74 protein-coding genes are annotated in these 87638 nt (G+C 64.2%); 33 read left to right on the top strand and 41 right to left on the bottom strand.

Annotated features, from left to right (window positions below; all coding sequences use genetic code 11):
- Positions 1 to 446 precede the first annotated feature (446 nt).
- Together V2I30_RS06300 and V2I30_RS06295 are read right to left on the bottom strand one after the other, a co-directional pair.
- The gene (locus V2I30_RS06300; protein ID WP_330661234.1) at positions 447 to 1187 is read right to left on the bottom strand and encodes a hypothetical protein; all 741 of its coding nucleotides are present in this window, start codon (positions 1185 to 1187) and stop codon (positions 447 to 449) included.
- Positions 1188 to 1217: 30 nt separating this feature from the next.
- Complete coding sequence (locus V2I30_RS06295) at positions 1218 to 2000, bottom strand: SDR family NAD(P)-dependent oxidoreductase (protein WP_330661233.1); 783 nt, start codon at positions 1998 to 2000, stop codon at positions 1218 to 1220.
- A gap of 262 nt (positions 2001 to 2262) precedes the next feature.
- Between V2I30_RS06295 and putP the strand changes: the two genes are divergently transcribed.
- From putP to V2I30_RS06270, 5 genes are all read left to right on the top strand, one after another.
- Complete coding sequence (gene putP, locus V2I30_RS06290; RefSeq protein ID WP_330661232.1) at positions 2263 to 3744, top strand: sodium/proline symporter PutP; 1482 nt, start codon at positions 2263 to 2265, stop codon at positions 3742 to 3744.
- A 93-nt stretch (positions 3745 to 3837) separates the two neighbouring features.
- A complete protein-coding gene (locus tag V2I30_RS06285) occupies positions 3838 to 4239 on the top strand; it encodes a thioredoxin family protein (protein WP_330661231.1) in 402 nt (133 codons plus the stop codon).
- Positions 4240 to 4264: 25 nt separating this feature from the next.
- Positions 4265 to 4984: a cytochrome c biogenesis CcdA family protein gene (locus V2I30_RS06280; RefSeq protein ID WP_330661230.1), complete on the top strand. Its 720-nt coding sequence runs from the start codon at positions 4265 to 4267 to the stop codon at positions 4982 to 4984.
- Between the two features lie 63 nt (positions 4985 to 5047).
- Positions 5048 to 5440, top strand: a complete 393-nt coding sequence (locus V2I30_RS06275; RefSeq protein ID WP_330661229.1) for a VOC family protein — start codon at positions 5048 to 5050, stop codon at positions 5438 to 5440.
- Between the two features lie 117 nt (positions 5441 to 5557).
- Positions 5558 to 6292 carry an extensin family protein gene (locus V2I30_RS06270; protein ID WP_330661228.1) on the top strand — a complete coding sequence of 245 codons (735 nt, stop codon included), beginning with the start codon at positions 5558 to 5560 and terminating at the stop codon, positions 6290 to 6292.
- A 205-nt stretch (positions 6293 to 6497) separates the two neighbouring features.
- Here the strand turns inward: V2I30_RS06270 and V2I30_RS06265 are convergent, their stop codons facing one another.
- From V2I30_RS06265 to V2I30_RS06230, 8 genes are all read right to left on the bottom strand, one after another.
- Complete coding sequence (locus tag V2I30_RS06265; protein ID WP_330661227.1) at positions 6498 to 7130, bottom strand: response regulator transcription factor; 633 nt, start codon at positions 7128 to 7130, stop codon at positions 6498 to 6500.
- A gap of 175 nt (positions 7131 to 7305) precedes the next feature.
- Complete coding sequence (locus V2I30_RS06260) at positions 7306 to 8043, bottom strand: proteasome-type protease (protein WP_330661226.1); 738 nt, start codon at positions 8041 to 8043, stop codon at positions 7306 to 7308.
- A 262-nt stretch (positions 8044 to 8305) separates the two neighbouring features.
- A complete protein-coding gene (locus tag V2I30_RS06255; RefSeq protein ID WP_330661225.1) occupies positions 8306 to 9121 on the bottom strand; it encodes a transglutaminase family protein in 816 nt (271 codons plus the stop codon).
- Between the two features lie 10 nt (positions 9122 to 9131).
- Positions 9132 to 10073, bottom strand: coding sequence for an alpha-E domain-containing protein (locus V2I30_RS06250; protein ID WP_330661224.1), 942 nt, complete (start codon positions 10071 to 10073; stop codon positions 9132 to 9134).
- A gap of 31 nt (positions 10074 to 10104) precedes the next feature.
- The gene (locus V2I30_RS06245; protein WP_330661238.1) at positions 10105 to 11514 is read right to left on the bottom strand and encodes a circularly permuted type 2 ATP-grasp protein; all 1410 of its coding nucleotides are present in this window, start codon (positions 11512 to 11514) and stop codon (positions 10105 to 10107) included.
- A gap of 221 nt (positions 11515 to 11735) precedes the next feature.
- A complete protein-coding gene (locus tag V2I30_RS06240) occupies positions 11736 to 12518 on the bottom strand; it encodes an esterase/lipase family protein (RefSeq protein ID WP_330661223.1) in 783 nt (260 codons plus the stop codon).
- A gap of 117 nt (positions 12519 to 12635) precedes the next feature.
- Positions 12636 to 13181: a DUF3617 domain-containing protein gene (locus V2I30_RS06235; RefSeq protein ID WP_330661222.1), complete on the bottom strand. Its 546-nt coding sequence runs from the start codon at positions 13179 to 13181 to the stop codon at positions 12636 to 12638.
- A 41-nt stretch (positions 13182 to 13222) separates the two neighbouring features.
- Positions 13223 to 13714, bottom strand: coding sequence for a DUF3617 domain-containing protein (locus tag V2I30_RS06230; RefSeq protein ID WP_330661220.1), 492 nt, complete (start codon positions 13712 to 13714; stop codon positions 13223 to 13225).
- Between the two features lie 109 nt (positions 13715 to 13823).
- On the opposite strand from V2I30_RS06230, the gene uvrB reads away from it, so the two are divergent.
- The 4 genes from uvrB to V2I30_RS06210 all read left to right on the top strand — a co-directional run bounded on the left by uvrB (position 13824) and on the right by V2I30_RS06210 (position 18543).
- Positions 13824 to 16019 (top strand): excinuclease ABC subunit UvrB, encoded by a 2196-nt coding sequence (gene uvrB / locus V2I30_RS06225; protein ID WP_330661219.1) that lies wholly within the window; start codon positions 13824 to 13826, stop codon positions 16017 to 16019.
- A gap of 115 nt (positions 16020 to 16134) precedes the next feature.
- The gene (locus tag V2I30_RS06220; protein WP_330661218.1) at positions 16135 to 16371 is read left to right on the top strand and encodes a hypothetical protein; all 237 of its coding nucleotides are present in this window, start codon (positions 16135 to 16137) and stop codon (positions 16369 to 16371) included.
- Positions 16372 to 16519: 148 nt separating this feature from the next.
- Positions 16520 to 18028: a S10 family peptidase gene (locus V2I30_RS06215; RefSeq protein WP_330661217.1), complete on the top strand. Its 1509-nt coding sequence runs from the start codon at positions 16520 to 16522 to the stop codon at positions 18026 to 18028.
- Positions 18025 to 18543, top strand: coding sequence for a hypothetical protein (locus tag V2I30_RS06210; protein WP_330661216.1), 519 nt, complete (start codon positions 18025 to 18027; stop codon positions 18541 to 18543). The genes V2I30_RS06215 and V2I30_RS06210 overlap by 4 nt, the downstream gene beginning before the upstream one ends.
- A 90-nt stretch (positions 18544 to 18633) precedes the next feature.
- Here the strand turns inward: V2I30_RS06210 and V2I30_RS06205 are convergent, their stop codons facing one another.
- The gene (locus V2I30_RS06205; protein ID WP_330661215.1) at positions 18634 to 20712 is read right to left on the bottom strand and encodes a protein-disulfide reductase DsbD family protein; all 2079 of its coding nucleotides are present in this window, start codon (positions 20710 to 20712) and stop codon (positions 18634 to 18636) included.
- Between the two features lie 156 nt (positions 20713 to 20868).
- Here V2I30_RS06205 and V2I30_RS06200 point away from each other — a divergent pair, with 156 nt between their 5' ends.
- Positions 20869 to 22107 carry an FAD-dependent monooxygenase gene (locus tag V2I30_RS06200; protein ID WP_330661214.1) on the top strand — a complete coding sequence of 413 codons (1239 nt, stop codon included), beginning with the start codon at positions 20869 to 20871 and terminating at the stop codon, positions 22105 to 22107.
- Between the two features lie 139 nt (positions 22108 to 22246).
- Here the strand turns inward: V2I30_RS06200 and V2I30_RS06195 are convergent, their stop codons facing one another.
- From V2I30_RS06195 to hemC, 3 genes are all read right to left on the bottom strand, one after another.
- Positions 22247 to 23191 carry a hypothetical protein gene (locus V2I30_RS06195; RefSeq protein WP_330661212.1) on the bottom strand — a complete coding sequence of 315 codons (945 nt, stop codon included), beginning with the start codon at positions 23189 to 23191 and terminating at the stop codon, positions 22247 to 22249.
- A gap of 83 nt (positions 23192 to 23274) precedes the next feature.
- Positions 23275 to 23958, bottom strand: coding sequence for a uroporphyrinogen-III synthase (locus V2I30_RS06190; protein WP_330661211.1), 684 nt, complete (start codon positions 23956 to 23958; stop codon positions 23275 to 23277).
- The gene (hemC, locus tag V2I30_RS06185; RefSeq protein ID WP_330661210.1) at positions 23955 to 24905 is read right to left on the bottom strand and encodes a hydroxymethylbilane synthase; all 951 of its coding nucleotides are present in this window, start codon (positions 24903 to 24905) and stop codon (positions 23955 to 23957) included. The genes V2I30_RS06190 and hemC overlap by 4 nt, the downstream gene beginning before the upstream one ends.
- A gap of 60 nt (positions 24906 to 24965) precedes the next feature.
- Here hemC and tsaD point away from each other — a divergent pair, with 60 nt between their 5' ends.
- The 9 genes from tsaD to V2I30_RS06140 all read left to right on the top strand — a co-directional run bounded on the left by tsaD (position 24966) and on the right by V2I30_RS06140 (position 35174).
- Positions 24966 to 26138 (top strand): tRNA (adenosine(37)-N6)-threonylcarbamoyltransferase complex transferase subunit TsaD, encoded by a 1173-nt coding sequence (gene tsaD / locus V2I30_RS06180; protein WP_330661209.1) that lies wholly within the window; start codon positions 24966 to 24968, stop codon positions 26136 to 26138.
- A complete protein-coding gene (locus tag V2I30_RS06175; RefSeq protein WP_330661208.1) occupies positions 26135 to 27142 on the top strand; it encodes an NAD(P)H-dependent glycerol-3-phosphate dehydrogenase in 1008 nt (335 codons plus the stop codon). Before tsaD ends, V2I30_RS06175 begins: the two co-directional genes overlap by 4 nt.
- A 104-nt stretch (positions 27143 to 27246) precedes the next feature.
- Positions 27247 to 28764: a lipopolysaccharide biosynthesis protein gene (locus V2I30_RS06170; protein WP_330661237.1), complete on the top strand. Its 1518-nt coding sequence runs from the start codon at positions 27247 to 27249 to the stop codon at positions 28762 to 28764.
- Between the two features lie 115 nt (positions 28765 to 28879).
- The gene (locus V2I30_RS06165) at positions 28880 to 30577 is read left to right on the top strand and encodes a vWA domain-containing protein (protein ID WP_330661207.1); all 1698 of its coding nucleotides are present in this window, start codon (positions 28880 to 28882) and stop codon (positions 30575 to 30577) included.
- Between the two features lie 153 nt (positions 30578 to 30730).
- Positions 30731 to 31414: a hypothetical protein gene (locus V2I30_RS06160; RefSeq protein WP_330661206.1), complete on the top strand. Its 684-nt coding sequence runs from the start codon at positions 30731 to 30733 to the stop codon at positions 31412 to 31414.
- A 93-nt stretch (positions 31415 to 31507) separates the two neighbouring features.
- Entirely contained in the window at positions 31508 to 31870 is a 363-nt protein-coding gene (locus tag V2I30_RS06155) for a response regulator (protein WP_330661205.1), read from the top strand.
- Positions 31871 to 32020: 150 nt separating this feature from the next.
- On the top strand, positions 32021 to 33238 hold the full coding sequence (locus tag V2I30_RS06150) for an acyl-CoA dehydrogenase (RefSeq protein ID WP_442896906.1): 1218 nt from the start codon (positions 32021 to 32023) through the stop codon (positions 33236 to 33238).
- A 267-nt stretch (positions 33239 to 33505) separates the two neighbouring features.
- The gene (gene maiA, locus V2I30_RS06145; RefSeq protein WP_330661204.1) at positions 33506 to 34138 is read left to right on the top strand and encodes a maleylacetoacetate isomerase; all 633 of its coding nucleotides are present in this window, start codon (positions 33506 to 33508) and stop codon (positions 34136 to 34138) included.
- 25 nt (positions 34139 to 34163) lie between these two features.
- Complete coding sequence (locus tag V2I30_RS06140) at positions 34164 to 35174, top strand: fumarylacetoacetate hydrolase family protein (RefSeq protein WP_330661203.1); 1011 nt, start codon at positions 34164 to 34166, stop codon at positions 35172 to 35174.
- A gap of 16 nt (positions 35175 to 35190) precedes the next feature.
- On the opposite strand, the gene ald is transcribed toward V2I30_RS06140, so the two are convergent.
- Positions 35191 to 36279 (bottom strand): alanine dehydrogenase, encoded by a 1089-nt coding sequence (gene ald / locus V2I30_RS06135; RefSeq protein ID WP_330661201.1) that lies wholly within the window; start codon positions 36277 to 36279, stop codon positions 35191 to 35193.
- Between the two features lie 124 nt (positions 36280 to 36403).
- Between ald and V2I30_RS06130 the strand changes: the two genes are divergently transcribed.
- On the top strand, positions 36404 to 37855 hold the full coding sequence (locus V2I30_RS06130; protein WP_330661200.1) for an NAD-dependent succinate-semialdehyde dehydrogenase: 1452 nt from the start codon (positions 36404 to 36406) through the stop codon (positions 37853 to 37855).
- A gap of 325 nt (positions 37856 to 38180) precedes the next feature.
- Here the strand turns inward: V2I30_RS06130 and V2I30_RS06125 are convergent, their stop codons facing one another.
- The 7 genes from V2I30_RS06125 to V2I30_RS06095 all read right to left on the bottom strand — a co-directional run bounded on the left by V2I30_RS06125 (position 38181) and on the right by V2I30_RS06095 (position 54018).
- Positions 38181 to 39344 carry an alpha-hydroxy-acid oxidizing protein gene (locus V2I30_RS06125; RefSeq protein WP_330661199.1) on the bottom strand — a complete coding sequence of 388 codons (1164 nt, stop codon included), beginning with the start codon at positions 39342 to 39344 and terminating at the stop codon, positions 38181 to 38183.
- A gap of 73 nt (positions 39345 to 39417) precedes the next feature.
- Complete coding sequence (locus V2I30_RS06120; protein ID WP_330661235.1) at positions 39418 to 39780, bottom strand: thiol-disulfide oxidoreductase DCC family protein; 363 nt, start codon at positions 39778 to 39780, stop codon at positions 39418 to 39420.
- A gap of 79 nt (positions 39781 to 39859) precedes the next feature.
- Positions 39860 to 40624 (bottom strand): hypothetical protein, encoded by a 765-nt coding sequence (locus V2I30_RS06115; protein ID WP_330661198.1) that lies wholly within the window; start codon positions 40622 to 40624, stop codon positions 39860 to 39862.
- Positions 40599 to 42740, bottom strand: a complete 2142-nt coding sequence (locus tag V2I30_RS06110) for an adenylate/guanylate cyclase domain-containing protein (RefSeq protein WP_330661197.1) — start codon at positions 42738 to 42740, stop codon at positions 40599 to 40601. Before V2I30_RS06110 ends, V2I30_RS06115 begins: the two co-directional genes overlap by 26 nt.
- Before the next feature lie 146 nt (positions 42741 to 42886).
- Positions 42887 to 45949 (bottom strand): CHAT domain-containing protein, encoded by a 3063-nt coding sequence (locus tag V2I30_RS06105; RefSeq protein ID WP_330661196.1) that lies wholly within the window; start codon positions 45947 to 45949, stop codon positions 42887 to 42889.
- On the bottom strand, positions 45939 to 52226 hold the full coding sequence (locus V2I30_RS06100) for a beta strand repeat-containing protein (protein ID WP_330661195.1): 6288 nt from the start codon (positions 52224 to 52226) through the stop codon (positions 45939 to 45941). The genes V2I30_RS06105 and V2I30_RS06100 overlap by 11 nt, the downstream gene beginning before the upstream one ends.
- Before the next feature lies 1 nt (position 52227).
- Complete coding sequence (locus V2I30_RS06095) at positions 52228 to 54018, bottom strand: ShlB/FhaC/HecB family hemolysin secretion/activation protein (RefSeq protein ID WP_330661193.1); 1791 nt, start codon at positions 54016 to 54018, stop codon at positions 52228 to 52230.
- Positions 54019 to 54475: 457 nt separating this feature from the next.
- Between V2I30_RS06095 and V2I30_RS06090 the strand changes: the two genes are divergently transcribed.
- Genes V2I30_RS06090 through V2I30_RS06080 form a run of 3 tightly spaced genes read left to right on the top strand, consistent with a single transcriptional unit; the run spans position 54476 to position 58004 of the window.
- Positions 54476 to 54955 carry an STAS domain-containing protein gene (locus V2I30_RS06090; RefSeq protein ID WP_330661192.1) on the top strand — a complete coding sequence of 160 codons (480 nt, stop codon included), beginning with the start codon at positions 54476 to 54478 and terminating at the stop codon, positions 54953 to 54955.
- Positions 54956 to 54997: 42 nt separating this feature from the next.
- Positions 54998 to 55963, top strand: coding sequence for an MBL fold metallo-hydrolase (locus tag V2I30_RS06085; protein WP_330661191.1), 966 nt, complete (start codon positions 54998 to 55000; stop codon positions 55961 to 55963).
- A complete protein-coding gene (locus V2I30_RS06080) occupies positions 55950 to 58004 on the top strand; it encodes a CHASE2 domain-containing protein (RefSeq protein ID WP_330661190.1) in 2055 nt (684 codons plus the stop codon). Before V2I30_RS06085 ends, V2I30_RS06080 begins: the two co-directional genes overlap by 14 nt.
- 14 nt (positions 58005 to 58018) lie before the next feature.
- Here the strand turns inward: V2I30_RS06080 and V2I30_RS06075 are convergent, their stop codons facing one another.
- On the bottom strand, positions 58019 to 58627 hold the full coding sequence (locus V2I30_RS06075) for an OmpA family protein (protein ID WP_330661189.1): 609 nt from the start codon (positions 58625 to 58627) through the stop codon (positions 58019 to 58021).
- A complete protein-coding gene (locus tag V2I30_RS06070) occupies positions 58624 to 59067 on the bottom strand; it encodes a FecR family protein (protein WP_330661188.1) in 444 nt (147 codons plus the stop codon). The genes V2I30_RS06075 and V2I30_RS06070 overlap by 4 nt, the downstream gene beginning before the upstream one ends.
- Positions 59068 to 59106: 39 nt before the next feature.
- Between V2I30_RS06070 and V2I30_RS06065 the strand changes: the two genes are divergently transcribed.
- Positions 59107 to 59520, top strand: a complete 414-nt coding sequence (locus tag V2I30_RS06065; protein ID WP_330661187.1) for an ATP-binding protein — start codon at positions 59107 to 59109, stop codon at positions 59518 to 59520.
- 105 nt (positions 59521 to 59625) lie between these two features.
- Positions 59626 to 60264 carry a hypothetical protein gene (locus tag V2I30_RS06060; protein ID WP_330661186.1) on the top strand — a complete coding sequence of 213 codons (639 nt, stop codon included), beginning with the start codon at positions 59626 to 59628 and terminating at the stop codon, positions 60262 to 60264.
- A gap of 7 nt (positions 60265 to 60271) precedes the next feature.
- Here V2I30_RS06060 and V2I30_RS06055 read toward each other — a convergent pair whose 3' ends face one another.
- Genes V2I30_RS06055 through V2I30_RS06010 form a run of 10 tightly spaced genes read right to left on the bottom strand, consistent with a single transcriptional unit; the run spans position 60272 to position 69287 of the window.
- Positions 60272 to 60577: a YciI family protein gene (locus V2I30_RS06055; RefSeq protein WP_330661185.1), complete on the bottom strand. Its 306-nt coding sequence runs from the start codon at positions 60575 to 60577 to the stop codon at positions 60272 to 60274.
- Positions 60574 to 61476: a hypothetical protein gene (locus V2I30_RS06050; protein WP_330661184.1), complete on the bottom strand. Its 903-nt coding sequence runs from the start codon at positions 61474 to 61476 to the stop codon at positions 60574 to 60576. Before V2I30_RS06050 ends, V2I30_RS06055 begins: the two co-directional genes overlap by 4 nt.
- Positions 61473 to 62237 carry an enoyl-CoA hydratase/isomerase family protein gene (locus tag V2I30_RS06045; RefSeq protein WP_330661183.1) on the bottom strand — a complete coding sequence of 255 codons (765 nt, stop codon included), beginning with the start codon at positions 62235 to 62237 and terminating at the stop codon, positions 61473 to 61475. Before V2I30_RS06045 ends, V2I30_RS06050 begins: the two co-directional genes overlap by 4 nt.
- Entirely contained in the window at positions 62234 to 63121 is an 888-nt protein-coding gene (locus V2I30_RS06040; protein WP_330661181.1) for a polysaccharide deacetylase family protein, read from the bottom strand. The genes V2I30_RS06045 and V2I30_RS06040 overlap by 4 nt, the downstream gene beginning before the upstream one ends.
- On the bottom strand, positions 63121 to 63921 hold the full coding sequence (locus tag V2I30_RS06035) for an SDR family NAD(P)-dependent oxidoreductase (protein ID WP_330661180.1): 801 nt from the start codon (positions 63919 to 63921) through the stop codon (positions 63121 to 63123). The genes V2I30_RS06040 and V2I30_RS06035 overlap by 1 nt, the downstream gene beginning before the upstream one ends.
- 4 nt (positions 63922 to 63925) lie before the next feature.
- A complete protein-coding gene (locus tag V2I30_RS06030; protein ID WP_330661179.1) occupies positions 63926 to 64234 on the bottom strand; it encodes an REDY-like protein HapK in 309 nt (102 codons plus the stop codon).
- Between the two features lie 3 nt (positions 64235 to 64237).
- Positions 64238 to 65389, bottom strand: a complete 1152-nt coding sequence (locus V2I30_RS06025; RefSeq protein WP_330661178.1) for an amidase — start codon at positions 65387 to 65389, stop codon at positions 64238 to 64240.
- Positions 65390 to 65395: 6 nt separating this feature from the next.
- Entirely contained in the window at positions 65396 to 66763 is a 1368-nt protein-coding gene (locus V2I30_RS06020) for a phenylacetate--CoA ligase family protein (RefSeq protein WP_330661177.1), read from the bottom strand.
- Positions 66760 to 68064 carry an MmgE/PrpD family protein gene (locus V2I30_RS06015; RefSeq protein ID WP_330661176.1) on the bottom strand — a complete coding sequence of 435 codons (1305 nt, stop codon included), beginning with the start codon at positions 68062 to 68064 and terminating at the stop codon, positions 66760 to 66762. The genes V2I30_RS06020 and V2I30_RS06015 overlap by 4 nt, the downstream gene beginning before the upstream one ends.
- Entirely contained in the window at positions 68061 to 69287 is a 1227-nt protein-coding gene (locus V2I30_RS06010) for an MmgE/PrpD family protein (protein WP_330661175.1), read from the bottom strand. The genes V2I30_RS06015 and V2I30_RS06010 overlap by 4 nt, the downstream gene beginning before the upstream one ends.
- A 41-nt stretch (positions 69288 to 69328) precedes the next feature.
- Between V2I30_RS06010 and V2I30_RS06005 the strand changes: the two genes are divergently transcribed.
- On the top strand, positions 69329 to 70090 hold the full coding sequence (locus V2I30_RS06005) for a GntR family transcriptional regulator (RefSeq protein ID WP_330661174.1): 762 nt from the start codon (positions 69329 to 69331) through the stop codon (positions 70088 to 70090).
- 12 nt (positions 70091 to 70102) lie between these two features.
- Here V2I30_RS06005 and V2I30_RS06000 read toward each other — a convergent pair whose 3' ends face one another.
- From V2I30_RS06000 to V2I30_RS05980, 5 genes are read right to left on the bottom strand one after another with little or no spacing between them, the layout of a single operon-like run.
- Positions 70103 to 71200: a CaiB/BaiF CoA transferase family protein gene (locus tag V2I30_RS06000; protein WP_330661173.1), complete on the bottom strand. Its 1098-nt coding sequence runs from the start codon at positions 71198 to 71200 to the stop codon at positions 70103 to 70105.
- A gap of 8 nt (positions 71201 to 71208) precedes the next feature.
- Positions 71209 to 72441, bottom strand: coding sequence for a CaiB/BaiF CoA transferase family protein (locus V2I30_RS05995; protein ID WP_330661172.1), 1233 nt, complete (start codon positions 72439 to 72441; stop codon positions 71209 to 71211).
- 13 nt (positions 72442 to 72454) lie between these two features.
- The gene (locus V2I30_RS05990; protein ID WP_330661171.1) at positions 72455 to 73639 is read right to left on the bottom strand and encodes an acyl-CoA dehydrogenase family protein; all 1185 of its coding nucleotides are present in this window, start codon (positions 73637 to 73639) and stop codon (positions 72455 to 72457) included.
- Positions 73640 to 73663: 24 nt separating this feature from the next.
- The gene (locus tag V2I30_RS05985) at positions 73664 to 74173 is read right to left on the bottom strand and encodes a MaoC family dehydratase (protein WP_330661170.1); all 510 of its coding nucleotides are present in this window, start codon (positions 74171 to 74173) and stop codon (positions 73664 to 73666) included.
- Complete coding sequence (locus V2I30_RS05980; protein WP_330661169.1) at positions 74166 to 74990, bottom strand: HpcH/HpaI aldolase/citrate lyase family protein; 825 nt, start codon at positions 74988 to 74990, stop codon at positions 74166 to 74168. The genes V2I30_RS05985 and V2I30_RS05980 overlap by 8 nt, the downstream gene beginning before the upstream one ends.
- Before the next feature lie 142 nt (positions 74991 to 75132).
- Between V2I30_RS05980 and V2I30_RS05975 the strand changes: the two genes are divergently transcribed.
- Positions 75133 to 76059 (top strand): DUF1838 family protein, encoded by a 927-nt coding sequence (locus V2I30_RS05975; RefSeq protein WP_330661168.1) that lies wholly within the window; start codon positions 75133 to 75135, stop codon positions 76057 to 76059.
- A 49-nt stretch (positions 76060 to 76108) separates the two neighbouring features.
- Here the strand turns inward: V2I30_RS05975 and V2I30_RS05970 are convergent, their stop codons facing one another.
- Together V2I30_RS05970 and V2I30_RS05965 are read right to left on the bottom strand one after the other, a co-directional pair.
- Positions 76109 to 78607: a TonB-dependent receptor gene (locus tag V2I30_RS05970; protein ID WP_330661167.1), complete on the bottom strand. Its 2499-nt coding sequence runs from the start codon at positions 78605 to 78607 to the stop codon at positions 76109 to 76111.
- A 155-nt stretch (positions 78608 to 78762) separates the two neighbouring features.
- On the bottom strand, positions 78763 to 79446 hold the full coding sequence (locus V2I30_RS05965; RefSeq protein ID WP_330661166.1) for a hypothetical protein: 684 nt from the start codon (positions 79444 to 79446) through the stop codon (positions 78763 to 78765).
- A gap of 183 nt (positions 79447 to 79629) precedes the next feature.
- On the opposite strand from V2I30_RS05965, the gene V2I30_RS05960 reads away from it, so the two are divergent.
- The 6 genes from V2I30_RS05960 to V2I30_RS05935 all read left to right on the top strand — a co-directional run.
- The gene (locus V2I30_RS05960) at positions 79630 to 81924 is read left to right on the top strand and encodes a TonB-dependent receptor (protein WP_330661165.1); all 2295 of its coding nucleotides are present in this window, start codon (positions 79630 to 79632) and stop codon (positions 81922 to 81924) included.
- Between the two features lie 22 nt (positions 81925 to 81946).
- Positions 81947 to 82996 (top strand): VOC family protein, encoded by a 1050-nt coding sequence (locus V2I30_RS05955; protein WP_330661164.1) that lies wholly within the window; start codon positions 81947 to 81949, stop codon positions 82994 to 82996.
- A gap of 88 nt (positions 82997 to 83084) precedes the next feature.
- Positions 83085 to 84377: an MFS transporter gene (locus V2I30_RS05950; RefSeq protein ID WP_330661163.1), complete on the top strand. Its 1293-nt coding sequence runs from the start codon at positions 83085 to 83087 to the stop codon at positions 84375 to 84377.
- Positions 84377 to 85927: an FAD-binding oxidoreductase gene (locus tag V2I30_RS05945; protein WP_330661162.1), complete on the top strand. Its 1551-nt coding sequence runs from the start codon at positions 84377 to 84379 to the stop codon at positions 85925 to 85927. The genes V2I30_RS05950 and V2I30_RS05945 overlap by 1 nt, the downstream gene beginning before the upstream one ends.
- Positions 85928 to 86032: 105 nt before the next feature.
- A complete protein-coding gene (locus V2I30_RS05940; protein WP_330661161.1) occupies positions 86033 to 87085 on the top strand; it encodes a nitrilase-related carbon-nitrogen hydrolase in 1053 nt (350 codons plus the stop codon).
- On the top strand, positions 87085 to 87638 hold a 554-nt coding region (locus tag V2I30_RS05935; protein ID WP_330661160.1), incomplete at its 3' end, for a hypothetical protein. The genes V2I30_RS05940 and V2I30_RS05935, both read left to right, overlap by 1 nt.

Below are 87638 nucleotides of genomic sequence, written 5' to 3'. Positions count from 1 at the left end.
GCCTTCTTGAAGCGGAGCGCGTCACCGCCCTTTTCCGGGGTGATCGAGCCGGTGCCATTGCTGCTGTCGTAGCTCTTGATCTTGCCATAATGTGTCATGTGGATTTCCTTCAGACGAATGTGCAGCGCGCCAGAATAGACCCGGCTGCGACTATAAGGCGGAACTGAGGGAAAGGGCTTTCGGTGAGGAAAGCAAAGACCGTCGATTACGACTGGTAGCTGAACTTTAGATGGCTACGAAGGGCTACAATTACAAGCGCACTGGGTTGCAATTCGTACCGCTAAACGAATTTCGGCAATTGAGGTCGAAAGCGGACAGTCGCTCTCCTTTCCAACTCACCTATAAGCCAGGAAGTTCGGCTGTCCATTTGAAGAGATTACCCCGCCGTCGACCGGCAGATTGATGCCAATGATGAAGGCTGCATCCTCGCTGGCAAAAAAAAGCCCCTAATGAGCGGCAAGATGCTCGCCCAACACTAGGGCCGAATAAATCAGCGCTCCACCAAGGAACGGCAGAAAGCTGCTTTCGCGCTGCGCGGGTAGCTCTTCCTTCAGCACGATCAGCACCATCCCGCCGCCGAGGAAGGCGAAAAGGCAGGCGATTGCGAGTTCGGGCAGGCGCCAGGCGTACCCTGCTGCCCAGCCGGCCAGTGTCGCTACTGCCAGCACCCAGCGCCCGCGCGCGTCGTAAGCTTGGGGAAAGTGACTGCGCGCGGCGAAATCGGCGGTGACGAAATGGATCAGCAGCGCGCCGGTATAAAGCGCGAGGCCCGAGGCGGCGGTGTCTTCGCGGTGGCTCAGCAGATAGGCGATGATCGCCGCCAGCGCAGCTGTTGCGATGATGTGGATCCAGAAGATGCGCGCATTGCCGTCCTCGTCGCGGCGCGCCCCGGTGACGATCGCCGCGCGCTCGATCCCGTAGAAGATGACGAGACCTGCGAGCGACAGCGCGTAGATCAGGCTCTCGGCAAACACCGGGACCAGGCCCGTCGACGAAGCGAGTTCCTCCCCATGCGCGGCGAGCTCGGGCAGGATGTGTAGGAAGACATAGCCGACCGCGACGCCTCCCGCGAAACTCAACCAGCGGCTGCGCGGCTGAACGTCGAGGAAGGTGAGCTTTCCCATGAACAGGTGCACCGCGCAAAAGAGCAGCGCGACCCCTAGCGTCAACAGTGCATCGCTCTCCATCACGCAACCACGCTTCCGCTGGCCCGCCGATCAGCGATAAGCCAGGAAGTTCGGCTGGCCGTTCGAGGAGCTGACCCCGCCATCGACAGGCAGATTGACCCCGGTGATGAAGGCCGCGTCCTCGCTGGCGAGGAAGGCTGCGGCGGCGGCGATGTCTGCCGGTTCGCCGATCCGGCCCATCGGAATGCGCTGCATGAAGGCTTCCAGCAACGGCTCGTTGTCGAGGATGCCGTCGACCATGTCGCTGCGCGTGACCGAGGGGTTGATGGCGTTCACCCGCACGCCCATTCCGCCGATCTGCTGCGCCAGCCCACGCGTCAGGTTCGTCACCGCGCCCTTGGACGCGTTGTAGACCGGCAGCGTCGAATCCCCGCCGATCCCCGAGACGCTCGAGATGTTGACGATCGAGCCACCCGATTTGCGAAGATGGGGGATCGCGGCGCGGCTCATATAGAGGACGCCCTTCACGTTGATGTCGATGATCCGGTCGATCTCCTCGTCATCGACCTTATGCAGCATGTGCGACCCGCCAACGCCTGCATTGTTGACAAGCGTGTCGAGCCCGCCGAACCTTTCGACGGTCTTCGCGACGATCCCATCGGCGAAGCTACTTTTGCTGACATCGCCCGGGCAGACCAGCACGCGCTCTTCGTCAAGGCTGGCTGCGACCTTGCGGCAATCTTCCTCGCTGCGGGCATTGATGACGACATTGGCGCCTTCCGCGTGGAAGCGCCGGGCGATCCCTTCGCCGATGCCGGAGGAGGAGCCGGTGACGATAACGGTTCTTCCGGTGAAGCGCGTGAGGTCGGTCATGCAAGGGGGCCTTTCGTGAAACGCGGGTTCGAGCATCCAACTCTTGAACCCGCAATGCTTTCCTACTCCGCTCTGCCCCGATAAGGCTCCGGGTTATGCAGATCGCCCCCAACCCGTTGTTCCCTATGACTTTTGGCGCAGAACCGCGGCCCGGACTTTTCCTTCCAGGACCGTGTTCCATGTGTTCCATCCTGTTGGATTGCCGGCCCGATGGCCAATCGTATCGCACCTTGCTAGGGGCCCGCCCCATGGGATCGATCACATGAATGTCGCCACGCTCGCCAGCCTCGGCCTCTACTTCGCGCTGATGATCGCCATCGGCCTTTATGCCTGGCGTCGCTCGACCGACACCGCCGAGGGCTACATGCTCGCGGGGCGCAACCTGCCGCCGTCGGTCGCTGCCCTGAGCGCCGGCGCATCGGACATGTCGGGCTGGCTGCTGCTGGGCCTGCCGGGCGCGCTTTACCTTGCCGGGCTGTCGGCGGCGTGGATCGGGATCGGGCTGTTCGCCGGCGCCGTTGCCAACTGGTTCATCGTCGCCCCGCGCCTGCGCGCCCAGACCGAGGCTTACGGGAACGCGCTCACCATCCCGCAATTCCTCGCCAACCGCTTCCCCGATCAGGGCACCGGCCTGCGGGTGATCGGCGGCCTGGTCATCGTCGTCTTCTTCACGGTGTACACCGCCGCCGGGCTCGTCGGCGGCGGCAAGCTGTTCGAAACCGCGTTTGCTGGGGCGCTGCCGGCGACGGGGCTTTCGGACTACACGCTCGGCATCCTCATCACCTGCGGTATCGTGCTCGCCTACACCATGGTCGGCGGGTTCCTCGCGGTCAGCCTTACCGATTTCGTGCAGGGCATCATCATGATGCTGGCGCTCGTCATCATGCCGCTGGTCGTGATCTTCGGCGATGGCGGAGCCGCAGACGCGTCCTTTGCCGCGGTGCCGGTGGAAGGGTATCTGAGCCTGACCGAGGGGTTAACGTTGCTCGGCTTCGTCAGCGCGGTGACCTGGGGGCTGGGCTATTTCGGGCAGCCGCACATCATCGTGCGCTTCATGGCGATCGACCGGGTGGAACGCGTCGCGCGCGCGCGCAATTACGGCCTGTCGTGGATGGCCGTGTCGCTGATCGGCGCTGTCGCGATGGGGCTTGCCGGACGCGCCTATGCCGAGGGGAACGGGATCGCGGTCGAGGATCCGGAGACGATCTTCATCCTGCTGGCAGAACTCCTGTTCCATCCGGCGATCACCGGCTTTCTCTATGCCGCGTTGCTCGCCGCGATCATGAGCACCATCTCCTCGCAGCTGCTGGTGTCCTCCAGCTCGCTGACCGAAGACTTTTACCGCCTGTTCCTGAACCGCGGCGCAAGCGAGCGCGAGGCGGTGAATGTCGGGCGGGTCTGCGTCGCGCTGGTCGCACTCGCGGCCATCGTTATCGCGAGCGATCCGGACAGCAATGTGCTGGGGCTTGTCGCGCATGCCTGGGCCGGGTTCGGGGCGGCGTTCGGACCGCTGATCATCCTTGCCCTGACCTGGCGCGGTATGACCGGGGCCGGCGCGCTTGCCGGACTGGTGACGGGTGCCGGAGTGGTCGGCATCTGGCTCGCGCTGGGACTCGATGGCGAGCTTGTGGGAGGGGAAGGACTGTACGAAATCGTCCCCGGCTTCATCGCGGCATTCCTCGCCATCCTCGCGGTGAGCAAGGCGACCCAGGGAAGCGAGCCGAGCGTCCAGCCCGCGCAATAATTGAACGAACCTGTAACCTGCGGCGTCATTCCCGCGAACTGCACGGTGCAAGCTGCCCCACTGGTCGGCAATCGCTGCTGGAGTTCGCCTGATATGACCCGTCTCTTTCTCCTCATCGCCGCGCTGGGCGCGATCCTCGTCGGTGCGACGCAACTCGCCGCGCAGACCGGCAACACCGGCTGGACGCCCTATGACGAAGCCGAATTCACGATGGCCCAGAGGAAGGGCAAGACGATCGTCGTCGACGTCCACGCCGACTGGTGCCCGACCTGCCGCGCCCAGGCTCCGATCCTCGACGAACTGCGCCGCGAGCATCAGAGCGCCGACACGCTGTTCGTGAAAGTCGACTTCGACGAGGACAAAGCCTTCCTGCGCGCCCACCGCGTGCCCCGGCAATCGACCGTGCTCGTCTTCGACGGGGTGCAAGAGGTCGCGCGCTCGATTGCGCAAACCGATCGCTCGCGCCTTCGCGGCGTCGTGCTCGGCGCGCTGTAAGCGAACGCGTTTCGGCTGAACGATTATGCTTGGCTCCACCGCCCTCTCCTTCGTCGCCGGTTTGGTGACGATCCTCAACCCATGCGTGCTCCCGCTCGTGCCCATTCTCGTCGCCTCGGCGCTGGGTAAGAGCCGGCTGGGACCACTCGCCCTCGCCGGCGGGTTGGTGACGAGCTTCACCCTGTTCGGCTTCACCGTAATCGCCTTCGGCTATTCGCTCGGCATCAACGAACAGATCGTGCGCGCACTGGCCGGCGCCATGCTCGCAGTCGCGGGTGCGGTCCTGCTGGTGCCGCGCGCGCAGGCCGCACTCTCCGCCGCCGCGGCGCCGGTGGCCAATTTCGGCAACCAACGGCTTGCGCAGATCAGCGGCGATGGCTGGCACGGCCAGTTCGCCGTCGGCTTGCTGCTCGGCGTCGTGTGGGCGCCGTGTGTCGGCCCGACCCTGGGCGTCGCCATCGCGGCGGCGAGCCAGGGGCAGGACCTCATCGCCAGCTTCCTCATCTTCCTCGTCTTCGGCCTGGGCGTTGCGACCTCGATCCTCGCCTTCGCCTATGGTTCTCGCAAGGCGATCGGAGACCGGCGCGAGACGCTTTTGGCCCTTGCGCAATATGGCAAACCGCTCTTCGGCGCTGCACTGCTCGTCGTCGGGCTAATGGTCCTGACCGGGTTAGACAAACTGGTCGAGATCGCCGTGCTGGACGCGCTACCGGAGAGCGTGATCATGTTCACCACCTCCTTCTAGCCTTTGCTGTGCCCGCCGCTTGCGTCCATCATGCACTCTGGAAGGACAAGAGGGAGATGAGCAGTGAACACCGCAGACGAACCACGGGTCACGGGATTGGGCGGCGTTTTCTACGTCGTCGGAGACCCCGAGGCGACGCGCGCATGGTATCGCGACATATTGGGCGTCGATGGCCATTACGGCCCGCAATTCGCCTGGTCCGACGAGCCAAAGGCAAACCCCTATTCGCTCATCAGCCACTTCAAGGACGAGGAATACATCAAGCCGGGCAAAGGCGGCTTCATGATCAATCTGCGCGTTCACGATCTCGACGGCTTCGTTGAGCAGTTAAACGCGAAGGGCGTGGAGCTGCACGGCACTGCCGATGAGGGCTACGGAAAGTTCGCCTGGCTGCTCGATCCGAACGGGGTCAAGATCGAGCTGTGGGAACAGGTTGTGGATGAGTTGCCGGCTTAGCTGCCGGCGAACTGCGCTCGCATTCCCGCGGCAGCTGATCGTCCATGACGCCGGTTCGAAAGCTGTTTAAACAAGGGTTAGTGGTGCGTTCACCATGGTTCGCCTAGGCTCGGATCGATGGTTCGTGAAACACTCGGCAATCTGACATTCGCTGCCTGCGCCGCATTGGCGCTCGGCGCTTGCGGGTCGATCGTCCCCACGGGGCCGGGCGGTGGAGCGTCCGCCCGAGCACCTTCGTCCGACGCCACCGGATCGACGCGCGCTTCGCCGCGCCGGGTGACCTCGGCTCCTCGCGGCGTCGCCGAGCGACCGGAGATACGCGCATGTATCGGAGACCTCAACGCAGCCGGAGCCCGGTTCAGCGCGCTTGCCGACCAATATGGAGCGCCAGGTTGCAACGTTTTGGGTGCGGTTCGGCTTTCCTCGCTAACAGGCGACCAGGGCGATTTCGGCGTGAGCAATCTCGGCCCGGTCAAATGCGAGCTTGCCAATACGTTCGGCGAATGGGCGCGCTTTGGGGTCGACCGTGCCGCGCGCCAGATCCTCGGCAGCCCGCTCGCGAGGATCGAGACTATGGGGAGCTATGCCTGCCGCAATATCGGGGGTTCGAACCGCCGCTCGGCCCATGCGCGTGCCGCGGCGATCGACGTTTCCGCCTTCGTCCTCGCCGATGGCCGGCGGGTCACGCTGGCGCAGGACTGGAACGGCGGAACCGCGGCCGAGCGCGAATTCCTGCGCGTGGTCCAGGCGAGCGCCTGCAAACGCTTCGGCACCGTGCTCGGCCCGGAATACAACCGCGCGCACCACGACCATTTCCACCTCGAGGATCCCGGCCGGCGCTTCTGCCGCTAAACAAGGGTATGCCCCTTCTCGGTCGCGCTGGCCCGCCAAGGCATGACTGTAAGACGTAGCGGACGCGACACGGCCCCGACATACCGTGAGGCATGTCGGGGCCGTTCGGGCACCGCGAGCGAAACTCGTCTGTCGCCCGTCCGGAACTGGTTCCAACCCGCCCGCCACGCGCCGCGATCGGGCGCACCGGGAGCCGGGCAGCGATTTACTGCGTCTCTTGCACCTCGATCTGCGGTTCGAGTTTCGCCTCGAGCTTGAGGCGCACCGCTTCGGCAGCGTGGCGCGCGCCGAGCTTGTGCATCATATTGGAGCGGTGGATCTCCACGGTGCGCGGGCTGATGTCGAGCTGGCGGGCGATCACCTTGTTGCTGCTGCCTTCGGACAGCCAATCCAGCACTTCGCGTTCGCGCACGGAAAGGCTGGAAATGCGGTCGCGCGCCTCGATCATGCGGCGCCGCGCCGCGCCGAACGACTCGGCCTCCTTCTCGATCCGGGCAAGGCACCTTTCGAACCGGGAAGGATCGAGCGGCAGCGAGAGATAGTCGAGCGCGCCTGCCTTGATCGCCGCGACGATACGACCGGGCCGTGGCTCCGCCTCGATCGCGATCAGCGGCAACCAGATGCCGAGCCGGCACAACCGGTCGAGGATGATGCTGACGCCGCCTTCGGCGCTTTGATCGCGGGCGATGATTATGCCCTCTCGCGGCGGGTGGATCGAGAGTTCGGATATGTCTCCGTACACTTCCGAATGATGGCCGAGCGAGAAACCGACACGGGCCAGCTCTGCGCGCTGACGGCTGTCGGAATCGATGAAGTGGAGGGAGGCTTTGCGTGTCATGCCGATGGTCCTGCGCCCACCGCCGTGCCAATTCACGCGAGACTAACTCGTATTCGGATCATTCCTGAGCACCGGTCGAAACAACCCTTTGAGAAACCGGCCTTATATGCCTCCGTTACGAACCAAATTTGCCGCCTCATGTGAGACTTACCGCCAGCGCAGGGCGGCTTGAAGTTCAGCGCGGCTCGATTTGGTAGTTCGGCAGCGAGTGGAACGCAGTCTTGAGCGCATCGCCCCAATTGGACGAGATCTGGTCGAAATAGGGATCGTCCGGCGTGATCCGGCGCTGGTGACTGGGGGCGAACTCATCCTTGCCTATCACCAGCAGATCGAGCGGCAGCCCGACCGATAGATTGGCCTTGAGCGTCGAATCGAACGACACCATCAGCAGTTTGACCGCGTCCTCGACATTCATGTCGCGCTCATAGGCGCGGATGATGATCGGGCGGCCATATTTGGTCTCGCCGATCTGGAAGAAGGGCGTGTCGTAGCTCGCCTCGATGAAATTGCCCTCAGGATAGATCATGAACAGGCGCGGCTCCATGCCGGCGATCTGCCCGGCAAGGATGATCGAGGCGGTGAAGCGCGACTTCGTATTGTTGGCGGCCTGTACCTCGCTGATCGTCTGGCGCAGCAGGCGCCCGATCTCGGTCGCGACGGTGAACATGGTCGGGCCGTTCAGCAGCGTCGTCTCGCGCTGGTCGGGCTCCTTGGTGCGCTCCTCGAGCTGGCTGACAACCGCCTGCGTGGTAGCGAGATTGCCCGCGGTCATCACCGCGATCATCCGTTCGCCCGGCACCTGCCAGGAAAACATCTTGCGGAACACCGAGATATTGTCGACGCCCGAATTGGTCCGGGTATCGCTCATCAGAACCAGTCCCTTGTCGATCACCATGCCCACGCAATAAGTCATTTTTTCTCCTCTTATTTGCGGCGCGGGTAGCGCAGGCGAGACGGCGTGTAGAGTGTTTTCTTGTGCCTGCGCCGTTGGATCGCCGGGTTCTTCGAGACGAGCTTTTGATACGCCGCTTGCGCGGCTACTCAATCTCTCCTCACGAAATTTGCCGCAAATCGACGCCATAAGCGTCACAAGGCCGACCGGCCGCCCGCAGGTGCCCCGGAGCGCAGCGTAGGGAATAGCACCGAGGAGTTCGCCCGGATGGGCGAACCCAAAATCACTGCTCTTTTTGCTGTTCGACCTCGACATCGACGCTCAGCATCTGTTCCGCCGTGCCGAAGCTGATACCGGTGACGGGGGCCGCGTCCTTGTAGTCGCGCCCCGTCGCGACGCGGACATAGCGCGGATCGGGGCTGATGCCGTTAGAGACGTCGAAGCCGACCCAGCCCAGCCCATCGATATGTGCCTCCGCCCAGGCGTGGGTGGCCTCCTGCTCGATCCGGTCGTTCATCATCAAATAGCCGCTGACATAACGCGCGGGAATGTCCATCGCGCGCGCGGCGCCGATGAAGATATGCGCGTGATCCTGGCACACGCCCTCGCCCTGAACGAGCGCTTCCTCGCCGGTCGTCGTCGAGCTAGTCCCGCCCTTGCCGTAGATCACGGTTTCGGCGATCTTGGCTGAGAGATCATGCAGCATGTCGATCTTCGAGCCGTCTTCTCGCGGCTCGATCTCGCGCATCATCGCGCGCATCTGCTCGCCGGGCTTCGTCAGCGGGGTTTGATGCAGGAAGGACCATAGCGGCAGGTGCCCCGAATGGCGCCCGATGACGCCGGCATTGTCCTGCGTCTCCACCCGTCCCTTGCACGTCACGGTGACATCGCTCGCCCCCGCCTCGACCGCGACCAGCGTTACCGTGTTGAAGTTCTGATCGTCATATTGGAGTTCGGGCGCGGCATTGTCGTAGATCATGTCCCATTCGAGGATCGACTGCCCCTGCGTCTCCTTCGGCGTCAGGCGCAAACGCTGCAGCGCGTGGATCACCGGATTTGTGAAGACGTAGCGCGTCGTGTGACGGATCGAGAGTATCATGCGCCCCTCCTCATGCCAGGAACCTGTAATCCTCTCCGATCGCCTCGGCGATGGCGGCGTTGCGGCTCATGAAGCCGGTGAGAAATTCGTGGAGACCCTGCTCGAATATCTCGTCGACGCTGATGTCGGCAAGCCGGTCCGCCTCGCGCATCACCTCGTTGCTGGTCGGTTGAAAGCCGTGCAGGCGCGCAAGCTCGGTGAGATTGGCACGCAGCGCGCTGCGGCAGAAGGCCAGGCTGCGCGGGAAGCGATCGTCGAGAACGAGGAATTCGACGATGCCCTTGGCCTCGATCTGTCCGGCATTGAGCCAGCTATAGGCGCTGGCCCCCGCGACCGAGCGCAGCACTTGTTCCCACTGCCCGGTGTCGAGGCTCGACCCGACATGGCCGAGCGTGGGGAGCAGCAGATAATACTTCATATCGAGGATGCGCGCGGTCGATTCCGAGCGTTCGATGTATGTGCCCGCGCGCGCGAAATGGAACCCCTCGGCGCGCAGCATCGTCGAATCGAGCGCGCCGTGAACCTGCATACCGGTGCGCCGCAGCCGGGTGATGATGTCGCCGACATTGGTCTGGGTCACGGGTCGGGCCAGCATCTTGTCGAGAACCATCCAGTTCTCGTTGATCGCCTCCCACGCCTGACTCGAAAGATTGGTGCGCGCGACCCGGGCATTGGAGCGCACGGCGCCGATCATCCCGCGCACATTGGTGGGGTTGGCGCCGTCGCGCAGCACGAAGTTCCAGACCGGGCCGGCGTCGTAGCCGTCGTTCGCATTTTCGAATGGCGTTTTGAGGCCGAGCGTCGCGATGACCGACTTCCACTCCTCCTCGGCCGACCCGATATCGCGGGTCAGCGCCATGCGCATGCCCGCATCGAGCAGCCGCGCGGTATTCTCCGCCCGTTCGAGATAGCGGAACATCCAGAACAGCGAATTGGCGGTCCGGCCTAGCATAGCGGAGTGTCCGATGTGCGAGCGTCAGCCATCAGTCCTTGAGCACCCAGGTATCCTTGGTTCCGCCGCCCTGCGAGGAATTGACGACGAGCGAACCCTTCTTGAGCGCAACCCGGGTGAGGCCGCCGGGCGTAATATCGACGCCATTGGGCGAAACGAGCACAAAGGGCCGCAGATCGACATGACGCGGGGCGAGCCCCTTATTGGTGTAGATCGGGCAGGTCGAGAGCGAAAGCGTGGGCTGGGCGATGTAATTCTCGGGCTTCGCCTCCAGTTTCTTGCGGAACTCGGCGATCTCCTTGCGGCTGGCGGTGGGGCCGATCAGCATGCCGTAGCCGCCCGAACCGTGGACTTCCTTCACCACCAGCTCGGCGAGATTGTCGAGCACGTATTTCAGGCTCTCCGGGTCGGCGCAGCGCCAGGTCTCGACATTGGGCAGGAGCGGTTTCTCGCCGGTGTAGAATTCGACGATTTCGGGCATGAAGGAATAGATCGCCTTGTCGTCGCAGATCCCGGTTCCCGGCGCGTTGGCGATGGTGATCCCACCCGCGCGATAGACGTCCATGATCCCCGGCACGCCCAGCACACTGTCGGGATTGAAGGTTAGCGGATCAAGGAATTCGTCATCGACGCGGCGATAGAGCACGTCGACCGGCTGAAACCCGCGGGTGGTGCGCATCTGCACGCGCCCCTCGATGACGCGAAGATCGCTGCCCTCGACGAGCTCGGCGCCCATTTGATCGGCGAGGAAGGCGTGTTCGAAATAGGCCGAGTTGAAGATGCCCGGGGTCAGCACGGCGACATTGGGCTTGCGCCCACCACTCGCATCGTATTTCGGCGGAGCGCAGGCGGCGAGGCTGCGCGCGAGGCGGCGCGGATAGTTGGAGACGGGCTCGACCGCGACCTGGCTGAACAGGTCGGGGAACATCGCCATCATCGTCTCGCGGTTTTCGAGCATGTAGGAGACGCCCGAAGGCGTCCTCGCATTGTCCTCGAGCACGAAGAATTCGTCTGGCCCCGTGCGCACGAGGTCGATGCCGACGATATGGGTGTAGATCCCCCCGGGCGGCGCGTTGCCGACCATGTGGGGCAGCCAAGCATCGTTGTCGCGCAGCAGGCGCTGCGGCAGGCGGCCCGAACGGATGATCTCCTGACGATGATAGAGATCGTAAAGAAAGGAATTGAGCGCGCGCACGCGCTGTTCGATCCCGCGTGTCAGGCGCCGCCATTCGCCCGCGGTGATGATCCGCGGCACCATGTCGAAGGGGATCAGCCGTTCCTCGGCTTCGTCTTCACCATAGACGTTGAAGGTGATGCCGGTGCGCCGGAAACTCTCATCGGCCTCGGCATTCTTGCGCCTGAGAAACCGGGGTTCCTGCTCGTCATACCAGTCGCAATAGCCCTCGTAAGCGGGACGGGTGCCGCCGCTCGCGTCCTTCATCTCGTCGAAGTTCGCGCTTTGTGCCTGCGATTGAGACTGCGATTGAGACTGCGATTGCGATTGGCTCTGCCCGCCCGAGCCTTGCGACTGGGATTGGGATTGGGACGAGGAGGGGCCTGCCATGGCCCACAGGCATAGCGCGCTGTTCGCAAAAGGAAAGCGGCGCGTTGGAATGAGCGGGGCGCGCAGTTTCGGCGGAGCGACCGGAAACCGGCGCTGGATCAGTCGGCGGCGGGTGCCCGGTCAAGCTCGGCGAGGATCGCGCGGATCGCCTCGGGCGACTGGGCAAAGCCGATATGGGTGCAGCGCAGAGCATGCGCGCGGTCGCGCTCGCCGGGCCGGCCTGCGGCGCTGCGCGGCGCGATCGCCCCGTCCATCGGACTCCAGAAAGCGACCGTCTCGACCGGCGGCTTTGCGGCGAGATCGGCCTCGATGGGCGGAAGATCGACGCGGTGGCCGGCAATGAACTGGTAGACGCGCCAGACATTGTTGTCGCGCGGCGAGCCCGAGAACGGCGTGCCCATGGTGATCACTTTGGCGATGCAATCGGGATGCCGCTTGGCGAGCTCGCGCGCATACAATCCGCCAAGGCTCCAACCGAGCAGGACGATCTTGCTGTCGTAGCGCGCGCAAATCTGTTGCAGGCGCTTTTCGAGCTGGGCCAGATCGCCCGGATCGACGCCCCAGTTCCACCCCAGCCCCCATTGCTTGGCGGTGTGGCCCGCCCGCTCGAGATGCTGCGCGAGGTAACGCATCTTGGCCGGGCGCGTGGCGAAGCCGGGAAGGACGAGAACGATGGCAGGATTCTTGGCGCGTTCGACCGCTATGCGCCGAAACGGTCGACGTAGCGGATCGGCAATCCCGCCCAGCTCGGCGATGGCACGCCGAAATGACGGACGTCGCGCCGGTTCGGGATCGGGCTGCGCCGCCAGCCGGATGCGGCGCGCAAGCGGATGCTCGCGCGGGTCGGGCAGGGTCACGGTGGGGAGTTTGGCACGCGGCATAAGAGGCAAGGCTCTATCCACGCCTCGTTGAATGGCGGGTTAAGGGATAGCGTGCCGGGACGGGCGCTGCGGCAAAGGCTCTGGCCCGTCCCGCAGCGCCGCGTCGCATTCACAGCGTCAATCGCAGGCGCCGATGCGTTCCTGCGCAACTTTCATTTCGATCCGGCCCTGCCCCATTTCGCTGAACATGCCTTCGCTCACCAGCGTCATTTCAGAGGAAGTTTCCGAGATCGTCCCGTCCATCGTCATGGTGACGGCCTCGCCGAGACCCTGGTCGCAGGCCATCGCCATGGAAATGTCGTTGCCGTCGATATCGAGCTTGCTGATTGTGCAGCTGTCGTCCTGGTTCTGCTGCATGGCCTCGCCAAAGCCCTGTTCGGCTGCTTCCGGGGTGAGACAATATTCCATCGAGCGGTTCATGGCGTTGCCCATGATCTCCTTCACTTCCGGCGGCGCACCGGGAATGTCGGCAGCGACGAACTGGTAGGACATGCGATATTTACCTGGCTGAGGCTTGATCTCGCCGCCGCTGCGCTCCAGCGCGGCCTGCGCCTCGGCGGTGGTGACTTCCCCATCGCCGTCGCTGTCGGCATCGGTGCTGCCGCCGCATGCCGAAAGCGTCAGCGTCAGTGTCGCGGCCAGCGCGATTGCATATTGCTTCATTCCATTGGCTCCTTTGCTCGGCGCACGGATCACGAACCGGGTCACGAACATGCCCCGATCCGCTCGGCCTGCGCGCGCAGGGTCATCGTCCCGTCGCCCACGCCGAAATCGCCGCTCATCTTCATCGTGATGTCCGAAGTCGTCCGATCCGCCGTCCCGGTCATGTTCATGCGCATCTGCCGTCCGTCGACCCGGCAGACCATCTCCGCATCGAGCTGTCCGCCGGCAAATCCGTAGCGATCGTAGGAGCAATCCTCGGCACCCTTCATCGAACGGTCGGTGATCGCCTGGAACCCCTCGTCGATCTCCGCCTCGGTCAGGCAATAGGTCGTCGTGGTGCTCATCAGCCGACCCATCATCTCGGCAACCTGCGGCGGCGCGCCGGGTAGGTCGAGGCCTTGAAAGGTTACCGTCGAGCGATATTCGCCCGCCTGTGGCCGCTCGGTATCCGCCACGTCCTGCGCCGCGGCGGTCAAACCCGCGCCCGCCAGCAAAGCCCCGCCGAGCGCGTACTTCACCATATCTGCTTTCATCCTATTTCCCCCCATCGAAATCGCATGTTCACCATCCATAGGCCATCGAGCACCCGCTTCACAACCGCCCCCTTCACATCCACCCGCACGCGCCACATATCGCCATGTCATGACAGAACTGGTGATCAGGCGCGGTCTTGAAGAACCGCAGACGGGCGAGGAATTCACCCCCCACCGCCCGAACCGTCCGGAAAAATCGATGCCGGGCAGGAAGTTCAAGCTGGTTTCGGATTACGAACCCGCGGGCGACCAACCGACCGCGATTTCCGAGCTCGTCGGCGGCGCGAGTGAGGGCGATCAGACGCAGGTTCTTCTGGGTGTCACCGGATCGGGCAAGACCTTCACGATGGCAAAGGTCATCGAGACGCTTCAGCGCCCCGCGCTGATCCTTGCCCCGAACAAGATCCTCGCCGCGCAGCTCTACGGCGAGATGAAGAGCTTCTTCCCTGAAAACGCGGTCGAGTATTTCGTTTCCTACTACGACTACTACCAGCCCGAAGCCTACGTCCCGCGCTCCGACACCTATATCGAGAAAGAGTCGAGCGTGAACGAGGCGATCGACCGGATGCGCCACTCGGCAACGCGCGCGCTGCTCGAACGCGACGACGTGATTATCGTCGCGTCGGTCTCGTGCCTCTACGGTATCGGCTCGGTCGAGACCTATTCGGCGATGGTCTTCGACATCAAGAAGGACGAGACCGTCGACCAGCGCGAGCTCATCCGCAAGCTCGTCGCGCTGCAATACAAGCGCAACGATGCCGCCTTCACCCGCGGCTGTTTCCGCGTGCGCGGCGACAATCTGGAGCTGTTCCCCAGCCACTACGAAGACATGGCGTGGCGCATCAGCTTCTTCGGCGATGAGATTGAAGAAATTAGCGAATTCGATCCGCTTACCGGCAAGAAAGGCGCGTCGCTCGACAAGGTCCGCGTCTATGCAAACTCGCACTACGTGACGCCCGGCCCGACGATGAAGCAGGCCACCGAAGCAATCAAGTTCGAGCTCGCCGAGCGGCTCAAGGAGCTCGAAGAAGAAGGCAAGCTACTCGAACACCAGCGGCTCGAACAGCGCACCCATTTCGACCTTGAGATGATCGCGGCGACCGGCAGCTGCAATGGGATCGAGAACTATTCGCGCTTCCTTACCGGACGCCTGCCCGGCGAGCCGCCGCCCACCCTGTTCGAATACCTCCCTGAAAACGCGTTGCTCTTCGTCGATGAAAGTCACCAGACGGTGCCGCAAATCGGCGCGATGGCGCGCGGGGACCATCGCCGCAAATTGACGCTCGCCGAATACGGTTTCCGCCTGCCCTCGTGCATCGACAACCGTCCGCTTCGTTTCAACGAATGGGACGCGATGCGCCCGCAGACATTCTGCGTCTCGGCAACGCCCGGCCCGTGGGAGATGGAGCAAACCGGCGGCGTCTTTGCCGAACAGGTCATCCGCCCCACCGGCCTGATCGACCCGCCGGTCGATATCCGCCCGGTCGAGGACCAGGTGCAGGATTGCATCGAGGAGTGCAAGAAGACCGCAGCCAAGGGCTATCGCACGCTCGTCACCACGCTGACGAAGCGGATGGCCGAGGACTTGACCGAGTTCATGCACGAGGCTGGCGTGCGCGTTCGCTACATGCACTCCGACGTCGAGACGCTGGAGCGTATCGAGCTCATCCGCGATCTGCGCATGGGCGTCTACGACGTGCTGATCGGGATCAACCTGCTGCGCGAGGGCCTCGACATTCCCGAATGCGGGCTGGTCTGCATCCTCGACGCCGATAAGGAAGGCTTCCTGCGCTCCGAGACGTCGCTGGTCCAGACCATCGGCCGCGCCGCGCGCAACGTCGATGGCCGCGTGATCCTCTACGCCGATCGCATCACCGGCTCGATGGAACGCGCGATGGCGGAAACCGACCGCCGCCGCGAGAAGCAGAAGGCGTTCAACGAAGAACACGGCATCACACCGCAAACGATCAAGCGCCAGATCGCCGACATCGTCGCCCACGCAGCCTCGCAGGACGGGGTCACCGTCGACACAGGCGATCCGGACGCCAACAACATGGTCGGCCACAATCTGCGCGGCTACATCGAAGACCTCGAAAAACGCATGCGCGATGCCGCCGCCAACCTCGAATTCGAGGAAGCCGGACGCCTGCGCGACGAAATCCGCCGGCTGGAGAACGACGAGCTCGGTTTGCCCGATGCGGAGAAGAAGGCACCTCTTGTTGGGCGGAGCAACGAGGGCAAGCCCGGAACGCGCAAGACGCGCTACGGGAAGATCAGGGCCAAGCGGATGGGCGGGAAAGCCTAAGACGCTACGCTGGAACGGCCTGCCTATAGGCGAACACGGTTCACCGGGAGTTGCGAAGCTTCAGGCGTCCCCACACGCTTGATAAACGTTAACAACCCCGTACCGGAGAAGAACTTTGAAAAAGCAGACCCTTACCAGCCTGATTGCCTCGCCCGTCGCTGCGATCGCCCTTTCCGGCGCTGCCCTCGCTGCCGACACGCAGGTTTATCAGGAAGAGGAAGTCGAAGTCGAAACCGAAGACGGCGACACTGAAATCGAAGCGGAAATCGAGACCGAAGACAGTGATGTCGATACCGATCGCGACTACGACACCGATAGCGACGACGACGATGACGACGATGACGACGATTGATTGACGATCGCATCGGCCCAATAGCCGGGCGAACAAAGGCGACGGAGCGAAGGCTCGGTCGCCTTTTTCTTTAAGCGGACATTTCCGGTCACGAAGACGGGTGAGCGGGTCTTGCAGCCTCTGGCTTTGCCTGCCAAGCAGCCGTCCCATGACACGCCTACTTCGCAGCGCTTTCGGCGCTCTCGCTTTTCTGATGATCGCCGCGCCATCCTTCGCACAAGACGAAGCCGCCTCCACCCCGGCCGCCGCCGAGCGGATCGAGCCGCAGGTTCGCACCACCGAGCACACCGGCACGTTCGGAGGCGTGCGCGTGCCCTACACCGCGACGATCGGCGAGATGATTCTGGAGGGCGATGACGGCGCGCAGGAAGCGGTGATCGTCACCACCTCTTATGTGAAAGACCCGCGCGATCCCTCGCGGCCTGTCTTCTTCATCTACAATGGCGGGCCTGGCTCGGGTTCGGTCTGGTTGCAGATGGGCGCCTGGGGACCGAAGCGGGTCGCGATCCCTTCCGACGCTCGCGACGATGGCGCGCCGCCCTACCCGCTGGTCGACAATCCGGACAGCCTGCTCGACGTCGCCGATCTCGTGTTCATCGATCCGCCGGGCACGGGCTTCAGCTACCTGACGTCGGGCACCGACAAGGAGAAATATTACGGCCTCCGGCAGGATGCGCGAGCGGTGGCGGAGGTCATCCGCCGCTGGATCAATGACAATGGACGCTGGTCGAGCCCCAAATATCTCGGCGGCGAAAGCTACGGCACGACGCGCACCGCGATGGTGGTCGATGAGCTCGAAGGGTCGACCTACAATGATGTCGGGCTGAACGGGCTGATCCTCATCTCTACCATCCTCGATTTCGCCGCGCGCGAGCCGACGCCCGGAAACGAGATGGCCTATGTCGTGACGCTGCCCAACATGGCGGCGGCGGCGTGGTTTCACGGATTGGTCGAGGCGCCTTCCGTGGAAGCCATCGCCGAGGAAGCGCGTCAATTCGCGATCGGGCCATTCGCGACCGCGCTGCTCAAGGGGCAGGATCTGCCCGATGCCGAACGCGCCGCGGTGCGCGCGCGGTTGTCGCAGCTGACCGGGCTGTCGGAGCGTTATCTCGACCAGGCCAATCTGCGCGTCACCAGCCAGCGTTTCTACAAGGAATTGCTGCGCGACCGCGGGCTGACCATCGGGCGGCTCGATGCGCGCTATACCGGCACCGATTTCGATAATGCGGGCGAGACGCCGGACGCCGATCCCAGCTTCTACGGCATCGATGCAGGCTACACCGCGGCGATCAACCAGTGGGCGCGCGAGGGACTAGGGTTCGAGACGGACCGCGGCTACAATTCGATCGGCAGCGAGCCGGGCCAGAACTGGGACTGGTCGCTGGGGAGCGGTTGGGGTCGCAACGCCTATCTCAACGTCGCGCCCATGATCGGCAAGGCGATGCGGCAGAACAGCGAATTGCGCGTATTCAATGCGCAAGGCTGGTACGATTTCGCCACGCCCTTCTTCGGCGCGGAATATTCGCTCAATCGCTTCGGCATTCCGCAAGATCGCATCACCTACGAATATTACGACGCCGGCCACATGATGTATGTGCGCGACGAGGACCGGGTGCAGCTGTCCGAGGACCTGCGCGCATTCATCGCCGCGCGATGAGGTTCGCCCTGCTTGCCGGTCTGGCGCTGATCGGGGCCTGCAAACCACCTCCCAGCGATGCGGGGCTCAGCCGCGAAGTGCCCGAAGCCGAACCGACCTTCGCCTCGGCGCCGCTGCCCTCGCCCGACAGCGAAGGCGCCGTATGGGCCCGCTCCCAGGCGCGCGAGGGTCGCATCGTCTATGGCGTGCCGGGAGAAGCGGCGCTGCTGGCGCTCGAATGTCTCGGCGGCACCGAGGCTGCGGCTGTGCAGATGACGCGCATCGCCGTGGCGGACGAAGGCGCAGGCGCATTGCTGGCGATGGTCGGCAATGGTCATATCGGACGGCTGCCGGTCGATGCGCGCGCCGCCGGCGACGCCAATATCTGGCAGGGCGAGGCGGCGGCGTCGGACAGTTTGTGGGAGCCGCTGCGCGGTCCGCGCGCGCTTACCGTCACCGTGCCGGGCGCGGGGATGGTGCGCGTCAACGGCAGCGAACTGCCCGGCGACCTGATCGCCCAGTGCCGCGAGGATTGATGTATGCGCAGCCCCATCCGGGGCTGCATCTTCGCTAGACGCGCAGCATAGCTGCGCCCGCTGCGGGCGGGCGGTCGCCCTTGCGAACCCTTAGGGGTTCGAGCGCGCCGCCCGCTCCACCAGCATGTCGGGGGTCAGCACCTGCGGCAATTGCTCCGGCTCCGCCGCGCCGGGTTCGTACCACAGATAAAGCGGCACGCCCGCCGCGCCTTGTTCGGTAAGGAAGGCGGTTATCGCTTCGTCGCGAATGGTCCAGTCGCCGACCATCGCGACGACGCCCGCTTCTTCGAAGGCCGCGGCGGTCGCCTCGCGCTCGATGGCGATGCTTTCATTGACCTTGCAGGTAACGCACCAGTCGGCGGTGAACCAGACGAAAACCGGCCGCCCGCTCGCCCGCGCGTCGGCCAAGGCATCGCGGCTGAACAGGCGCGGCTCGAGCAGCGAGGCGATAGGCTCGCGCGCCGGCGGGGCGTAGGCCGACGGCAGGGCGAAGGCGCCAAAAATCAGGAAAGGCGCGGCGACGAGGCCGAAGGCGGGCCAGGCCATCTTTCCGCTGCGCTGCAACCGCCCGACCACGAACAGTGCGACGGTGATGCCGACCAGCACGACCAGCGCCACCAGCGCGAAACCGCGCCCGCCCAGCTGCACGGCGAGCCATAAGAGAGCGAGCGCGGTCAGCCCCATCGGGATCGCCATCAGCCGGCGAAACCGCTCCATCCACGGCCCCGGTCGCGGCAACAGGCGGCGCAGGGCGGGCACGAAACCGATTGCGAGAAAGGGAAACGCGAGCCCCAGTCCGAGCATCGCGAACAACAACAGCGCGATCGGCGCGGGCAGCAGCAGCGCCGCGCCCAATGCCGCGGCCATGAAGGGGCCGGTGCACGGCGTCGCCGCGATCGCTGCGAGCAGGCCGGTGCCGAAGGCGCTGCGATCCGCGCCGCCGCTCGTGTCGATATTCGGCAATTCGAAAGTGCCGGCGAAATTGAGCGTGATGATCGTCGCCAGCGCCAGCAAGGCTAGAACCACGCTCGGCTCCTGCAACTGGAACGCCCAGCCAACCTGCTCGCCGCCCGCCCGCAAGACGAGAAGCAGCGCGCCCAGCGCAACGCAGGCAAGGACGACGCCGGCGGTGTAGGCCAGCCCCTCACTGCGCGCCCGTGCCTCGCCGCCCCCGGCACGGGCCAGCGACAGTGCCTTCAAGCTGAGGATCGGGAAGACGCAGGGCATGATGTTGAGGATCAGCCCGCCGACAAGCGCACCCAGGATAAGCGTCCAGATCGGTGGGGTCTCGCTGCTGATCGGCCCGGCGATCATCGTCCCGCCTACCGGAACCTCGCCTGGCCGTGCCTCGAAGGCGACACCGGTAGCCTCGCCGAAGGACAGGATGCCGGAGATGTCTTCCGCTTCGCCGGTGCCGAATTCGCTCAGGGGTATGTCGACCAACAGCAGATCGCCCGCGCGCCGGAAGGTCTGCACCGCAGCGTAATCGACCAGCCGCGGCTGCTCGATGAAGACATGAGGTTCGTCCAGCGCGACGCTTTCGGGCAGCGGGATGGCGAGGCACAGCGTGTCCGGCTCCACCGCGAAACGCCCCTGCGCGTCGAGCATCGGCGCGACCTGAGCGCGCCACGCGGCGAAATCCTCGTCCATCGCCCCCGCCACGCCGGCGCGCAATACGGCGCCTTGCGGCACGCAGATCTGATCGGTGCAGGCGAGATATTCGACCGTCCCGGTGACGTCCGGGAAATCCTCCACCGCTGCCCCCTCGGGCACGGCGACCGGCACGAGCACGGTATATTCGCCCTCGTAGATATGGTTCATCAACCCCGAGATCAGCAGCCTTTCGGGTACCGGATAAAGCGGCTCGCCCATCGTCCAGCCTTCGGGCAGATCGAGCCGCAAATCCATGCCCAGCCCCGCATCGCCCGGATTGGCCCAATAGCCATGCCATTCCGGGGCGCTCGGGATGAAACGCAGCGCCAGCATCCATTCTTCGCCCGCGCGCGGGAGCCCATCGGCGAGGAGCCTGACCGCGATACGATCATCGCCCGCGCGCTCGATCCGTTCGAGCGCGCGCGCGTCTTCGACCTCGTCGCCCGCGCCCTGTGCGACCGCTCCGCCCGGCATGGCGAGCAGCACCGCGGCGATCGCGAGCAGCATCGTCCGCATGAAGGCGAACCACGCGCTTGCAATTGGTGCAGGGCGTAATGCAGCGAATGTCACCTCGGGTCTCTTGCCTCCCATCGACGCTGCGAAGTAGGACCCGCCCTAGCGAGCGCAAGAGGCATTCGCAAAAGGCGGCAAGAGCGCTACGAGGGCGAAAGCATGAGCAAGCCAGACACCAAACCCGATGACGAAACGCGCGATCTGCTAATCCTGGGCGGGGGGCTGGTCGGCATGACGCTGGCGCTCGCGGCCGCGCGACAAGGATTGTCGAGCCATGTCGTCGACCGCGCCGATCCTGCCGATCTGACCGCGGAAGGCTTCGACGACCGCGCGACTGCAATCTCGACGGCAAGCTGGCACCTGTTTCGCAATATCGGTATCGCCGACAGCCTCGAGCCCTTCGCCTGCGACATCGCCAGCATTGCGGTGACCGATCAGAACAAGCCCGGCCGGCTCGACTTCACGCCCGAAGCGCATGAGGGGACGCTGGGGCGGATGTTTCCCAATCGCCGATTGCGCCTTGCCCTGTTCGAGGCGGCGGCGGACGAGCCGCTCATTAACTGGGCCAGCAAGGCCGAGATCGCCGAGCGTCAGCGCAGCGAATTCGGCGTCGCCGCGGTGCTGGCGGACGGGCGCAAGCTCAAGGGACGGCTGATGGTCGGCGCCGAGGGGCGCGGCTCGCCCACGCGCGAGGAAGCGGGCATCACCATTGCGCAGTGGGATTATCGTCACTGCGCGGTCATTGCCGGGCTTACCCATTCGCGGCCCCACGACAACGTCGCCTGGGAAATCTTCTACCCCGCCGGCCCCTTCGCGCTGCTGCCAATGCGCGATGACGCGGACGGGACGCATCGGTCTTCTCTGGTGTGGACGGTGTCCGAAGAGGATGGACGCGCCGTTACCAAGCTCGGCGACCGGGCCTTCACGGCCGAGGTGCAGAAACGCATGGGCGACATCCTGGGCGAGGTGACCAGCGTCGGCGCGCGATCGAGCTGGCCGCTGGGATTTCACCACACCACCAAGATCACCGACGAGCGGCTCGCGCTGGTCGGCGATGCGGCGCACGGAATCCATCCGATCGCAGGACAGGGCCTCAATCTCGGCCTGCGCGATGTCGGCGCGCTGGTGCAGGTGCTGGCCGAAGGCGCGCGCATCGGGCTCGATCCGGGCGATGCGCAGCTGCTGAAACGCTACGAGAACTGGCGCGGGCTCGATGCTTTCATGGTCGCGCTCGCCACCGACGGCCTCACCCGCCTGTTCGGCGTCCCCGGCACCGCCGCGAGCGCCGTCCGCCGCCTCGGCATGGCCGCGGTGCAGCGCACGCCTGTGCTCAAGAGCTTTTTCATGGATGAAGCGCGCGGGGTCAGCGGGGATTTGCCCGAGCTTTTGCGGGCTTGAAATAGCTCTTTCAATACCCCGTTCGTGTTGAGCGAAGTCGAGGCACCCGTTCGAGCTTGCCAAGAACGCAGACAGGCTCTCGGCTTCGCTCGAGCTTGCCCTTCGACAAGCTCAGGGCGAACGGAACACTGCGGAACCCCTACTCCACCGGGCTCGGCTGGCGCACCGCATTGCCTGCGCCGTCACGCAGCCCACTCTGGTCGAGCACGGCGGCGGTTTCGATCACTTCCAGCGCCTGCATCGCGTCGCGATAGCGCTCGGCATCGCGGATCCAGCTTTGCGCCTGATCCGCTCCGGGCATGTTCCGGATTTCGTCGATCGCGTTCTGGTAGCGCCCCTGTTCAAGCGCGATGCGCGCGCGTTCGAGGCGCCTGGCGGGCTGCGGCGAAGGGGTGCTCTCGCGGCGGATGACGAAGAGCTGGCCGAGCTCGCGCGTGATCCGGTCCCAGTTCAGGTTCTCGCTGCGCTCCACCAGCTGCGGGCCGAGGCCGTCCAGCCGTGCGGTGAGATTGTCGAGCCGGATCGGATCGCGCGCGAAGGTGATGATGGTGTTGACCGCATTAGGCCACTGATCGGCGAAGCGCAGGCGCAGCTGATCGGCGAGATAGCCCAGTTCCGCGCCCCGCTCGACTGCCCGCCGGGTGGCGAAGGCGATGAGCAGGCCCTCGGCGCGCGCTGCATTGCCCGCCGCCGCCTGCGCCTGAAGGTCGAGCCGCGCGAGGCGCTGTTCCGCCGCGGCGAGCCGTTGGTCGATACCGCCCTGCTGGTCGACCACGCGGGTCACCGCTTCGGCAGCGCCTTCGGTGTCGCCGCCTTCGAGCGCGGCGACCGCTTCGGCGAGCGGGCTTGGCGAGGCGTTGATCGTCTCGGTCGGACCCACGGCCGGTTCGCTCGACTCGGCGACAGCGCCGCTCGCCCCCGCCCCGACATCCGCGCCGGCAAAACGCGCCGGCTCGTCGTCGGTGAGGTTGTAATAGACCACGTAGCCCACCAGCGCGCCGCCGGCGAGGAAGGAGACCAGCGCCGCGACCACGAACCGCCGCATCGAGGCGGGTTTGCGGCGGCTGCCATATTTCGATGCCATCACACGTCCATGCATGTCTTATCGGTCCTCGCCCGGCGCGCGCAGGCGAATTGCGCGGCGCCGACAGGGATCGTCCCGCTCTGCTATATGCACTGCGCGCGCACCATTTCCAACAGCGCACGGTCATCGGGGCGCGGCGCGACGTGGACAGCGCGCCAGCCATCGCCCGCCGCCGCGGCGACCCGCGGGCCGATACAGGCGAGCGCGATGGCGTTGCGGCGCCAGGCGAGCCGCGCGCTTTCGCCGGCGAAACGGGTGGCGGCGGCGGCGGAATGCAGGAGGACGGTTAGAGCCAGCGTATCGAGCGCGCGCAAAGGTTCGGGAAGCTCGAGCGGGACGGCCTGGTAGGTAATACGCTCCTCGATCGTCATGCCGGCGGGCGAAACGAGCGGCACATGTTCCGCGCCCGCCAGCCTGAGCAGGCGCGCGGGGCCCTCGATCCCGTCAAGCACCGCCTGAAGGCCCCCCGTGCCGCTCGCCGCGACGGTGAAGCCAGCGGCGCGCGCGGCTTCGGCGGTTGCCCGGCCGACCGCGTAGACCGGCAGATGGACGAGGTTCCCCAGCGCATCCCCGCCATGGCGCAGCGCATTGGCGCTGCCGATCAGCAGACCGTCGAAACCGCCTGCATCGGGCACGGTCCATTCGCGCGGGCGTATCTCGAACAGGGGATGGCCGAGTGCGTTCAGGCCCATCCCCTTCGCGAGGGCCAGCGTAACGGACAGCCCCGGCTCGGGGCGCACGGCGAGGATTGTGCCGCCGGCGCTCACCCGGCCCGCCCTGGCGCCCCCGCAAACTGCGCGCGGATCGCCGGGCTGGCCCGCGTCAGCAGATCGCTCGCAAGCGTCTGGATCGCGGCGCGATTGTCGGTGCTGAGGCGGATTTCGTCCTCGACCCGGTCGCGGCCGTCGGGACTGAACAGGGCGGCGCGCAGGCTGATCGCCTCGCCCGCGGCGCGGGCCAGCGCGGCGACGGGCGAATGGCAGGTGCCGCCAAGGCAGGCGAGCAGCGCGCGTTCGGCTTCGAGTTCGGCGCGGGTGGGCGCATGGTCGAGCGCCGCCAGCGCGCTGCGCGAAGCATCGTCGTCGGCGCGGCATTCGACCACGATCACCCCTTGCGCGGCGGCTGGAATCCACCCGCTTTCCGGCAACGGCGTGCCGACGCCCGTCTCGCCCAGCCGCTCGAGCCCTGCGGCGGCGAGGAAGGTAACGTCCGCCTCGCCCGCTTCCAGCTTGGCAAGCCGGGTGGCGACATTGCCGCGAAAGCTGACGATCCGGCAATCGGGTCTCAAATTGAGCAGCTGCGCCGCCCGCCGCGGGGCCGACGTGCCCACGATCGCCCCTTGCGCGATCTCCTCGATACTGTCCGCGCCCACCAGACTGTCGCGCCGGTCCGCGCGCGGCAGGCAGGCGGCGAAGGCGAAGGCATCGGGGCGGATTGTCTCGACATCCTTCGCCGAATGGACCGAGGCGTCGATCCGTCCTTCGCCGAGCCACTGATCGAGTTCCTTGGTCCACAACGCCTTGCCGCCGATCTCGGCCAGCGGCCGATCGAGCACCTTGTCCCCGCTTGCCACCACCGGCACCAGTTCGACCTTGTCCTCGCTCCACCCATGCGCCGCGCACGCCCTTGCGCGCACCTCGCGGGCCTGCGCCATGGCGAGCGGCGAATTGCGCGTGCCCAGTCGCAATTTCACCCCTGCCGCGCCGTCATTCACCTCGATACTCTCCTTGCTTGGCGCTTGCCCTAGCCTCGGCAGGGACTAGATGGAAGCGCAATGGAGGGACGCACCCGCCTTGTTCTGGGGATCGAATCCAGCTGCGACGAAACCGCGGTGGCGGTGGTCGCGTCGGACCGGCGGGTGCTGGCCCAGCGGATCGCGAGCCAGGAAGCGCAGCACGCGCCCTATGGCGGCGTCGTCCCGGAAATCGCCGCGCGCGCCCATGCCGAACGGCTGGCGCCGATGATCGAGGCGGTGCTCGAGGATGCAGGCCTCGCGCTCGCCGACATGGACGCAATCGCTGCGACCGCAGGGCCGGGCCTCATTGGCGGCGTGATGGTCGGGCTGATCAGCGGCAAGGCGCTGGCGATGGCGGCGGACAAGCCACTGATCGCGGTCAACCACTTGGAAGGCCACGCGCTCTCGCCGCGTCTTGCGGACGCCGACCTTTCATTCCCCTACCTGCTGCTGCTCGTCTCGGGTGGACACTGCCAGATCCTGGCCGTCGAAGGGGTGGGCGAATATCGCCGCCTTGCTACGACAATCGACGATGCGCTGGGCGAGGCTTTTGACAAGACGGCTAAAATTCTGGGGCTGGGCTATCCCGGCGGGCCGGCGGTGGAGAAGCTGGCGCACGAGGGCGATGCGGGCGCGGTGGACCTACCGCGGCCCTTGAAGGGATCGAAGGAGCCGCATTTCTCCTTCGCCGGGCTGAAAAGCGCGGTGTTGCGGGCAAAGGAAAACCAGTCCGATCCCGTTCGCCCTGAGCTTGTCGAAGGGTCAGCTCGAGCGAAGCCGAGAGCAAGCATGGGTTCTCGGCAAGCTCGAACGGGTGCTTCGATAAACTCAGCACGAACGGCGCTTGGCTATACGGACGCCGATATCGCCGCCTCCTTTCAGCAGGCTGCCATCGACTGTCTTATCGACCGGCTCGAACATGCGCTGGCAGCTCACGGCCCATTCCCCGCCCTCGTCGTTGCAGGCGGTGTCGCCGCGAACCAGGCGGTGCGCGCCGCGCTCGAGGGGCTTGCGGCAGGCCATGCGATGCGGTTCGGCGCGCCGCCGCTGGCGCTGTGCACCGACAATGCGGCGATGATCGCCTGGGCGGGGTGCGAGCGCCTCACGCTGGATCCCGTTTTCGTTGGCGATCCGCTCGATCTCAAAGCCCGCCCACGCTGGCCGCTCGATCCGGAAGCCGAAAAGGTGCGCGGTGCAGGGGTGAAGGCATGAGCCAGCGCGTCGGCGTCATCGGCGCAGGGGCGTGGGGCACCGCGCTCGCGCAGATGCTTGCCAGCGACGGGCGTGAGGTGACCATCTGGGCCTATGAAGCCGACGTTGCCGAGGCGATCAATGCCGAGCGCCGCAACCCCCCCTACCTGCCCGACGCGGCCCTTGCCGATACGATCCGCGCGACCACCGATCTTGCCGACCTCGTCGATATCGACATTGTCCTTGCCGTCACCCCGGCACAATTGCTCGGCGAGGTGCTCTCGAGGCTTCCCAAGTCGCCGCGGGATCTCGTGCTGTGCTCCAAGGGCATCGAGGCGGAGACCGGACGGCTCATGAACGATGTCGCGCGCGAGGCCTCGCCAGGCAGCGCCATCGCGGTGCTCTCCGGCCCCACATTCGCGCATGAAGTCGCACGCGGCCTGCCGACCGCCGTTACGCTCGCCTGCGAAGGCGGCGCTGCGCAATGGGAGCGGCTCGCCCCCGCCATCGCGCGGCGAACCTTCCGGCCCTATTATTCGGACGACGTCACCGGCGCGGAAATCGGCGGCGCGATCAAGAACGTCCTCGCCATCGCCTGCGGCGTGGTCGACGGGTTGGCGCTCGGCCAGAATGCGCGCGCCGCGCTAATCGCGCGCGGCTATGCCGAAATGCAGCGCTTCGGCGAAGCGTTGGGCGCACAGGCGGAGACGCTGGCGGGCCTGTGCGGCCTCGGCGATCTGGTGCTCACCTGCTCTTCGACCAGCAGCCGCAATTTCTCGCTCGGCAAGGCGCTTGGCGAAGGGCGCAGCGCCGCCGAACTGATGGCCGATCGCACCACCGTCGCCGAAGGCGCGCATACCGCGCCGGTTCTCGCCCGGCTCGCCGATCAGGGCGACATCGCCATGCCGATCACCGCCGCGGTCAACGCCATTCTCGAAGGGGCGCCCCCTCGCAAAGTGGTCGATCGGCTGCTAGCCCGCCCGCTCACCGCCGAACAGGCGGCGGACCAGACGGACCTGGCGTGAGCGACACAAGCCGTCCGGGCGCATCCCGGCCCGCCCCCGAGACCGGCGCGCCTTCCGGAAAGCCTGCCGGAACCCCGCAGGCAGGGATCGCGGGCGGCGACGATATGGCGACGCTCGCCAAAGGCGGGCGCACCAACACGCTCGGCTTCGTCCTGCGCCTGATTGGCGGGCTTCCGTTTCTCTTCGTCGGCTTCCGGCTCTACGGCGTCGACGAGATGGGCCGCTTCGCCGCGGCCTTTGTCGTGATCGAGCTTTTCGCGCTGGTCTGCGCGCTTGGTGAGAAGCGTGGGCTGGCCCAGCGGCTGACCGAGGGGGCGGCGCGCGAAGGCGGCGCCGCGGCGCAGCGCACCAAGGTGAACCTGGTGTTCGACGGGATGCTGGCCTCGCTGCTGGTGAGCATCGTCGCCTGCGCGCTGTTGGTCGCCTTTCCCGTGATCGTCTTTCCCAGCGGCACGAACAGCCGGTTCGACATGTGGATGATCGCCGCGATCCCCGCCTTCGCGCTGACCGAGATCCTGCTTGCCGCACAGGCCTATCGCTACGACATCGCCACGACCGTGCGTGCCCGTGCGCTGGTCGAGCCTTGGGCCAAATCGATCCTGGTCGCGGGCCTGTTCTTCGTGCCCGCGCTGGCGAGCGGCGGCATCGCGCTCGCCTTTATCGGGGCGATCTATGCCGCGCTCGCAACCTCGCTCTACGCCTTCCTCAAGACCTACGGCCTGCCGCGCGGCTGGCGCCCGCGTCCGCGCTATCTTTTCAAGATGACCGCGCGCGCCCTGCCGCTGGTCGGCGCCGACGTGATCGAGCGCGGGACGCGGCTGCTCGACGTGTTCCTGCTCGGCCAGTTTACCTCGGCGGCCACGGTCGGCATCTACTGGTTCGCCAAGGAGGTGGTCAGCCTGCCGCAGAAGCTAAAGACCAGTTTCGAACCGATCCTTTCGCCCGTCATCACCAAGAATTTGAAGACCGGCAACATGACCGCGATCGCGGCGCAGGCGCGTCAGGTCGGCTTCTGGATCATCGCGCTGCAAGTCGGCATCGCGCTGATGCTGGCGATACCGGGCGAGGCGGTGATGGGGCTTGGCGGACCGGCGATCGTCGGCGGGACGGGGGCGCTCGCAACGCTGCTTGCCGCCGAAGTGGTCGCTTCGATGGCGGTCGTCTCCGAAGGCGTGCTGGTCTATATCGCGAGGAAGCGAAACCTCGCGATCTCGGTCGGCGTCATAAGCCTGCAGGCGGTGCTGACCGTTGGTTTAATCCTGCTGGCGAAGCGATATGGTCTTGGCGAAGGGTTTCAGGCGGCGGGCGCTGCCGCGGCCCTGTTCATCGCCCTCGCCATCTCGAGCATGGTGAAGGCGCGCGTGCTCCGCACTTTGTTAAAGGCGCCGGTCTCCAACTGGCGTTGGGCGCTGCTCTATGCCGCCGCGCCGGCAACCCTTGTCGGCATCGTCTTCACGCAGTTCACCCCCGAATGGGTCGAGCTGGCGATCGGCGGGCCGCTCATCCTCGGCGTCTATCTCTGGATGATCTGGCGCTATGGCTTCGACGAAGCGGACAAGGTGCTGTTCCGGCGCAACGTCGCGAGCGAGCCGGACGAGGATGCGGCTTCGCAGGGGTCTTAAGGGGCCCCCGCCAGCCCGCGTTTCGTCGCTGATTCGGAGCGTTCAGTCGCTATTCACAGGCCCGGCGTGACCTTCGGGAGCGAGAGGTTCGAAGGGGACTGACATGCGATATGTGATGACGGCCGTGAGCGCGGCGCTGGTCCTGGCACTTGCCGGATGCGCCGCGAACGAGAGCGAGACGATCGTGACCACCGCCTCCAAGGCCGGATCGGACGCCAGCCAATCGCCGCCGCCGCCGCCTCCTCCGGCTCCGCCCCCTCCCCCACCTCAGGCCATCACCGTCACTGGCAGCCGCGTATCCTTCGGCGCGATGGACAGCGCCACGCCGCTTCCCGTTATCGCTGCCGAGCAGGCCGAAGTGTCTGCGCAATCGCGCTACCACGTGCCGCCCGTTGTCGTGCCCGCCGATCCGGGCCGCGAACGCTATGCCGGCGAAGAGGTCTCGCCAGTCAAGCTCGCGGCGCGCGAACCGGTCAGCACTTTCAGCGTCGATGTCGATACCGGCGCCTATGCCAATGCCCGCCGGTTCCTGAGGCAGGGCACCGTGCCGCCGCGCGACGCGGTGCGCACCGAGGAGATGATCAACTATTTCCGCTACGATTATCCGCGCCCCGGCACGCGCGAGGTGCCCTTCACCACCAGCGTCGATCTGGCGACGACGCCGTGGAACGAGGACACCTATCTCATGCGCATCGGCCTTCGCGGCTACGACATTGCGCAGGGCGAACGCCCGCCCGCCAATCTCGTCTTCCTGATGGATGTTTCCGGCTCGATGAACCGCCCGGACAAGCTGCCGCTGGTCAAGACCGCGCTGGCAGGACTTGCGGGCGAGCTTGGCGATGAGGACCGCGTGTCGATCGTCGTCTATGCCGGTGCGGCGGGCCTGGTGCTCGAACCCACCAGCGACACGCGCGCCATTCGCCGCGCGCTGGATCAGCTTCAGGCCGGCGGATCGACCGCCGGGGGCGCAGGGCTCGAACTCGCCTACAACATCGCCGAGGACAACTTCATCGAAGGCGGGGTCAACCGCGTGATCCTCGCGACCGACGGCGATTTCAATGTCGGCGTGTCGGACCGCGATGCGCTGGTCGAAATGATCGAGCGTTACCGCAAGCGCGACATCACGCTGACCACGCTGGGTTTCGGCCAAGGCAATTACAACGAGGCGATGATGGAGCAGATCGCCAATCACGGGAACGGCAATTACGCCTATATCGACAGCGCGCTGGAAGCGAAGAAGGTGTTGGGCGATGAGATGAGCTCGACGCTTTTCACCATCGCCAGCGACGTCAAGATCCAGGTCGAGTTCAACCCGGCGGTGATCGGCCAGTATCGCCTCGTCGGCTACGAGAACCGGGCGCTGCGCGAAGAGGATTTCGACAATGACGCGGTCGATGCGGGCGATATCGGCGCCGGCCATCAGGTGACCGCGATCTACGAAGTCGCGCCCGCGGATGGCGCGGGCTGGATCTCAGCGCGCCGCTACGAGGATGCGGTGAGCGATACCGCGCGCGAACGAGCGGCGGAGGCGGCCTTCGTCAAGCTGCGCTACAAGCTGCCGGGCGAGGACACATCGCGCCTCATCACCCAGGTGGTCGACGCCGACCGCCTCGCGCGGGCGAGCGCCCCCACGGGTGACTTCGCATTCGCCGCGGCGGTCGCCGCCTATGGCCAGATCCTGCGCGGCGACGAGCTGATGATGGGCTTCGACCACGAGGATGTCGGCGCTCTCGCCGGGCGTCAGAGCAATTTCTGGCGGCAGGAATTCCTCGAGTTGAACGCCATCGCCGCCTCCGCCCGCGGCGGGGGATAGGGATCGGCAAACGCGAAGCTGCGCCGATTTTTACGCAGGTTTCGCAAGAGCGGTCGGAACCTTAAGCGGTTCGGGCCGCTTCTTGCATGTGCGCCGGGTCGCGTAGGCTGATTCGCGCGCCGCCGCCGTCCAAACCGCTTGACAGGAGACTCCATGCCCCCCGGTTTCGAAACCGCCCTCCCCTTCATTATCGTAGCTCTCGTCGTCCTGCTGCTCGTCATCTGGTGGGTCGCCCGTTCGCGCCGGACCACCAATATCGTCGAGGATGAAAGCAGCGGCGGCGATGTGCTCGACGAGGGCGCGCCGCGGGCCAAGCGCAATCAGGCGCTGATCGACGGGCATGAGAGCATGGAGCACTCCTTCGGGGACACCAGCGCGGCCGCCAATACGCGCAAGGTCGCCCATGCCTCGGAAACGGCCGACGCCGAAGCCGGCGCCAGCGTCGCGCCGAGCACGACGACGCGCCCCGTCACCGATCCGGCCCAGGCAACCAGCGCGCCGCCCAGCGCCGGCCCCCAGCCTGCACGCGCCGGCCCCGGCAAGGAGCCGGGCGCGCATCCACCCGCAGCACAAATGGGCGACGGCGCGACGGATGCGGGCGATCATCTCACCCGGATCAAGGGTCTGGGGCCGAAACTGGCGGCGCAATTGCAGGCGCGCGGAATCACCACTTTCGCGCAGATCGCCAGTTGGAGCGAGCAGGACATCGACGAGATCGACGCCTCGCTCGGGAAGTTCGCCGGACGCATTCGCCGCGACAAGTGGGTGGAACAGGCGCAGCTGCTCAAGAGCGGGGATGCGCAGGCGCATGCTGAAAGATTCGGCGGGAGCCGCTAAAGGTTTATTGCGTAAGAAAAAAATGGGGCTCGCCCGCATTCCGTGTTAGACCTAACGATGTCGGGATCAGAGTCGTTGGAGATGGAGTGTCTAATGACACGCAGAATACTGATTGCCGAAGACGAAATGGTCGTTGCCTTCGACCTGTGCGAAACGGTCGAAGAGGCCGGCTTCGAGGTCGAGGGTCCGCATTCGGGCATCGCTTCGGCCGCGGACGCCTGCGACAATGCGCGGCCCGACGTTGCCATTCTCGACGTCGAATTGCGCGACGGCAATATCTTCTCCTTCGCGGAGAAGCTGCGCGAAAAACTAGTGCCGGTGATCTTTCACTCGGGCAGCCTCAGCGCACAGGAAGTCGTCGATCGTTTCCCCGACGCGACCGTGTTGATGAAGCCGTGTCCGCCCGCCGACATGCTTAACGCGGTCAATCACGCGGTTCAGCCTGCAGCCGCTTAACGGCCTTCCAGCCGCCCGACGAAACCTCCTGCTTCCGCCCGATCCGCTGCGGGGCCGCGCTCTTCGCGCGAACGAATAGGTCCGTTCCCTTGCGAGCCCGGACAAAGCCTGCGAAAGCGGGTGCGGGATAACGAGTTTCAGGAGCAACCAGTGCACGCGCCCCCTTCCGCCGATCTCGCCTCGGCCGGGATCGTCCCCTTCAATTGGGAAGACCCGTTCGACCTCGAAAGCCAGCTGACCGAGGACGAACGCATGATCCGCGATGCCGCGCGCGGCTTTGCGCAAAGCGAGCTGCAACCGCGTGTGATCGAGGCGTTTCGCGAAGAGCTGAGCACGCCCGAGCTTTTCCCACTGATGGGCAAGGCGGGGCTGCTGGGAGCGACCATTCCGGCGGAACTTGGCGGCGCGGATGCGAGCTATGTCGCCTACGGCTTGATCGCCCGCGAGATCGAGCGGGTCGACAGCGGCTATCGCTCGATGGCGAGCGTCCAGTCGAGCCTCGTCATGCACCCGATTTACGCCTATGGCTCCGAGGAGCAACGGCAGAAATATCTCCCCGGTCTTGCGAGCGGTGAGCTGATCGGTTGCTTCGGCTTGACCGAGCCCGATGCGGGCAGCGACCCTGCGGGGATGAAGACCTTCGCCAAGAAAGACGGTGATGGTTATTCGATCTCAGGTTCGAAAACCTGGATTTCCAATTCGCCTTTCGCCGACGTCTTCGTGGTTTGGGCCAAGAGCGAAGAGCATGATGGCGCCATCCGCGGCTTCATCCTCGAAAAGGGCATGGAAGGACTTTCGGCTCCCAAGATCGAGGGCAAGATCAGTCTGCGCGCCTCGACCACCGGCATGATCGTGATGGACGAGGTCAAGCTGCCCGCCGATGCGCTGCTTCCGAACGTACAGGGCCTGAAAGGCCCCTTCGGCTGCCTCAACCGCGCGCGTTACGGAATCAGCTGGGGCGCGATGGGCGCGGCGGAATTCTGCATGCATGCCGCACGCCAATACGGGCTCGATCGCAAGCAGTTCGGTCGCCCGCTAGCCGCTACGCAGCTGTTCCAGAAGAAGCTCGCTGATATGCTGACCGACATATCGCTCGGACTTCAGGCTTCGCTTCGGGTCGGTCGCCTGATGGATGAAGGACGCTTCAGCCCCGACATGATCTCGGTCGTCAAGCGCAACAATGTCGGCAAGGCGCTCGACATCGCGCGGGTCGCGCGCGACATGCATGGCGGCAACGGCATTTCCGAGGAATATCAGGTGATGCGCCATATGGTGAACCTCGAAACGGTCAACACCTATGAGGGCACGCATGACGTCCACGCGCTGATCCTCGGCCGCGCGATCACGGGAATTGCGGCGTTTGCATAAATGTCATTGCGAGCGACCGCAGGGAGCGCGGCAATCCGGGACTTCGGAGCGCGAGGCCCTGGATTGCCGCGCGGCTTCGCCGCTCGCAATGACGAAAATTGAGCAACTGTCCTACACCGCGTCCCGGTCTTATGAAGCGGCTATGACGAAGTCCCGAACCCTTATTGCGAACCGCTGGCATCGCCTGCCTGCAATCGGCAGGAACGAGCCGCTTTTTCTTCCCCAGGACCGTGTTCCATGTGTTCCATCCTGTAGGAAAGCGAAGCCATGAAGCTCTACGGCTACTACCGCTCGTCCACCTCCTACCGGATGCGCATTGCGCTCGAACTGAAGGGGCTCGACTACCAGAACCTGCCGGTGAACCTGCTCGAGGCGGAGGAGAAGGACGCGGCCTATACCAGCCGCAATCCGTTCGCCTCGGTGCCCATGCTCGAGGCCGACGGGCGCGACCGTGCGCAGTCGATGGCGATGCTCGAATGGCTGGACGAGGCCTATCCCGAACCGGCCCTGCTGCCGGGCGATGCGGAGGAGCGATATACCGTGCGCGAACTCGCATACGCGATCGCGACCGAACTGCACGCCCCGCTCAACCTGCCGGTGCTGAAGTGGCTGAAACAGGAATACGGCAAATCGCCGGATGAGATCGGCGTGTGGTATCGCCATTGGCTCGAACGCACGCTCTCGCCGGTCGAGGCCCGACTGGCGCAGCTCGGGACGAAGCGTTTCCTCGGAGAAACGCCGGGCCTGTTCGAGGTCGTGCTGCTGCCGCAGGTCTACAATGCGCGCCGCTTCGACTTCGCCTTCACCGACTATCGCCACATCACCGCGATCGAGGGGGCCTGCCTTGCCCTGCCCGCCTTCCAGCGCGCCCATCCCGACAACCAACCCGACGCTTTATGACTTCTGGCCCGAAAGAGGATCCCCAATGAAACTCGCAACCCTCGACAACGGCACGCGCGACGGCAAGCTCGTCGTCGTCTCCAAGGACCTCACGCGCTGCTGCGCGGCGGGCTACATCGCGCCCACGCTGCAGGCCGCGCTTGACGACTGGGCGCGGATCGCGCCGGAGCTCGAGGTGCTGGCGCGCGATGTCGAGCATGAGGCGGTGCCGTGTGAGCGCTTTCACGAGAGGCAGGCGCACTCACCCCTGCCGCGCGCTTACCAGTGGGCCGACGGCTCGGCCTACATCAACCACGTCGAACTGGTGAGGAAAGCGCGCGATGCCGAGGTGCCCGAGAGCTTCTACCACGATCCGCTGATGTATCAGGGCGGCAGCGACGGCTTCCTGCCCCCACGCGCCGACATCCCGCTCGGCGATCCCGCATGGGGCTGCGATATGGAGGGCGAGGTCGCGGTGATCGTCGACGATGTGCCGATGGGCGTCTCGGTCGAGGAGGCGGCGGGGCATATCAAGCTCATCATGCTGGTGAACGACGTGAGCCTGCGCGGCCTCATCCCCGGCGAACTGGCCAAGGGGTTCGGCTTCTTCCAGTCCAAGCCCGCAAGCGCCTTCTCCCCGGTCTGCGTCACACCCGACGAGCTTGGCGATGCGTGGAAGGACTCCCTTCTCCATCTGCCCCTGATGGTCGACTACAATGGCGAACCGTTCGGCCGTGCCAAGGTGGGCGAGGATGCGACCTTCAACATGGCGCAGCTGGTCGCCCACGCCGCCAAGACACGCGCGCTGTGTGCAGGCTCGATCATCGGTTCGGGGACGATCAGCAACAAGGGCGAAAATGGCGGTCCGGGCAAGCCGGTCAGCGAAGGCGGCGCGGGTTACTCCTGCATCGCTGAAATCCGCATGATCGAGACCATCCGCGACGGCGAACCCACGACCCGCTTCATGCGCGCGGGCGACACCGTCAAGGTCGAAATGCGCGATGCGGACAACCACTCGATCTTCGGTGCGATCGAGCAGACCGTGGTCGAGGTCTAGAAGGGCGCTCGCGCGATCAGGCCGCGAAACCGAGGCTTTCGGCGACCGCTTCGTTGACGATGCGCCCCTTGTGCACGTTGAGGCCGGGGGCGAGGTGAATGTCGCGCTCGCACGCGGCGATGCCGTGCTCCGCCAGCGCCAGTCCATAGGGCAGGGTCGCGTTGTTGAGCGCATAGCTCGACGTATGCGGCACCGCACCTGGCATGTTGGCGACGCAATAGTGGATGACGTCGTCGACGAGATAGGTCGGGTCTTCGTGCGTCGTCGGCTTGGAGGTTTCGAAGCACCCGCCCTGGTCGATCGCGACATCGACCAATACAGCACGGTGGCGCATCAGGCCCAGCATCTGGCGCGTCACCAGCTTCGGCGCGTTCTTGCCGGGGATCAGCACGGCGCCGACCACGACATCGGCATCGGTGATGGCGTATTCGATCGTCTGCGCGTTGGAATAGCGCGTCGTCACCCGCCCCTGGAACATATCGTCGAGCTCGCGGATGCGCGGCAGCGAACGGTCGAGAATCTCCACATTGGCGCCCAGCCCCGTCGCCATGCGCGCCGCCTGCGTCCCGACCACGCCGCCGCCGATTACGACGACCTTGGCCGGAAGCACACCGGGCACCCCGCCCATCAGGATGCCGCGCCCGCCGTTCACCTTGTGGCTCGCCTGCGCGCTAGCCTCGATCGACAGACGCCCGGCGACCTCGCTCATCGGCGCGAGCAGTGGCAGGCCACCATCTGCATCGGTGACGGTTTCGTAGGCGACCGCGGAAACCCCGCTCTCCATCAGGCCGCGCGCCTGATCCGGATCGGGGGCGAGGTGGAGATAGGTGAAGAGGATCTGCCCCTCGCGCAGCTGCACCCATTCGCCCGGCTGCGGCTCCTTGACCTTGACGATCATGTCGGCACTGGCGAACACTTCCTCGGCGCTGTCGACGATCCGCGCGCCGACAGCGCGGTAATCGTCATCGGTCTTGGTAATGCCCAATCCCGCGCCGCTTTCTACGACGACCTCGTGTCCGTTGAAAACATATTCGCGCGCCGCTTCGGGCGTCAGACCGACGCGATATTCGTGGTTCTTGATTTCTTTGGGGACGCCCACCAGCATGATTCGCTCCTGCACTTCGCTTGAACGCCGCGATAGGCTGCGCGCAACAATGTATCAATTGAAACGAAGGGCATTGCCCGCCACATTGCGTGTTCGCTCACCCCCTCAATCAAGGAGTTCCCGTATGACCGCCTACCCACAAGTGAAGATGTTGATCGGGGGCGAATGGATGGGAGAAGGCGGCGATGGGGCAATGCCGATAGTCAATCCGGCTACCGAGCAGGAGATCGGCCGGGCGCCCAAGGCGTCGAAGGAACAGCTCGATGCAGCGCTGGCCGCAGCCGATGAAGCCTTCCCCAGATGGTCGAACACCCCGGCGATCGAGCGCTATCGCATCATCCGCGCCGCCGCCGAGCTTCTGCGCGAGCGGGCCGAGACCATCGCCCGGGTAATGACGCTTGAAATGGGCAAGCCGCATGCGCAGGCCCTGGGCGAAACGATGGGCGCCGCCGACCTGATCGACTTCCTCGCCGAGGAAGCGAAGCGGCAGGGCGGGCGGCTGGTGCCGGTACGCAGTCACAATCTGCTGGAACAACGCGTGACGCAGGAACCGGTCGGCCCGGCCGTGCTGCTGACGCCGTGGAATTTCCCGATCAACCTGCCTGCGAAGAAGATCGCCGGCGCCCTTGCCGCGGGTTGCAGCGCTATCCTCAAGCCCGCCGAAACCACGCCTGCGACCGCACAGATGCTGGCTCAATGCTTCACTGATGCGGGGCTGCCGGATGGAGTGGTGAACCTCGTATATGGCGATCCGGCGATGATTTCCGAGCATCTCATCGCCTCGCCCGTCACCCGCAAGGTCAGCTTCACCGGATCGACCGCCATCGGCAAGCAGCTCGGCGTTTTGGCAGCACGGGGGCTGAAGCGCTTCACCCCGGAGCTGGGCGGCCATGCGCCGGTGGTGATCGGCGAAAGCGCCGAATTTGAGCGGACCGTGGCAGCCTGCGCGGCGACCAAGTTTCGCAATGCCGGACAGGTCTGCGTCTCGCCCACGCGTTTCCTCGTTGCGCGCGGCATCTACGATCGCTTCGTCGAGGAATTCGCGGCGCGCTCACAGAAGCTCAAGATCGGCGATGCGAGCAGCGACGACAGTGTCGAAATGGGGCCGCTCGCCCATGGCGGGCGCGTCGCGGCGATGGAAGAGTTGATGAACGCGATGGGCGATGGTGCTGGAGAAATCGTCAGCGGTGGCTCGCGGATCGATCGTCCAGGCCACTTCTTCGAGCCGACCGTGATCGCCTCTCCCGCCGCGAACAGCAAACTCATGACCGAAGAGCCGTTTGGCCCGGTTGCTGGCATCGTCCCCTATGACGACATCGCCGAGGCGGTGAAGATCGCCAATTCGCTGCGTTATGGTCTCGCCGCCTATGCCTTCACCTCGAGCCTCGATGAGAGCCATTATCTCGGCAAGTCACTGCGCGCCGGAATGGTCGCGATCAATCACTTCGCGGTCGGTTCGCCCGAAACGCCCTTCGGCGGAGTCGGCGATAGCGGGTTCGGTTCGGAAAGCGGGATGGAGGGCTATCTCGGCTACACTGAGACCAAGCTGGTGACCGTCGCCAAAGCGGCGCCATGAGGTGACGGGTTAGTCTGTCTGACTCACTACGAGTGCCGTCTCGATAGGTTAGCCCCTGCCGAGCAGCCGCGCGATTATCGCGCGCAAGCCGGTTCGCGCTGTCATCGGTTGGATCCGGCCATAGCGGGCGCGGCGGGACATTTCGTTACCCATGCACACGGTTCGCCCCATCCGATCCGGCGAGGAAGAGGTAATGGTTGGTTTTTCCACCTGTCGCAGCCCCCGAAGCCCCGCCGTGTTAGTCGGCGGAAGGCGCGAAGCATAACTGTGGACAACCGCGCGCGCAATATGGACTTCGCGCGCGCCGCTCCGCCGTTGCCGCAGCTTAGTCGGTACGCTGCACCCCGGCCTCGCGCAACGCGGTCAGATCAGGATAGCCGTTGACCGCCATCAGCAGGTCGGCCTCGGCGAGGATCGAGCGTAGGACCCAGGCCGCGCCTGCCGCCCCGCCGATCGCCAGTCCGTAGGTATAGGGCCGCCCCACCCCCACCGCCCGCGCGCCCATGGCCAGCGCCTTCACCGCATCGGTGCCCGAGCGCACGCCGCTGTCGAACAGGACGGGGACATCGCCCGCCGCAGCGAAGACATCGGCGAGCAGATCGATGGTTGCGATCCCGCCATTCGCCTGCCGTCCGCCGTGGTTCGAGCAATAGATCGCATCCGCGCCGTGATCGATCGCCTTGCGCACATCTTCCGGGTGGCAGATGCCTTTGAGGACAATCGGCAGGTCGGTCGCGTCTTTGAACCAGGCCATGTCCTCCCAGGTCAGCACCTGTCCGAAGATCGCGGCGAACAGCATGATCGCCGCTTTCGGATCGCCTTCGGGCGATTTTTCCAGCAGCGAGCGGAAAACCGGATCGGAGAAATAGTTCTGCAAAACCTTGCCGCGCAGCTGTGGGAAGTTGCTGGCGTTGAGATCGCGCGGGCGCCAACCGGTCAGCCAGGTGTCGAGCGTTACCATGATCGCCTTGGCGCCCGACTGCTCGGCGCGGGAGATAAGACTCTGCGCGAGTTCGCGGTTGCGCGGCGTGTAGAGCTGGAAGAAGGCGGGCGTGTTGCCACAGGCGCCGAAGACGTCTTCGAGCGGGTCGTTGGAGAGGGTGGACACGCTGAACGGCACCCCGGTTTCAGCCGAGGCCCGCGCGGCGGCCATATCGCCATGCCTATCCTGCGTCGCTTCGCCGTTGAGGCCGATCGGAGCCATAAACAAAGGCGTCGGCAGATCCATGCCGAACAGCTCGATCGACAGGTCGCGTTCGGAGCAATCTACCATCATGCGCGGGATCATGCCCCAGTGATGAAAGGCGCTGGCATTGACGTCCTGCGTGTGCTCGTCGCCGCAGCCGCCCGCAACGTAATTCGTCATCATCGGACCCAGCGCCTCGTGCGCGCGCTGTTCCAGCGTGGCGAAATCCACCGGGTAGTCTGGCAGAATTCCCTGCAGACCGGCATTGTAGATCGCGTTCTGCATGCTGCCGAAATTGCTCATTTCCGCTTCTCTCGCTGTCCATGGTGCTGCAGCGATAACCGATCGGGGTACGGTTTGTCCGCGCGATTTTTGCCTATCGCATTGCGCGCTGAAGCAGCGGGCGGACGCGCAGGAACGCTCTATAGGTGCGCTCGAGACTCGCCAGCACCGCGCGATTGCGTGCCAAAAGGCCGAGCGGGCGCAGCAGCGGGATCGATCGCCACATCGCGGCGAAGGCCGCTGCCCCGCTCAACACGCGGCCATTTTCTTGGGCGTGAAAGCGTGCGAGCAGGTCCGCGCGGTCGATCGGACAACCCGCCGCCTCGTCCTGCGCCACATCGATGAAGCGCAGCGCGCCGCGCTGGTCGAGGCGTCGCATCAGAGCGATCTCGCGCCGGCACAGCGGACAGCCGCCGTCGAACCAGATCGTTACGTTGCCGCGGGCTTCACTTGCCATGCAGCCGAAGATGCGCGGCGTCGGCGCCGGTTTCAAGATGCGGCCCGAAAGGCGAAGGGCGATGCCCCCGCGAGTCCGCCTACGACGCCTCGGCTTCGGCGGTGTTTCCGAGGACCGCGACCTGTGACATGCAACCGTTGGCGACCAGCGCCCTTGCAAGCTCAGCCGGTTGACGGAAGGCCTCGGTCATCTCGATTACCCTGATCTCGACATTGGGCATCGAGCCGCCTTCGGAAGCGGGACCGGTGATCGTGTAGCTCTGACCGTTCATCAGCTGAAGCCCAGCCGGATCGAGCGCGCGCACGCTTTCGGTCCCGACGAATTCCACGTCGAGCGCCTCGTTGGTACCCACCTGCGAGATGCGATAGGTCTGCGCCTCTTCCGAGACCGGGCGCCACAAACGGACGCGGTCGAGATTGTAAAGGCAGGTCGGCCCGCCCCTCGTCACATCGACCAGCCAGAGATTGGGAATGGTATCCGGGCCGCTGCTGCCGCCCGAGCCGCGCACGGCCCCGGTGCGGGCGCCGCGCGCCGCGTTGCGCCGCGTCATGTTGGTAAGCCGGGCGCGCGTTCGGGTCGGCCGTTCGCCGACGCGAAACGTGCCCGGTCCCTGCATGACCTTCGTGCCGCGATCGGTCAGCACGGTAATCTTGTCGCCCGCGCGCAGCGAGATCGTCGAGCTGTCGGCGACTTCCTCTCCCACCGGATATTGGTCCGCAGACGGACCGGACGACTTGACCACCACGCCGGCATTCGCCGCCGCACTTCCCGCAAGCATGATGCCCGCCAGGGCGACACCCGCCAGGCGGGCCCTTTTCCTAACCGAGAACATATGCACCCCCATCGTTCAAATGTCGTATTCGATTGCTGTAATTTTCTAGCGCCAAATCGCCCGAATTGCCAGCAGCGACTTCGTCGACAAGCCGCGCGGCTAGCACGGCGTTCGTATCCGAAACCTGAACGGCCTCTTCGAGTTTGCGCCGATCCTCGGCCGACAAGTCGGGCCGAGGCTGATAGATATCGACCGGTCGCGCCCGTCCACGCAACACGATCCGACCCATCGGCACCCAGTCTTCAGGGTTCGACTGTTCGATGAATTCGCGGCTCGCCGTGACGTTCGAGCCAAGCGGCTTGTTCGCCGCCTCGAGCCGGGCGGCCGTGTTCATGCTGTCGCCGAGAGCGGTGTATTGGATGCGCGTTTCGCCGCCGAAATTGCCGACCACCGCTTCGCCGTAATGCAGCCCCACGCGGGTCTTGCCGATCGGCGGCAGGTCGGGATCCATCGCGGCGACCTCCGCGCGAAACGCCTCGCCCGCTTGCCACATCGCGTATCCCGCCTTGGCCGCGCGCTGCGCATCGTCGGGCCGCGCGATCGGCGCCCCCCAGAAGGCGACGACCGCATCGCCGACATATTTGTCGATCACTCCGCCATGATCGAGCACCACTTTGCTCAGCATTTCCAGATAGCGGTTGAGCAGTTTGGCGACCATTTCCGGCGGGATGGCGTGGCTCATCTTGGTGAAGCCTTCGAGGTCGCTGAAGAGCACGTAGATGTTGCGCTTCTCACCGCCCAGCGAAAGCAGTTCGGGTTCTTCCATGATGGCATTGGCGATGTCGGCGGGAATGTACTTGCCGAGCGCCCCTTGCGCGAAACTTCGTTTGGCCGCGCCGGCCGCGCGCGCCGCGGCTGTGACGACGGTGAAGGAGATGATCCATCCGACAAGCCAGCCGACCGCGGGCAAGCCGTAGGTGTCGACATCGTAGAAATGGAGGAGGAAGGGCAAGCCGAGATAGAGAATGCCGAGCGTAAGCAGCACGGGCACGAGCTTTCGTGCCGGCCATTCGAGCAGCGCGACCGCGACCGCGCTTGCCACGACGAGGATCGCCATGAACCAGAGCGCATAAGTTGGTATTTGAACCAAGGGGGAATCGTCGAGCATCTGGGCGATGATCTCGCCGTGCACCGAAAGTCCCGAAGGCTCGAAACCGGTCCAGGGCGTGAACGGGGTCACCACCCGGTCATAGTCGAGAATGTCGCCGCCGATGAGGACATAGCGCCCCTCGATCTGCTGCGCGACGAACGCGGCCACCGCGGGATCGAGATCGAGAAACAGCTCGATGGAAAGGGTCTGGAAGAGCGGTTCCTCGACATCGGCACGCGCATCCGCCTCGCCTTCGTTGAGACCAGCCCGCAAGGCCCGGCGATATTCGATGGCGCCCTCGTAGCCTTCAAAGGCTTCGTAGGGCCCACCGGCATCGGCCAGCATCGCCCGACCAAGGAGCGGCGGCAGCTCGGGGACGATGTCGGGCCAGACCCGGGTCGCCCCGAACTCGTCGTCAAGGCGAATGCTTGCGCGCCGCACATCAGTGTCGCCTTCCTCGATCGCGGCCATGAACTCGTCGAGATAGAGCTGCTGCTCATAGGAAATGTCCGCCTCGTTGGTGGCCACCGTAGCATAGGCGACCGAGGTCGGCGTCTGCATCGCCCGCAAGGTCTCGACCAGCTCGGGATCTTCGGATTGCGGTTGATCGAACAGGATATCGATGCCGATCGCCTTCGCGCCCATGCCATCTAGGTTGCGCAGTGCCTCGGATAGGGCATCGCGCGGCAGTGGCGATCGCTTCTCCAGATTGATGAGCGCCTGATCGTCGTAGACGACGAGGATGATACGATCGTCCTGCTCGACCAAGTCCGCGGAAAGATAGGCGCGCGTATCATAGAGCGCGCGCTCGGCATCGTTGGTAATCGGCGTAGGTTCGGCGCTGAAGGGCAGGACCCAGCTGTAGCGCGCGATGAAAATCGAGAAGAGCACGAAGAAAACGGTCGCGGCCAGCTGCGGCGCGCCAGCCTCGCGCACTCCGCGGATCAGGCGTGCGGACACGCTCGCGCGCTTGCGGCGGCGCTCTTCGCTATCGCTTTCCCGCGCCGCGACGGGCGGCACAGTCGCGTCGTCGACCACTTTGTATCCCCCCTCATCGGCTTGGCATCCGAGCTAAGCTCCACCGCTCAAGCCAAAGCCAACCCGCCGTTCCAGCGCAAGGGCGGGCTAGTGACCTGTCCCCCTCGCAACAACGCGAACGCCTTTCACGCGCGAGCGCCTGTACCCTAGCGCGTGACCTTTACCGAACCGTCACCCACGATCGCAAATGCCGACCAATAGAAAGGATGCGAAGTTTCCGCATCGTCCATCAGCGCCAGTTGCGAGCGCTGCAACGCGGCAGCAGTTTCGCTGTCGCCCTCGTCGAAGAGTCCGCCGATCAGTCGCTTGGTGGCATCGAAATCGTCGGGGACCGGCCAATGGCTCGCCAGCACCGTGCGTCCCCCGGCGCCGACAAAGGCGCGCACCAGCCCGTCGAGCGCAAAGTCGCCTCCCGAGGTAATGCCGGCCTCCAGCGTCGCGCCTACCGTTGCGCTCCCGGCGGTATCGCAGGCCGAAAGGATGACGAGGTCGGCATCGAGCCGCAGACCGAAAATCTCGGAAAAGCTCAAAAGGCCGTCCGAATCCCCGTCGCCGAACGAGGTCAGCAGCGCCGGGCGCGGCGGACATTCGGGTTCAGGCGCGGTGACGAGACCGTGCGTCGCGAAATGGAGGATGCGATATTCGCTCAGATTGCCGAGTTCCTCGATCCGCGCGTCGGTGAAGGCGTCTTGCGTCAATACGTCCGCACGGTCCGACCCTGCTCCGCCGAAACGGGATGCGGCGTCGTAAAGCTCATCCGCTTGGATCGGGTTCGACCAGATCGCCGGTGACCAGATGCAGTTCTCGCCCCCTGCGAGCGCCGAACGTGTCCGCGCGGTGCCAACGGGTCCGTCGCCGATCGGCGTGTTTTCTCCGAGGCCAAGATAGGCCTTGATCGCGTCGCTCGGCGGTGCGGCGCGCACGTCGCGGAACGCCGTTGGCGCGACTGCCGTGCTGATTTGCGAGGCGCGGCCGAGCCACGCGACACCACGGAAATCGTATTCGTCCGCCTCGGGCTGCGCGATGCGCTGCTCGTATCGCTCGACGCTCTCATCGTTCGTCACCAGCAGATTAATCGGCAGCTTGAGCATAGCGCCGTCGGGTTCGAAGATGATATGGCGATGGGTCGGCAAGCGGTCGGCGATTGGTTCGAACAGCCGCACATAAAGCTCACGCGAGGTCGCCAGATCGAACGGGAAGGTGGTGACTTGCCCACCATCGGCGATGGCGATGCTTTCGCGCAGGGTCTGAACGATGCCTTCGAGCTGTTCTGGCGTCGCATCCACACGGTAGGCCAACGCATCGTTTGGCGTGATGTAGACCATGTAAACATCGCCATCGAGCGCGACCATCTTCACATAGGCTTCATCGCCGCCGAGAATGGCCTGCATCCCTTCCAGGCTCAACGCGCCGCCGGAGACCGCGCGGAAACGCGGATATTCCGCAAGCTTCTGCAGCACCTCGGCCTGTCGCTCGACAAGCGCATCGAGCCTCTCGCGGCGTTCGATGAGCGCCGCGGCGGCCTGCGGATTGACGTCCGCCTGCCCTTCGACCTCGACGATCGAGGCACGCATGCGTTCAACCGCGCGGCCCAGATTGACGCTGCGCCGGAACAGCAGGGACGCCTCGTCGCTGCCACCCGAAAGCTCACGCGCGAGCACGGCCTGCGTTTGGGCAAGGCCCGGGCGAAGCAGCAATTGGCTCGCCGCGAACAGATCGCCCGCCGCATCGGCGCTCGCTGCGTCGCCCAGGAGAAGGTCGAAATAATCGGCGAGGTAGGTGCGTAGGACTGTCGCCGGTCGTCCTTCCGCCCGCGCAACGATATCGCGGTAGAGATCGAGTGCTTCACCCCTCCGATTGTTGCGCGCGAAAAAGCCCGCAAGTTGCGCATTGGCGCTGTAGAAGGCGGGCGAATCGGGATAGGCGTCGGCCAGCAACGCGATGCCCTGGCCGTGCAAGGCTTCGGCCCGCGCGAGATCGCCCGACAATTCGGAGAGTTCGGCAAGTTCGCTCAGGACCTGGGCGCGCAGCCAAAGGATCGAGACAACCCGTCCGCCGCGCACTTCGGCAAGCGTCGTATTGGCGCGCATCAGTCGCTCGGCGGCCTCTTGGTTGCGCCCACTCAGCCTTAGCGCCGTGGCACCCAGGTAGTCAGCCTGCCCATCGAGCAATTGCGCACGTTCGAGCGGCGTGAGCGCTTGCGACAACGCCGGATCGGTCGCGCTCTCGCTTTCCGCGGCGAGCCGCCGAGCAAGCGCCGAGCCGATCTGCAGGTTGCGGATCGCGGAAGTCTCCCCGAAATCCGCGGCAAGCGGCTGGGCGAGCAAGGCGAGCGCGCGCTCCGGCTCGGACTGATTGAGCGCGTCGATCGCCTCGTAATTGCGCTGTAGGCGTGCCAGCACCGGGCTTGCCGAAGATGTCGCGCGGGCCGCGTCGAACCGGCGACGCGCCTCGGCGTAGTTGCCAAGATTGGATTGCAGCAGCCCCTCGTTGAGGCGCGCTTCGGTCTCGCTTGCACCATCGAGAGCATCGGCGCTGGCAGCGAAGAATTCCGCCGCCTCTGCGAATTCGCCCGCATTGGAGCGGCGGTAGGCCTCGGCAAGGGACTGGTCTGCGGTAATCGAGGTCGCCTGCTGACGAACGAAGGCGAGGGAATCGGTGGTCTGCGTAAGCGGAATGTCGACCTCGCCGGGAACCACCCGGTCGGTCGCAAGCGAGGCGACGCCCAGCTCGAGCGCGCGCGAATAGGCCGACAGGCCGGTGGCGGCGAACGTCCGGTTGCCGCGTTCGCCGACCAGCAATTCGGTGCGGATGACGCTGCCCGGCCGTGCGCAAATCAGACGCTTGCCGTCCGCCAGCCCCGGCGGCATCTCCGCGTCCTCGCGTTCGGTGCACGAGGCGCCGGTTCCGACGAAGCGTTCTGCGGCGCTGTCGGCCATCCGGCCGCGTACGATCCACATCGTTCCGATCGCCGCTGCCGCGTCGCGGCACAGGATGTCGTAGCGCCGATCGAACAGGCCCGCGCCTTCTTCGGGCGCCTGGATCTGCGCTTCGCAAAGGCCGTTGGAGCCAATCGGGAAGGTATCGCGCAGGCTGATCGACTGCTGCTTCGCGGACTGCGCCGGGCCGGGGGCGGACCACATCGCAGTGAGCCCGACCGCCGCCGCGGTGCATAGGGCAAACAGCCTCCTCACGACTTCACTGGTCATCGGATGCCTCCTCTCCGACTTCGACGGTGCCGGTCTGCGGTCGGTAGAGAGAGGAATCGCCGCCCGAGGCGACGGCATCGCCGACATCCGTTTCCTCGTCGATCTCATCGCTTTCGACGAAAGCAGGGAAGTCGAGGCCGAATTCCTCGTTGCTCTCCTCCCCGCTGATCGGAACCGGAACCGCCGACGAAACAGCGGCTTCGACGACCTCTTCATTGGTAATCTGCTCGAACACAACCTGCACTTCCGGCGGCAGCTCGGGCGGCGGCGGTGGTGGCGGTGGCCCCGAGATCGGAGGCGGTGCCGGCGTCGGCGTCGGCGTCGGTGTAGGCGTAGGCGTCGGTGTTGGCGTCGGAGTGGGCGTGGGCGTAGGCGTAGGCGTCGGTGTCGGTGTCGGTGTAGGCGTCGGGGTCGGTGTGGGCGTTGGTGTAGGTGTCGGCGTAGGCGTCGGTGTCGGTGTCGGTGTGGGCGTAGGCGTAGGCGTAGGCGTCGGCGTCGGCGTCGGCGTTGGCGTCGGCGTTGGAGTGGGCGCAGGCGTAGGTGTCGGAGTGGGCGCAGGCGTAGGCGTCGGCGCCGGTGTGGGCGTCGGCGTTGGCGTTGGCGTTGGCGTTGGCGTTGGCGTTGGCGTTGGCGTGGGTGTTGGGTTGATTATGGTGCCGCAATCGCTTGAACTGATGAGGCAATCGTTGAACGAAGACTCGTCCGTATAGCTGGCCGGCTCGGACCCGCCGCCGAAGAATTCAACTTCGTTGAAGAACGTTTCGCCATCGACGAACTCACCCGACCCATCGAGCCGCGCGCCATAGGCGAAGACATCCAACGTCGAGGGGGAAAAGCTGTCTTCGGGGCCGGAGATCGACAAGCCGCCGGATCCGACAAGAATTCCGCGAGTTTCTCCGACTTCGCCCTCATTGGCTACAAGAAGTTGATCTGCGATCCGTATCGTAACCTCATCTGCGACGACAGAACCGGGACCGCCCCCGCCAGCCGTGGCGAGAGCCTCGTTCCGTCCGGCAAAATCAGGATCGGCCCGAAGCTGTGCGATCAAGCTCGCATCGGCGACCCAAACATTGTCCGCCTCAAGGGTAAGCGAACCGGATGGCAGAATATCGCTGTCGGTGATCGTAACGCGTCCCGGCGTTACCACTTCGATTCGCTCGAAATTCGAGAAAGACAGGCTGTCTGTGCTCAGAGCGTCGATGTAGTCGACCTGCCCTTCGACCCGGGCGATACCGCCCGAACCGAAGATGTTGACGCTGAACGCACCATCGTCGCCCGATCCCACGATCGTCGCATCGCGAATGAGAAGGTCGGCCTCGTCGGCGCCTGCTTCGGTAATCGTCGGCGCGAAGAAGTTGAACCGACCGACCTCGAGCCGTGCGATCTCGTCCTGTGTCAGCGCATATTCGCCTTCGACGAGAGAAGGATCGCCGCCGAGGATGGTGGGAAGGCCATCGTTCGCGATCGAAGCGAAATTCATGACCGGCGCGCCGATACGCGCGCCAAAGTTGATCGCGATATCCTCGGAAGTAAGCGAGAGCGACGCCCCGCCGAAGCCGATCGCCGCATCGTTATCGCCGTCTATGACGATCGTTCTACCTGAATCGATCGTGATCTGCGCGGTGGGTGCTGACAGCGAAGGACCGCCGATGATGTTGCCGTTGGCGGTTTCGATCTGGAAACTGTTGCGAACATCGACGTCGAAAGTCCCGCTGACGAGGAAATCGCCGCCGGTCGCCGAGATATTCGAGGAACCACGCTCACCGAAATCGTCGCTACCGAGCGCTGTACCAGTGAAATTGGTAACGGCGAGTTCGCCGTCGTCGATATCGATTGTGAAACGGCCGACGCTGTTTGCCGGGCCGCTGTCAAAGCCACCGGTCGCTTCGGCGCTCACAACCAGGGTGCCGACGTTTACTTGAGGCGCGCCCGTGAATTCGACATCACCGATATTGACATTCACCACCCCGCCCGAGGCGCTTCCCCCGTCAGAAGAAAAGCCGTTAGCCAAAATGAAAGCGGTGCCGATATCAGCGATTGCATCGCCGAAAATATCGAAATTCGCACGACCCGCATCGGCGATCCCTCCAGCAGCAGTCGAGAGATCTGCACCTGAGTCAGCATTCGCATTCAAGAAAACAGAATTCACATCGATGTTGCCGCCATCCACGAACAGACTGGCCGAACCCCCATCGGTATCTCCGACAGCAACGGTTCCGAAACGCGCGAAGGCAAAGGCTAGTATCTCGAGCGTGTCACTCTGAACATCGGCATTGACGGCGGAGAAGCTCGCGTCGCCCGCTATCGCCGATCCACCCACCTCGCCATCGCCACCGTCAGGGTTCGTTTGGGCGGTGATGCGCCCGGTCGCGGTGAGCGATCCGCCATCGAGACTTATCATAGCCGAACCCGAGGCCGCATTACCGCCATTGCCCTGAACATCAGTGCTTCTCCCGGCCGCCCCGCCATCGCCGCCGATGGGATTATCGAAGATGAATATGTTTGCTGCGCTTATCGAACCGTTGTCGATCGAAGCTCCGCCGAACCCTAGGGCTTGGATCGAGAGCAGGCCCTCGCCACCCGTAGCGTTACCGCCATCGCCGCCACTCCCGCCCGAGGCGAGGCCATCGCCTCCCGCGCCCCCGAAGCCCCCGAAGTTGGCGCTGATATCCCCGCCTACAATGAGCGAAGCATTGTCGCGGCCGACAAGGATGAACGCGCCGCCCTCTTCTTCGACATCTGGTCGACCGCCAAAACCATCGCCGCCCGCGCCGCCCGGTCCGCCGTTGCCGCCCGAGCCGCCTGCTCGGAGGAGCAGGTCAGTATCGACGAGAAGGCTGGCACTTTCCGTTTCAGATCCCCCGACGAAAACTTGTGCAAGACCTCCACGGCCGACGCCGCCAGTTCCGCCCGCTTCGGAAGCATCGCCGCCAGTACCGATAGCGCTCATCGAAAGTGCCGTTACATCGACAGTGCCGAGCGCCACATTGACTATCAGTTCGCCAGCATTCCCAGCGCCGCCACTTTGTGCTCCGGTACCGCCCGTTCCCCGAGCAGACATGAATATCCGATCCGCAAACAAGGTACTGTTGTCGACAAGGACACGCCCCCGTCCGCCAAAACCCGAACCGCCGGTGAGGCCGTTGACGGTCGAGCCGCCGAAACCCGAAGTTTGAAGAAATACATCGCCCCCGATGTCGATCGAACCGAACGCTGCCTCGCGGTCCTGGATAATAGTGGAGGATTGGCCGCCGACCGCATCACCGCCGTCCCCACTTATGGCCGAGCCGCCAAACGTGTCCGTGAGCAAACTCGCATCGCCGAGAATGACGATATCGATCTCGCTCCCATCGAGAACCGCTTCCCCGCCGAAAGCAACGCCGCCATTTGCATCAGCGCCGCCATCGCTAGCGTTGCCGCCGCGCGCGATCGCCTGCGCTGAAAGACTGTCGATCGTGACCGAGCCCTGCGCCGAACCGAGAATGCCCGCGCCGCCGCCATCGGCAGTTCCGCCCGTACCGCCGTCGCCGCCCACGGCAGTGCCGAACAAAGTAACGTCGGCGGCGGTTATTGTGCCGGCGGTGCCAGAGAAGATGGCCAAACCGCCAGTCCCATCGCCGCCGACGCCGTCGCCTTCTTCCCCATCGCCACCGATCCCCCCAACGCCTTGCGAATCGACATTAACGTTTCCGAATGACGCCGTGCCGGCACCCACCGAACCGTCGCCATCGAGGAAGGCAAGCCCCGCCTGTGCCGCCCCACCTGTGCCCGACCCGCCGGCACCGCCGGTGTCGAAGGATATCGATCCCCCGCCGGCGCCGCCGAAGCCGATGGCGCTTAAAGAGGTTGCGCCGCCAACGCTTATCGAACCGTTGTCGCCGCCGGCTAGCAGGTAGGCGCCGCTATTGGGCGTGGTTTCGACATCCGCCTGGTTGGGCGTGTCGAACTGGCCGCCCACCCCGTCACCGCCCGCGCCGCTGCCGAAGCCGCCGGCGCCGCCAATGCCATCGGCGTTGAGGATGGCGTCGCTGCCGATCGCGAGCGATGCGGTCTCCATCGCCGTTCCATCGGCCTGGAAAAAAGCATTGCCGCCCTCGCCGCGCCCGCCATCGGTACCCAAACCGGCATTTCCGCCAGCGCCGCTCGCATTGGCATTGCCCGAACCGGCAATGTCGATCGAACCGATCGTAACCCGCGCTCCGGCAATCCCGGCGAACGCGTCGCCGCCCCCGGCTCCACCATCGCCGGCCCTGGCCGATCCGTCGGCCGCGAAGTCGCCGCCGATGGTCGCATTGCCACCCTCATTAATTAACATGCCGGCGATCCCGCCCAGGGCATCGCCGCCCAAACCGTTCGCATTAGAACCGCCCTCGGCCCTCGCGGACAGACTGACATTGCCGGTGATATCGATGGTGTCGTTGCGGCGAGTGAATATCTGCGCGTTGCCCGCATCTGCTAACGCGCCCTGATCTGCCTCGTTCGAGCTTCCGGCAATGGCATCAGCGGCCACTAGAACATCGCCCCCGACATTGAGAGAATCAGGCGCGCTATCCATCGTGACAAATGCGGTGCCACCGAAAGCGGGCGATCCGGTCGAAGGGTTGAAGTCGTCGCCATCCGCACCGAAGGCATCCGCAGCCACGGTGAGATTACCATCGACGGTCACGTCCCCGTCGAATTCAATATTCACTCGCGCCGCACCACCGCGAAACTCGTTGCCTTCCAGCACCGTTTCGGCAAACGAAGAGGCCTCAGCCGAAGCCAGCACCTCGGCAAAGCCGTCGATGGTCACTTCGCCGCCTTCGCCCGCATTTATTGAGGCGTTGCCGCCCGTGGCCGATCCGGTTGCCTGGCTTTCGGTATCGAGACCCGCGATCGCTTCCGCCGTCACGCGAACGTCGCCGTCGATCGTGACGATCCCGCCGAAACTGCCGCTCAGGACCGCAGTACCGCCGGTCGCGGCGGCTTCGCCGATCCCGTCAAAACCGCCCGACACTTCGCCTAGGTCGAGCGAGGAAACCAGCACGTCTCCAGAGATGGCAAGGTCGCCACCGTCAGAAGCGGAAGCGACCGCGAAAGTGGTGCCGTGCAAGATCAAGTCGCCCGTCACATCAATCGTGCTCTCGATCGCTTCGATGAACACTTGATCATTGGCAACAGCGGTCAACGAACTGGTCGCGATCAGCGAGCCGATAGCAATCTCGCCGTTCGTATCGGTGGTCGCCAACCGGTTGTCGAACACCGCGTCGATACCCTCCGTGGTCGACGCTCCTGCAACTGTTCTTCCGTCCACGTCGAAGTTGGCCGACAGGATGATCTCGCCGTTGACGATGCCGGCGCTGGCTGCCGGTTCGAAGCCGAGATTGCCGCCAAACAATAGCGAAATCGGATCGGCCGCGGCGCGCGCTACGGCGTAGATGATGTGATTGTCGCCCGCGCCCGTGCTCGACGGACCGCCAACGTCGCCCGACAGACTGATAGCATTGGTCGCTTCCGTGCCGGTGACGACTTGGATGTCGAACAGTCCGTTGGAAAAGGACAGGTTGATCTCGTCGCCAGCGACGAACGCCTGACTGCCGTTGACGTCGGTCGTTCCGAAAACCCGGATATCGGCAGCCGTGACCGCGAGGTAGGAGTTCTCGGCAGTGGCGGTGATTTGCGCGCCGAAATCGAGCCGGATGTTAGCACCAGGGAAATCGCTGTCGCGCGCCAGTTGCAGCTGACCGCCGCTCTGGGTGAACGCCTCAAAACTGGCGTTGGAAACGTCGAGCGTCGTCAGGATCAGGTTGCCGACATCGAACACGGCATTGTCGCCGATGATGAGACCGGTGGGCGAATAGAACGCCACCGTGCCGCCAGGACCGCTCGACTCCCCGGCGCTGTCGACGATCTGCGAAATGACCGTCCCGTCCATCACGACTATGTCGCCATTGGATGACGGCATGATGCGGTTGAGCACCGCGAAATTCGAGCCGGGGTTGATGTCGCTGCTGTTCTGGAACGTTGCGGTGGCGCCGGTCGGAAGGAAATCGAGAGCGTTGCCGCCCGCATCCTCCAACGGCGTCCAGTCGATCACCGCGGTCGGGGTCTCGATCTCGATGATCTCGCTGGTCCCATCGACGATCACCCGCTGATAGGTGCCCAATCCGCCATTTTCGGCATTGGCGTTGAACGCCTGTGCCTGTGCCCGCTCGGACGCAATCAGCAATCCCATCGCCAGCGCGGCGGAGCCGCAGCCGATCAGGAATTTCGAGCGATTGGTGTTAGAGCGACCCATATCAATATCTCCAGGGTACGAGGCGAGCGGTGATCGAGAACATGAAGCGCACGTCGGGCTTCTCGAGGGCCAGGTCCGGCCTTTCGAGCGGGACCGCCACGAAGGCGTCGGCCTGGAGGTTAGAGCCCCAGATCGCGCGCATTCCTCCACCGACGGACCAAAGCTCGTCGGGATTGGCGGCAACACGGCTGGGATCCTGATTCCAGGTCACGACGACATCGGTGAAGGCGTAAGGTTGAACCGCGACGGCATCCACCGCCGCGGGCGCGAGCGAGCCGTAACGCAGCTCGAAGGCGGCGCCGACGCCATCGTCGCCCAGCGCCGAACCGGGATCGTAACCGCGGCCGATCGAGAAACTGCCGCCTGCATATTCTTCGAAGGCCGGCAGCGGATCGGCGGCGATCTGCGCGCTCGCATCGAGCGCGACGGTAAAGAGCGGCGTCGGTCGATATTCGAAACCGGCGCTGAACCGCGCGAGCAGCGGCGTCGGATCGCCCTCGATCCGGCTTGGCGGAGCGGCGCCATCCGCGGTGCAGGCAAGTGGATCTGCGCGACAATCCTCGCTTGCGGAGAACACGTCGATCCCCTGACGCAACTCGGTCGCCAAACGCGCGCGCCAGCGCGGCTCGAAAGCGTTGTAACCGCCGATATTGCGAATGCTCGCAAAATCGGTCCAGTTGGTGTCGATCCGCGCGTACAGCGTGCGCACCCGGTCGCGCGAAAGCGTGAAGTCGTTCAACTCGACGTTCTGATCGACCAGATCGAACCCGCCGCTCAGAACTGTCGATGTGCGGCGCGAACGCTCGAGCGGGTAGGATGCGAACACGGTTGCGAGCACCGTCTCGGACTTAAGGTCGAAGCCATCGAGATCGAGGTCGGGGTCGGTCTCGCTATAGGTCACCTGTCCGCCCAGGCGTAGCCCCTCGCTGCCGACCGCGAAATCGTGGCCAAGCTGGTAAGTCTGCTGTTCGGAAAACTCGACTGTGCTGAAAACTGCGAGCGTGGTGCGATCGCCCAGGCCGGTGAGGTCGAACAGCTCACCGCGCAACAATCCGCCGAAGGGTCCGAGCGTTTCCGAACCGAAATTCTGAATGTTGAAATCGACCTGGCCGCGCCTGCGCACCACCGCGATTTCGCCCAGCAGATCACCCGGCTCGCCGTCCGCCGCCGGGCGCAGAGAAAGGCGCACGTCGGTTCCGGGCAGATCGTCGGCGAGCAGCAGGTAGCGTTCGGCATCCTGCGTGTTGAAGACGTCGGCCTCGGTCAGTTTTTCCAGATAGGAGGCGACCAGCGCCTCGGAAGGCCCGGCATCTCCGCGCACGCGCAGCGCCGCAAGACGGCCGAAAACGACGCGAAAATCCGCTACGCCGTCGCTCAGGTTCTGTTCCGGTATCTCGACCGTCGCCAGATAGCCTTGAGAGCGCAGAATGGCGTTTGCCTGCGCGCGAATGTCGCACATGACGGCAAGCGGCAGTTCGCGCCCGAGATACCCGTCATACGCCTCGTCCAGCGAAAGGCCCGGCACGCGTTCGAGCCCGGCGAAATCGACCCCGCTTAAGGTCAGCGTAATATTGGCATATTCCGCCCGGTCGAGCACGCAGGGCGTACGCTCGAGATCGCCGTCGATCGTCAGCGTGGTGGGGCGTTCGTCGCGCCGTTGTTCGGGCGGGGTCAGCTGAGTGCGCGGCGGCGGGGTAAGTTGTGGCGGAACCTGATCCTGAGCGCGAGCCGCTGCCGCAGGAACAAGCGCGCCTGCCGCAATGCCGAGCGTCGACGCTACGCCGGCAAACATCCGGCGCTGCCGAGCGACCAGATTGACGCGAGATGGCCCCTTGCCCCCGAGAGGTTGCTTATCGACCAAGAATATCCCCCATATTCTCAACACGGAAGCGCGCGGCGCCCCGCTCCCCAATGCGACCCGGGTTTTCGACAAGAAGCGATCGAAGGAGGCGAACGGTCTGATGCCGTTTGATACGCCGCCTCGCCGTCATCGCGTAATCTCCGCAAACGCTGATAGCTGCCTGAATGGCAAAAACAAGGCGTTCGCCGGCAAAACGAGGCAAATGCGAGCACTTTGTCGCGTTTTCACAAGTTTTCGCAGCTTCACGGCAATTCATCCTAATCACAAGGTGGGAGCCCTGCAGGTTTGCCGATCGGACGCTTCGATGGACGCTGCGTTGGGAAAAAATTCATATTCTGCTGTTCTGGTTCGTTAGCCTGGGATGCCAACGCCAGGATAATTGGAAATCATGATGCAAGATATCGCTGCTATTGCGCCCGTCCTCGGCGTGTTTGACCGTACTCTCCCCTCCGGCCCGCGCCTTGATGCTGGCAGGGCGCCGAGGCCATTTGGCAATCGGCCGGCCGCACGCTATGCACATCTGATGACGGGTGGTGCATTGGACTGGTCGCAGAGCCAGCGAGGCAACGTGATCGTGCTCGAGCCGGCGGGACGGGTCGATGAAACGACGGCGTATGCGTTTCGGGCGCATTTGATCGATGCGGTTCAGACCGGCTCGGACAGGGTCGTTCTCGATCTGTCGCGGATCGAATACATGTCTTCGCGCGGACTTCGCGCTTTGACATTGGCGCAGCGCGCTGCCGGGGAAAGCGGCACGACAATCGTTCTCGCCAGTCCGAACGAGACGATGAGTGAAATCCTCGCGATCAGCCGTTATGACATGGTCTTCCAGGTCGCAGATACGGTGGAGGATGCAGTCGGAAGCTAAGGCGGGCGGCATGTTCCCGCCTGCGTGACTTTGGGGGGAAATATGCAGATCCGGTTTTGGGGCACGCGCGGCTCTCTGCCAGTGGCGCCGCACGCAGATACGATCGCCGACAAGGTTGCGGCCGCGTTGGTCGAAGCCGGGTCGCGCAGCTTTTCCGATAGAGATGCGGCGCTCGACTACGTCCGCAAGGATCTCCCTTTTAGCATCGGCCAAGGTTACGGCGGAGCCACCAGCTGCGTCGAGATCGATGTCGGTCGCGGCGCTTTCGTCATCTGCGACATGGGATCGGGCCTGCGCGAACTCGGCCTCGATGCGCTGCGCCGCCTGGCCGAGGGCAAGCGCCCGAAGGAATGGCATTTCTTCCTTTCGCATCTCCATTGGGATCACATAATGGGTTTCCCCTTCTTCGTGCCCGCCTTCCTCGAAGGGGCGAAGGTGATCGTCCATGCCGGCCACCGCGATGCGGAGGAAGCCTTGCGCCGGCAGCAGGAAGAAATCTCCTTTCCGGTCCCCTTTGACTGGCTCAAGGCCGATATCGAGTTCCGCACGCTCGAGACGGGCCGCGACTATCAGATCGGCGAGCTGACCGTCGCGATGATCGAGCAGGAGCACAGCCACACCAGCTACGGCTACCGCTTCCGCGATACGGGCGGAGCGAGCGCGGTCTATTCGACCGACGCGGAATACAAGATCGACAAGATGGACGAGGAATATGCCATGGTCGACTTCTTCTCCGGCGTCGACCTGGTCATCGCCGACACAATGTATTCGCTCGCCGACAGCGTGTCGATGAAAGAGGACTGGGGTCATTCCTCCAATCTCGTAGCGGTCGATCTGTGTCACCAGGCGGGCGCGAAGCGGCTGGCCCTGTTCCACCACGAGCCGACCTATAGCGATGAGGATATCGAGGGCATTCACGCGGAAACGGTGCGCTACGAAGAGCTGACGCGCAAAGAAGCGGCGCTCGAAGTCCTGTGCTCCTATGACGGGCTTTGTGTCGAGGTCTGAGCCCGGCAGCGGCCGGGCCGCCCGCCGCATCCTCGCCGCCGCGATCCTCGGCGGCGCCATCTTCGGAGTGCTGCTGAGCCTCGTCGCGGGCGACTTCCAGCGCCGTCTCGTTTTCGACGGCTGGCAACGGCTCGCACCATTGGAGGCATCGGCCGATCGGGTCGCGGTGGTGATGATCGACGATCCCAGCGTCGCCGCGATCGGCGAATGGCCCTGGCGGCGCTACGATGTCGCGGTCCTGCTGGAGCGTATCGCAGCGGCCGATCCTGCGGCGATCGGCGTCGATATCTTTTTCGTCGAGCCAGATCGTTTGCGGCCGGCCTCCTTCCTCGAGCTTTACACCGAGGACGCGATCGATCCGGCAACGCGCGAACGGATCGGCGCGCTTCCATCGGGCGACGATGCCCTTGCCGATGTCATCGCGTCCTCGCCCGTGGTGATGCCCTGGGTGGTTTCGCAAGAGGGCGGAAGGCCGGCAAGCGAGCTGACCTTCGAACATATCGAGGGTACGCTCCCGGCAGGAGCTATTCGCACGCAGCGCATGTTGACCAGCCTGCCGGCATTCGACGATGTCGCCCTGGCGCGCGGTATCGTCAGCGCGCCGCCAGATCCGGATGGCGTCACACGGCGGGTTCCGCTGGGCGTGATCGCTGGCGGAGAAACCGCACCAGGCTTCACTCCTGTTCTAGCGGCGCAGGTTGGGGGCAATGCCGATCTGCGCTGGACGAAGGGCGGGATGGCGGTGGGCGACCGGGTGGTCCCTGGCGATGACAGGGCGCATTTCGCCTTTCGCATGGCACGAGGGTGGGAAGCACTCGCCATACCCGCCATCGAAGTGCTGCGCGGCAAGGTCGCGCCGGGCGAATTTTCGGGCAAGATCGTGCTCGTCGGCTTTGGCGCGACGGGCACGAGCGATATCGTCGCAACGCCGCTCGCGGGCGAGGTTCAGGGGACGCTCGTTCAAGCACAGGCGGTGGATGCGATCCTGACGGGCAACTGGCTCGCGCGTCCCGCCTGGATCACCGCCATCGAAGTCGCGATTGCCGCCCTTCTGATCGCGCTATTTCTTGCGGCGGGTGTCACCGCGAACAACAGATGGCTCGTCGCGGCCGCGCTTGGCGCACTCGTCTTGCCGTTCGCCTCCTTCGCCCTGTTCGCACGCGCGAACCTTCTTCTCGATCCCGCCCGCCCGCTCCTCATCGCCGGATGTGCCGCCCTCGCCCTGTTGCTGGCGCGCTATAGCCTCATGGTGATCGAGCTGATCGAAAAACGCATCCTCGCCGCAGAACAGGCAAAGGAAAACGAAAGCGCCAGAGCCTTGCAGCTGACCATGGTGCCCAGCCCTGCCCGGCTCGCGCAGCTCGGCAGGCGGACCGAGATCGGCGCAGTGCTCGAACCTGCGAGATCCGTTGGCGGCGACTTCTACGACGCGATGGATCTCGGCGACGATCGCCTCGCCTTCCTTGTCGGCGACGTCAGCGGAAAGGGTCTGCCCGCCGCTCTCTTCATGGCGCTCTCCAAATCGGTGTCCAAGAACAACGTGATGCGCATGGGCCACGACCTCGAGGCCGCGATCCGGCGGGTCAACGACGAGTTGATGGCGGAGGAGGACCAGGAAATGGACCTGACCCTACTGGTAGGCGTGATCGACTGTGCAAGCGGCGAAGTACAGATGATCAATGCCGGGCACGAGGACCCATTGATCGTGCGCGCCGATGGCCGGGTCGAGGTCGCGGCAATGCGCGGGGGGGTGCGGATGCGCACGTTCGAAGGCTTTCCCTACCGCGTGGAAAGCCTGACCCTCGCCCCGGACGAAACGCTGGTCGTCATCTCCGACGGCGCGACCGATGCCTCCGACGCAAGGGGTGCGCGGTTCGGCCTCAACGGCGTGATGTCGGCGTTGGCGCAAAGCGGCGACAATAGCGCACAGATCCGCGCACAGGACCTCGCGCTCCAGGTGCGAGCGTTCGAACGCGGCACCGATCCGGCGGACGACCTGACCATCTTGGCGCTGCGCTATCTCGGCGAAGAGGCAGCGTGATGCGCGTAGGGGTCCTAGCGGATGATGACGTCCACCCGGCGCCATTTGGGACTGCGCACCTCGTCGCCGGTATCTGCCTGCGCGGCATATTCGCCCATTCCCTGCGCCGCGCCTTTTTCGATGTCGAGACCGGCAGCGCGCAATTGCGCGGCGACGGCGCGGGCGCGCTCCTGCGACAAGGCAAGGTTCTCCTCTTCGGAACCGAACGCATCGGCATAGGCGCGCACCACGATTTCGCTGCCCGGTCGCGGCCCCGCCTCGCCATCGCTGAGCGCCCACTGGGTAAGCTGTGTGATCTGTTCGGGATCGAGCGCGGACTGGCCGGTGCGAAAGGCGATGCTGACGCTGCTACGTTCGCGCGGGAGATCGGCCATGATCGCCGTATGCAACGGATCGGCGGCGGCAAGCTGCACGATCCGCGGCGCGCCGCTACCCAGTTGCGCCTGCTCGCCCGCCGCATCGATCAACGTTTCCGAACCGTCCTCTGCGAGGATCGCGACCGCCCCGATCTCGCCGCCGGCGCGCTTCTCCGCCTGCACCGGTTCGAGCAAAGTCACGCGCTCCGAATAGGTCGCGCAGCCCGCGAGGACGAGCATGCCTGCAAGCGCCAGAGCCGCCTTCATTCGGCGTCGACTTCGATGACGAAGCTCGTGCCGCGCACGCCGAGCGTCGAGGTCGGGGTCTTGAAACGCATCCGGCCCGAACCGGACAGCTTGCCCGAATCGACTCCGACGGCGCCGCGATCGACCTGCATCAGCGAGCTGCCGGTCTCGCGCGCGCGGTCATACCGATATCGCGAGATGACCACCCGGCTGCCCGGGGCAACCGCCATCCGGGTATCGTCGAGGAAAGTGATGCCGACCCGCTGGCGCGCTCCGGTGACGACGACGTCGCCCTCCATCACCCGAAATCCGGAGACACCGCGCAGGCTCTTGTCGCCGCGTTGCACTTCGACGCCGCCCTGCGTGACGTTCTTGATCTGGCCGATTTCCTCCGCGAGCACCGGCTGGCTCGCCATGATGAGCGCGAAGGCGGCGCCGGCCCGAACGATTGCTGTTCGCATATGTCCCCCCATCTTGCGCATCGATGGTAGCATAGCTTGATGGATCACCCGACACGATTTTCGGCCTATCTTGCACAAGACGGAGATCCGCAGCCCGTCATCGCACAGGCGCTGAGGTTCACGCGCCGTTTCCTGCCGCAAAGCGGGCTCGATGCACGCGGCAAGGTGAAGCTGGCGATCATCGTGGAGGAACTGGTCAGCAATTCGCTGCGCCATGGCGGCATGCCGCGGGCCGCGTGTCTGATGCTGGTCCTGTCGCCCGGCGACGCCGGGGTGCATCTATCGATACGCGACAACGGCGACCCATTCGATCCCACGGCCCCAGCCCCCTTCGATGGCCCCGACCCGGTCAGCGGCGGTGGCGTCGGGCTTACCATCGTGCGGGCCTGGGGCGAGGGTATCTCCTATGAGCGTAAGGACGGCAGCAACAGCATGACGCTGTTGGTCCGCTAGATGCCTTAGAGAGCGAGGAGCCTCTCGCTTCTATCCCCTCGCCGACCTACTCCCGATTTGTCCGGACAGGTTCCCATCGCAACTCCGCTGGGTTAGGTTGGCGGGATGGCTAGACTTGCGCGCCTGTTCATGATCCCCGCTCTGTGCCTGCCAAATGCGGCTTTGGCCCAGGACCGCTTGCCTCCCGGGATCTGGACGAACACCGAAGACGTCTATTTCGCCAAGGAAGAGGGTCGCAAGAAAGCCGAGGAGACCTCTTTCGAAGTCGCTGAGGATGGTCGTTGGCGCCGGATCGATGCGTTCGGCGAGCCCCTCGGCGATTGGAGCGATGCGCCGATCGAGGGTCTCGCGCGCCGCGATGGGGGATCGGGCTGGGAGGTTTCGGGCAGCGAGCTGAGACAGGCGCGCCCTTTCTCCTGCTGGCTGTCGGCGCGCAAATTCGCCGCCAAGCCGGATGGCGGTGCTGATTGGACCTTCACGCGCGGGCTTACGGCATTCGATCAGGGCGGCCGGGTCTTCGTGCCGGGCAATGGGGATGCGCCCGACGTCACCCTTCGCCTGCGCAATGTCACCTGGGCCGCGGGCAGCCGCAACCGCCCCTCGCTCGTGCTCTACGTCCACAAGGACGATCCGGTGCGCGCCGAAAGCTATAGCTGGGCCTCGCCCGATGCCGACCTTATCGGGATCAATGTGCGCTGGGTTCAGGGAAGTTGCTCGCTCGCATCTGTCGAACCGAAAGGCTGATCCGGCGTCACATCTTCCAGGCGATGCCGCCGACCCAGTCTCCGGCCACGCCCAGGAAGCGGTTCATCTTCACGCTGTCCCATACCCCGCCGGAAAAATAGGGATCGGCCTCGAACTTGGCGCGCGCTTCGGCCTCGTCCTCTGCCTTGATGATGACGAGCGAACCGATCGTCGCGTCGCCTTCCTTGAGCGGTCCGGCCACCGCGTAATCGTCGATATGCGCCTCGATATGTGCAAGATGGTCCTGCAGCAGCTTTTCGCGAAGCGCCGCGCCTTGTGCAGCATCGAGGCAATAGAAACCGAACAGCGTCATGCCCCGACCTCTACGCATTCGACCAGTTCGCCGCCAGCGCCGATTGCACAGGCCGCCCGCCGGCCCTCGTAAAGCGCACCTTCGCGCGCAGCCGGCGGCGCGATCCAGTCGGCGCTGCATCGATCGAGGTCGCGCACTGCAAGCGTCACCAAAGCGTTGCCAGGGGGCAGCATGTCTCGATGCCCGGGGCGCCTTGTAGCGGCAGCAGGGTAATCGTCGACTTCGACTATCGGCATCCGGCCGTGCTTGACCATCGTGATCGTCGTCTGGGTTTCGGGTGGCAGGCCAAAGGCTTGGTTGATCATCGAATAGGGTAAGGTGTAGTCGGCCCCCCGCTCGAGCCCCAACCGCTCACCATACCAGGCAATGCTCGCCTGGCGGTCAGGCGTGGCGAGGACGGTGATGAAGATCCGGTCCACCGGCGAGCGAGCCCGCGGCAGGTCGGTGCCGGGCATGTTGCCGAGAACCTGGTTCAGATAAATCATCTCCCGGCCCGTACCCAACACCTGCATCGGGATGAAGGCGGGCTCGATATTCTCCAGCTTTTTCGGGGGTCCGACGATAGTAAAGAGGCCCTCGGGAAGCGCGCCGGGCCAGTGCCAGACATCCTCCACCGTGGTCTCGAACGCGGCCCAGCCATAGGTCGTCGTCGGGCGGAAATCGGGATGATCCGGCTGTTCGACCAACCGGAACCAGCAGGGCGCGCCACTCGCCGGTCGCAGCACGGCATAGGGCGAGCCCTCGTTTGCGGCGCAACCCCAACTCGCGGCGAGATCGGCGGGAAGCGTGCCCTCTTCGACGAGCTCCAGCGTCAGAACGTCGCGATAGGCAGTGATGGCACGGGCGAGGTCGGGCACGGTTGAAAGCCCGCCGAAAATGCTGCCGTGCGGGATCGTCATTCGCCCATCCCAAAGCGGGGTTTGCGCCTTTCGACGAACGCCGTCGTGCCTTCGAGAAAGTCGCGCCCCAAAAAGGCATCGGCGAAGACGCGGCGGGTTTCGTCATCATCCTCGGCCTGGCCGTCGAGGACGCGGCGCACGAAGCGCTTGATCTCGCGGATCGAATGCGGGCTGGCCGCGCACAGGGCTTCGATCATGGGCCCCGGATCGTCGGCGATCTGTTCGATCAGCGAGATGCGAAGCGCTTCTTCGGCGTCGATCAACGCGCCAGAATACAGAAGGCGCTTCGCCTGCCCCGGTCCGACGAGATCGGTCAGCAGCTTCACATCATGCAGCGGATAGACGAGACCGAGCTTGGCCGGCGTGATACCGAAGCGCGCCTCCCGCGTCGCCAGCCGCAGGTCGCAGGCGAGCGCGATCCCGCATCCGCCGCCGATGCAGTCGCCTTCAATAAAAGCGAGCGTCGGCAGAGGCAGGCGCGCCAGCTCGTACTGGACGCGATTGATCGCGCGCTGATTGGCCGTACGCCAAGCTGCATCGTCCTTGTTCGCAAGCAATTCTCGAATATCCGCGCCAGCGCAGAATGCGGAAGCCGGCGTGGCCGAACGGATGACCAGCAACCGCACACCGCTGGTCTTTACCGCCCGTTCCAGCAGAGCGGGCATCGCCTCCCACATTGCCATATCGAATGCATTTCGCCGATCCGGCCGATCGATCAGCAGGTTCGCGGTTGCCCCTTCGATCTCAAGGCTTAGGGTCATGCGGGATTGTTCTCAATGAAATGATCGGCGATCGCCCTGCGCGTGGCGATCCAGACATCCTCGTGCTTGCGAACGTGCCGGAAGAACTCCTCGAGCGCCCAAATGCGACCCGGGCGGCCGATGATGCGCAGATGCAGGCCGAGGCTCATCATCTTCGGGTTGCCCTCTTTGCCCTCAAGGTAGAGCTGGTCGAAATTAGCCTTGGCATAGTCGAGCCATTGATGCGGGGTCAGGGCCGGGTCGGTCCACATCTTCATATCGTTGCTGTCGAGTTGATAGGGGACGATGCACATCGGTTTGTTTTCCGGAGGCTTTCCCGGACCGGTCCCGCGATCCCAGAACGGCACGTCGCCGCTGTAATCGTCCATGTGGTAGGTGAAGCCCTCCTCGCTCAAAAGCCGCCGCGTATTGTCGGTAAGCAGGTAGCGCGAGAGCCAGCCATAAGGGCGAACGCCGCAGCTCTTCTCGATGCTGGTGACGGCTTTGCGAATGAAGGCGCGCTCCTCCTCCCCGTCCATCTTGAACTGGTGGACCCAGCGCCAGCCGTGGCTGACCGGTTCGTGCCCGAGCTCCACGATCGCTGCGGCGATTTCGGGGTGGTTTTCGAGGGCGAGCGCCGCGACGGTCCAGCTCGCCATCATGTCGTACTGCTTCAGCAATTTGACGATGCGCGGCGCGCCTGCCTTGATGCCGTAGAGGTAATTGCTCTCATTCGAGTAATTGCGCATCTTCGCTTTTACGAAAACGCCCAGCTCGTCGACTGGCTCCATCCCGCGATCGCCGCGCGCGATGGTCATTTCGCTGCCTTCCTCGACATTGACGACAACGCTGAGCGCCAGTTTCGCGCCGCCCGGCCAATCCATGCGTTCTTCGGCGAGAGCCATCAGTGCATCTCCTCACCGCCGCTGACATTCAGCGCTTCGCCCGTGATATAGAATGCTTCATCGCTTGCTAGCCACAGGCATGCCGCCGCCGTGTCGCTCGGCAGGCCGGGTCGTCCCATCGGATTCTTCGCGCTCATATTGGCGAGATATTCCTCGACGCTTTCGAAGCCCAAGAGCTTGGAGAAGTACTCGTTCTGCTGCGCGCCAAGCCCCGTGGTGACGTGGTTGGGACACACCGCATTGACGGTAATCCCATGCGCGCCCAGTTCGACAGCGCTTGCGCGGGTCAGCCCAACCATGCCGTGCTTCGACGAGACATAGGCGGGAAGGTGCGGAAAGCCGGTCTTCGCCGCCTGGCTTGCGATGTTGATGATGCGCCCGCCAGTGCCTTTTTCGACCATCGCGCGCGCCGCGGCCTGTGTGCAATAGAACGCGCCTGAAAGATTGACCGCAATCACCTGGTCCCATTCATCGGCAGTGTCGACGTCGAGCAGTGGTTTCATCTTGAAGCCGATCCCGGCATTGTTGACCATCACATCGACCGCGCCGAAAACTTCGATCGCCCGCGCAACGAGGTCTGTGCACTGCTCCGCCTTCGCCACGTCGCATGCGATCATGGTCACTTTAGCACCGCGCCGGCGCAATTCTTCGGCGACGGCTTCGGCCTCGTCGTCGATAGCTAGGTCGGAGACAACGCAATTGGCGCCTTCGTCGGCGAAGGCCTGAAGGATGCCCTGGCCCAGCCCCTTCCGCTTGCCCGATCCGGTGACGACGATCGTCTTGCCGCTGAACTTCCCCATTGTTCTAAAGGTTCTCGGTCAGGATGAATTGCGGATTGTCGGCAAACCCCTGGAACGGAGCGGCGGCCTGCTGGAAGTCGTCGCTCGAAATTTCTGAGACGAATTTTTCGAGGCCGGTGATGTCGATGATTTCGATATAGCCGAAATGCGGCGTCGCCTGATCATCGCCAAAGACGCCCGTTGCCCGGTGAACCGTGAAGGAGTTTACCGAGCCGAGACCGTTGACCTTCGGGATGTCCCGAGTTTTCGCCCATTCCTCGTATTCGGAGATATCGACCCCGTCCTTCAGGTTGAAAAGGCAGATAATACGCATGGATCAGGCTCCTCTGGCCGATTCGGGCGCCCGGTAGGCGCGCAGATTGTTGTCGAGATAGCGGGCGAGCGCGAACAGCCCGGCCTCGTAGCCGGGACTGCCCACGATCTGCACACCGAGCGGCAGGCCATCCTCGGTGTAGCCCATCGGCATGCTAAGCGCGGGGCAGCCTGCGATGTTGGCGAGGCAGGTGAAGTCGGCCTGCGCAGCGGGCTCGGGTTCGGAATGCGGGAATGGCGGGTTGGGTACGCTTGGCATTATGAGAAAGCCGTGTTCCTCGAGGATTGCGTTCACGCGTTTCGCCGTGCGATCAAGGATCGCCTGGTCCTCGGCCCAATCGGCGATCGAGCGCCCTGGTCCATAGGTCAGAAGCTTTGCAAGGCGATCGGACTTGGCGACGCCCCCGAGATCGTCCGCCAGCGCTTTCGACACGCGAATAAAGCCGGCGAAACGAATGCGGCTGTTGGGCTCTTCGAGGCTGATTTCGGCCGGTGTCCCGCGAAGGCCGGCAAGCGCGCGCTCGAACGCTTTTTCGACCTGCGGCTTCACCTCGACCCCGTGCCTCGCTAATACCGCGCCCTCATATTGCTCATGACCGTCCCCGAAATCGGAGATCACTCGCGAAACCTTCTCGAGCGTGTCGAGGTCGCGCGCGAGGGGACCAATGGCGTCGAGCGAACGGTCGGCAGGGATCAATCCCTCCTGGCTAACACGATCCGTCGCCGGTTTGAAGCCGTAGACCCCGCAATGCGCCGCCGGGATGCGCACCGAACCCATCGTGTCGGTGCCTAGCGCCACATCGCACAGTCCCGCTGCGACCGCCGCGCCGCTGCCTCCGGACGAGCCGCCGGGAGAATAGCCATGGCGATGCGGATTGTGGGTTGGGCCGAAATGCGGGTTATCGGTCTTTGCGCCGAGCGCGCCTTCTTCCATGTTCAGGATGCCGATGATGGCCGCGCCCGCTTTGCGAAGGCGGCGAACGACCTCCGCGTCTTCTTCGGCGACGCGGCTTTTCCATGCGCCGAGCCCCGCATGGAGGGGCATCCCTTCGACCGCTATATTCGCCTTCACCCCGATCGACAGGCCCGCGAGCGCGCCTTCGCCGCCTGTCGCGTCGTCGTCGCGATAGAGAAAGGCGTTATAGGCGTCGAGCATGCGTTCTCAGACTCCTCGCTCGTCGATCAGGCGGAGCGGTTTCTGGCGAGTGTCGATCTCTGTCGCCTTCGCGGTGCCGCCCGGCTCGCAAAGGACTACCTCCACCTCGACCCCGAGCCCCTGCTTCAGCGTCTCGGCAAGCGCGCCCGCGTCGGTTCCCCCGCGACTTTCCAGCGTCACGCGCATGTGGTCCTTCTGATGCTCATCGCGGTGGAGATGGCAAACATACTCGCCCGTCAGGTCCGCGCGATTCTCGATGATGGAGCCGATGGCATGCGGGAAGACGTTGATGCCGCGCAGCTTCACCATATTGTCGCTGCGGCCCTTGAAACCGGCGATCCGCTTGAACACGATCTCACCGCGCCCATCAAGTTCATGGGTAATGTCGTGCGTGTTGAAACGGATGCACGGCGCGATGTCGTCCTTGTAGAGGCAAGTTACCACCATGTCGCCGGTTTCGCCCTGCGCCACGGGCTTGCCATCGTCGACGCCGAGTAGTTCGAGATATTGTGCGTCCTCCCAGACATACATACCGTCGCGCTCGGGGCCTTCGCCAGCAATCGACCCGGTGTCGCCCACTCCATACCAGTCATAGGCCTTCGCGCCGTGCCATGCTGCCTCGGTACTAGCCCGGTCCTCAGTGCCGAGATGTCCGATGATCATGCGGATGTCGATCTGATCGAAGAGACCTTCCGCCTCCGCGGTCTCCGCCAGTTTGCGGATGTAATCGACGAAGCCGACGATGGCGGTCACGCCGAAATCGGCCATCAGGCGCACCTGATTGACACTGCGTGTCTCGATGCCCGTTCCCGCCGAAAGGAAAACCGAATTGGTAAAGTGTGTCACCGCCTCTCGGATGTAGTGTCCGCCATTGATCATACCGTGTCCGTAAACCGAATGGACGACGTCGTCGGACTGCAAACCCATCCAGCGATACATTCGCCCGACCAGCAGATTGCCGACCTCGCGGCCCTTGGGACCGAACATCAGCGTCTGCGGTTTTCCGGTCGTGCCCGACGTCGTGTGGAAGATCGTCGGAGCACGGCTTTCAGGCGCGCCCATGCCGTGGAAGTCGCCGAAGGGCGCGTGCTCGGCGATCGAGGCCATCAGGTCGCTCTTGTCGTAGACTGGAAGCTTGCCGATGTCCTTCAGGCCCCGAATATCACCCGGCTCAATGCCCTTTTCGCCCCACAGGCGCCGGTAGAACGGCACCTGCCAGCCACGCTTCATCAGCCGACCAAATTGCGCGTCCTGGAGTGCGAAAAGTTCATCGCGGCTCATGCTGGAATACCGATCGGTGAAGGCTTTGCCGATCGGGTAGTCGGCGAGCAGTTGGCGGTGATCGAACGCTTCGAAATAGGTCGGATAGGTCATTGCGGTTCCGTTGCGTAGGAGAGGGGAGCCTCGAAGATGCGCGCATCGGAATGTCCGGCGTGACGGCGTGCGAGCGTGCGTTTTGCGGCACTTTGTTCGTCATTCATCGGGCTTGCGGGACTGCCGAGGCTCGCGTCGATCCGCCGCTCGATTACCTCGCCGTTCTTGCACGTGATGACGAGGCGCTGAGGCGTCATGGCATTGCCGTCCGGATTACCGTCGCAGCTGACCGCAACACGCGGCGCAAGCTCCGCCAGTTCAGGCGCATAGAGCGCGTCGCCATCGAACAGCGCCGGATCGATGTTACCATCGCGCAGCATCACCGGCGCCAGCACACCCAGGCAAAGCCGCGCATAGGCAGCGCTCATCGACGGTTTGTACGGCCGTGCGACCAGCCTCTCGATGAGCGGCGGGGCGAAAAGTTCGATGCTTTCCACATCGCCCGGCCTCCATCCACCGCGATGCAGCTTCTCAAGTTCGCCCAGCGCGCCATGGCTCGCGCGACCCGAGGGGAAGGGTTTGACCGCCACCTCACCGATCCGCCACTTCGAACCGATATCGGCAATGTAGCGTTCCAGATCGAGCGGCTCGATCAGCTTCGAATAGCCGAACGGCCCTTCGAGCGCGTCCTGTGGCCCATCCATGCCCGCTTCGGCCAGCGCGACGGCGGTGACGGCGCAGCGCGCGGCATTGCCGATCTGCAGCGGCAACGCGAGCGAGGCTTCGACATGCGCCTGCATCGTGCCACCGGCGAAGGAATAGGCAAGGCCGAGGACATCGCCCATTCTGTCTCGCGGCAGTTCCGCGAGCCGTGCGCAGGCCAGGCTGGCCCCGATCACGCCCGCGGTGGCCGGGCGGAAGAACTGCATCGGTTCGGTAGCTGCGAGGCCCATGCCGCTCGCGATATCGACCCCGATTGCCAATGCTGTCAGGAAAGCCTCCCGCTCGCTCCCGCCTTGCGCATCTGATTGCGCCAGCAGCGCCGCGGTGACCACCGAAAGCGCGTGCACCACCGCGCCCTCGTGCACCGCATCCCATTCAAGGCAGTGGATCGCAAAACCATTGAATAACGCAGCCTCGCCGGGCGCGGTGCGACCGCCCGACAGCATCCGTGCAGCACCGCCCTCGCGTTGGAAGACGTTCCGCAGCTTGGCCGCTTCAGCCGAGTGCGCCCCCGCCGCGCCGACCGCAAGGGTGTCCGCCAGCAAGCGCTCGGCACCGGCGCGAATGTTTGCAGGAAGCACATGATCGGCGCCTGCAAAGTCGAGGATCGCCCCGGTATGGTCCGCAGCCCCCGTCACCGCGTCCACTCCGTCAGCATCGCGGAGAGCGCTTGAACGTCGTCGCCCTCTACTGCGAGCTCGACCGCCCGCTCCACCTCCCGGCCGGACAGCCCGCCCCATTTGGCGAGGCTCTCCATCTTGGCGACGACGCGCGCAGGTTCGACCGGCCGCTCGGGATCGCCCAGCGTATCAACCAGCTCGTAACCGTTCACGCGCGCTCCGAAATGTGCGGGGTAACGCACTGTAATAGCCGGGTCTTCGCGCACGCTTACCTTAGCCCGCAAAGGTGCAAGCGCAGCGATCGCCTCGTGGGTGAAGTCTTCCGGCTCCGCCTCTCGCCCACCGGCCACCACCGCGACCGCATGCTGAAGCGAGAACTTTGCCTCCAGCTCGTTTCCGGGATCGGGCCGGTCGCAAAAGCGTAAGGCGTCGGCGAAGGTCTCCACCTCGAAGGGCGCCGCGAGCCTGCCTTCCTTGCGCAATTCCATAGCGGCGTCGATAGCCGGGTGGGTGTGGCGACATGCGGCAAAGGGCTTGAAGCTGACCTCCTCTATCAGCCATCCATCTCCTGCAGTGCGGAGCGTACCGGGCGCGTCGGTCATTGCGGCGAACAGGCCCTGCGGCCCCTCCAGCAGTGCTTGCGGCCCGGTGGCGCCATGATGGACGTGAAGCGCCGCCTCGCGTCCCGTGCGCACGGAATGGTAAATGTGCCACTGCTTGGTCAGGACGTCGTCGTGCCGCATATGCCACAACCCGCCCGCCACCGACGCGGCATTGCCCAATGCTTGTGCATATTGCTCAGACCCGAACCCCAGCAGCGAGCCGGTCGCCGCGCAGGCGCCAAGCACTCCCATCGTCGCGGTGGGATGCCAGTGTGCGTAATGATGCGCGCCCATCGCCGCGCCGACCGCGATCATCGCTTCGTAACTGCGGATGCCTGCATCAAGCGCCTGGTCCATCCCCGCTGCGGGATCGCTCAGGGCCGCCGGCCAGACGACCGGCCCGGGATGGAGCAGCGCGGTGCGGTGAACATCGTCCATCTCCAGGACGTTGCCGAGATACGTCGCGCGCTCCCACCCCTTGTCGGAGATCGCCCGCGCTACCCCGGCGGCCTCGCTCCGCCGCGCGCCCGCAACGCAGGCCAACCAGTCGAGCAGGTAAAGCCGCGCGCGAGCGCGCTCGCTTTTGCCGATGGGGCGCGCTAGGGTCCGACCGAGGTCTTTGAGCAACGGCTCGCTCATGCGACGGCCCCGCGCGCAGCCAACGGTCGATGGAGTGTGATTTGGCTAGCAGGGCCACACGGAACAGCGGAAAGAAAGCCAAACGCACGCCGCGCTACCTTCAGCTGGCGCAGGAATTGCGCGCGGCGATCCTCGCCGGCGAATTTGCCGGGCGCAGTTTTCCGACCGAAACAGCCTTGTGCGAGCGTTTCGACGTCAGCCGTTTCACCGTGCGCGAGGCTTTGCGGCGGCTCGAGAGCGAGGGATTGATCGCTCGCCGGCGCGGTTCGGGCACGACCGTTCAGCCCGCTGCGGCGCATGGCGGCGCGCTGCACCAGCCGCTCTCCAATGTGGGCGAATTGCTGCAATATGCTCGCGACAGCGAGGTGACCTACGTGGAAGCCGGCACGGGACCGTTGCCCGCCGCCGTGGCCGAGCAGATGAGCGTGCCGATCAAAGGCAGCTGGAGCCGTTTTCGCGGCATTCGAAGGGTTTCGGGCGAGGCGCTGCCGATCGCCACTACGGACGCCTATTTTCACGAGCGTCTGGAGGAGGCGGTCGAGCAGATGGACCTTTCGGCGGGCACTTTGTTCAGCCAGATCGAGAAGCTCGCCGGCATCAAGGTCGGCATGGTCACTCAGGATATCCAGGCGATCATCGCCGATCCCGCGATGGCGAGCGACCTCGTAATTGACGAGGGGTCGCCCGTGCTGCGCATTTTGCGGTGCTATTTCGACGGTAAGGGCGACGTGTTCGAGATTTCCGTCAGCCATCATCCGGGCGATCGCTTCGCCTACGCCATGCATATCGATGTCGACGAATGAGGAGCGCGACATCTAATTGTGCTCGCCTTTTTCGGGGACCCTGCCGGGCTGCCAGTCCTCGTCTCCGAAGCGAACCGGCGGCGCGATGTGCCGACCGCCGCCTTCGCTTGTAAGTAGCAGTCCGCGCTCAGCGATGTGCGGCTCATCGAAGGCCTCGCGAAAATCGAGAACGGGTGAGAAGGCGATGTCCTTGCCGGCGAACCATTCGACCCATGCTTCACGGGTCCGCCGTGCGAAGGTTTCGCGCAGGAAGGCGATGAGCTCACCCTGCTTACCCGCCGGCGCCTGCGCTAAGGACAGCAAGTCTTCGCGTTTCAAAGCGGATAACAGGTTGCGCGCGAACTTTATCTCGCGACCGCCCAGCACGACGTGTTTGCCATCGCTTGTTTCGTACACCTGATAAAATGCGGCACCTCCAAGGGAGCGCTGCGAGGCGGACTTGGGGCTCTTCCCACCCTTGATCGCACTGCCGGCCGTATGAGCGCACCAGGGCAGGAGGCTGTCGAACATCGCGCAGTCGATATGGGCGCCCTCGCCCGTCCGCTCGCGCCCGACGAGCGCCATGAGGACGCTCGAGAGCGCGGTCAGTCCGGCGGCAAGGTCGGCGCTCGGCGCGCCGGGAACCACGGGCGTGCCATCAGGTCCATCGTTGACGGAGAGAAAGCCCGCAAGCGCTTGTACCGCCATATCGTGCGCCGGGTGATGGGCGAGCGGGCACTCCTGTCCAAAAGCCGAGATCGAGCAATAAACGATGTTTGGCCTGATCGCCTTCACGCTTTCATAATCGAAACCGAGCCGCTCCATCACGCCGGGCCTGAACCCCTCGACAAAGACGTCTGCCTCGGCGACGAGTTCGTGCAATCTCGCTTTACCGGCTGCGCTCTTGAGATCGAGCACCACGCTTTTTTTGCCGCGATTGAGATTGGCGAACCAGACCGAGTGCTCGGTGTCGCCATAGGTGTCGAACGGAGCCTGAACCCGCGCCGGATCGCCCGCCTCTGGTTCGATCTTGATGACTTCGGCCCCCTGGTCCGCCATCATGACGGTCATCATGGGTCCTGGAAGAAACTGGGTCAGGTCTACGACCGTGATGCCGGTGAGCTTGCCCATTCTTCCGCTCAGATCACGCCGCTCGTGCGCAGGTCCGCGATTGCGGCCTCGTCATAGCCGAGATCGCCGAGGATCGCGTCGCTGTCTTCACCGAGAAGCGGCGCTGCGCGGTTGGGCAGGCGTTGAGAGTCGAAGCGGATCGGGCTGGCCAGCACATTGAGCTCCGGATTGTCGGGATGCTCGATCTGAGTGCGCATGCCGATCGTCTCAAGCCATGGATTGTCGAGCGCGTCGGCAAGCGTGTAGACCGGGGCGACGGGGACGTGACCGGCGAGCAAGTCCTGCCAATGCGCCATCGATTGCTTGACGAACTCCTCGTCGAGCAACCGGGTAAGCTCTTCGCGGTTCGCCAGTCGATCGGCATTGCTCGCAAAGCGCGGATCGTCTTTCAGGTCGACGCGTCCCATGCGCGTGGTGAGGATGTCCCAGAATTTGGGCAGCTGGCACATCACGAACATCCACCCATCGGCGGCCTTGAACATCTGACTGGGCGTCGCAGTGGGATGCGCGCTCCTTGGAGTGCGCTGCGTTTCCTCCCCATGATTCATGTACCAAAGCGCTGGATAGCTGGTCTGGTGGATGGCTGCGGAGAGCAGGTCCGTATCGACGTCCCGTCCCTTGCCGGTGCGCTGCGCATCGACAAGCGCGCCCAGTAAGCCGATGCAGAAGATTGTGCCGGTGATGAAATCGACCATCGAGAGCCCCATGCGCTGGGGATCGCCGCCAGGTTCGCCGGTTATGGTGCAATAGCCCGCCTCGGCCTGCATCAGGTAATCATAACCGGGCCAATTGGCGCGCTCGTTGTCGCGGCCATAGGCGGAAAGATGCGCACAGACGATGGCGGAGTTCACGTCCTTAAGCGATGCATAATCGAGGCCGAGTCGCGCGGGTAGGTCGCCGCGCATGTTGTTGGCGACCGCATGGCTTGTCGCTGCGAGCTTGCGCAGGATTTTCTGCCCTTCATCCGAATTCAGATCGAGCGTCAACGAGCGCTTGTTGAGGTTGAAGCCCTGGAAGTAGGTGCTTTCGCCCGGCCTCAAAAAATGCGGGCCAACCACGCGCGCCGTGTCGCCGCCGCCACGCCTTTTGCCGTCCTCGCCGATCTTGCCCGGCGGTTCGATCTTGATGACCTCGGCGCCCATCTGCGCGAGGAACATCGTGCCGTAAGGACCTGCGCCATATTGCTCTGCGCTGATGATGCGAAAGCCCTTGAGCGGGAGCTGGTCTGCAGGGAGCGTCACGGGCCGTAGCGGCTTAGATCGCGTTTTCTTTTAGGTGCTGTTTGGCGATGATAATCCGCTGCATTTCGTTGGTCCCCTCTCCGATGCACATCAGCATGCTGTCGCGGTAGAAACGCTCGATGTCGTATTCCTTGGAATAGGAATAGCCACCGAAGATGCGCATCGCCTCCTGGCTGTTCTCCACCGCCGCTTCCGACGCGAAATATTTCGCAACGCCCGCTTCCTTGTCGCAGCGCTCGCCCCGGTCATAGGCTTCGGACGCATCGAGCGTCAGCAGCCGCGCAGCACGGGCCCGCGTCACCATTTCGCCGAGCTTCAGCTGGATCGCCTGATGCTGTGCGATAGGCTTGCCCATCGTCTCGCGTTGCTGCGCGTATTCAGTTGCCAGCCTGAGCGAGCCTTCCGAAAGCCCGACCCCGCGCGCCGCGACGTTGATGCGGCCCAGTTCGAGACCGCCAGTCGCTTGGAAGAAGCCCTGCCCTTCCTCGCCGCCGATAAGCTGGTCGGCGGGTATGCGGTAATCCTCCATGACCAGTTCGGCGCTGTCGATCGATTTGTAGCCTAGCTTGTCGAACTTCTTGCCGGTCGTAAGTCCATCGCGCTTGTCGGCTATGAACAGGCTCATCCCCTTGTAGCGTGGTTCGGCGGTCGGATCGGTCTTGGCTAGCAGCGCGAAGCACTGACCGTTCAGTGCGTTCGAAATCCAGGTCTTCGTGCCGTTGAGCACATAATCGTCGCCATCGCGCTTCGCGACGGTGCGGATCGCTTGAAGGTCCGTCCCGGCATTGGGTTCGGTTAGCGCTAGGCCTCCACGGATCTCGCCCGTTGCGAATTTGGGCAGCCACTTCGCCTTTTGTTGCGGTGTCCCGAAGCGCTCGACGGCGGCCGCCATGATGAGATGCGAATTGAAGATGCCGGTGATCGCCATCCAGTAGCTGGAGATGCGCATCACTATCTTGGCGTAAGTCGTCGCAGGCAGCCCGAGCCCGCCATATTCCTGACCGATCGTGGCGCCGAACAGGCCCATCTCGGCCATCTGCTCGACCAGTTTCTCCGGCCAGATATCGCCATGGTCATGGTGCTGGATGACCGGAATGACCTCGCGTTCGAGCCATCGGTCGATCGCGTCCATGAAGGCGCGCTCCTCATCCGGGTCGATGGTGCGGATCTGGTCCTCTAGTTGCGGGGCGGTTGCCATGATCGTGTCCCTTATATTCTCATATTACTCGTCGAGCCCGCCAAAGCCGCGCTTCCAGACCAGCACGGTGCGCTTGTAGTGGCTGACGATGTGGCCATGCTGGTTCTTGGCGATGGTCTTGAATGTGACGATGCCCTGCTGCGGGCGGCTCTTGCTTTCGCGCTTTTCGAGCACTTCGCTCTCGCAATAGAGCGTGTCGCCGACGAAAAGCGGTTTTGTCATGCGCACCTCGTCCCAGCCAAGATTGGCGATCGCCTTCCCGCTGGTGTCCGAGACGCTCATCCCGGTCATCAGAGCAATGGTGAAAGGCGAGACGACGAGCGGCTTGCCGAACTCGGTGTCCTTGGAAAGCTCGTAATCGAAATGCGCGGGATGCGTATTCATCGTGAGTAGCGTAAACCACACATTGTCCGCATCGGTGATCGTGCGGCCCGGGCGGTGCTCATAGACATGCCCCTCTTCGAAATCCTCGAAATAGCGGCCCTGCACTTCGCGAAAGCGACCCGGGGAAACCTCGATGACACCGTCACGCATTGTGGGCTCCTTCAGCGCGCGCGAGCACCGCGCGGTATTTCTTGACGAAGGGGGCTTCGAGCATCTTTCCCTTGAAACGGATCGCCCGTTCGCCGCCTGCCTTGTAAGCGTCGAGCGCTTCGCGGGCTTCGGTGATTTCGTCACCTGAAGGTGCGAAGGCGGCGTTGGCCGCTGGGACCTGACGCGGGTGGATCACAGCCTTGCAAAGGAAGCCGAGGGCTGCGGCACGCTTACATTCCTCGGCAAACCCGGCGTCGTCATCGAGATGGATATAGGGCACGTCGATCGCTGGTTTTCCGGCCTCTGCGCAGGCCAGTACCATCGCATGGCGCGCGCCCAAAAGCGGGTCCCATGCCAGTTCGACGCCTAGCTCGCTCGAAAAATCCGCGCCGCCTAGCATGAGCGCCGTGACCTTACGGTGCGAGACGATCTCCAGCGCATGGCGGAGGCCGCGCGGGGTCTCGACCAGCGGCACAAGATCGGGACAACGCTCGCCTAGCGCGCCAACCACCACGTCGAGCTCGGCTGGGCTTTCGACCATCGGGACCATGAGCACCGGCGGTAGGATGTCCGCATCGCCGAGCGCAGCAAGATCGCGCACGCCTGCGAGCGTCGTCACCGCGTTGATCCGGATGCCCCAGCCTTCGGAAGCCTCCGCAACGTGAGCCAGCGCCGCTTCGCGCGCACTTTCCTTGTCTTCAGCCGCCACCGCATCTTCGAGGTCGATTACGGTCAGCCCCGCCTTCGCCGCCTTCGCCTTGCCGAAGCGGTCCGGACGCGATCCCGGAACAAACAGAAGGCTGGCAGCTGAGAACATAATCGTAGCAGGATCCTCAATCGGATGTCCGGGAGCGCGAATTTCAGCCTTCACAATTTGTCCGGACAAATCTAAAGTCAAGCGCGAAGTTTTGAATTGTCCGGACAAATGAAGTGCCCGGATTTCGCTCGGGAGGGAATATATGAAACTTGTGAATGCGCTGATGGTTGCAGGGGCCGCGTGGGCGGGCGCCTTCGGGCTTGCCAATTCCGTCTCGGCGCAGATGCTCGATCCGTCCGATCCGCAAGACGCTCTCGAGATTTCAAAGCGGCTCCAATGCGGCGTCTCCGAAGACGAACCAGCGGTCTATCACTGGTCCGGCAACATCTATGGTCGCTCACCAGGTGTGCGCGACCAGCTGCTCTTCAAAGGGGAGGGCATGAACATCCGCCGCTGCGTCGAGATCACCGATCCCGAGCGCGGCACCGGTTGGCGCCTCATCAGCCGCGAGATCATGCTGATGCTCGATCCCGAAACCGGCGAGGTCCTCGACAGCTGGGAAAATCCCTACACCGGCGAGATGGTCGAGGTGATGCAGATCCACAACGACCCGGTGAACGGGCGTCCCAATTTCGCAACGGGTGCGGATGGCGCACCCTTCACGCTATCGTCGATGAGGGTCGCCGGGCCCTACGTCTTCATGCCGTTCGAGGTGCCGCTGTTCTATCCCAACCCCCTCGCGGGCGAGTATCAGCAATATGTCGGCAACATGTATCACGCGATGGAGATATTCGATTTTGCCGCTCTGAAGGACGAGCTGTTCGACGCTTCGCTTCCGACCGCCTACCCAATGATCAGCTGGGTGCGCCTCTCGCCCTGGGCGCCTTGGATGGAGATGGGCGGGCGTCCGGGCCAGATGGTGTTCAACGCCATGGGCCGCAAATTGCCGGGTGGGTTTGAGGAGCTGCCCGACGTCCTCAAGAACGAAATCCGCGAGAACTATCCGATCTACGAACAGGCCCCGCACAAGGACGATATGCGTCCCAACGAGACGACTTGGACGAAGTTCAAGATGCTGACGGACGAGGCGCGCAGAACCGGCAGCGACGGCGGCCCTGGAACCGACTAGGAAATGATGGGTCGGGAAGCGCTGCATCGCCTCCCGATCGTTCAAGCGCCTAGAAATTCGATACGACCAGCAGCCCGATCCGACGTCCCGGCCGAAGCCCGGCAACGAAGCTCCGCCGGAAATCGTTGTTCGCATCGGCAAAGCGCAGCACCTGCTGCACGGCATCCTCGTCGAAAAGATTATCGGCGTAGAGCTGGATGCGATAGGTGTCGTTCTCGATCCCGATACGCGCGTCGACTTCCGTCGCATCGCCCGTGCGGGCAAGGTTATGGACCTGCGCGAACTGGCTCGATGTATAGGTGACGTTGCCGCCGACGAAGAAGTCCCAGTCGCCGTTGCCGAACGGGGCGGGCGTCACGTAGACCGCGTCCGCGAAGACCCGGTGCTTGGGCGCGCGCGGTATCGTCTGTCCGGCAATCGATCCGAACAGGCTTTGGCATCCATCGACGTCGGGGAACTGGTCCCCGGTCGAGCAATTGACGAGCCTGTCATCGGCCACATCGTTGAGAATGCCCTGCTGCTCGTCGAAGCCGCTGGTAAATTCGGTATCGGCCAGGGCGTAGTTGGCGCTGATGACGAAATTGCCCAGAACAGCGCGCGCTTCCGCTTCGATGCCGAAAACTTCCGCGTCGCCCGCATTGACCGTCGCGCTCAACTGGTTGGGCGGATCGGAGATATTTTGCGTCAGTTGATAGCCTTCGATATCGGTGTAGAACGCAGCGATGTTGAAGGTCAGCAAGCCGTCGGCAAATGTGTTCTTGATGCCGATCTCATAGGAGGTGTTTTCTTCCTCGTCGAAGGTCGGCACTCCGGCGTTTCGCGCTTGAACGCTGTTGAAGCCACCCGGTTTGATGCCTTCGGCGTAGATGGCGTACAGTAGATTGTCCGGCGTGAACTGCCAGTCGAAAGTCACGCGCGGGGTGAAGCTCGTGAATTTCTGATCGTCGAAGACCTCGCCTGCGGGTCGCGGTTCGCCTTCGTTGAAATCGAACAGGGTCTGGCCGATCGTTTCTTCGGCATAGCGGCCTTCGAGCCCCAGATTGATTTCCGGCGTTATATGCCAGTTTACGGCCCCGAATACGGCGACGTTTTCGATATCGCGTAGCGCTTCGTCCCGCAGGTTGAGCTGGTCTGGCCCCGAAGGCCCGAACAGCGGGACAACCGACGCACAGACCGGATTGGCCGCGCAGATCGCCTGTTCCTGACCGAAGCGTGCCCCGAAACTCGCGCCTGCCCTCGCGGCTGCATCGCCGGGAACGTCGCGGATCGAAAAACTGTCGGCGCTTTGATCGAAATAATACCCGCCGACCACGAAATCGAACAGGTCGCTTTCGTAGCTCAGGCGCAGTTCCTGCGACCAATCGGAAACCTCGCTGCGATTGGCGAAGGAGAAATCGACCGTGGTCCCCACGAAGCCGAACTCGAACGGGGGCACGGGAAAGCCGGAAATCGGGAACCGCGCGAACACCGCTGTCTGGAAGCTTTCCGGGCTGTAATCGCCGTCCGTCAGCTGCTGCTCGGTGCGGTCGTTATAACCGGTGAGCGAAGTCAACGTCAGACCCTCGCCGAGCTCGTAATCCATGCGCAGGGAGACGTTATAGGTATCGGCTTCCAGGCCGACTTCGTCCGCATCTATGAACTGGCGCGAAAAATCGGTGTTGATCTCCTGCGGCTCGATCGTGCCGCAGAAATAGCGCCCGCCGCCGTTATAAAGAGAGCCATCGTCGAAGAAGCAATTATTGGCGGTCGTGGGCTGCTGGAACAGGGCCGGTTGGCCGTCGTCTGTGCGGTTGTAATAGCCGCGCAGGGTCGCGGTGAAGGGCCCGCCACTGTCCCAATCGAGCACGCCAGAGAGCGAGTAGGAGCTTTGCTTGCCCACCTCTTCGCCGTCGAACTGATTTTCGAACTCGCCGCCGAAATCGAAGAAGCGGCCGTTGATACCGAGCCCGAGACCGTCGGCAATCGGCCCGCGAATGCCGGCGGTGATTTCGTAGCGATCGTCGGTCGCCAGATCGAGCGCGACGCGGCCTTCCCAGACATCGCCCGGTTTCTTCGAGATGATATTGATCGCGCCCGAATAGGTGTTGCGTCCGTAGAGCGCGCTTTGCGGGCCCTTCACCACCTCCAGCCGCTCGATCGTATCGACGTCGTAGTCGGCAAGGCTGCCGGTGTAGTAAATACCATCGATGAAGAATGCGACGCCGCTTTCGCCCAGAATATTGGCTTGGCCGCGAATGACGGGACGATTGGCATTACGCCCGAAACTCTCGTCGAAAAACAATCCGGGGGTGAGGTTGGCTATCTCCTCGAAGCTGTCGAGGCCGAGGTTCGTGATCGTCTCCGAGGTCACGACCGCCACCGTGGTCGGCACCTCCTGAAGTTCCTCTTCCTTCTTCCGCGCGGTGACGATGATACGGTTGCCCTCGCCTTCTTCGGCATCCAACGCATCGGCCCCCGCAACGACCTGCGCCTGGGCTATTCCCGGCACCAGCGTAGCAGGCGTGAGGATCGTTGCTGCGAGCAGCGCACGGCGCATTGGCGTATTCATAGATTTCCCTCCCATGAAACCTGCGTCCCACCGCCGGTTTCGATCGTCCCTATGTCACAATTCTGCCTCACAAGCAGAATTTGTCCAGACAAATTTTTCAACAGACATGCCCGACGCTGGCGTCCGCCGCGTGCGGATTTCCGGCTTGCCGTTTGTCACAGCATAGGTTTCGTGTTGCCCAGGAACGCGGTGACGAGCAGCAGGAGGTAGACCATCCAGACCCAGATCCGCGTCCGGTCCATCGTCCGGCGCAGTGGGATTTCGGTGGCGTCGGACGATCCCTCTTCCAGCACCGCAGTCAGCTGCGCGCCGACCGGCTTGAAGGTCACGTCGATCATGATCGCGGAAACGAAGATCAGCCCGAACAGCAGCGCTTTCCACGCCAGCCAGTCGGGAATGAGCGGTCCGCCGGTGATCAGGCTCTGGCCGCCCAGCCACAAATAGAACCCGCCGATGATCCAGCGCAGCCAGCTCTCGATAGCGCGATTGCGCGCGGCGCGCGGGGTCATGTCGTGTTTGTGCGCATCCCATACCAGCCACAGCCAGAACAGGCCGATCGCCCAGGCGGCGATACTGAGCCAGGCGGGCACGTCCCACCATCCGCCAAGGTCGACGACGCTGAGCGACAGCGGTACCATCAAGGCCCAAGCGCTGCGCGGCACCATGTCGATCTCGACCAGCAGCTTGAGCAGGGCGATGCGCTGATCGAGCGTATAGGCCTCGCGCCTGCGAAAATGCTGGCCAAGGACGAAAACCCCGACATCGGCGCCGAGCCACAGAACGAAGAGCAACAGATGCGCGTAAACCATCGCGGGATATGCGAATTGCGAGACATCCACCGAACAACCCCCTTCAGCAAAAGTGTTGCGCCCAGGTCACGCGGCGCGACACATTAGCACAATTTGTCCGGACAAATTGCACTTCCTCGCTTGACAAGCAAGCATTTGTCCGGACATTTCATTTCGGGGGCCGCTCAGATTTCCGCGAAGGACGATCCCCCGCACGCAAAGGAGCTTTTCCATATGATGCTGCGCATTCCGACCAAGCTTGCCCTGTCAGGCGCCAGTTCCCTCCTCGCGCTTGCCGCCCTGCCCCATGCCGCGCAGGCACAATCGGTGGACGAGGCGATCGATGCGGCCGAAGCCGATATAGACGAGCCGACCGGTAACGCGATCATCGTCACCGCGCAGCGCCGGGCAGAAAACCTGCAGGACGTACCCGCCGCGGTGACTGCCTTTTCCGCGGTCGAGCTCGAGCGTCGCCAGGTTTTCGACGCCAACGACCTGACCTCGCAGGTCCCCGGCGTCGTCATCACCACCGGCACCGGCACGTCCTCGTCCGCACGCATCTTCTTCCGCGGCGTGGGCGAGGACGAGTCTCGCGGCGCGGTCGATCCGGCGGTCGGCATCTACATCGACAACGTCTATCTTGGCCGCACGGTCGGAAGCCTCGTCGATCTCGTCGACGTCGAGCAGGTCGAAGTGCTGCGCGGACCGCAGGGAACGCTTTACGGCCGCAACACGAACGGCGGTGCGATCAAGTTTACCTCGGTCCGCCCGCAGCTTCTCGAAAACTCGGTGACCGCCGAAATCGGCACCGGCAATTACGACCGGATCCAGGCGCGCGGCACGGTCAATCTTGCCTTAGCGGATACGCTGGCGGTGCGAGTCTCCGGTCTCTATCGCGAGCGCGAAGGGTTCTTCGAACTCAATCCGAACGGCGATTTTGCGAGCTTCGCCGGAACCGAGGTCGGTGACGAGGAAGTCTACTCGGTGCGCGGCAGCCTCTATGGCGAAATGAGCGACGCGTGGAGCGTGCTGGCGATCTTCGATTACACGAAGGACAATTCGGACCCGATCCCATCCTCGCTGGTCGACGAAAGCGACAATCCCGCGATCGTCACAGACCGCGATCAGGATATCTTCACCATCGAACCGGCCGCAGGGGTCACCTGTTCCGCCGCGACCCCGGTCAACTTCCAGGCGATCGGCTGCATCACCAACTACAACAGCGAAGTCGAGACCTATGGCGCCTCGATTCAGCTAACGGGGGATTACGACAATTTTTCGGTCACATCGATCAGCGCGCTTCGCGCCCTCAAGGACGATCTCGACAGCTTCATCAGCTTTCCCTTCTTCCAGGAAACGCGCCAGCACCAATTCAGCCAAGAGGTGCTCGTCAACACCAACTTCGACGGGCCCTTCAACCTCACCACCGGCGCATTCTACTATTACGAAGACGTCGACCTCGATTACGATTTCATCTTTCCCTTCGCCAACGACGTCGAGACCGAGAGCTTCTCGGTCTTCGGCCAGGGGACATTCGATATCACCGATGCGTTGACGCTGACGGGTGGCCTGCGCTGGACGACCGAAGATCGCGACTTCGTGGGCAATGCAGGCGGGCCTTTGGCAGGCTTCGGCTCCAATATCGTCGGCGCTGCCGATACCGATAACATCACCTGGACGGCGAAGATCGACTATTCGCTGACCGACGATATCCTGTTCTACGCCTCCTATGCGACCGGGTTCAAATCGCCCGGCTTTTCGCCCGACTGCTTCAACCCGCTCGCCTGCTTCCGCCAGGTCGACGAGGAGGAATTGGACAGCATCGAAGGTGGCATTCGCACCCAGTTCTGGGACGGGCGCGTGACCTTCAACGCGACCTATTTCTACAACGATTATCAGGACCTCCAGATCAGCGGCACGCTGCCTTCGGGCGCCTTCACGCGCATCAATGCGGGCGAAGCGCGCATACAGGGCGTCGAGATCGATGGCCAGATCGAGGCTTTCGACGGCTTCACGATCTACGGGAATGCGAGCTATCTCGACGGGGAATATCAAACACTCAACTTCGATCAGGCGGGGCTTCTCACCAACAGCTCGGTCACCAATCCTGGCCTCGCCTGCACCGGGGTCTCGACCGCGCCGGGCGAACCCGTGATCGAACAGGAAATCATCGATTGCGCGCTCGGTCTCGAGCTCAAGAACGCGCCGGAGTTCAAGGCGCTGGTCGGATTCATCGCCGAGGTCCCGATCGGTAATGGCGACCTTTTCTTCGGTGCCGATGCCGCTTGGGAGGATGACACGTTCGGCCTCGTCGCTAACGTCCCGGGCACCGAGCAGGAGCCGGGTTTGAGGATTGATGCCCGCGTCGGCTATACGACAGGGCGCTATCGCATCTCGATCTGGGGCAAGAACCTAACCGACCGCGAATATTTTAGAGCCAACACGTTCAACGCACCGACTCGCCAGAATCAGGTTTTCGCCGCGCCGCCCCTTACATTCGGGGTCGATGTCGGCATCTCCTTCGATTGACGTGAGGAGGCTCTCCCCCTCGATGCGCCGGGCCTTCGTGCTCGGCGCATTCGCGTTTTTTCTGGCCGTGCTCACCGCGTTGCCATCGTCGCAATTGCGTGCACAGGAAGCGGGGCGCCTGGGTGTCGAGCCGTGGAGCGAGGCGGTGGTCTCGGTCGCCGCGTTCGAACCCGCAACCCGCCTGTTCCGCCATGCGGGCGGATGGCGGCTGGTCGCCTCGGGAGAGATGTCGCGCGGGGAACTCGACTATTATCGCCTGCCCGCCAGCGTCACGGGTGCATTCGAACGCTGGTGCGCACCGCGGGCGGAGACCGGCTGCATACGCTTCGTACGCATCGATGGCGCCGAGCGACAAGGTCCGATCCGTCCCGCCGCACGGGCCTGGGACACGGGCGGTATATACTCGATCATGGTCCGCAGCGACGATGTGTCGGCGCTCTACGACAAGGCGCTGGAGCTCGGTTGGTGGGCGGAAAGTCCGCCGATCCGTTTCCAATTCGGCGCGTCGGACTTGCGCAACGTCGTGTTGACCGGACCGCACGGCATCCACCTCGCGGTTTACGAGCGGATCACGCCCGAATTCACCGCGTTCCCGCTCGGTCCAATCAGCCAGGGGTTCAACGCGATGCGCATGGTGCGCGACCGGGCGAGCGCGCGCGACTTCTATGCCGAAAAGCTCGGCTTCGACAGGCTGTTCGACAGCGACCGGGAACCGGCAGAGCCCGCTTTCTCTAATTTCTCGATACCCTACAATCTAACCCCGCAAATCGTGCGCGCCGCCGCCGCGCTGCAACCTTCCCTGCCAGGCGAGACGGGCCGGGTAGAAGTCATGCAGATCACCGGCTTCACCGGCCGCGATCATTCCGCGCGCGCTTCTCTCCCTAATTTCGGGATCGTCTCGGTTCGCTATCCGGTTCGCGATATTGGCGTCTATCGCGCTTTTCTAAATGCCCAAGGCGTCGAACTGACCTACGAAGCGCAGGGCGTGACGGTGGGAACTCTCGGCAGGCTCGACATGATCGCGGTGCGCGATCCCGACGGCAATCTTACCGAGTTCTACCAAGCACCGTGACGCCACATTCACGGGACTTCGCGGCGGCAAGGGTCGCGCTCGCAGCCGCGGCCGCTATGATGGTGTGGAGCAAGGCAGGTACCAGCGCATGACAGCTCCGACGGCCAAACCACCTTCCGGCGAATTTTCCAAAGGCTGGAAAGTCCTTCTCGCAGGGGTGCTCGGCGTTATGTGCGGCGCCTCGCCGATCCCCTACAATATTATTGGCTTCACTGCCGAGCCGCTCTCCGCCGAATTCGGTTGGAGCCAAACGCAGATCCTGCTGCCGATAACCCTGTTCGGCGTCATCGCCAGTGTGCTTGCGCCCGTCTTCGGCTGGATGGCGGATCGCTTCGGCGTGCGACCAGTCGCCTTGTGGTCGCTCTTCGCCTTCGGCCTCGCCTTTGCCGCGATCTCGCTCACCCCTACCGCGAGCGAAGCGCAGACGCTGTATATCTATTACGGTTTCTGGGTGGTGGTCGGCCTGGTCGGGATCGGTTCGACCCCGGTCACATGGAGCCGGGCGATCAATCTGTGGTTCTTCGAGCATCGGGGTTTGGCGCTCGGCATTCTGTTGATGGGCACGAGCCTTGCGGCGATGGTCGTGCCTCAGGTCGCGGTCTGGGCGATCGCGACTTATGGCTGGCGCGCGATGTTCGCGATCGTCGCACTGTTCCCGGCGGCGGCGTTGGTCGTCGCCTTCCTTTTGTTCCGCGAACCGCGCTCGGAGGAACGGCCCAAAGCGATTGAAAGCGAGACCGGCAAACTGACCGGAGTCACGCTCGGCAAAGCGCTCGCGGATTACCGCTTCTGGGTCATCTGGCTTTCCATCGCGCTGATCGCAACGGCTTTCGGAGGTGCCTTCATCAACATGCCGACAATGCTTGGCCTGCGGGGCGTCGACGCCTCGACCGCAGCGAGCGTAATGGGCATTCTCGGCATCGGCATCTTTACCGGACGGCTGATCACCGGCGCACTGCTCGACCGCTTCTGGCAGGGCTTCGTCGCCTTCCCGCTGCTGTGCCTGCCCGCGATCTCCGCGTGGTTGTTGCTTGGCGACAGCCTTCCCTTCGCTGCCGCCGCGCTTGCCGGGTTCCTCCTCGGCTTTGCCGCGGGCGCGGAAAGCGACCTCATCGCCTACCTCACGGGACGCTATTTCGGGATGGCGAATTACGGCAAGATCTACGGCATGCTCTACATGCCCTTCGGCCTTTTCAGCGCCGCTTCCCCGGTCGTCTACGCGCAGGTCTATGACCGGACGGGAAGCTACAACCCGATCCTCGAATTGGCGATCTTCATGTTCATTGCAGGCGGCGCGCTGCTCCTACTTCTGGGCCGCTATCCAGACAGTTTTCCCGAAGCCGAAGACGCTTCCCCCACCCCGCAGATGGAGCCCGCCTGATGGCTACGCTCGCCGAAAAGCCACTCGAAGATGCGCTGCGTGCAACCGGCGCCGAAGTGCTGACCGATGAGGCCAGCCTCGATTTCTACGCCCACGACATCTATTCGCGGGGTAGCGATCTCGCCGCGGTCGTGCGGCCCGCCGACAAGCTCCAGCTGGCCGCCGCTGTAAAGGCCGCGACCGATGCCGGCCACTCTGTGGCCCCGCGCGGCGGAGGGATGAGCTATACCGGCGGCTATACGCAAACGCGCGAAAGCGCGGTGCTGTTCGACCTCGCAAAAATGAACCGCGTGCTGGAGGTCAATGATACCGATATGACCGTCACGGTCGAAGCTGGCTGCACTTGGGCGGCCCTGCGCGAGCGGCTCGGCCATCACGGCATGCGCACCCCGATGTGGGGCACTTTATCTGGCCTTATGGCAACCATTGGCGGCGGCATGAGCCAGAACGGGATCTTCTGGGGCACGGGCCGCTATGGCACTGCTACGCAAAGCTGCACCGCGCTTGAAGTGGTGCTCGCCGACGGGACGCTCCTGTCCACCGGCAAGAAGCACGCGCGGCCCTACGGTCCCGACCTCACAGGCCTTTTCCTCGGCGATACCGGAGCGCTGGGGATCAAGGCCACGGTTACGCTCAAGCTGATCCATGAAGCGGACTTCAACGCCTATGCGAGCTTCGCCTTCGACGACGCGCAAGGCTGGTTCGCCGCGGCAAGCGAGATCGAGCGGCGCGGCATTGCGACCGAGTGTTTCGGCTTCGACCCCTACTTGAACGCCATCCGCATGAAACGCGACAGCCTCACGAGCGACGCGAGGCAGTTGGTCGGCATGATGAAAAAGCAGGGCGGCGTGCTCAAGGCGCTTAAGGAAGGCGCAAAGGTCGTCGCAGCGGGGCGCGATTTCCTGAAGGATGCGAATTTTTCGCTCCACGTGCTTGCCGAAGGTCGCATTCAGGCGGCCGCCGATGCCGATGTGGAGATCGCACGCCAGATCGCGGCGATGCATGGTGGGCTCGAGGTCGAAAACACTATTCCCAAGATCATTCGCGCCAATCCCTTCGGTCCCTTGAATTCGATCCTCGGCCCGGATGGCGAGCGGTGGGCTCCGATCCACGGCCTTGTCTCGCACGGCCGCTCGGCGCAGTGTTTCGCAGCATTCGAAAGGCTGTTCGCCGACCACGAAGGTGAAATGGAGCGGCTCGGCGTCCATTACGGTACGCTCATCGCGAATGTCGGTTTGGCGGGTGTGGTGATCGAACCGTGCCTCTACTGGCCCGATCTGCGCAATCCGGTGATCGAGGACACGATAGAGAAGGCGCACCTCAAGAAGCTGCCAAACCATGAGCATAGCGAGGACGCCTGGGCGCTGGCGCAAGGCCTTAAAGAGGCCATCGTCGACATCTTCTTCGAACACGATGCCGTCCATTTCCAGATCGGCCGCACCTATCGCTATCGCGATAGCCTGGATCCGCGCGCCGACGCGCTGCTCAAGGCGGTGAAGGTCGAACTCGATCCACGCGGTCTCATGAACCCCGGATCGCTGGGCCTGTAGGTGAATGTCGAGCTTGATCGCAGGCGAGCTATCGCCGCGGGCCTTTGCGCCGCTATAGCCACCCACGCCCCACTCGCCGCACAGCAGGGAGAGAACGTGACCGACATGTCGACTTACAGCGCAATGGCGATGCAGCTGACCGCGCGCTCGCTCGAGCGGCTACCCACTGAAGACGAAGCGCGCGCTGCTATGCTCCAGCACATCGCCGAGATCGAAGGGCAAATCCGCACTTCTTCGATATTCGTCGCGCAATATTCGGGCAAGCCGGTGAAGCTCGTCGTAATGCCGGAGTATCTGTTCACCTCCTATCCCGGGCGCATCTCCATTCCCGACTTCGCCGCTAAGGTGGGCTGGGCGCCGGGTGGGCCGGAGTATGAGGCACTCGGCACAGTCGCGCAGAACCTGGGCATGTTCCTCGCAGGCAATGCATACGAGACCGACGAAGCGTTTCCCGACTTCTACTTCCAGTCCTGCTTCATCGTCGCGCCTTCGGGCGATGTGGTGCTGCGATATCGCCGCCTTCTATCGATGTATGCGCCCTCGCCGCACGACGTGTGGGAGGCATATCTCGATAAATACGGGCTTGAAGGCGTCTTCCCGGTGGCGCGCACCGAAATCGGGAATCTGGCGGCGATTGCGTCTGAGGAAATCCTCTATCCCGAAATCGCCCGTGCGCTAGCATTGCGCGGGGCAGAGGTACTCTGTCATTCCTCCAGCGAGGTCGGTTCCCCCATCGCGACGAACAAGGACATCGCCAAACAGGCGCGCGCCTTCGAAAACCTCGCCTATGTCGTGAGCTCCAACACGGCGGGTATTTCGGGCACGGCGATGCCGCTCAATTCGGCGGAAGGAAACAGCCAGGTCGTCGACTGGAAAGGCCGCGTCGTCGCGCAGAGCGGGGATGGTGAGACCTTCACCGCTTTTTCGACCATCGACCTTTCCGCCCTTCGCGACGCTCGGCGAACGCCAGCGATGACCAATTACCTCGCTCGCCAGCGCCCTACTCTCTTCGCCGAGGCCTATGCCGCTGCTGCAGAGCCATTCCGCGAGGCGGACGGAATGATGGAAGGTGGTTCCCCGAAAGTTCCTGATCGCGACTATTTCAACCGCGCGCAGGCCGAGGTCATTGAGCGGCTGAGCAAAGCGGGCGTAATTTGATGCAACACCGCAATGTGCGCGGTAAGATCCGCTACACCTCGATGAAGCCGGGCATGGAAGGCCAAGAGCGGGGGCGCGAGTGGTTCAACTTCTCGCATCATGCGGACGGCTCGGTCATCATGAATGCGCGGTGCGAGATCGAGGAGCCAGACCCCACGGTCCTTCGCAACATCACCTACCACATCGGCCCCGATCGCAAGCCGCGCAACCTGCTGGTGCATCTCACGCTCGGCGACGAGTTCCTTGGCTCCGGCTGGATGGCTTACGATCCGGATGCCGGGCGCATCACCTGCGACAGCACCGGACCCGGGATCGGACGCAATGCGGAAAGCCGCGAGGCTGGCGAGTTCGACGCTTTCGGAACACACCCGATTGCGGGCGATGGCTTCACCACGCGGCTAATGAATGTGAGCGAGGGTCCACACAAGCGCCGCCTCAAGTTCTACCTCCCCTCCCCCGACCATCGCGGCGCCACCGCTCCCCAGATCGCCTATCTCGAAATGGTGATGGAATATGTCGGCGAGGAGGAGAAGACGGTCGAGGCGGGCACCTT

Origin of the sequence: Erythrobacter sp. (assembly GCF_036351135.1) — a bacterium.
In the GTDB taxonomy this organism is placed as follows: domain Bacteria; phylum Pseudomonadota; class Alphaproteobacteria; order Sphingomonadales; family Sphingomonadaceae; genus Erythrobacter.
The sequence above is the reverse complement of the archived record's forward strand: the minus strand, read 5'-3'. Positions and strand labels throughout refer to the sequence as shown.

Bases quoted from the DNA above. Each gene is read 5' to 3' on its own strand.
- V2I30_RS06300 (WP_330661234.1), bottom strand. From the start codon at position 1,187: ATGGAGAGCGATGCACTGTTGACGCTAGGGGTCGCGCTGCTCTTTTGC.
- V2I30_RS06295 (WP_330661233.1), bottom strand. From the start codon at position 2,000: ATGACCGACCTCACGCGCTTCACCGGAAGAACCGTTATCGTCACCGGC.
- putP (WP_330661232.1), top strand. From the start codon at position 2,263: ATGAATGTCGCCACGCTCGCCAGCCTCGGCCTCTACTTCGCGCTGATG.
- V2I30_RS06285 (WP_330661231.1), top strand. From the start codon at position 3,838: ATGACCCGTCTCTTTCTCCTCATCGCCGCGCTGGGCGCGATCCTCGTC.
- V2I30_RS06280 (WP_330661230.1), top strand. From the start codon at position 4,265: ATGCTTGGCTCCACCGCCCTCTCCTTCGTCGCCGGTTTGGTGACGATC.
- V2I30_RS06270 (WP_330661228.1), top strand. From the start codon at position 5,558: ATGGTTCGTGAAACACTCGGCAATCTGACATTCGCTGCCTGCGCCGCA.
- V2I30_RS06265 (WP_330661227.1), bottom strand. From the start codon at position 7,130: ATGACACGCAAAGCCTCCCTCCACTTCATCGATTCCGACAGCCGTCAG.
- V2I30_RS06260 (WP_330661226.1), bottom strand. From the start codon at position 8,043: ATGACTTATTGCGTGGGCATGGTGATCGACAAGGGACTGGTTCTGATG.
- V2I30_RS06255 (WP_330661225.1), bottom strand. From the start codon at position 9,121: ATGATACTCTCGATCCGTCACACGACGCGCTACGTCTTCACAAATCCG.
- V2I30_RS06250 (WP_330661224.1), bottom strand. From the start codon at position 10,073: ATGCTAGGCCGGACCGCCAATTCGCTGTTCTGGATGTTCCGCTATCTC.
- V2I30_RS06245 (WP_330661238.1), bottom strand. From the start codon at position 11,514: ATGAAGGACGCGAGCGGCGGCACCCGTCCCGCTTACGAGGGCTATTGC.
- V2I30_RS06240 (WP_330661223.1), bottom strand. From the start codon at position 12,518: ATGCCGCGTGCCAAACTCCCCACCGTGACCCTGCCCGACCCGCGCGAG.
- V2I30_RS06235 (WP_330661222.1), bottom strand. From the start codon at position 13,181: ATGAAGCAATATGCAATCGCGCTGGCCGCGACACTGACGCTGACGCTT.
- V2I30_RS06230 (WP_330661220.1), bottom strand. From the start codon at position 13,714: ATGAAAGCAGATATGGTGAAGTACGCGCTCGGCGGGGCTTTGCTGGCG.
- uvrB (WP_330661219.1), top strand. From the start codon at position 13,824: ATGACAGAACTGGTGATCAGGCGCGGTCTTGAAGAACCGCAGACGGGC.
- V2I30_RS06215 (WP_330661217.1), top strand. From the start codon at position 16,520: ATGACACGCCTACTTCGCAGCGCTTTCGGCGCTCTCGCTTTTCTGATG.
- V2I30_RS06210 (WP_330661216.1), top strand. From the start codon at position 18,025: ATGAGGTTCGCCCTGCTTGCCGGTCTGGCGCTGATCGGGGCCTGCAAA.
- V2I30_RS06205 (WP_330661215.1), bottom strand. From the start codon at position 20,712: ATGCGGACGATGCTGCTCGCGATCGCCGCGGTGCTGCTCGCCATGCCG.
- V2I30_RS06200 (WP_330661214.1), top strand. From the start codon at position 20,869: ATGAGCAAGCCAGACACCAAACCCGATGACGAAACGCGCGATCTGCTA.
- V2I30_RS06195 (WP_330661212.1), bottom strand. From the start codon at position 23,191: ATGGCATCGAAATATGGCAGCCGCCGCAAACCCGCCTCGATGCGGCGG.
- tsaD (WP_330661209.1), top strand. From the start codon at position 24,966: ATGGAGGGACGCACCCGCCTTGTTCTGGGGATCGAATCCAGCTGCGAC.
- V2I30_RS06175 (WP_330661208.1), top strand. From the start codon at position 26,135: ATGAGCCAGCGCGTCGGCGTCATCGGCGCAGGGGCGTGGGGCACCGCG.
- V2I30_RS06170 (WP_330661237.1), top strand. From the start codon at position 27,247: ATGGCGACGCTCGCCAAAGGCGGGCGCACCAACACGCTCGGCTTCGTC.
- V2I30_RS06165 (WP_330661207.1), top strand. From the start codon at position 28,880: ATGACGGCCGTGAGCGCGGCGCTGGTCCTGGCACTTGCCGGATGCGCC.
- V2I30_RS06160 (WP_330661206.1), top strand. From the start codon at position 30,731: ATGCCCCCCGGTTTCGAAACCGCCCTCCCCTTCATTATCGTAGCTCTC.
- V2I30_RS06155 (WP_330661205.1), top strand. From the start codon at position 31,508: ATGACACGCAGAATACTGATTGCCGAAGACGAAATGGTCGTTGCCTTC.
- maiA (WP_330661204.1), top strand. From the start codon at position 33,506: ATGAAGCTCTACGGCTACTACCGCTCGTCCACCTCCTACCGGATGCGC.
- V2I30_RS06140 (WP_330661203.1), top strand. From the start codon at position 34,164: ATGAAACTCGCAACCCTCGACAACGGCACGCGCGACGGCAAGCTCGTC.
- ald (WP_330661201.1), bottom strand. From the start codon at position 36,279: ATGCTGGTGGGCGTCCCCAAAGAAATCAAGAACCACGAATATCGCGTC.
- V2I30_RS06130 (WP_330661200.1), top strand. From the start codon at position 36,404: ATGACCGCCTACCCACAAGTGAAGATGTTGATCGGGGGCGAATGGATG.
- V2I30_RS06125 (WP_330661199.1), bottom strand. From the start codon at position 39,344: ATGAGCAATTTCGGCAGCATGCAGAACGCGATCTACAATGCCGGTCTG.
- V2I30_RS06120 (WP_330661235.1), bottom strand. From the start codon at position 39,780: ATGGCAAGTGAAGCCCGCGGCAACGTAACGATCTGGTTCGACGGCGGC.
- V2I30_RS06115 (WP_330661198.1), bottom strand. From the start codon at position 40,624: ATGGGGGTGCATATGTTCTCGGTTAGGAAAAGGGCCCGCCTGGCGGGT.
- V2I30_RS06105 (WP_330661196.1), bottom strand. From the start codon at position 45,949: ATGACCAGTGAAGTCGTGAGGAGGCTGTTTGCCCTATGCACCGCGGCG.
- V2I30_RS06100 (WP_330661195.1), bottom strand. From the start codon at position 52,226: ATGGGTCGCTCTAACACCAATCGCTCGAAATTCCTGATCGGCTGCGGC.
- V2I30_RS06095 (WP_330661193.1), bottom strand. From the start codon at position 54,018: ATGTTTGCCGGCGTAGCGTCGACGCTCGGCATTGCGGCAGGCGCGCTT.
- V2I30_RS06090 (WP_330661192.1), top strand. From the start codon at position 54,476: ATGATGCAAGATATCGCTGCTATTGCGCCCGTCCTCGGCGTGTTTGAC.
- V2I30_RS06085 (WP_330661191.1), top strand. From the start codon at position 54,998: ATGCAGATCCGGTTTTGGGGCACGCGCGGCTCTCTGCCAGTGGCGCCG.
- V2I30_RS06075 (WP_330661189.1), bottom strand. From the start codon at position 58,627: ATGAAGGCGGCTCTGGCGCTTGCAGGCATGCTCGTCCTCGCGGGCTGC.
- V2I30_RS06070 (WP_330661188.1), bottom strand. From the start codon at position 59,067: ATGCGAACAGCAATCGTTCGGGCCGGCGCCGCCTTCGCGCTCATCATG.
- V2I30_RS06065 (WP_330661187.1), top strand. From the start codon at position 59,107: ATGGATCACCCGACACGATTTTCGGCCTATCTTGCACAAGACGGAGAT.
- V2I30_RS06060 (WP_330661186.1), top strand. From the start codon at position 59,626: ATGGCTAGACTTGCGCGCCTGTTCATGATCCCCGCTCTGTGCCTGCCA.
- V2I30_RS06055 (WP_330661185.1), bottom strand. From the start codon at position 60,577: ATGACGCTGTTCGGTTTCTATTGCCTCGATGCTGCACAAGGCGCGGCG.
- V2I30_RS06050 (WP_330661184.1), bottom strand. From the start codon at position 61,476: ATGACGATCCCGCACGGCAGCATTTTCGGCGGGCTTTCAACCGTGCCC.
- V2I30_RS06045 (WP_330661183.1), bottom strand. From the start codon at position 62,237: ATGACCCTAAGCCTTGAGATCGAAGGGGCAACCGCGAACCTGCTGATC.
- V2I30_RS06040 (WP_330661181.1), bottom strand. From the start codon at position 63,121: ATGGCTCTCGCCGAAGAACGCATGGATTGGCCGGGCGGCGCGAAACTG.
- V2I30_RS06035 (WP_330661180.1), bottom strand. From the start codon at position 63,921: ATGGGGAAGTTCAGCGGCAAGACGATCGTCGTCACCGGATCGGGCAAG.
- V2I30_RS06030 (WP_330661179.1), bottom strand. From the start codon at position 64,234: ATGCGTATTATCTGCCTTTTCAACCTGAAGGACGGGGTCGATATCTCC.
- V2I30_RS06025 (WP_330661178.1), bottom strand. From the start codon at position 65,389: ATGCTCGACGCCTATAACGCCTTTCTCTATCGCGACGACGACGCGACA.
- V2I30_RS06020 (WP_330661177.1), bottom strand. From the start codon at position 66,763: ATGACCTATCCGACCTATTTCGAAGCGTTCGATCACCGCCAACTGCTC.
- V2I30_RS06010 (WP_330661175.1), bottom strand. From the start codon at position 69,287: ATGAGCGAGCCGTTGCTCAAAGACCTCGGTCGGACCCTAGCGCGCCCC.
- V2I30_RS06000 (WP_330661173.1), bottom strand. From the start codon at position 71,200: ATGGGCAAGCTCACCGGCATCACGGTCGTAGACCTGACCCAGTTTCTT.
- V2I30_RS05990 (WP_330661171.1), bottom strand. From the start codon at position 73,639: ATGGCAACCGCCCCGCAACTAGAGGACCAGATCCGCACCATCGACCCG.
- V2I30_RS05985 (WP_330661170.1), bottom strand. From the start codon at position 74,173: ATGCGTGACGGTGTCATCGAGGTTTCCCCGGGTCGCTTTCGCGAAGTG.
- V2I30_RS05980 (WP_330661169.1), bottom strand. From the start codon at position 74,990: ATGTTCTCAGCTGCCAGCCTTCTGTTTGTTCCGGGATCGCGTCCGGAC.
- V2I30_RS05975 (WP_330661168.1), top strand. From the start codon at position 75,133: ATGAAACTTGTGAATGCGCTGATGGTTGCAGGGGCCGCGTGGGCGGGC.
- V2I30_RS05970 (WP_330661167.1), bottom strand. From the start codon at position 78,607: ATGAATACGCCAATGCGCCGTGCGCTGCTCGCAGCAACGATCCTCACG.
- V2I30_RS05960 (WP_330661165.1), top strand. From the start codon at position 79,630: ATGATGCTGCGCATTCCGACCAAGCTTGCCCTGTCAGGCGCCAGTTCC.
- V2I30_RS05955 (WP_330661164.1), top strand. From the start codon at position 81,947: ATGCGCCGGGCCTTCGTGCTCGGCGCATTCGCGTTTTTTCTGGCCGTG.
- V2I30_RS05950 (WP_330661163.1), top strand. From the start codon at position 83,085: ATGACAGCTCCGACGGCCAAACCACCTTCCGGCGAATTTTCCAAAGGC.
- V2I30_RS05945 (WP_330661162.1), top strand. From the start codon at position 84,377: ATGGCTACGCTCGCCGAAAAGCCACTCGAAGATGCGCTGCGTGCAACC.
- V2I30_RS05940 (WP_330661161.1), top strand. From the start codon at position 86,033: ATGTCGACTTACAGCGCAATGGCGATGCAGCTGACCGCGCGCTCGCTC.